The following is a 109,789-nucleotide window of genomic DNA, read 5'->3' as shown; positions in this document are numbered from 1 at the left end:
GTTTAAAACCATAAAACCCCCCCATACTGGTTTTCCCCCGTTGTGCTACCCCCTCAAAAACCTTATTTCGGGGAATACGAAGATTATGGCAAACGGCGATTTTGGTGGAGTCGATAAAAGCCATGCCTTGTGATTTTTCTTTGCGTGAAGAAAGAAAAGCGCACAACGGGATAATCGCTTTTTTCTTCAAGGTTATTATTCGGTTGTCACTGACCAGATGGGGGAAATCAGCCTTAAGATACTGTTGCACATGCTCAATATAAAACGCTTTGAAATGACGATAGTGGCTCATGTGAAATAAAATGAGGAGCGTCATGATTTCACTCAGTGACAGGGAAGCGGCGCGATGGCGTTTAAGCAGGTTATTCTCGATGAGCTGTTGTTCCCAAAGCGGAATAAATTTTTGGCAAAAATCATCGACGCAGCAGTCAAGTTCTTCTAAAGTAATCATAGCCTGAGGATCTCCACGATTTTGTTTTCTATACAAAAACTTTGATCGTGCCTCGGGCTCTTAGTTCCTTTTTTCTTTCCTTTCTTAAGCAGAGTTCAGGTTAAATACAGTCCATTATCATCAGAACGCCCATCAAATCGTTATCCATGCTTTGATTTGTATATCCGTTAATTTCGCCATACATCATTCCAATAATATCTTTGCTGTGGTGATATTATATGAGACTTTATAGTATTAAAAAAGTCCGCAATTACGCGGACTTAGCGATGGTGGTGAGGTGTCGTGGGACTTTGTGAATTCGCCTGAAAACTTACTCGATGTTTTGAATCTGCTCCCGCATCTGCTCAATCAGCACCTTCAATTCAATAGCGGAATTGGTGATATCGGCATTAATAGATTTAGATGCTAGAGTATTAGACTCGCGGTTAAATTCCTGCATCATAAAATCCAGACGACGGCCGACGGCCTCTTTTTTCTTCAGAATATTGTGGGTTTCTTTAACATGGGCGTCGAGGCGATCTAATTCTTCCGCCACATCAAGGCGTTGAGCCAACAAAACTAATTCTTGCTCAAGTCGGTTATTTTCGAGCTGTATCTGAGCTTCTTCCAGTTTGGTTTGTAGACGTTCCCGTTGCCATTGCATGATTTCAGGCATTTGCTGGCGAACTTTACTGACTTCTTCGGTGACAGCGTCCAGACGCTGTTCAATCATGGTCTTAAGTGCAGTCCCTTCGGTTTCACGGCTTTGAATAAAAGCATCCAGTGTTTTCTCCAGCTCTTCCAGCAATTGGGTACTGATAGCATCCAAATCCTGCTCTTCCGCTGCCATGACACCTGGCCAGCGTAGGATGTCAACAGGATTGATTTTACCTTCATTACTCTGTTGTTTAACCCAATTCGCTGCATTTACCAGCTGTTTCGCTAAAGTTTCATTTAGAATGAGTTCGCCTTGAATGCGTGAGTCCAGTTCAAAACGCAGGTTGCACTCAACTTTTCCACGAGTCAGACGGGAACGAATGCGTTCACGGATCACCGGTTCCAAGCTTCTGAATTGTTCTGGCAGGCGGATATAAGTCTCTAAATAACGCTGATTAACGGAGCGCAGTTCCCAAGCCGCATTGCCCCATTCACTTTTGATATCGTGCCGTGCAAAAGCAGTCATACTACGAATCATGATTCGTTCCCAATTTAAATAAAAGATTAAGGGATTATAACGCTCGTTGTAGATGCAGGATAGGCATTAGCCCTGTTAGGCCGTATAATGCGCCCCCAATAATGATTTAACAACGGAGATAACACTATGCGCCCAGCAGGAAGAGCGGCAGAGCAAGTGCGCCCTATCACTATAACCCGTAATTACACTAAGCATGCGGAAGGTTCGGTTCTGGTGGAGTTTGGGGATACGAAAGTGTTATGTAATGCATCCGTTGAAGAAGGGGTTCCCCGTTTCCTGAAAGGTCAGGGACAAGGTTGGGTTACGGCTGAATATGGCATGTTACCGCGCTCTACTCATACCCGAAATGCCCGTGAGGCAGCCAGAGGAAAACAGGGGGGGCGTACTATGGAAATCCAGCGTTTAATCGCCCGTTCGCTGCGCGCCGCTGTTGATCTGAAAAAACTAGGTGAATACACCATTACTCTGGATTGTGATGTGATCCAGGCTGATGGTGGTACCCGCACAGCTTCTATAACGGGCGCTTGTGTGGCGCTGGTTGATGCGCTGGATAAAATAGTTGCAGCGGGTAAGCTAAAAGAAAGTCCACTGAAATCAATGGTTGCTGCGGTCTCTGTCGGTATTGTGGATGGTGAAGGCCGTTGCGATCTGGAATATGTGGAAGACTCAGCCGCTGAAACTGATATGAACGTCGTGATGATGGAAGATGGCCGGATGATTGAAGTGCAAGGCACTGCGGAAGGTGAGCCGTTTAGTCATGATGAGTTGCTGTCCTTGTTGGCCCTTGCCAAAGGGGGGTTAGAGGACATTTTTGAAGCGCAGAGAAATGCGTTGAAATAATAAGTTGATCAGGCGACGTAATAGTCGCCTTTTTTGTGTCTGTCGTGTAGCGGATAACCAAACTAAATAAGAGGAGAAACACCAATGAAAGCCTATCAGCGCGAATTTATTGAGCTTGCGCTAAAGAAACAGGTACTGAAGTTTGGGGAATTTACCTTGAAATCAGGACGTAAAAGCCCGTATTTTTTTAATGCCGGGCTGTTTAATACCGGGCGTGATTTGGCGTTAATCGGGCGTTTTTATGCGGCAGCGTTGTTGGATAGCGGTATTCAGTGTGATTTGTTGTTCGGACCAGCTTATAAGGGTATTCCAATCGCAACAACAACGGCGGTTGCATTGGCAGATCACCATGATATTGATATGCCATATTGTTTTAATCGTAAAGAAGTTAAAGATCATGGTGAAGGTGGCACTTTGGTCGGTAGCCCACTTAAAGGAAATGTTGTTCTGGTTGATGATGTTATTACCGCAGGCACAGCTATCCGTGAATCTATGGAGATTATCAAGCAGCATAATGCGACTCTTGCCGGCGTGATGATTTGTCTTGATCGTCAGGAACGCGGGAAGGGTGAAATCTCGGCAATTCAGGAAGTTGAAAGAGATTACGGTTGTAAAGTGTTTTCCATTATTACCTTGAATGATTTGATTAGTTATTTAGGTAGTCAGCTTGAGATGAAAGAGCATCTGGATGCAGTTGAAGCATATCGTGAGCAGTACGGTATCTGACAAGTAAGCTTTAAAAAAAGCCCTCGCCCAATAACGGGCGGGGTGAGTAGTAGAATAGCTTATTGTAACTGGGCCAATAACAACGGCCAGCGCGCTTCAAATTCCTGTGTTGGGCGATAGCGGAATTCTGAGCGAACAAAGCGTGATAGCATCCCTTCACAAAACGCCAGTAATTGGGAAGCTAATAACGACTCATCATAACTGAAACCTTGCCCATCACGTAATTTTTTCTCTTTTAAAACTTGACGGATCTGTACTTCAATTCGTTCAAATAATTGATTTATGCGCCCTTGCAGCCGATTTTGTTCAAACATCAGAGCATGTCCTGTCATGATGCGGGTCAGACCAGGGTTTTTTTCTGAAAAGCCCAGAATCAGAACCAATATCAGACGGATACGAGTAATGGTGTCTTTTTCGTCTTGTAGAATCAGGTTAATCCGTGAAATTAATGTGTCTTCAATAAACTCGATCAAGCTGTCAAACATCCGGGTTTTACTGGGAAAATGCCGGTACAGCGCAGCTTCGGAAACGCCTACATTGGCGGCCAGTTTAGCGGTGGTTATCCGCTGGCTGCCATCACTGGATTGCAACATATGCGCAAGGGCTTGCAAAATCTCCTCACGCCTGTTTCTTTTCTTCGTATTTTCGTTTTCTGCCATGTCTGACAAAACCTCTGATAAGAACAGTAAAATAAACAAATCAGCAATTCTTTGCCCAAGGGTATTTTGAGCAAAGAATATGATAATTAGTTAATGATATTAGGTTTTATAGAGACTTATTGGCGACCAGAATGACCAAAACCACCGCTGCCTCTTTCGCTGGTTTCAAAATCTTCTACCAGATTGAATTCAGCCTGAATGACGGGTACAAAAACCATCTGAGCAATACGTTCGCCCGGTTCGATAGTGAAAGTTTTATCACTGCGGTTCCAGACAGAAACCATCAGCTGACCTTGATAATCAGAATCAATCAAACCAACCAGGTTACCCAGAACGACGCCATGTTTATGTCCAAGGCCTGAACGGGGCAGAATAACCGCTGCCAGTTGCTCATCGCCAATATGAATGGCAAGCCCGGTCGGAAGAAGTTCAGTTTGTCCGGGAGCCAGTTCTACCGCGTTGTCGAGGCAAGCCCGCAAATCTAAACCTGCGGAGCCGGGAGTCGCGTAAGTTGGCAGAGGAAATTCCTGCCCGATACGTGGATCAAGGATTTTAACGTCGATTTTTTTCATCATAGCGTCTGACTATCTCGTCTAATAAATGGTGGCTGAGTAATAACTTATTACTATGAGGTAAGCGGATATCTCCCTCATGCCAGAACAAATGTAGTGCATTAGTATCACTGTTAAAGCCGTGACCAGTAAGGGATACATCATTCGCACAAATCAGATCCAAATGTTTTTGGTTCAGTTTTTTACGTGCGTATTCTTCCACATTCTGGGTTTCAGCCGCAAATCCAACAACAAAAGGGCGATTTTCTTGCATTGTGGCTACATTGGCAACAATGTCAGGGTTTTTAATCAGAGTGAAAGTAATTTCTTCGCCCTGTTTTTTAATTTTTTCTGGGGCAATTTGTTTAGCGCGGTAATCTGCAACCGCAGCACAACCAATAAAAATATTCTGTAACCCAGCTACCGCCAGTACTTGTTCATTCATTTCTAAGGCGCTGGTTACGTCGATTCGTTTGACACCCGGTGGGGTCGATAAATTAACGGGGCCTGTGATAAGGGTGACTTCTGCGCCCCGCGCCGCTGCGGCTTGGGCGATGGCAAACCCCATTTTGCCGGAGCTGTGATTGCTGATAAAACGGACGGGATCCAGTGCTTCACGGGTTGGTCCGGCGGTAATAGCAAGTTTTAGGTGAGTTAAGTCCTGGCTTGCTTGAAAATGTTGTTCAGCCAGTTCAACAATCGCCATTGGATCCAACATCCTACCAGGGCCAACGTCACCACAAGCCTGATTGCCACTGTCTGGGCCCCACAGGAGAATCCCCCGTTCTTCAAGGATCTTGAGATTATGTTGTGTTGCCTGAGCACGAAACATCTGTTGATTCATCGCGGGTAACACGGCAACGGGTGCCGGGGAAGCCAGACAGACAGTTGTCACCAGATCATTTGCCATACCAACTACCAGACGAGCCAGTAAATCAGCCGTAGCTGGGGCGAGAATAATGAGATCAGCCCATTTGCCAAGTTCTATATGTCCCATCGCAGCTTCTGCTGCCGGATCTAACAGGTCGTCGGAGACGGGGTAACCGGAAACTGCCTGCAACGTCAGTGGGGTAATAAACGCTTCTGCTGCCGGTGTCATCACTACACGTACCTGTGCACCGCGATCACGCAGGCGGCGTACCAGTTCGGGAGTTTTGTAAGCGGCAATCCCTCCGCTAATACCGAGCACAATCTGTTTGCCGGAAAGTCCTGCCATCATGGTTGTCCGAATATTAAGTTGCAAGGGTTCTGGATTTTATCACAAGAGATTACAGAGTTGAGGATAGTCTGAACTTTGATAGTGAAAAAGGGTAAGTTTGCGAGCGGCTACGCAGCTTATGAATATGACGTTCGTCCTTATTTTTAAGGCATGGAATACTGTTTGTATCAGATGAAACAGGGCAGGGAGATGAATATATGGAAGTTGGCATTGCTGAAAATACAGAAGAAATATATTCAAATTTAGCTCCCAGAGAAAAATTGCTGGCATATGGTTCAGTTTCTTTAACAGATACGGAGCTACTGGCTATTTTTCTGCGCACCGGGACCAGAGGGCTTCCGGTTTTGCAGATGGCTGAATTCTTGCTGAAGGAATTTGGGTCTCTGTACCATTTACTCTCTGCTGATTATGACACTTTCTGTTCTCATAAAGGGATGGGATTAGCCAAATATGCACAATTGCAGGCTATTGCAGAATTGGCAAAGCGTTTTTTCTCCAGTCAGTTTGTTCATGAAGATATTATGAGCAGCCCAAGTGTGACCCAAGAATATTTGCAAAACCTGTTATCAGGGCATGACAGGGAAATATTTGTTGTGTTGTTTCTCAATAATCAGAATAAAGTTATCTGTCATGAGGAGATGTTTAAAGGCACAATCAATAAAGTTGAAGTTCATCCTCGTGAAATTGTCAGATCGGCGATAAAGGTGAATGCTTCATCTATTATTTTGGCTCATAATCACCCATCGGGTCATGCAGAGCCTAGCTTGGCGGATAAGATTGTTACAGACAAAGTGATTGATGCCTGTAATCTGGTTGGCGTACAAGTATTGGATCATCTGGTTATTGGTCGGCAATGTTGTGTCTCATTTGCTGAGCGAGGCTGGATTTAGCCAACTTTTTCAAGATCCTTGGGGATCTTTAGTTGTGCGGGACTTGAGCGTCAGCGATTGAGGGCGTATACTACGCCACCTTTGAGGATCTTTGGTTTGGCGAGAAGAGCCTATCTCAGCACATTTTCTGAGTAAATGTGAGTCTTTTCAGTAGAATTTGCTGAGATGGGCTCCTAAGCCTGACGAGGCGGCCATACCCAATACAAAGCTCGAGCTGATTTGATTTTTGGAGAATAGACATGTCCCGAGTCTGCCAAGTTACTGGCAAACGCCCGATGAGTGGTAACAACCGCTCTCACGCATTGAATGCGACTAAGCGTCGTTTTCTGCCTAACCTGCATTCCCACCGTTTCTGGGTTGAGTCCGAGAAGCGCTTTGTAACTCTGCGTGTATCTGCTAAAGGTATGCGTGTGATTGATAAGAAGGGTATCGATGCAGTTTTGGCTGAACTTCGTACCCGTGGTGAGAAGTACTAAGGAGCTGAAAAATGGCTAAAGGTATTCGCGATAAAATCAAGCTCGTTTCTTCAGCTGGTACTGGTCACTTCTATACCACTACGAAGAACAAGCGCACCATGCCTGAGAAACTGGAAATGAAAAAGTTTGATCCAGTTGTTCGTCAGCATGTAATGTACAAAGAAGCTAAGATTAAATAATTTTGGTTGATTTGATAAAAACCCAGCTTCGGCTGGGTTTTTTGTTGCCTATAGATTTTATAGTCAATATTCACTCATTCTTCTCAGCGTTTCATATATATCCGGTTATTCATAGACGTAAAATGCTGTTTCGCTATACTAACACCTTCCGGCAGGCTGGATAGGGAACCGAAATGGCTAAAGAAAAACTAAATATTTTACATACAGAATCTTCTTGTGGTTGGGGAGGTCAGGAAATCCGTATTCTGACGGAATCCCAGGGAATGATAAAACGTGGGCACAAGGTGGTTATTGTTTGCTGTCCAAGTTCTAACATCTACCGTGAAGCAAAATCTTATGATGTGCCGGTTGTAGCCTTGCCTATTGAGAAAAAACGTCGGTCCAGCTTTCTTGCTATGCGTAATTGGTTGAAAAAAGAAGGCCGTCAGTTTGACGTTATTAATACACACAGCTCGACAGATTCATGGTTGGTTGCTTTGGCTTGTGCAACGTTGAGGCATATGCCGCCGATGGTCAGAACCCGGCATGTATCAACCCAGGTTTCTAATTCAATGACAACTCGTTGGTTATATCTGAAAGCGTGCCGGCATATTGCGACTACCGGTGAAAAACTACGTCAGCATTTACATGCCAATAATCGTTATCCATTACAACATATGACATCAGTACCCACTGGTATCAACTTAGATCGTTTCCGGCCGGAAGATAAGAAAGTTTGCCGTCAGCGGATTGGTATCAAGGATAAACCGACATTAGGTGTCGTTGCGACGATGAGAACTTGGAAAGGGCATCGTTATCTGTTAGAAAGTTGGAAGGTTTTACACCAGAAATATCCTGACTGGCAGCTTTTGTTTGTTGGTGATGGCCCACAACGTAAATCACTGGAACCTTTAGTGAAGCGAGAAGGTTTGTCGGATAGTGTCATTTTTTTAGGTAACCGCCGGGATGTTCCTGATTGCCTGAATGCGATGGATTTATTTGCATTACCTTCTTTTGGTAATGAAGGCGTGCCACAAGGGATTATGCAGGCAATGGCGTGTGGGATACCTGTCGTGTCAACCTCGGTTGGTGCAATTACCGAAGCGGTAGTTGATGGTGAAACGGGTTATATCGTGGAACCCAGAAACGCAGCGCTATTGACAGAAAGTTTAGAGTTGTTGATTCATAATAATGAACTGCGTTTGCAATTCAGTCATTCTTCATTAGAGCGGGCAATTGCTTTATTTGGAATGGATAATATGCTAGATAAAATGGAAAAGATCTTTTTTCACAGCTTTAAAGGTGAAAAGCATTAACATTCTTTAAGATTATTCTCGGTGCTATCCTTTGATTTATGGTTCTGGACGAAAAGTAATTTGTTGATATTAAATGGCTATAAAGTTGATTGTAGTTTAATTATCCTGCCCCGAGCGATAGCATACAAAAAAGCTTTGTTGTATATTTTGTTGAATTTTATAGCAGATTAATCAGATAATTGTCTTATGCAAATCAAAAATATTCTGGTCATTATCATAGCGCGTTTCGGTGATACCTTACTGGTGACACCGGTTCTTCGTGCTTTAAAACAGAAGTGGCCTGGGGCGAATATTGATGTTATGGCGCATAAAAGAACCAAACAGATCCTTGAAAATATAGGTGATATCAATAGATTGACTGCTTTTTCAAAAGGCAAGGCAAAATGGTGTGGTTGGTTTACCGGTAAACATTATGATTTGGCTTTAGTATATAGCGATGATAAACCGTTATTACAGTATGCAAAACGTAAATCACACTTAACAGTTTCATTTTCAGATGAATCTTCGTTGCAATCGGGTTGGATAGTAGTGAAAAAGCCAGAAGTATTGGTGCCAGCTCAGCAAGAACGGGCGATGCTTGCTAATGCGATAGATGTTGAGGTGAGTGACTGGCGGTTGAATTATTGTGTTAGTGAAGGGGAACTACGTTTTGCCGATGATTTTATGCGGCAGCATCATTTGGATAATAAGCTCCTGATTGGTTTTCAATTACAAAGTTTCCCGGCAAAAGCTTATCGTGACTGGCCGGTTGAACATTTTTATCAATTAGCGCAATACATTTATCGCGGTTATCCACATTCGCATATTATGTTATTAGGCAGCACTGATGGTGAAATTGTGGCTCAATCATTGGCAGAAAGATTCGGTGCTGAAAAATGTACTTCGCTGGTAGGGAGACTGACAATGCGACAAAATGCGGCAATGATGAGCAAACTTGATTTGTACGTTGGTGTTGATACTGGGCCGACACATTTAGCTGGTGCATTAGGTATCCCGATGGTTGCGATGTATCACAGTTTTCATCCGGGCCGTTTTTTAGCGCCTCAACAGCATACACATTTGGTGGTTATTGAACATCCCGTTCATTATATGCAAGCCACACGTGAAGATCCGATGTCTGCTATATCTGTTGAGCAAGTCTGGCAGGCAACTCAGAAATTATTGGCAACCAAGTCAGCAGGGTAATAAACAGATGAAAATAGGTTTAGTTGATGTCACTGTGACTATGTCTTACGGTGGCATTCAGACGGCAGTCTGGGAACTTGCGAAAGCGCTGACTGATGCCGGTCATGAGATCCATATTTTGGGTGGAGTGGGTGATGTCCGGCCAGAGCTAAATGGAAGAGCAATACGGATCCATACTTTTCCATTCACTCCCAGAGAGAAAGTGATTAATATCGGCCGGCGTTTTCAGCGTATTATTGAACGTTACTCGCTTGCCCGTCATGCCCGAAATACGGTTATTACTGAAGATTTTGACTGGATTATTCTGACTAAGCCATTTGATTTTTTCTGGCCACGAATGATGCCAAAAGGGAGTCGTACTAAGTTTTGTTATATGAGCGGCGGTACCAGTTTCTTCAAGGGTGACAGAACGCTGAGTAAACGAATTTCAGCCTGGGTGGCATGCAGTCATTTTAATGCCTGGCAGATTCAGCACCATTTTAAACAATTCCCAAAGGTTATTTACAATGGCGTTGATATTAATAAATTCAGGCCGGCTGACTCTGCTGTCAGAACTCGTCTTGGAATCAGTGATAAAACATTTTTGCTGACCTTTGCCGGGCGTTTGGTTGGTTGGAAAGGTATGCATGTGGCGATTGATGCAATGGCTCAGCTACAGGATAAAGATGTTAAGTTACTGATTATCGGAGTGGGTGAAGATCTAAAACGTCTGGAAAAACGGGTTGCAGCACTGCGACTGGAAAAACAGGTAATTTTTCACCCACCTGTAGGACATGACCAATTGCCTGAATATTATGCTGCTGGTGATGCGGGGATTTTCCCAAGTATTGGTGATGAAGCGTTTGGAATAACGATCGCAGAAGCTATGGCGTGTGGCAGACCGGTTATTGCCAGTTATATCGGAGGCATACCGGAAGTTGTCGGTAACGAGAATAAGTCAGGTATTTTGGTCACGCCTGGGGATGTTTCAGCCATTGTCGATGCAGTTAATTTTTTATTGTCTCAGCCAGACAGAGGGCAAAGAATGGGAAAAGAAGCTCGCCAGCGGATTGAAACAATGTATACCTGGGAACATTCAGCAAATCGTTTACTGAAAGCAATAAACAATGAAGATTGCCTATATTGATCCCTACCCGGTTCCTGATTATCGGGTTGCATCACTACAAATTCTGCAAAATGTTGATGCGTTTGCTCGTCAGGGGGCGGATGTTTATCTGGTTGTGCCTGAAGGTAAAAATACCGTAGAGGAGATACTTGGGCGCTCATTATCATCATCAGCTAAACTGATATCGTTACGCAATATCCGGCGTAAATGGTATTTTCCGTTGAATACCCAAAAGATGTTCTATTTTCAGGTTTCCAGCTGGTTGAGCAAGAATGAGGTAAACGCCGTTTTTACCCGTAATCTGAAAATTGCGAAGTATCTATTATCCAAACACCCAGAAATTCCGCTGTTTTTCGAAAGTCATGAGATTTTTGCTCAGTCATTTAAGGAGTCACATGATTTAGGTAAAAATAAAAATCAGCGTAAATATCAGAAGTTGAGAGAAACCGAGCACTTTGTTTATAGCCAGTCCCGGGTTGTTTTTGTTCTGACCTCGCTACTGCGTGATGACATTATTAGTGAATATCATGTTGATACATCTATTGTTATTGCGCCAGATGGTGTAGATATGCTGGCAGCAGAGTCGATGTCATCCAATAAACTTGCATCAACTAAGAGTGAATTCCCAACTCAGATTCTTTATCTGGGCAGTTTGCATCATTGGAAGGGGGTTCCGACGGCGATTAAGGCGATGAGTTATCTTGAAAATGCAGCACTGAATATTGCTGGCGGTGAACCAGAACAAATTCAACAGCTACAGCAGATTGCTCAGCAGATTGGTGTTTGTGACCGAGTCAATTTTCTTGGATTTATTCAGCCTAAATTGCGTTTCCAGATAATTGCAGATAATGATATTTGTCTGTTGCCATTAACTAAAACCAGCATTGGCAGCCGCTATACCTCACCACTGAAGTTATTTGAGTATATGGCGATGGGTAAACCTGTGGTTATTTCCGATTTTCCTTCTATTCGTGATGTGGTTGATGAAAACGCGGTCAGTTTTGCTGACAGTGAGAATGCGGAAAGTTTTGCCCAGCAAATCCAGTCATTAAGAGACAATCCAAAGAGAGTTAAAGCGCAAGTCGGTTATGCAAAAATGCTGGTAACAGAGCGTCTTAACTGGGATAAGCGGGCCAGGCTTATTATGCAGACGATATCAAAGGATATTTCTGCATAATAATCGGTGTGGAGATGGTCATATACAGCCACTGATGATATGGCTGGGATATTTTTCTAGTCACTTTTCTTTTTATACAGCGCAATCATCAAACCAAATAAAATGCCTATTTCATTGATATAGGTATTTTCGAAGGCTCCACGGACAATAAATAGTCCGATAAACCCAGTTAGCAGAATAACTCCTGATTGCCTTACTATTCCGCTGTTACGGCCAATAATATGACTACCGGTGTACAGCGCTGAGACGGTCATCAACAAAGTTGTGGTGAGGCCGATTATTCCACCAGCAAACCAGAGTGCCAGAAAGATATTATGAGGTCCGATAGACGTGCGAAATACCCAGCTTGGATAGTCATTAACTCGTTCATTGTAGACCTTATGGTAGACTTTATTACCATAACCATAGCCTTTAATTGGATTCTCCAGAATTAACTCAAAAGCAGCTCCTTGAGTTCCATTGGTATAGCGGTAGCTGCTATCTGTTTGGGTAAGCTTAAATAGTAATTTATTATCTGCATTATGTGTCATAGTGAAGTAGGTAACTCCAACTAAGAGGCTAAGGCTTAAACTTGCTGCTATAACTAGTTTCCATTCCCGATTAATAATGATGATAAAGATCGTCATAACAACAACAGCGACCCAGGCACCACGGGCTAAGGTACCTAACAATAAAAATAAGCTTATCGCAGAGGCAACAGCCAATATCAGCCAGCTAACTAAGGTATGCTTTTTCCACAATGCCCAGGTACAGAGTAAAATTGGGAAATAGAAAATAAAACCGTAAGAAAATTCCCGGTGGCTATAGCCGGTGAAAGGCGTTTCACCCTGATTGTAGTTAATAATGTATCTACCGATATCAGTCAGACATATTGCCAGCATCCCAATGGCGAATGAGAACAGAATCATCTTGGCAATGCTTTCTTTATTCTCGTTGTACAATACAACCGGAAAAGTAAAACTGAACAGCAGCAATCCATTTAGAATAGGTTTATTCATCTCTTGAAAACTCAATGCGGGATCGACTGAAATCGCGACTGAGTAGAACATTGCCAAGATGAATAACAGAATGGATAGGAATAGTGAATTACGCATAGAGTGCATTACCTGACGAAAATCTGTTACCAGATAGGTCAGCGCGGTAATGCCAATCAGGATAATAACCAGGTTTTTATATCTTGTTATATCAGGCAGATAAACAAGGGCTATATAAATCCCAATAAGGGATAAATTCCATAGTGATTTTTTATTACAATTTCTAAGATTAAACATATTCATCAATTTGTTTTCATTTCTGTTGAACTTGGTTGGAAATGATACATGAAAAGATTATCTTAATCTGCTGAGATGCAATAGAGTTGAAACAAACAGACATAATACAGGAGTTATTATCATGCCAGAACTACCAGAGGTAGAAACCAGCCGGAGAGGAATAGAGCCACATCTGGTAGGGAACGTGATCCAACATGCGGTAGTCCGGAATGGGAGGTTACGCTGGCCGGTAGCGGAAGAAATTATGAAGCTGAGTGATCAGCTTGTGCTCAGTGTTCAACGCCGGGCCAAATATTTGCTGATTGAATTGGCAGATGGTTGGATTATTGTCCATTTGGGTATGTCGGGCAGTTTGCGGATCTTATTGGAGGAATGCCCTGCGGAGAAACATGATCATGTGGATTTAGTCATGGCAGACGGTAAAGTTTTGCGTTATACCGACCCAAGACGGTTTGGAGCGTGGCTATGGAGTGATGATCTCAATCAGTGCTCAGTATTAACGCATTTGGGGCCTGAACCACTTTCTAATGATTTTAACGGTTCTTATCTCTACACTCGATCAAGTAGTAAAAAAACATTGATTAAGCCCTGGTTAATGGATAATAAGCTGGTTGTTGGTGTCGGTAATATCTATGCGAGTGAAGCGTTGTTTACTGCTCATATCCGGCCTGATCGCCCGGCACATACATTAACTGAGCGTGAGGCAGATTTATTAGCAGAAACGATTAAAAAGGTCCTGCAACGATCTATTGAGCAGGGGGGAACAACGCTCAGGGATTTCCTGCAATCTGATGGTAAGCCGGGGTATTTTGCTCAGGAACTGTTTGTTTATGGCAGGGCAGGAGAGCCATGCCGGATTTGTGGTGAGAAAATAGAAAGTATCAAACTTGGGCAGCGCAGTACTTTCTTTTGTCGTCGCTGTCAGTTTTAGTTGATACCGGAGAGTTGGGGAGGCGTAGTAAGGGAGAGATCCTACAGTGCGTCGCTCCCAGTGAGCTCAGTAAACTACTTACCGAGTTTTTTTAGCATTGCTTGTGCAACAGGTTTTGGCAGGAATGATGAGATATCGCCATCGTGGCGGGCGACATCTTTAATCAAGGATGAAGATACAAACGAGAGATTTTGTGATGGCAGTAAAAAGACACTTTCTAATTCAGGCATAAAGTGGCGGTTCATATTTGCGAGCTGCCATTCATACTCAAAATCAGATACTGAACGAAGACCACGGATAAGAACATTTACCTGCTGTTTTTTGGCGAAATTAGCCATCAATTCACAAAAACCGACCACTTCTACATTATCCAGATGTGAGGTCACTTCTTTCGCTAAGCTAATGCGCTCATCCAGAGTAAACATTGGGTTCTTTCTGGCACTATTGGCAATAGCAAACAAAACGTGGTTAAACATGCCTGCGGCGCGTGTGATGATATCAATATGCCCGTAGGTAACAGGATCAAATGTTCCGGGATAAATAGCTTTGGTTGTCATCAATTTTTACCCTTTTGCAGTCTCTTTTCCCACAACGCAACATACTTATTAAACGTATATTGAGCGTTAACGATAGCCAGTACTAACCCCTGTTTACCATCAAGAAAGCCAGCACGCAACAGCCAGGTTTTAAAGAAAGCGCCAAAAGTATGGCTGAAAATCGAAAAATAACTGCACTGTTTACCTTGTTCATGGCGCTGTTTTGCCCATGCTTTAGCATAATTCAGTTGTTTTGCCTGAAACTCCATCAGATTACGGCAAGTAAGATGGAGTAAATCCCCTTTTAAAATAACAACCGGAACTCCATGAGTGTCAAGGGATTCATGAACCTGATTATTATTGTATTGGTAACGATTGCGGGCGTAGAGGCGAATAACCCGATCCGGGTACCAGCCGCTGTGTTGCATAAAGCGGCCAAGAAACAGATTCCGGCGGGCGCAACTATAGACCTTATTGTCATTAGTATGTGCCAGAACTTGCTCTATGGATATTCTCAGTTCTGGCGTTACACGCTCATCGGTATCAATCATAAAAATATAATCGCCAGAAGCGTATTGTTGAGCCAGTTGACGCTGACGGCCAAACCCCGGCCAGTGAATATTAGAAAATACTTTTGCCCCCATCGCTTGTGCTATCTGGCAGGTATCGTCTGAACTGTCAGAATCAAGCACAATGATCTCATCAGCCCAACTGACTGAGGCCAGGCAATCTGCGATCAGATCCGCTGAGTCCTTGGCAATCATGACAACGGAAAGGCGCTTTCTCTCATTCATTTAGTGGCTCCGGGGCGGGAGATAGGGTTCCAATAATTTAAGCAGACGTTGAAGTGCTCCCTGATTTTCATGTAATACTTCTGCTGCGTGGCGGCCATAGTACAGGCGATAATCTTCGTCAGTTAGTAAACTATTGATTTCGGTGAACAAAGACTGGCTATCCGTAACGGTAATCAGACCATTAGCCAGATCCAGTTTGGCGCAGATATCTTTAAAGTTAAAGGTATGTGGACCCATCAACACGGGAATGGCATGGGCGGCGGCTTCCAGTGGGTTATGTCCACCACGTTCGACCAGGCTGCCACCAACAAAAGCCAGATCAGCAATACCATAGAGCAGCATCAGCTCACCCATAGTATCACCGATAACAACCTGAATATTGGCGTCAGGAATTTTATCGGAGCTGCGAAGAATATAACTTAGCCCGGCTTTCTTTGTTAATTCTTCAGCTTTAGCAAAACGTTCAGGATGGCGTGGTACCAGGATCAGTAGCAGATTTGGGCATTGTTTTAGCAACTTGCAATGAGCATCCAGAATAATGCTCTCTTCTCCATCATGAGTACTGGTCGCTATCCAGACAGGACGGCGAGCAGCCCATTGGCGTCGTAATGTCACGGCTTTAGCTGCTAATTCAGGCGTTACTGAGATATCGAATTTCAAACTACCGGTGACAGCCAGCTGAGAGCGCCTCAAACCCAGTTCAATAAAACGTTCGCTATCTTCCTGATTCTGAGCCGCAATCAAGGTAATTTTTCGCAAAATTATTTTTACGAAATTACCTACTTTCTGGTATCCCGCGGCTGAACGTGTAGATAAACGGGCATTAGCAATAACCAGAGGAATGTTACGTTGGTGGAGTTGAAAAATCAGATTAGGCCAAAGTTCTGTTTCCATAATGATGACTAACTTTGGATTAACTTGATTGAGAAAGCGTTCCATGGAGCCGGGAAGATCGTATGGCAAATAGACGTGATTGACATCATTTCCCAACGCGGAGAGGACTCTTTCTGAGCCCGTTGGTGTCATCGTCGTCACTGTAATCGGTAAAAAAGGGTAATGATGGCGTAAAGCTCTAACTAAAGGGATTGCAGCCAGCGTCTCACCCACGGACACGGAATGAAGCAGAATGCCTCCAGCGGCAACTTTACCGGCACAGAAACCATAACGTTCACCCCAACGTTTACGGTAAGCAGGAGCCTTGCGGCTGCGAAGTAATAAACGCAACCAAATCAGAGGTTGGATAAGGTAGAGAAGTACCTGATATAAACGCAGTAACATTCTATCAAATTCATTTATATAAATTAGCGCCAATAGTATCACACTGCTTCAAAGAAAGTATGAAAATGCGTATAGCCTCTAGGATCTGAACAGAATAAGAACGGGAAATTAGGCTTTTTGGGTAAAATTGTGCTTCTATTATATATAAAAGTAGCAGGAGTTTCTTGCAGCTACCGGACATATAGAGACAGTTTTTTCCTTATTATCTGTATCTTTATATTGGGAATACTATGAGTAAATTACCAGCTCAATTTAGCCGTATTCTGATAATAAAGTTACGGCATCATGGTGATGTGCTATTAGTTACACCTGTTATTAATACTCTGAAGGATAATTATCCTTCAGTGGAAATTGATGTTTTACTCTACAAAGAAACAGAACCGATATTGGCTAATTTTTCTTCTGTAGCGAATATATTTTCTATGGATAGACAATGGAGGAAGCAAGGAGCCAGAGTACATTTTAGTCATGAATGGCGATTACTTAAACAATTAAGGAATCGTAAATATGACATAGTTATTAATCTTGCTGATCAATGGTATAGTGCGTTTGTGACACGGTTTACTAGAGCAAAAGTACGTATTGGGTTTGATTTAGCAAAACGGCGAAGCTTGTTTTGGACAAAATGTTTCACAAATCTAGTACCGACAGAGCATAGTGAATTTTTGCATATCGTTGAGCAAAATTTGTCAACTCTTTCGCTGTTAAATCTTCCATCGACCAGTACTAAAGTGACGATGAGTTACCGTCAGGAGGATAGAGACACTGTTCGGGTGCTTCTTGAACAGCACGGGGTAAGTCAAAAATATATTGTGGTGCAGCCAACATCCCGCTGGTTTTTCAAATGTTGGGATGAGAAAAAGATGAGTGAAACGATCAGTGCGTTACAGTCTGATGGTTGGACAGTTGTTGTTACCTCCGGGCCAGATCGTAAGGAAGAAGATATGGTCGAGACTATTTTATCAAGCTGCCCAAAAGAAAGTGTTATTTCTTTTGCTGGCCTATTAACCTTGCCTCAACTTGCAGCGCTGATTGATGAAGCTAATTTATTCATAGGGGTAGACTCTATTTCTATGCATATGGCCGCAGCATTGAAAACACCTTGTATTGCTTTATTTGGGCCATCAAAGTTAGTATTCTGGCGCCCATGGGAAGCGAAGGGTGAAGTAATTTGGGCTGGTGATTATGGCGATTTACCTGATCCTGATGATGTTGATACTAAAACGGGCATACGTTATCTGAATGTCATTCCCAGTGATGTAGTTATTGCTGCCGCCCGGAGAAATTTATTATGAAATCAGTACGTCTTGCGATTGTTCGGCAGAAATATCGCCCGGATGGTGGAGCAGAACGTTTTGTCTCCCGCGCCTTAGAAGCTTTAGGTAATGAAAATCTGGAGCTCAATGTTATTACTCGTTCCTGGCAGGGAGACATTAGCCCTGACTGGTATGTTCATTTAGCAAATCCTCATAAATGGGGAAGAATCAGCCGTGAGAGAGGATTTGCTAAAGCGGCCAGAGCAGTATGGGAAAAAGAGCAATTTGATCTTGTTCAAAGTCATGAACGCATTGCTGGTTGCGATATTTACCGTGCGGGTGATGGTGTTCATCAGCGGTGGTTGCAGCAGCGTGCCCGGGTTTTATCCTCCTGGAGAGGCAAATTACTTTTTGCGAGTCGTTATCATCGTTATGTTATGGATGCGGAGCAAAAAATGTATTCGGCACCAGAACTAAAAATGGTTATTTGTAACTCGGAAATGGTAAAACGGGAGGTCATGGCGGATTTTGGGCTTTCGGAGAAAAAAATATCAGTTATTTATAATGCGATAGACCATAAGCAATTTCTTCCGGCAATAGAATCTCAAAGAATGCTGTTAAGGAAAGAATATGATCTTCCCCGACAGGCGAAATGTTTCGTTTATGTTGGTTCCGGGTTTGAGCGAAAGGGGCTAAAAGTAGCGATTCAGGCAGTTAGTGCTACTGATGCATATTTAATTGTTGTGGGTCAGGATAAAGAAGAGAAAAAATATAAGCAATTAGCCAATTCTCTGGGGTGCAATGAGCGGATCAGATTTATGGGCGTTCAGAAAAAGACACTGCCTTTTTATCAGATTGCAGATGGCTTGCTGTTACCTACCTTATATGATCCGTTCCCAAATGTGATATTGGAGGCAATGGCTTGTGGGCTTCCGGTCATAACCAGTACGACATGCGGTGGTGCTGAATTTGTTACCTCTGGAAGTAACGGGTTTATATGTGATGCTTTGGATATCCGGGATATTACAGAAGCGATTCAAAATACGCCTTCTGATCATTTGAATAATAAAATGTCAGCATTAGCGAGAACTAAGGTACTGCCTTATACACCGGAACATTTATCACAACAGCTCATTGGACTATACGAAAGGGTGCTCTCATCATGAAAGGACACATATTATTTATCATTGATGGATTACCTGGTGGCGGTGCAGAAAATGTCACTATCCGGCTTTGTGATGGTCTGCAACAGAAAGGGTATGATATTACGCTGCTTTCTCTGGCGGAAAAATGTGAGTATTTAGTGCCTGCTGGCATTGAACTGATTATTGATGCTGATGAGTACAATGGGCCCTTCAGAAGACAGACTGAGATTTGCCGTAGGGCTAAATCTATGGATAAAGTTTTAGAAAAAATATTTCTTCGGAAGGGAATCCCCTCATTGATTGTCTCAAATTTGCATAAAACCGATCGTATTGTCGTAAAATCAAAGGTACTAGCGGGATTAAATGTGTGGTTTTGTATCCATGGTGTGTTCTCGAGTTCGTACCTTGGTAATAAAAGCGGATTACCCCGTTGGATAAAGAAACAAAAAATTAAATGGACATATAATAATCGGAATCTAATTTGTGTCTCTGATGCCGTCGGGAAAGATTTAGTAATTAATCTGTCACTTAACCCTAAGAAAATGGTGACAATTTATAATCCTTTCAATATTCCTGATATTAAAGAAAAATCTTTGCAAAATAATCCTTATTCGGATGAAACGTATTTATTACATGTTGGCCGATTTCACCAGGTTAAGCGGCATGATCGTTTATTAGAGGCTTTTGCGAAAGCAGCTCTGCCATGTAAATTATTGATTGTTGGTCATGGAGATGAGTCTATTACTCAACAGATAAAACAAAAGATTGTGGATTTAAACTTACAATCTAAAGTCATCTTAACCGGATTCCTCGAAAATCCATTACCTGTTATTCGTGGAGCTAAAGCGGTTGTCTTGAGTTCTGACAGTGAAGGGCTGGGTAATGTACTGATTGAATCATTGATTTGCGATACTCCAATTGTCAGTGTTGCATGCCCAGGTGGTGTGAATGAAATTATGGTTGGTGAGTTGGAAAAATATAAATCAGAACTGACAGTTGACTCACTTGAAGAGAAAATGAAACTTGTTTTCCTGGAGCCTCCTGTCATCACAGAGGATATGTATAAGAAGTTTGATTTAGATATTGTTTTGGCAAAATATTTATCTTTATAAAGCTGAATAAGCTAACTCATTGTTTAATCTGAGTAAATAAAGTTGGACATAGCGACTCTTTTAGCGATAAGTTAATTGCGCTGTATCGCTGACCTGCGTACCATAACGCCATTATTTTGGGTCTGTTTTGGGCACACCTCTAATGACTTTACCCGCATTTATTATCACGATTGATACTGAAGGTGATGACTTATGGCAAAACCACAGTCAGATTTCGACAGAAAATACACGTTACTTACCAAGGTTTCAGAGTCTATGTGAGCGTTTTGGTTTTAAACCGGTTTGGTTGACGAACTATGAGATGGCTATGAATGATTTATACATTGACTTTGCTAAAGATGTTATTGCCAGAGGTCAAGGTGAAATAGGTATGCATTTACATGCCTGGAATAATCCACCTCTTGTTCCTCTTACCAATGATGATATGCGTTATAAACCTTATCTGATTGAATTTCCGAAAGAACAAGTCAGAGCCAAAGTTGGCCTAATGACTCAGTTATTAGAAGATAAACTACAAACTAAAATGTTAAGCCATCGGGCGGGTCGTTGGGCATTTAATGAATATTATGCTGAATTGTTGGTAGAATATGGTTATCAAGTCGATTGTTCGGTAACGCCGCGGGTTAATTGGCGTTTCACAAAAGGTGATCCTAATGGTAACGGTGGAACTGATTATAGCCACTTTCCATCTTATGCCTATTTTATGGATTTGCAGGATATCTCCAAAGAAGGCTGTTCTTCTTTGCTGGAAGTACCAATGAGCATCCAGTATAAGTACTCTCCGTTGATGAACTCCCTGAAACAGAAATACGATAATTTGCGCGGCAAGCAGCGTTCTCCTTCGGTTAACTGGTTACGGCCAAAAGGTGGTAATCTGGAGCAAATGAAGAAAGTTATTCAGCAAACATTGGCAGAAGGCTGTGATTATGTTGAATTTATGTTGCATTCATCTGAATTTATGCCTGGTGGTAGCCCGACATTTAAAAATGAAGAACACATTGAGAGTCTTTATCAGGATTTAGAGGAATTATTTAACTACCTGAAACCACGAGTTCAAGGGATGACATTGGCTGAATATTATCAGTTAAAGAAATCGTCATGATTGAGAAAATAAAACTGACAGGATTAATTGATGTTACTTAATTTTGGTTGGAAATTAGGTTCTTTTGATGACTATCAAGAGGCTTATCATTTATATGGAGGAAGTGTGATCACTTCTCCAAACGTCTTGGATTTTTTCCATAAGCGTTTTCAGCTAAATGAGAAATTTTATATAAAAAGAGATAGTTCAGGGAATATCATTGGTGGTATCTGTAGTTGGAGAGATCGTTACCTCGCGGGTGAGCAGAAAATTGTCATTAAAGAAGGAATTAATAAATATCCATTTAATTTTGATGAGATAATATTGCCGATTAGATCGGATGTTAGATCTATTATTCCATTTAAATCAAAGTTTATGTCGTCAAAAAATAAAGTTAATACTATTAACTGTTCGGATAAATTAAATGCTAAAAGACAGATATGTTTGGTTAAGGATATTTCTAGAAAAACAAGAGAAACAAGAAATAGAGAGTTGAATCGTTTTATAAAAAGTGGGGGTAGTGTTGTTAATGTTGATCATTATGATTCGAAAGAATTAACTGATATTTATGACTATCTCTATTTTAAACGCAGGAATGAACATGCATATAAAAATGAAATGCAGGAAATTCTTGAAGAAATACCCTCTATAAATTTTGGTAATATTTTATGGTTAGAAGGAAATCCTTGTGCAATGCAATTTATTGTTAAAAAACAATGTGAAAAATGGATTTGCTATGACTATGTTAATAGCGGAATGGATTTGAGTTATCCAAATCTATCGCTAGGAACGGTTTCTACGTGGGTTAATGTTAAGGATGCTATTGAATATAGTCATGAAAATAATTTGGAGATGAGATTTAGTTTCGGGCGGCCAACATTTGAATATAAAAATAGGTGGTGTAATAGAGACAACTTACAAAGAGTGATTTTTCCTTAATCGTTATGATAATAATGGAGCATTAGCACAGGATATGAAAACTTTTATTATTAATCTTAAACATTCTACAGAGAGAAGGAAAAGAATAGAAGAACAATGTATTAAATTAAACTTAGATTATGAATTTATTGAGGCTGTTGATGGCCGCCTGTTATCACAGGAGGAATTACAAAGGCAAACAAGAGAATTAAGTGATGCTATAACGCCTGGTGAGATTGGGTGTGCTTTGAGTCATATAAAAACCTACAGGAATATAGTTGAAAATAATATTCCGATGGCATTAATATTAGAGGATGATGTTATCTTAAATGAACGTTTGCCTGAATTCTTAAATGAAATTCAGCAAGAAAAGATAATAGCCCCTTCTGTTATTCTTTTGAGTAAAGCCAGTCAATATTTTGAACATTCCAAATATAAGTTTCCTTGTGGTGTGGATATTAAATCGGTATTGGACGCCACATTAACTTGTGGTTATATATTGAATAATCAGGCAGCTAAAAACCTCATTGCTTTCCTTTATCCTGTATGGCTGGTTGCAGATCGCTGGGCGTTTTTCAGGGAAAATGGAGTGATAAAATTATGTTGTACAGTACCCGTTTTGGTCACAGAAAGTGAGGATGCTGTTAATACAACCATATCGGGGAGAAATAATGAGCATAGTATTAAGGCAGGAAAAATTTGGAAAGAAATAAGGAAAAGAAGGCCCTTTTCTGTAAAGATTAAAAATATATTATGGAAAATATTTGTTAGAAAAATATATAAAATTAAAAAATATTGAATACTGGTTAAAGAATGCCTTTAGCCAGTATTTTGAATTTAATTTCATATTTTTTGCCAGAGATAGGAGAATACTTTCGATGGCGTAATACTTTTGATATTCCCATCTTCTGCTTTCAAGGACATCTGTTCCTTGCCGTATCCTCCAATCAGGCCCGGATCGGTTGGGCCAAACAGTGTAATATTAGGGCGGTCCAGTGCGGCGGTGAGGTGGCTCAGGCCAGTATCAACAGAGACAACGCCTTGTGCTCCCGCCAACTCCTGAGCGACTTGTGCCAAAGTTAGTTTTGGCAGAACCTCCACATGAGGGAAATCTTCCGCCAGCCTCAGTGCACGTTGGTGCTCATGTTCCGCTCCCCAGGGAAGTTTAATTCGCACACCAGTTGGCTGAATTTCCGCAATAAGCTGACGCCAATGGCCTTCCGGCCAGTGTTTTTCATCACGGGTAGTGGCATGGAGAAAAACCAGATAATCACCTTGATTTTCTGATTGCTGCTTTAAAAAGTGAAGGGCAATACCATAATCGCCTTGCTCTGCTGGTTTGGCATAACCAAGGCTGACAGAAAACAGCTCGCGGATACGTTCTACGGCATGTTGCTGCTTGCTGACGGTATGGCGGCAATCATAAAAAAAACTCGCTAATGGTTCACGGATACTTTTACGGTCGTAACCATGTTTAGGGCCATGAGCTAATCGAGTTACCAAAAATGCACTCTTTAATAACCCCTGAGCATCAATAATGGCATCATAATGATGTAATTTTAGTTTTTCTTTAAATAAACGGTGTTCTGCGCGGATCTCTTTACCAAACCAGTTTTTACGCCAGCGGCGAATAGCAACAGGAATAACTTGATCAACTGCACTGTGCCAGCCGGGGATTTGTGCGAATCCTTCTTCTACCACCCAGTCAAAACGGACACCAGGCAGGTTTTTTTCTGCATCAGTCAGTGCCGGGAGAGAGTGAAGCACATCTCCCATGGAAGAAGTCTTAACCAGTAAAACCCGCATTAATTCTGGTTCTCCGCTTGTAATAATGTATCCAGAGAAGCCATAACCTGTTCTGGTTGAATATCAATCAGACTCTGATGATAGCCGTGTGCACTGTCACCTTTTCTGACCTTATGATAGCCAGTAATAAGGCGGATAACTTCTGCTTTATCAGACAATGGTGGCGTAAAGTCTGGGCTGCTTGGGCCGTAGAGTGCAACGAGAGGGCGATTGAGTGCTGCGGCAACATGCATCAAACCAGAATCGTTGGTCACAATAGCATCACAGGCCGCGATAATATTGACCGCCTGCTCAAGAGAGGTTTGTCCGGCAAGATTGATACAGTATTCACGGGTTTCTTCAGTCAGCGACTTGCAGATATCTTCTCCACCTTCATGATCTTTGGCGGAACCAAACAGCAGAATTTGATATCCCTTTTTAATGATAAGCTGTTGAGCCAACGCGGCATAATGATAGTGCGGCCAACGTTTTGCCGGACCGAACTCTGCTCCGGGACAGAAACCGATAATTGGCCGGTGATCAGAAATATTGAATGCCGCGGTAGACTCAGCAACATCTTCATCACTGACATCCAACTGAGGCCACAGTAATGGTTGAGGAAGCTCCGTAGCGCTACTGAGTTTTGCATCGTAAGCCAATGCGACATAGCGTTGAACCATTAATGGGAAAGCTTCTTTATTCAGTGTGCGAATATCATTGAGCAATCCATATCTCATTTCACCGCGCCAGCCGGTGCGCAGAGGAATATTGGCGAAGAAAGGCACCGACGCAGATTTAAACGAGTTTGGCAGCACATAAGCGCGATCATATTTATGTTCACGCAGTGCGACGCCAAGACGACGGCGCTCTCCCAATGCCAGTGCTCCGTGGCCTAATGGCATTGCCAGTGCCTGATTGACTTCCGGCATTTTTGCCAGTAGCGGACGGCACCAGGCTGGAGCCATCACATCAATTTCTGCATTAGGATGCAGGGCCTTTAATGTCCGGTAAAGGCTCTGCGACATCATCATGTCACCCACCCACGAAGGGCCGATCACCAATATTTTCATAACGAGTAGATTATTTATCCTGATTAAGCCAATGCATATATTCTGTGACGCCTTCGGCGACTGTTTTGAATGGTCTATCATAACCAGCCGCGCGGAGTTTAGTCAGATCTGCCTGAGTGAAGCTTTGATAACGGCCTTTTAAATGTTCAGGAAAATTAATATATTCAACGGCCGGTGATTTATCTTTATGGAATTCAACAACCGCATCTGCAACCGCCTGGAAAGATTCAGAGCGACCTGTTCCACAGTTATAAATACCGGAAACGCCGTTTTTCCAGAACCACAGATTAACCGCAGCGGCATCACCAACATAGATAAAATCACGTTGAAAGCCTTCACTGCCAGCAAATAGCTTAGGGTTTTGCCCTTGATTGATTTGATTATTCAGATGGAATGCAACACTGGCCATACTGCCTTTGTGCCCTTCGCGTGGCCCGTACACATTGAAATAACGGAAACCGCAAATCTGTGAATCAGCGTGCGGCAAGAGCTCCCGGACATGCTGGTCGAACAGGAACTTAGAGTAGCCATAAACATTGAGAGGTTTTTCATATTGACGCTCTTCAATAAAATTATCACTGCGGCCACCATAGGTTGCTGCGGAAGAGGCGTACAAGAAAGGAATTCCACGTTCAAGGCAATAGTGCAGCAATTCTTTTGAATATTGATAGTTATTATCCATCATATACTTACCATCCCACTCTGTTGTGGATGAGCAAGCGCCTTCATGGAAAATAGCGTCAATATCACCTAAATCATCACCGGCCAGGATGCTAACAATAAACTCTTCCTTGTCCATGTAATCAGCAATATCCAGGTCGGCCAGATTGGCGAACTTAGTACCATCTTTCAGATTATCTACGACCAGAATATCTTTATATCCTTCGTCATTTAGTGCTTTGACAATATTGCTGCCAATAAATCCAGCACCGCCAGTGACAATGATCATCAGACTCACCTCTATCAATCGGGTTAATGAAGCAAATTGCTTCTATAATAACATCTAACATCTATGACGACAGCAGCTTAAGCAGGGGAATATACTGAAATATTATGGTCATTCAGGTTGCATGACGTGACGGATACAGCAAAGTTAATATTAACTGCCTGATAGAGTCGTCAGTTGCCTGATCAATGAGTAAAATATGTAACGACCCTTCATTTAAATCAGGAGAAAATAAATGCCAGCATCATTTTATCAGCAAATTAATGAACAATTAGAACAAGCCCATTCTGAAGGGTTATTCAAAAATGAACGTATCATCACTTCTGCCCAAAATGCTGACATTGCTGTAGCTGATGGTAGCCACGTTATTAACTTCTGCGCAAATAACTACTTAGGTTTGGCTAATCATCCGGATCTTATTGCTGCCGCTAAAGCGGGAATGGATAGCCACGGTTTTGGTATGGCATCAGTTCGTTTTATTTGTGGGACTCAGGATACTCATAAAGAGCTGGAGAAAAAACTGGCAGAATTTTTGGGTATGGAAGATGCCATTCTTTACTCTTCTTGTTTTGATGCCAACGGTGGTTTATTTGAAACGTTGTTTGGGCCGGAAGATGCCATTATCTCGGATGCTCTGAACCACGCTTCTATTATTGATGGTGTCCGCTTATGTAAAGCGAAGCGTTATCGCTATGCCAATAATGATATGCAGGAACTGAGAGCGCAATTGGAGCAAGCAAAAACAGATAACGCGCGTCATATTGTGATTGCAACAGATGGTGTGTTCTCTATGGATGGTGTTATTGCTGACCTGAAATCTATCTGTGATCTGGCGGATGAATTTGGTGCAATGGTGATGGTGGATGACTCCCATGCTGTAGGTTTTGTTGGCGCACATGGTCGTGGTACTCACGAATATTGTGACGTGATGGATCGTATTGACATCATTACCGGCACATTAGGTAAAGCGCTGGGTGGTGCTTCTGGTGGCTATACTGCGGCACGTAAAGACGTTGTTGAGTGGTTGCGCCAGCGTTCACGCCCATATCTGTTCTCCAACTCACTGGCGCCGGCGATTGTCGCGGCATCCATTAACGTGTTGGATATGCTGAAAGAGGGTGATGCGTTACGCGATCGCCTGTGGAAGAACGCCAACCTGTTCCGTGAAAAAATGACCGCCGCAGGTTTCACTTTGGCAGGTGCTGATCACGCGATCATCCCGGTTATGTTAGGCAATGCGAAATTGGCGCAGGAATTTGCCGCAGAATTACTGAAAGAAGGCATTTACGTCACCGGTTTCTTCTATCCGGTAGTCCCTAAAAATCAGGCCCGTATCCGCACGCAAATGTCAGCGGCCCATACGGAAGAACAAATTGAACGTGCGGTTGAGGCGTTCACGCGAATTGGTAAGCAATTAAAAGTAATTGCATAAGGCATCTCTATGAAAGCATTGTCAAAGTTAAAAGCAGAAGAAGGCATCTGGATGACCGATGTGCCCGAGCCGGAGCTGGGGCACAATGATGTGATGATCAAAATCCGTAAAACTGCGATTTGTGGTACGGATGTGCACATCTATAACTGGGATGACTGGTCGCAAAAAACAATTCCTGTACCGATGGTTGTTGGTCATGAATATGTTGGTGAAGTTGTTGCTATTGGTCAGGAAGTGAAAGGTTTTAAAATTGGTGATCGGGTGTCTGGCGAAGGGCATATCACTTGTGGTCACTGCCGTAACTGTCGTGGTGGCCGTACTCACTTATGCCGTAATACCATTGGTGTCGGAGTAAACCGTCCAGGCTGCTTTGCTCAATATCTGGTTATCCCTGCGTTTAATTCGTTCAAAATCCCAGATAACATCTCTGATGAGCTGGCTTCTATTTTTGACCCATTTGGCAATGCTGTTCATACCGCGCTTTCATTTGATCTGGTTGGTGAGGATGTGCTGGTTTCCGGTGCAGGCCCAATTGGTATTATGGCTGCGGCAGTGTGTAAACATGTTGGTGCGCGTCATGTTGTTATCACCGACGTTAACGAATATCGCCTTGAGCTGGCCCGTAAAATGGGGGTTACCCGTGCGGTCAACGTCAGCAAGGAAAACCTGACAGATGTCATGGCAGAATTGGGCATGACTGAAGGTTTTGATGTTGGTTTGGAAATGTCCGGCGCACCGGCGGCATTTCGTACCTTATTGAATACCATGAATCACGGTGGCCGTGTCGCGCTGTTGGGGATTCCACCATCAGATATGGCAATCGACTGGAGTCAGGTGATTTTCAAGGGCTTGTTTATTAAAGGCATTTATGGCCGTGAAATGTTTGAAACCTGGTACAAAATGGCGACATTGATTCAATCTGGTTTGGACCTGACCCCCATTATCACTCACCGGTTCTCTATTGATGACTTCCAAAAAGGCTTTGACATCATGCGTTCAGGGCAGTCTGGTAAAGTTATTCTGAGCTGGGATTAATCAATAAATTACCACTAAGATTAACAGGCGCTTGCAGTTTTTTGGGCGCCTGTTTTATGAGTCATTTTTTCGGATGATTTTCTATTCTGTTCTACCCTGAGATTTATCTCCAGCCAGTTTCTGGATATGCTGGCTCATGGTATTCACAACAGGATTATCAACCAAAGTGTTGCTAATGACTGCCAGATAGTCTTGACTGGTAACAGTGGTTGGCACCGCTTTTATTTCACACTGCTTGCCCCATTTACGGTGATTGTCACCAACAGGTGTGCCACTTAACAGCCTACTAGGGCTGACCAATTCAATATCAGCGGGAAGCGTTGGCAGCATCTGTTGTAATGCGCGAATGGTTGTCGGATGAGGATGACCGATAGCAATAGCTGAACCATTCTTCCGGGCAATAGAAATCGCACGGTTTAACTGATAGCGGGTTTCCGCTTCTGACTGCACATCATCAAGAAAAATATTGCGGCGGATAACGCGAACATGAGTGCCTTGTGCTGCCTTTGTTGCTTGAGTATTTCCAATCGTCACACTATCGAGAAAGTAAAGTTCATAGCGGGACAGCGAGCGCATAACCTTCTGCATTCCCGGCAAGCTTGAAGTCATCGCGCTGCCCATATGGTTATTTATGCCTACCGCATAAGGGACCTTTTGTATTGCGCGCTGAATAATGCGATCAATCTCTTCACTGCTCATTGTTGGCTGGAGAGTATCCGGTTCTAACCGTTGCTTACTTAAAGGTGCCATTGGCAGGTGGATTAAAATCTCCCGTCCTTGTTGATGGGCTTTTTCAGCCATTTCCCTGCCGTGGGGAGAATCCGGCAGAATTGCGATAGAAACCGCAACAGGCATCTGCAATATTTTGTTTTCATTATGAGGACGGTAGCCAAAATCATCGATAACAATTGCCAGACGGGCAGCACTGGCTTGCAAGCTCAAGAGTAACAAGATGATAGTACCAATGAGTTTTGTAAACTTGAGTTGTCTCACCTGATCATCTCCCAAGCCAAGGTTGTGGGTTTACCGCTCTACCCTGACGGCGGATTTCAAAATACAGGGCGGGTTGTTCCTGACCGCCACTGTTACCGACCAGGGCGATGGGTTGCCCGGCACGAACTTGCTGGCCGACACTGACCAGAGCGCTCTGATTATAGCCATAAAGGCTCATATCACCTTTACCGTGCTCTATAACGACAACCAGCCCATAGCCTTGCAACCAATCAGCCAGCAGTACCCGGCCATCAGATATCGCTTTGACCTCAGTGCCTTCTGTGGCAGCAATCACCATGCCTTTCCAGCGCAGTTCGCCTTGCAGTGCCTCACCAAATTCATGTATCACCTTACCGCGGACAGGCCAGATTGCCTGACCAGCCGGACGGCCAAGGCCACCAGTCCGCGCCATTAATGCGCGTTCATCTTCAGTGGGTTTATAGCTGGAACCTTTTTTCTGCGCTTGTTTCTGTTTCGCCGCAATCTGAGCACGAACACGCGCAGCTTCTTTGGCTTCCCGTTCAGCGCGTGCTTTCGCTTCCCGTTCTGCTTTAGCAATTTTATCCCGTAGACGGGTTTCATTTTGTTTTAGTTCAGCGAGACTTTTCTGATCCTTCTTCAAGGAAGACTCCAGCTCAGTCAGAGTTTTCTGCCGGGCGCTGCGGGCCACTTCCATCTGCTGCTTTTGTTGTTGTTGTTCCGTCAGAACTTGTTTCTGCTCTTTCTGTTTTTGCTGCTCAAGTTTTTTCTGTTCAGTTAAATCAACGGTAGTTTGCTCAAGCTTAACAATAGTATCCTGACGGGCTTGATTAAGGTAACTATAGTAAGCGAGGATGCGCTCGCCCCTCTTGCCTTCTTCACCTCTGAACATGAGCTCAAGCCCTTGATGCTGCCCTTGACGGAAAGCGGCATCCAATTGACGTGCCAGCATACCCCGTTGCGCTGTTTGTTGTTTTTCCAGTTTCTTGATATTGGCATTAAGCGCGGTAATCTCTTTATTCAGCTGACTGAGTTGAGTTTGGGTAGTGTGCAGAGAGAGGCCAACTTTAGAAATTGTATTTTCCTGATCTTGCAGTTGACTCAACAACGTACTGCGTTTTTGCTGCTGTTGTTGCACATTCTTCTCTTTCTCTGCAATGTCTTGCTGAAGATTTTTAAGCTGATTTTTATTGTCGATAATCGGATTGGCAAAGGTATTAAAGCTGAAAACCGCGGACAGGAAAGCACAGAACAATAAGGCACGAATTTTATTCTGCCATGAATTCTGATTGAGCCGATAATGACGGCCAGGTATTTCCTTGTTGTCTGCCATTGCTGTCAATATACCTTGCGACTGTATAACATCAGATTATTTCATGTTGAACAATTGGTTACCAGATACTTTGCTGATTTTTTACACTTCCGGATAATATTGTTTCAACATTGAAATCAGATAATAACTGGGCACATTAGCCACTTTAGCCTATTTATTGCCTGGATTCCTGTATTCGTTCAGTGTGGCAGAGAATCTTCTGATAGCGTACTTAACGCGTTCCATTTTCAGCATATTTTTATTTTTTCTCGAAACTCTCCGCAAAATTTGCATTGAGCTTATGCTATTTGGCTGTAATTGACACAACACAAAGGTATACTCTGGAGTCTTAGATATTTGTTAATAACCAACGGGAGTTTTTGCCCCCCATGCTGCAAGAAATCATGCAATTTATTAATCAGCACATGACCTTAAGCCTCATCTGGATTGCACTGCTGGTTGCCGTTATTGTGACGACGATGAAAAGTCTCTTCTCTAAAACCAAAGAGATAACCCGTGCACAAGCGATTAATCTGATCAATAAAGAAGAAGCCATCGTCGTGGATTTACGTTCCCGTGAAGATTTCCGCAAAGGGCATATCATTGGTTCAATAAACCTGACTCCATCTGAAATCAAAGACAACAACCTGGCTGAGTTGGAAAAACATAAAAAGCAGCCGGTGATTGTTGTTTCAGCGAATGGCACTGAATCGCGCACTCCGGCTGAGAATCTTCTCCGTGCTGGTTTTGAACGCGTATGCTCCCTGAAAGAAGGTCTGGCTGGTTGGACAGGCGAAAACTTACCATTGGCGCGTGGTAAAAAGTAATCATTTTGGGTGTGAGTGGAGACATTCACGTAAAAAATTTAATAAGGACATCTAAAGGTAACAATTATTATGTCAGAACAAAACAATACAGAAATGGCTTTCCAGATCCAACGTATCTACACCAAAGATATCTCTTTTGAAGCACCAAACGCACCGCAGGTGTTCCAACAGGAATGGCAGCCGGAAGTAAAGCTCGATCTGGATACGGCTTCCAGTGAGTTGGCACAGGGGGTTTATGAAGTTGTTCTGCGTGTAACTGTGACGGCAGCGCTGGGCGAAGAGACGGCATTCCTGTGTGAAATACAGCAAGGCGGTATTTTCTCTATTGAAGGTATCGAAGGAACTCAGCTGGCTCATTGCTTGGGTGCATATTGTCCGAATATCCTGTTCCCATATGCCCGTGAATGCATCACCAGCTTGGTGAGCCGTGGTACCTTCCCACAACTCAATCTGGCTCCGGTAAACTTTGATGCTCTGTTCATGAACTACCTGCAACAGCAGGCAGAGCAACCTCAGAATGATGAACAAGCTCAACAGGAAGCTTAATGAATAGTACTGTTTCTATGACAGTTATCGGTGCCGGTTCATACGGCACCGCATTAGCCATTACGTTGGCACGTAATGGTCATGAGGTTGTGCTTTGGGGGCATGACTCAGAGCATATTAGGGCATTGCAACAGGCGCGTTGTAATCAGAAATTTCTGCCGGATGTCTCCTTCCCTGACAGTTTATTGCTTGAAACAGACCTGACAAAAGCACTGACAGCAAGCCGCAACATTCTTATTGTGGTTCCCAGCCATGTGTTTGGTGAGGTGTTAAAGCAGGTAAAATCCCATCTGCTGCCTGATTCGCGAATTGTCTGGGCAACTAAAGGTCTGGAAGCGGATACTGGCCGGTTATTGCAGGACGTGGCCCGTGAGATATTAGGCGACGAAATACCGTTGGCGGTGCTTTCTGGCCCAACCTTTGCGAAAGAATTAGCGGCTGGTTTACCCACAGCGATAGCGATTTCTGCTACTGAATCTGCCTTTAGTGATGAACTTCAGCAACTATTCCACTGTGGCAAAAGCTTCCGTGTTTACAAAAATCCCGATTTTATTGGCGTTCAACTTGGTGGTGCCGTAAAAAACGTGATTGCTATAGGTGCGGGAATATCTGATGGCATGGGGTTTGGTGCTAATGCACGTACTGCATTGATTACCCGTGGATTAACAGAAATGAGTCGCCTTGGTACCGCTCTTGGCACGGATCCTTCAACTTTTATGGGCATGGCGGGATTGGGCGATTTGGTCTTAACTTGTACAGATAACCAATCACGTAACCGTCGCTTTGGTATGATGCTGGGGCAAGGCATTAGCGTTGAAGAAGCCCAGTGCCAGATTGGACAGGTTGTTGAAGGTTACCGCAATACCAAAGAAGTGCGCGCATTGGCCGAACGTGCCGGTGTGGAAATGCCGATTGCAGAACAAATCTATCAAATACTGTATTGCAATAAAAATGTGATAGAAGCTGCTCAAGCATTATTAGGAAGAGCCAGAAAGGACGAGAGCGATAATGTACGCTCTTGAATCAGAAAAAATCTAATAATAAAGATGGGTTCTAACTGTGAGAGTAAAAAATATGTCGCTGGAAGAATTGGACGAAGTTTGGAAAAGCATAAGAACAGAAGCGAGAGCACTGGCTGAATGTGAACCGATGTTAGCCAGTTTTTTTCATGCGACATTACTCAAGCATGAAAATCTTGGTAGTGCTCTAAGTTATATGTTGGCTAATAAACTGGCTACGCCGATTATGCCGGCTATTGCCGTCAGAGAGATCGTAGAAGAGGCTTATAGCTCAGATCAGAAAATGATAGTCTCTGCTGCCCGCGACATCATAGCGGTGCGTTTACGTGATCCTGCGGTAGATAAATACTCAACGCCTCTGCTTTACCTCAAAGGATTCCATGCTTTGCAAGCCTATCGTATTGCCCATTGGATATGGGGGGAAGGGCGTAAGGCACTGGCTATTTACCTGCAAAACCAAATCTCAATGTCTTTTGGTGTTGACATTCATCCGGCAGCTAAGATTGGTTGTGGCATCATGCTTGACCATGCTACCGGCATTGTGATTGGTGAAACGGCGGTAGTGGAGAATGACGTTTCTATCCTGCAATCCGTCACCCTTGGTGGTACAGGTAAAACCGGGGGTGATCGTCATCCGAAAGTCAGGGAAGGGGTGATGATTGGCGCGGGTTCAACAATACTTGGCAATATAGAAATTGGTCGTGGGGCAAAAATTGGTGCAGGATCAGTAGTCCTTCGCTCTGTTCCACCACACACAACAGCCGCTGGTGTGCCAGCCCGTATTGTCGGTAAACCTGAAAGCGAAAAACCCTCATTGGATATGAACCAACATTTTAATGGTATCAACAATGGCTTTGAGTATGGTGATGGGATTTAATTTGTGAACAACTGTGTTTAAGAAATATTGTTCACAAAACTGAATAGTCAAAAATGCCGTGGTCTTTTAATTGATTAGATGCACGGCATTAACTTTAGTCAATGGCAATTACTCTTTCAATAAAGCACCTGAATAACCTAATTGCCGCCAGGCTTCAAAAACCACAACAGCAACTGAATTAGAAAGATTCATACTTCGGCTGTCTGCCAGCATTGGAATACGGATTTTTTGTTGTTGTGGCATATTATCCAGAACATAGGGTGGTAACCCTCTGGTTTCTGGCCCGAACATCAAATAATCCCCATCCTGATAACTTACCGCACTATGTGCCGGTGTTCCTTTCGTGGTGAGTGCAAACAGCCGGGCAGAAGATTCTCCTGTTAACCCTTCACTCTCCAAAAAAGCAAAATAATCATGATGCTGTTTGATATTGGCAAACTCATGATAATCCAGCCTGGCCCGACGCAGCCGTTTGTCATCCCAAGTAAAACCCAGAGGCTGAATCAGATGTAATTGAAAACCAGTATTGGCACAAAGACGAATAATATTACCGGTATTAGGCGGGATTTCAGGTTCAAATAAGACGATGTTTAGCATATGCCCCCCAGAAACGAGGGGCACAGATTAGCAGAAATTGAGTAGGGATGCAGGGGGGATTTATTGAGGGTGACAGTTCTTCAGCTACGAAAACCATTAGGGTTATTCTTCTGCCAATTCCAGCTATCACGCATCATATCGTCAATATTGCGTGTCGCTTGCCAGCCAAGGATATCGTGGGCTCTGGATGGTTCAGACCAACATTCGGCAATATCTCCAGGGCGTCTATCTGTAATTTTATATGCAATCTCTTTACCTGCTGCTTTTTCAAAAGCATGAAGTAGCTCAAGTACAGAATAACCAGTACCAGTCCCTAAGTTGAATACTTCATAAGATTGCTGTTTAGCCAGATAGTCAATCGCAGCAATATGGCCTTCAGCTAAATCCATCACATGAATATAGTCACGAACACCGGTACCGTCTTTGGTTGGATAATCGTTGCCATAGACTGATAAACATTCCAGACGACCAATAGCAACCTGAGTAATATAAGGCAACAGATTATTAGGAATACCATTAGGATCTTCGCCAATCATACCTGACGGGTGTGCACCGACAGGATTGAAATATCTCAGGCTAGTGATTTTGAAGCTTGGCTCGGCTGCGGCAAAATCTTTTAGAATTTGCTCAACCATCAATTTAGAAGTGCCATAAGGGTTGGTTGTACCACCTACTTTGGCATTTTCAGTTAGTGGCACAAATTCAGGATCACCGTAGACTGTCGCTGATGAGCTGAAAATCAGTTGATGTACACCATTGGCACGCATAGCTTGTAACAGCATTAAAGTGCCAGTAACATTGTTTTGATAATACTCGAGTGGCTTTCTGGTTGACTCACCAACTGCTTTTAAACCTGCAAAATGAATCACAGATTCGATGTTATTTTCTTGGAATATTTGATTCAGTAAATTTAAATCAAGTACATCACCTTGATAGAATTTCACTGATTTGCCAGTGATCTTTTCAATCCTGCGAAGAGATTCTGGTGATGAGTTACATAGGTTATCAATAACAACCACATCAGCTCCTTTTTCTAAAAGAGTTAATACGGTATGTGAGCCGATGTAGCCGGCTCCGCCGGTGATTAATATGGTCATATTATTTCTACTTACTTGTTACAGTTGTATTTATCCTGTTAATGCAAGACGTCCTTCTGGGCAGGGTGAGAGCGTGAGTGTTCATTTTTTACCCAGCGAGCTTAATCCTGCTATTAACACCTTGTCCATATAAGCACTACTCATACTGGTCATCTTCCGTTTGCGCCGAATACTGGCTTTTTCGCTGGTGTCTGCCCTCAGCATATTGAGAGACAAATGTCGCATACAGGCTAAAATCTCAGCGGAGTCACCACGACAAATAGCACACGCATCTTCATTCATTGATACATCAAGGACCCAATGGACACGATTTTCAATTCCCCAATGACCACGCACTGCCGCCGCAAAGCGTGCCGGTTCCAGTTCAGCAGAGCTGATAGAGTATCGATACGCCAGTGATTCTTAGCCCGAGTTTTCAAGGCGATACCCTATTGCCACACCGATACTTTTTACCTCTTTCTAGGCTGGAAATTGCTGCCCCAGTTCATCCGCGGGTAACACATGATATTCTCGAGCTTCAATGCGCCCATGGTCTTGTTCTATCGTAACATTTTCTGGGGTACTGCTCGCCATGGTTTTCGCCGCCAGTGCCTGTTTGACAGCTCGGTACAAGTGTTCCTGATTGTCTTTCACGGCCAGCAGGTAGTCGCCTCCCTGATGAAGGATCTTTTCTGCGATTTGGGTTTGACACCCCATCGCATCAATAGATACCAGACAACCTTTGATATCCAGCAAATGAATCAATTTCGGAATCGCTTTAATTTCATTGGATTTATGCTCGGTTTTTAGCTGTCCCATCACCACGCCATTAGTGGTCGCAAAGGCGCTGACCTTATGGATAGCTAATTGTCGCGTGTTGCCGTTGCCGGTTCCCCGTAATGTCTTGCCATCAATTGCAATAATTTCGCCTTCGGTACGTTCGTTCACCGCCTGAGCCCAGTGAATAAAACATCGCTGAAACTGGACGGGATCAAGGCGGGAGATGATACGCGCTATTGCAATCCTGTTTGAAACAGCCCCTTTTGCTGAAGCCAATCGAGGCGCATTTTCCCGAAATCTTCAATATCTTCCCACCCTTCAGCCCCAGCAATAACAGCGCACATTGTCAGGAAAAGAACGTCAAACAAGGCGATAGCTGATTTTGGCCGATTGGCGAGGATCTTGTAATTTGCTGAAGTACTGAGAAAAAGCGTCGATATTCATGAAGGCACTCCCGAAAAAAGGAGTATGAGATCATTACTTAATCTGTAGGTCAAACTGAACGATTTTGGTTAAATAACGCTTGTGATCTCACCTTGATACTCATTTATCTATTTCAGGAAGCAGATTTAATATCAAATTATTTACTTTAATCAACTGATTTCATTCTGTGATTTAACACCAATAAAGGCATAAAAAATAAATTTTAAATTCACTATGTTTTTTCATATAGTTTTAACCATTGAAGAGATATTTTTTCTATAGAAAAATTATTTTTGATATGATTCCTTGCTTCTAATCCTAGTTGGTATTTTTTGTCCTTATCTATTTCTATACTTTTTTCCATAGCGTCTGCTAATCTTTTTGAATCTTGTATTGGCACTAAGGAACCATATTTATTAAGAACAAATTTTACTCCGCCGCAATTGGTTGCAACGATATATCGTTGACAAGCCATAGCTTCTGCTATAACTAACGCAAATCCTTCATATTTAGAAGATAAAACAAATGTATCACAAGCACTCATTAAGGCTGGAATATCATCTCTAGCACCTGAAAAGTGTATATTTTTTATTATATTAAGCTCGGTTGCTAGTCTTATGAGTTTATCAATAAGTGGGCCGTTACCTGCAATAATTAAATATGATAATGGTTTTCTTTCTAAAAGAATTGAAAATGCATATAGTAAGTTTGGATAGTCTTTGGAGTCATGTAATCGACCAACAGATAAAAATAATTGTATATTATCAGGGATATCTAACTCTCCCCGTATATTTCTTCTTGACTCCTCTGAAAAAAAGAACTTATTAGTATTAATGCCATTAGAGACACTAATAATTTGGTTTTCCTTCATTGCCTTTTTTTTTATGAAAGAGTCTACAGCATTTTGGCTAACATTTGTATTTAGATCTGAGAGCCAATTAGTTATACGGTATATAAACATTCTAAGTGAACCCCCTTCATTTGTACTGTGAGCAGTACATATTAATTGGGGGAATTTAGTAAATAAGCGTATGCACCTTGAAAATATGTTTGCATGAAACATGTGTGAGTGTAATACATCTATATCTTCTTTTTTTATTATTTTTTTAACTTTCCATAGGGCGTGTATAAATCCCCAAGGCGTTTTTTTCATTCCTATTTCATAAATAAATATTTTATCAGAAATTGGTTTAGTAATTGTAGGGCCTGTTAGAGAGATAATTATTACTGATTGGTTATGCACTAAAAATGTATCAGCGAGATCGCAGAGTTGTTTTTCTGCTCCCCCCATACCAAGTCCTGTTGTAATTAAAGCAATTTTCATTATTACCTCTAATCTTTATAAGATTGTCATTATTAAGTTATTATAAGGCACCCAACAACATTGAGCCCAAGGAGAATAAAATAACCAAGTATATAATATTATGCTATTTAATATTGCTAATATTAATACGAAAAATAACCTTTGATTAGGTTTTAATAAATCGGAAAAAACGGATAACACAAGCACATCAAAAATAATAAAATATAAACCAAATCTATCAACTAAAGTGGAGAAAAATATACCGATAATTAATGATGATATTATCAATATTGCCATTATATCTAGAATTCTTATTGATATTTTTATTTTGTTTTTAAATGGTTTTCTATATATAAAATAAAGAGCACATGGGAACATGTGTATCAAGGTTCGTATAGTACTCCCTGATGAACTTAATTCTCCAGATAAATATATATTTTGAGGTGATATTAAATAAAATGAAATAATTATAAATATTGAAATAATTATGACATAAAATAGGAAAAAAAAAGTGGAATTTGATTTTTTTAAATAGATAAAAGGTAATACTATCAATAGTATAATTGCTGATTTGTGAAAAAGAATACTTAGTAATATAAAACACAAAAAATGTATTTTTTGATTATTTCTTAATAAGGAGTTAAAGGCAAATAATGAAAATGCAATGGCAACTGATTGCCTAGTGTATCCCATTGATACTGCTAATATTGTATAAGGATACAATATTAGCACAGGTAGCCAGATGCTTTTGAAGTTTTTTGAGAAAAAGTAAACTGATAAACAAAAGATAGATGCACATATGAAGTTTACAAAATAAATACCCCCTAGTCCGAATGCTTCGGACATATAATTCAATATGCTATATAGAGGGTCTGATACAAACAGAGCTTCTCTAAATGGTAATTGAACAATTTTTTTGTACATGTTTAGATAGTTGAACCAATCTACACCTATTTCTTGGCGTAATCCTATAAAAAAAGTAAGAAATAGAGAAAAGATAAATAAGTCTCTTTTGTTTTTAGAGAAAGAAAAATTTTTAATTATTATTAACATCCATATGTATGAATAAATTGCCATGTCTTACCTTGTTTGGATTTTTATTAAATTAACTGGGCTGTTTTGTTTCTTAGAATAGATATAATGTTATTAACTTGGTGTCCTTTTATATGTAATTAAATTCATGAAATATTTATATAATATAATGAATTGCATCATTCAAATCGGTAAAAATTATGCCGATTTGGCCCCTCTTAATAAATATTAATATTTGTTAAGGAGTCTCCTCCGAAGCCAAAAGAATGGTTCCAATATGGTTCCAAACCCGCTTGTTACGGCAAGTATCATGCATTAGTAATCCCCCCATTTTTTATGGAGGCTAAAAGTAGAATTCAAGCAATAAGTAAGATAATCCTATATGTTGTCTCGATTTGAATTTTATTATATTGTGCAGTGATTTTTTTAGTTTTTTTTGAAGAGATATAAGAAAATTATATATTTATTAGTAGATAATATGTAGTTAAAGCTTGTTTTTTATAGTATCCTCAATATTTTCATTAGGTTATAGTTAACTTTGTGACAGTCATATTGTGTTTTAGCAATATGATAACTTTCTTGCCCCATTTCTTCTATGCGATTGGGATTTTCTATAAAAAAAATCATTTTTTCAGCTAAGTCTTCTGCAGACCATGGGGAAACTAGAAAACCATTTTTTCCTTCATGAACGGTTTCCTTGCATCCAGGTACATTAGTAGTAATTATAGGCCGACCAATAGCCATAGCTTCCTGAGTACTTCTTGGTATGCCTTCTCTGTAGTATGATGGTAATACAAAAATATCACTGTTACTCAGCCATTCATTTACATTTGTTACAAATCCAGGATAATTTATTATTCCTGTATTCTTTAAGTCTTCTAATTGCTCCAGTTTTATTCCTCCTGGATTTTCTGAATCGATTGATCCTAATACATTGAACGTAGTTTTAGGATATTTTATTTTAATTATTTTTGCTGCATTAATATACTCGAAAATACCTTTTTCTTTTAATAATCTGGCAATAAAAATAAAAGATATGTTATTGTTTTTATTGATAGGCGTGTAAGGGTAGTCATTTAAATCTAAGCCGATTCCACCCAGAATAAAAGTTTTAACATTGATATTATTTTTTTTGATTAAATCAGTTTCATCATCTTTATTTAATAGAATTAAGCCATTTATTCTAGGGAATGTTATTTTATAGAGTAATATTTGTATTCTTCTTAAGAATATTTTTTTCCAGTTTTTACCTTCTTTCTGTAAGGTGAAGCAAAAGCCCAATCCTTCTAGCATCGCGAATATGTTAGGTGTCTTGGCTAATTTAGCGGCCCATGAACCATATATAGAAGGTTTTGAAAAATAAGATAAAACTATATCTGGTTTAATATCTTTTATTTTACTTGATAATTTTATAGTGCTTTTTATATCTGAGAAAGGGTTTAATCCCGAGCGGCTTAAAATATAATCAACAGGTGTGGCCCCTAGTTTTTTAATCTGATCTTTCTGTTTTTCATTATAATCTATAGCAAAACAAAATACTTCATGATTAGATTCTGACATTTTTTTTATTAATGTTTTCCTGAAATTAATCATAGTATCTGCTGTTGTTCCTATAAGTATTATTCTCATTTGATGCCTTATTTAATTTTGGTTTTGTATGGTATTTTTATACTCGACTGAATGAAAATGTAGTATTTAAAACTTGAAAATTATCATCAATCTGGTAAGAAAATTTATTTGACTTTATCGGAAAATGGACATAAAAATGATGGATAGAATTGTTGAATATGTCAGTTAGCAACATGCAAAATAGGCAACATAACATATATAATATAAGTTTTATCCTTACCTGTTGCCTATTTCAAGGCTTGATATCTTGAGTAAATTACCGCTATTTGTCCACATTATACTTATGAGACCCTCTCAAAACCCCTTGCTCAACGCAATAAGATACCACAAGGCCAATTTTATTCTTATTCCCAATAAAACTGACCTCATTGAACGGTAGATATTGTTTGAATTTCTGACTTATAACTCAGAAAAATCAATTTATTACCCCATTTGGGGATTAAAATGCCTGAATTCCTGCTCGCTTAAAAAAGTAAGTTAGACGCTTCAAGTTGTAACATGTCGTCATCATCATTATTATGCCGAAATCAGCATGTCACTGACCCACTGTACGCAGGAATTTTCTGTTCGTTTGGCAGAAGATGGCAAAACGTGCTCTCCACGTACCCGAATATACCCGCTTAACTTGAAGATGCAGGATTCAGAACCTGGAAGTTGTCATTAATACGGCACGACAGATTTCCGGCAAGTTCCGGTAATATTTCCGTAAAAAAGTGATGTATTGCCTGCCTGAACAAGGTCGTCGAGGCGAAGTAATGGTTATTTCTGACCTTTTCATTCATCACCTTCCACAGCCTTTCTATTGGGTTCAGATTCGGGCTGTAGGGTGGTAAATAATGAAGGTCAATATTCATCACATAAGCCCAGTCTTTCACCAGCTCACTTCGATGGTAACTGGCTCCGTCAAGGATAATATGAACCTTCTGACTGACCGGATAGGTTTCACGGATAGCAATGAAGAACTCTGCGATGTGATAACTGTCGATACGGTCATATTCGCGTACTACCGTTTTACTGATATCGGCCAGATTCAGGGCACCCATCAGGTTCATACGGGTACGGCTGCCCGTGGTTTTCACCGCAGTTTTCTGGCCTTTGCGCATCCAGCCATAAGCGAGTTTCGTTCCCTGCGTGGGATGGACGCCATCAATGAACAGGATGGGCTCGTTGTCTCCGGCTTCCTGCTTCAGTTTCCCGTAGGTTTCCATGAAGGCCCGTTGCTGTTCCTGTTCCGCGTTGGATTTGTGCGGCACGCCGGTCGGTTTTTTATAGCTGAAGCCATTGTGGTGCAGCCATTTATTCATGCCGGGAACGGTGTAACTGATATCCCACCGTTCTTCGACAAGACGGATAACAGCCTGTGTGGTGGGCAGAAGATCCGCGGTCAGATAAGCGATAAGTTCCTGAGTCTGTGTTTCGCTGAGATGGCTCTGAGAGCCGCCATTTTCAGGCTTCAGTTTGCGATGATTAAGGTAATCGCTGATATGACGATTAACCGTCGTTTCATGCAGACGCAGGGCCTGAGCGATCATGACTGAACTCCAGTCTTCAGAGGCTAGCAGAACCGCTTTGATACGATCACTCTCCCTCTTATCACGACAGGTGTGATGGAGGTGTTCGAGTTCGGTTTTTTGTTCATCGGTAATGAATATTTTCATGACGGATACGATGATCCTTATTTTAGGAAAAATCAAGCATTTTCAATGAGCACGGGTATAGATGCAATCAGGTGGTGTTGAAGCCTGATAAAATCGAGTCTTCTTTTAGAGCCATTTATTTTTATTGCTTCAAGGAACCTTAATATCCCTAATGTATCAACATCAACTGCATATTCTGGAAGACTCAAATGAAACAGCAACATGAGACATTGCTCCTAGATTGTAGATTTTATCAGGCTCGGTCTATTTTACCAATCTGATAATATTCTAACTATCAGTTAAATCAGCCATAGTATAATTTTATCTTTTTGTTTTTACAAAAAAATCAATATGTATTGTATTGAAAGATGATATACGCCTGATTAGGCTATTAACAATGTATCCTTTTTCTAAAAGTAACTTTGCAAGATAAGAACCATCTTGATCGGTAATTCCTATAATTAGCGGAATTTTTATGGCCTCGCTTTAATATAATTAGTTTATCCTAATTTTGTTTTAATTTTACATTGTCGAAACTTTGTTTTAATTTTATAAACTAGTTTGATAAAAAATGAAAATAAATTAAACTTTAATCTTTTAGAATCTATCACTATATAGTTTTCTGAAAAATTTATAGTATGAATTCCATCTTTATAACTTCCAATTATAGGTTCAATTTTTCTTATTAATTCCTCCGAAAATTCGCTTTCTCCTATTGAACTGATTTTTTTTATAAAAATGGCACTGCCATAGTTATGATCAGAACCTTCTTGAGTGAAAAAGAATATTCCATCTTGAGAATAAAGTGGTGATCCAGCTCCTCTGGCATATTGATTACATAGTTTTAGATTTGGGGAAATTTGTTTCCAATTATCAAACAAATCTGTACTCATATGAAGAATTAGATTATTATCTAAGTCAGTAGAATATAAATAATATTTCCCATTTGAGCATATTATTGAGTTGTCAGTTAATTTTATTCCAGAAACAAGTGTATATACTTTTTTCCACTTATTAGGGAAACTTACACATTCAAATAAAGAGACTTCACTTAATTCATGGGATTCTGGTATTAAAAATAATTTGCCGTCATTTTCAAAACAAAACGGATAAGATAAATGGCATTGGATATCATTTAATCCCATTAGCAGTATATCGTCTAATTCTTTAAGATCATTATCTAGGACTCTGCATCTGATATCTCCTTTAGAGTTTAGTAACCCTAGTGATTCGTAGAAAATATATACTGAATCATTATGTTCTAAAACAAATGGGTCTGCTTGAACAGTATTATATTTTTTAAACCAAAAAATATCTGAATGTAATATACAATCAGCGACATTATTTTCCTCAGATTGTTTTCTTTTAATTATTCCTATATTCCACTCCTCTATATAGAATAATTTCTTTACTACTCTGTTAAATTTATCAAGCATGTTATCATTTCCTCTAAATTTGTTATAATATTATTTTTTGTAAATAACGTTGGGGTTTTTTATAACCGTCATTCCGCACCTCATTCCTGATTTAAAAATAGTGTGATCTTACTCATATTTTACATATTTATTGCTCCCATGAGATTGACGGCGTTGGCCCATTTTGATCTATTACGAAAGTGAGTATGCCCAAGTCAGAACCTGCCATTAAACGTCTTGATCACCTTGGTCTCATCGCGGCTTTCTGCTATGAAGCCGGATTGCCCCGTATCATTGATGCCATCATGCCAAAATATTCGGGTCACACCGTTTCTCATGGCGAGGCTTTTCTTGCGATGATCCTTAACGGGCTGGGGTTTCACAGCCGGACACTGCACATGTTTTCCGGTTTTTTCCAGCATAAGCCGATTGAACGTTTGATTGGCCCCGGTATTGATGCTGTACATCTGAATGATGACGTGCTGGGTCGTACATTGGATGCTTTATATGAGGCTGGCGTGTCAGAAGTCTATCAGATACTGGCTGAACAGGTCATCGATAAATTGGGCATAACACCCCATTCTGTGCATCTCGACATCTCCAGTTTCCATGTGGATGGCGAGTACAAGTCTCCTCTGAAAGACGACACGCAGCGTATTGAACTGGTTCGGGGGTACAGCCGCGACCATCGGCCTGAGCTGAACCAGGTTATCCTTGCGCTGATTTGTGAAAATCAGGCCGGGATACCCGTTTACATGCAGGCGATGAGCGGAAATACCCACGATACCCGGGCGTTCACAGAATTCACAAAACATCATATTCGTTGTCTGAAAGCCGCGCAGAACAGCCGCTACTTTGTCGCCGATGCCGCCCTTTATAGCGAAGAGGCAATAACTTCACTGCATAAGCAAAAACAACGCTTCATTACCCGCGTGCCGTTAACGCTCAAAGAAGCTAAACAGCAGCTTTTGAACGTGGAGCCCCATCAGCTACAGCCTTTCACCGAAGGTTACGCTGGATGTTGGGTTGAATCCAGCTATGGCGGGATCCCTCAACGTTGGTTGCTGGTGAGTAGTGCGGCTGCCCGTCAACGTGAAGGGCAGACTTTTACGAAAAATACGCTCAAATCAACGGAAAAAGAGCTGAAAGCGTTTGAAAAATTGTGCAAAAAAGGGTTTGCCTGCAAGGAAGATGCGTTATGCGCCCTGCGTGATTTTGGCTCCGAATGCCAGTTTATCGGTATTGACGCCCCACAAGTGGAGGAAATCATGACGTATCAAGGGCGTGGACGTCCGGCTAAAGATAAACCCTCTCAGATTCATTACCGGCTCTCAGGCCGGGCTTACAGTCAACTGGATAAAGTCGTGTATGCCCGACTCAAGGTCTGTCTCTTGGTCACATCTCAAAAGCCAAGAGACTTCGCTATCAAATGGCCCTCAATCAGCACTTGTACTAAAAACCAGCCTTCCCACAGGGCTTCCCATCCAATGCGCCCATTACGCTTCGAATCTTGCCAGCCCGCCAGTTTGCCCAGCGTGATATATGCCCAGTGAACACTAGGCACTTTCCCCGGCAGTTTTTTCTTCTCGACTTTCCGCCATAATAACTTCCACGCCAGGGGGCTCAGGAGAGTTTCGCAGCTCTGTTGTTCCGCCTCTTGCCTGTTCAATCCCAGATAGCGCAATTGATGAACCCTGACGGCGATAAAAGCCTGTATGACTATCATTTTCTCCAGGTTATCCTTGCTTTGCATACGCAGCTCTTCAACCTGCGTTCCGCCGCTTTTCCACGCTTTGTGGAACTCCTCAATCAGCCCGCGTTTTTCATAGTAATCCAGGATACGTTTGGCATCCTCTTGATTATTGACGGGTTCTGATGTCAAAAGATGCCAGCAAAGTGGTGAGTCAGGGTTGATTTCCTGACAGCCGACATAGTACAGCGGGACTGACTCACCTTGTTTTCTCATCGGCATTTTGATGGTTACCGGCGCATAACGTATCTCACAGAGCGCCTCCCGGGCTTTGCGGCCACCCCGTTGCCTGACCTGAACCTGTCTTTCTCCTGCGGACTGCAAAGTATCGCTGAAGGTATAAGAGAGTCTCTTCACTCTCTGCTATCCGCCGGCTTTGCATTGAACGAACAACAAAACGCTGCTGATTTATGACCTTATAGGCCAGGTATTCAATCACATCAGATTCCCGATCACAAACACTGATCACCTTTGTTATCTCAGGCCCCAAACGCGCCGCCATCGCCCGCGAAGCGGCTTCCCACTTCGCGCTTTCTTTTTCTTGATACGGGCGGGTCTCACGCTGTTTTTTCTTGCCATAGTCATTGATGTTTCTCACCCCGCGTTTTTGTTCAATCAACCCGACAACCTGTTGTTGATTGGGGGCAAAAAGCAGTACTGAATGTGCCAGCATTCCCGTGGGTTTTTGACTGGATGAGGTATAGCCTATTTCATCCCTGACGGTTTCATGCGTAAAATTCAGCGTCGTGGTATCTTCCAGCGCGAGCAGGCAGTCACAGGATTTAACCCGCGCAGCGGTGGCCGCAAAACCCGCCTCTGCAATGGCATCGGCTTTAACATCCGCATTACGGATAAAACGGTAAGCCGCTTCGATATCAGCGGGGGTATCCAGAGATTTCACAATCGATTTTCCTATGTTGTTAGCGAGTGATGAGGAGACTTTTACCAACCGTTCGGTGCGCCGCTGGTCACCCAGTTTTGCGCCTGAGAACGTCTCTTTTGCCCAGTGTCCTGCTTCCGTTACAAACAGGGTCAATTTACCTCAATTTATCGTTTTATCCTGAAAACTATCATTTAGGCAGAAGTACACAAATTCCTCAATATTTACTGAGGGATTTGTGTATAAGAGACAGACTCAAGGTGGGGATGTTTATTTTGGCGACCAATGAAACGGACGATAAGGCGCTGGATATGGCCGCGTTGCTCGCGAATTACAAAGCCCAGCAGAAAGTTGAGCGAGGTTTTCGATTCCTAAAAAGTCCCGAGTTCTTAACCTCAATCAATGTACCTGAAAAAACCGGAACGCATCGAAGCCTTATTGATGGTGATGACGTGTAGTTTAATGGTGTATGCGGCGCTGGAACATAAAATTCGCACGGGTCTGAAACAAAGCAAAGCATTCTACCCGGATATGAAGCAGCAGCAGACGCAATCGCCCACCTCTCGTTGGGTATTTTTAACTTTCGAAGGTATTAATACCTTTGAATTTCAAGAAAACCGGATGGTGACGGGAATGCAACTGTACCAACATGCCCAGCTGAAAATATTGGGACCACCATACGAGTCTTTTTATTCCTGAATTGGGTGCGGAATGTCGGTTATAATAGTTATTATCATTGATTTTTTTATTTATCTAATAAATGATTATTTGAAAAAATAGAAAATATATTCCTATTTTATTAGGTTTTGCGCACAATCAACATGATTCGAAACCAAATTATAAGATTTTATTAACAAATAACTATCATGTGTATTGGAAAAAGCAGCTACAAGGGTTAGCGGTAAGCTCTGACCGTCAGCTAGCAAGTTTTTCTTTATGCTTTGTTTTCCCTGATCCGCTGGGTTTTGGCCTATTTTTTTATCCCTCCAGTGGTGCTTTAGTTAAACAGTCATTCGGCACAAATTTGCTCCAGTCGATAGCCCTGATTTTTCATTAAATGAAAAAGACAGGTTTAATAAAATACAAAACAGCACCTAATTAGGATGGTCTCTTACAGAGATCTAATTATCTTATGACTAGACTATTATAACTCGATATGGTGATGATGCCTGACACGTTTGCTGGCAGGTGGTAATTCCATATAATCATCTCCATACATTTTTGATAGATATAAATCAATTTTATTAGGGCATTTATATGGTTTTCCTTCGAACAAAATTTCTCTCAGTGGAAAAATATCATCATATTTAAAATAGGCTGTGGAAAAAGGCGTTTCAATACCGGTTCCAAGCAAATATTTTTTTCTTCTTTTTGACATCATAGAAGATAGCTTACTTACAAGATAAAGAAGGATACTTTTACTAAATAACAATGAAAACGACTTCGAAATTATTTTTTTTCCTAATGTTAAATTCGAATATTTTGATTTAATTTTTACATTTACAAATTGGGCTAACAAACGCTCAAAAAACATTCTAATAAATTTATTTTCTGAGTATCGATCACAAGGAAAAACATCTAAAAATAGCCCATGATGTGATCGTTCATCATAATAAGAGTATGTAATTTCAATTTCCTCTATTATTTTTGTTCCATTTAATCTCACCTTACAAGGTATATTAAAATCAACATAGTATTGATCAGTAAAAGCTGTCTGCAAGAAAAAATGCTTCTTATTTATATCGTTAGAGAAAACTTTCAAAAATTTATTAAAAGCAACTCTCTCCATATAAATATCAATATCATCATCCCAAGGGATAAATCCACCATGCCTTTTTGCGCCTAATAATGTCCCTGCACCTATCCAATAATCAATATTATTTTCTCTGCAAATTCTATCAACTTCCTTTAAAAGCGATAACATACTTAATTGAGCTTCCCTTAATATAGTACTCATACTAATTACCTATTTATATAAAAAATAATAAAGCCGAATTAATAGCATGCTCCAATCACATATAAGATATGTAATACATACAGTTATAGCTGTGATCGGGAAAACGCCAAAATAAAGGAACAACAACATTAAAATTTGTAACAATCCAGAAACAATCACACTAAAATTAGCAACCTTTGCTAGTCCCAAGGGCATAAGAGCAGGGTAACCGAAAAGCATACCAAAAACGCTTGCAATTGTTATTAGCATGAAAATATCTAATACAGGCTTGGCGAGATCATACCCTTTACCGTATATAATCCTTATTATAGAGTCTCCCCAACACCATCCGATAGTCACTCCCAAAGTCGTCAATAAGCCAAAAACAATAACTATTTGATAAAATAATTTATAGTTTTTCGTTCTTACCATATAAGGGGTTAATGCTGTGAGTACGGGACCAAAAACTTGTATACCCGCTTTGTAAAGCTGTTCTGCTACACCATAAATTGCAACTTGAGATAAACTTCCACCAAATGTTCCTAAAAATACACTACATCCAGATGAATAAAGAGAAACACAAGCTCGAGAAAAAAAGAATTCTAAACTATAAAAAAACTGCTTATAAATTAGTTTTTTTGATGTTATTGTTAAAGTTACTTTCCATGATGCTAGTATAAGGAAACTGGTTAATGTTATTACAAACGCTTGGAAAGCCAGAATCCATCCATAATATACATAATCATGTGGGTTGCGAATTATAAAATATACTCCGCCGAAACTAAGCAATCTTACAACAATAACAATTAAACTATATATATATATTTTTTCTAAGCCTTGAAAAATCCAATATGGATTAAAGGCATTAAAAAAAACACACACCAATAACCCTATAACCAATTCTTTAGGAAAAGAATTTTTTGACGCAATTAATATAGTAAAAATAAATAAAATAGCGATTAAAGCAAGGCCAATTTTTATTATAGAAGTTTGATATAGAAATACCCCTAACCATTTTTTACTGTTCCGACCCTCTGCTATTTTTTTTGATATTGATAAATTAAATCCAAAATCAGTTATGATCATTGCCACTTGAGTCAAAGATAGCGAAAATATTATAATACCAAAGAAAACATCCCCTACAGCTCGGCTTAGGTAGGGAAATTGCAATAATGGTACAATATAACTAAATATCTGAGAAATAGCTAATCCACTAATATTTCTTCTTAATGACATATTATTTAGAGAACCTCTCTTTATTCTCGTTTTCAATAAAACTGGTCTTATTAAATGTGAATATCACTTGAATTTTGAATTTCGGTTTATTGAGTTAAAAATAGATTGATTAACCCATTTTGGGGGTGGGGTGGGATGGGATTCCATTTTATCTTTAATTTAACCAAAGATAAGTTGACTACGAAATTCTCCTGACTAGGTTGCTCTTCAGCGTTTGGCCGTCTGACTGTCTTTACATACAGGTATCTTGTTTAATCACATTTATGCAATCCGATTAAAGAGTACCATTTGTCTGTGCCGTACCATCTGGGTCTTTGAGTGGTAACGCATCTTCCCGAAAGGTTAACATCCAACACCCCGCTAAATTCTTGAATCGATTTCCACCCTGAAACCTCACTCAATACCGCCACAAAGACCAAAAAAATGACATCCATCAATTCATGTTTTTTGTTGATGTCAGAACGAGGGGCAGCTATTTCATTGATATAATTAAAAATACTCATTATCAAAATCACTTTTTTATGGAATAACGTGATCTTACCGGTGTTAATGAGAGAAAGTGCCATAAAAAGCCAGAGTGTGATTTTTATGTAATCATAATAATCCTGCTAAAAATGTGAGGTTCAGCCCTATCCTTCAGATGGCGATTCACAGTACTTTCATAAATACGCAAGGCTTGAACAATCATCTGGGCAGTCGTCTTCGGAAACTAAAAGAACGGCTTTAATGCGATCGCATACCAGTCTGTCGCGAGTTGTGTCATGCATTAATTCAAGGGACTGTTTTTGTGATGGGCCAGATGAATTTTTATGGTCGTCAGCATGATGAAATTTGAGTAATAAATCAAGCATCTTCAATGATGATTAGTATAGGAAAGAAATAGGTATGGAAATTTCATTAGGATATGGTGTAATAATATGCTTTGTTGTTTTATGAGGAAAAATTTTTTTTTGTGAAATGCATTCTAATGCTATCTCTTTATTTATTATGAAGTCATTTCTCCATGAGGTAACTTGGACGTTGTCGTTACTATAAGATAGTAGTATAGAGGGAACTCGTTTTAGCCCTAATCGTTTTGCAACTTCATAACGGTGATGTCCATCCATAATAGCAAATGTGTTATATTCAAGAAGAAGAGGAACTCTCCAAAGTCCCTCTTGTTTTATTTTTTCTTCAAGCCAATTAACTCGTTCTGCTATATGCTCTTCTGTTACTTGGATAGTATCAATACTGATAAGTTCTAATCTATACACAGATAGAGTCCTTTCATTGTTTTATTTCTTTAAGACAATCAATTAGGTATTGGTTATCGTAGGAATTTCTTACAGCCAATCTAATATAATTTCCGTTATTAAAACCTTTTTTACCAGAGCAATCTTTAGCTAAAATATTATGCTCATTGCATAAAGTTAAAATAATTTCAGATGATTTATTTTTCAATACTTCACATAAAATATAGTTGGCTTGGGATTTTATAGGGCGTAAGAAAGGTATTTGTGATAACTGTTCAAACAAGATATTTCTTTCTTTAATAATATTATAGCAAGCTTGTTGATAGACTTTTTCATATTTGCCGATTATTTGGAGAAAAAACTCGCCAAGAGAATTAATATTCCATACTGGGATGTATTTTTTAATTTTATTTATTAAGGTGATATTGGATGATGCAATAACACCTAATCGAATTCCTGGTACTCCATAACTTTTACTGATGCTTTTTATTACAATAAGTCCTTCATAGCTATTTAGTAGTTCTTCTGAAAGAAGGCTGGACTGTAGGCCGTTTTCTGCAAAATCAACAAACGATTCATCCACAATAAATGTTTTTTGTTCTTTTTTGAACCACTCAATCAGTTCTAGGATGTCTGAATGTGAAATGTAATTACCGGATGGATTATCTGGATTAATTAATATAACACCCTCTGATTTTTGTGCTAATTTAATGATATCTTGTTTATTGTATTGGAAGTTTTTATTGGAAACTTTCTCTAATACGACATTATTAAATCTAGTTGAGTATTCTTCAAAAGTAGGTATAAATAATCCTAATTTTATATCTAATTCGTCAGCAAGTTTATCAATTAGTTCAGCGGCACCATTGCCAACAGCAATTTGGTCTGGATTACATTTGAATAATTTAGCTGCAAGTAATGATTGTACATTAGCTCCTGAAGGATACTCTCTTATAAGAGTATTGAAAGAATTTTTCATTTCACCAATGAAGGTGTTATTCGGAAAGTAAGGATTCACTAAATAACAAAAATCAATGATGTCATTATAACGCCAGTATCCACCATATCGCTTGTTGAGTAGATTTAACTTTTCACCCTTGGGTGAAAAAATAACTTCAGCATTATCTAGATCTTGGATATCATCTATTTCATACCATTTCTCATTATTTAATGGTAATGCTTTTAGCTCTTGAGTATCTAATAAAGTTATTACTCTTAACACTTGTTCATAGTATTCATTTTGACCTAATGCTTTTGAATAAGCTTCAAGAAATGGTACATATATATTTGCAAGAAATTCTTTAGAAAATTTATATATATTAACTGTTTTATAATACTTATCTGTTTTATTAAGATCAAAATCTTTTTTAGAAATAAAATTTACAATATCAAATTCATCATTTATTTCTACAACAGTACCATCCATCCATGGTTGATATTTATCTACAACAGCCAAATTAGGGAATTTATTTGATAGTAGATTGCCTATTATTTTCTCTTCATAGATTAGATCACTTTCTAATAATATTGTATCATCTTCAATAAGTTTATTTTTAGCTAAAAAAATAGAGTAAATATTATTTGTTTTATCATAAATATTATTATCTATATAGATTATCTCTATTCCTTTATAATTATTACCTAAAAAAGATTTTAGCTTTTCTTTTTCATATCCAATAACTAAAATTATACGAGATATATTATATTGAGAAAGTATATTTAAACTTCTTTCGATAAGAGTAAGATTATGTACTTCTACCATGCATTTGGTTTTATCATTGGTATATTTACCAAGTCTGTTGCCCATTCCGGCTGCTGGAATTAATACTTGCATATATTTTATCCTAAAATAGATTAATTATTTTCTTAATGATGTTTTTTGAGGGTTAAAATTTAAAATCCAAACCTATTTTTTTATTTTCTGATAATTGAAGGACTTTGTTTGCAATGAAAAGATCATGAACAGACAATCCTATATTATAGCATATTATTTTTTCTTTATTATTTTTTCTTCCAAGATTAGGATCAAGTATAACATCCGTGACTTCGGTTGATTTATTTTTGAATTTATCAAAATATTTGAAACAAGCAACGTGAGAAAAGTCATCAACATAAACTTTATCAAAGAATAAGTCACAATTAGAAAAGCCTCTAGTATGTATTGGTATTACTACACAACCTTCATTAAATATTTCATTTTTCACAATATCTTTATCGAAATATGTTACTGATGATATTATTACATCACTATTTCTTATACACTCTTCGTAACTTTCACAGATCTCAAATATTACCTTGTTGTTTATAAAATGTTTTTTTGAAAATTCAATGAAATCTATATGTTGATTTTTATATTTTTTTATTTTTATAATTAATTTTCTATTATCAATGATACTAGATAGTATTTTTAATGTTGCTTTTGCTTGAACACCTAATCCGATAAATGAAATAATTCCGAAGTTTTTTTTAGCAAATAATATGATAGAGTGTACTGCAACTGCTCCAGTTCTCATTGCAGTAATAAAATTACCATCTAATATTGCTTGGATAGAACCATCTTCCATATTATAAAGTGATATTTGACTATTTATAGCCGGTAACCTACTTGGATAACGATTAACAACTTTGATGCCAGCTATATTTATAGATGGAAGTAGCGATGGCATAAAATTATAAAATATATCTTCTTGAGGTTTTAAGCTAATTTTTGCAGGGAGAATGGATAATCTTTTTTGTTTTATTGATTCAGAAACCCATTCATAAACAGCTTTAGGTGATATATTTAAAGAAATAATATCCTCATTTGATAATAATTTCATTTTAAAACTCTCTATATAAAGTATTTATGTATAATCTTAATAAATAAAGTGATTATAGACACCCTGATTTTGCAATCAGATCAAAGTTAATGCTTTCAAGTTCTTTCTATTAATTATTATACTATAGGGTGTAATTATCCTTTGTGCAGTACGTTGGTACTGCAAATTCATACCCCGCGGTATCGTTGGGTTCAGCGGTATGCCCCTGAAATGGAAGAATGCTCACGGTGGTATTGGCGGCATCCCAAATATCAACATGCTTGGCAATTCGATGAAACTTACGTGAAGATTGCCGGTAAATGGATGTATCTCTATCGGGCGATTGATAATCACGGTAATACCATTGATTTTTACCCTCACCTCGACGCAATACTTTTGCTGCATATCGATTTTTAGGGAAGCACTGAAAGGGGTACGAGAACATGAAGTGCCCAACATTTCTCAATACCAATAAGGTTTCCACCTATGGTAAAGCGTTCAATCGACTGAAATATGGAGGGAAATGTCCTGTGCATGTTCAGCAACGACAAATCAAATACCTGAATAACCGGATTGAGTGTGATCACGGTAAACTGAAACGCATTATATTCACCTGATACTGGGTTTCAAATCGCTGAAACGGCCTATGCAACGCTCAAGGGATTGAAGTGATGCGGGCATTACTCAAAGGCCAAGCTTCTCCGTGGTATTTTTAACCATCCTTTAGGCGAAGTCCGTTTGGAGAATCGAGTACTTGGTCTTTAAAAGTGAATTTTCCCAATAACGTGTAATCGATCATCCTGTTTGCAACAGTGCCTAAGATAATGTCTTTTATATTAATTTGGCCAAATGATTTATACTGTTTCTGAACCTGTGTTAATTTTATGATATCCACTAAATGAAATTATTTAATAACTTTTGTGCTTAACAGGTAGAAATTTTCTTGCATTATCATTATAGAAATGAAAAACCTGAGTCAGCATTCTAATAACCATTAAATAAAGCTACCGCACTAGGTTTTTGGCTCCCAGAACGCCTATAGGATTCTATAATCTTATCCACCATATTGATTTTCCAGTATTTTTGTCTGTCGTAACAAAAAGTAACGGGGGATAAGATTTTGTAACTATTTGGGGGGAGAGTAAACTGTAAGCTTCTCCGGGTCAAGCTTAACAAGCTGCTTGTTTAATTAATTGATAAAATAAGGCTGCTAATCGGGGATTTTGATGGTTTTTTGTTGGAATCGTTCCTGTGGTTGGATTCGAGGTTATTTGTTAGGTGGGAGTCAAGTTTGGTAGGCTTAAGGGGTATACAGTTAGTTGTTTAATTAAAGCAAGGTGTGAAAATGTTATTTTTTCTGATCAATGGGGCCACTTTGAAGGGTTTTAGATAATATCTTATTCATGGAGTTCTTTATTTTATATCATAAGACCTGTATTTCTTCTGTGTTTTTGGAATAGGGCCATTTAGTCAGTGCAGTACATAAGGCATTTCCTCCATTCAATGTTGTCCACAATGATAGTCCGCTGTTTATACTTCCTATTTTTAAATATTGGCTGACTTTAATTCTATTACATTGTGAAGAAATTTTTTATAATTTTACTCACTTGAGATCCAATATTAATTTTTTGATGTTATGAGGGTTGATAGCGGTTAAGAATGAGCCTAAGGAAACACCTATACACAGGATTAATAATTTTATAGAGATGGATTCATCCAGAAGGAAGTAGGCAAAGAATATTGCCCAAACGGTGTAGGTGATGTTTAAAGCCATCGCTCGAATAGGCTGGAGTATGCTGATTGCTCGATAGTAGAAGAGGTATGATACGGTCGTTGTCAGTGAAGTTATTAGTAGCAGGCTGGATAGTGTGAAACTTGAGAAGATAGGTATTACATTAGGCAGCGAGAAAATGAATATTATGATAAGGATAGTATAACCTACCGAGGAGGATAGTTGTCTTATAAAATAGGCGATGTCAGCAGGTATATTGTTGTTCATTCCGTAGGAACTGATAACAACTTCAGATCCCCAACCCAGTGCACAGATAAAGGCAAAAAGGAATCCTGTCCAGTTGGATATTGTTTGTGTTGTTGTTGAATAGCCTAGTATTATGGTGCATACAACGGCTAATATCAGGCCTAATGTTCCTATAAGGTGAATTCTGTCTTTAAATAGACAGAATGATATTAGAGAACCAATGGCAGGGTAGGTTGCAGCGATAATTGCTGTATAACCAACACCAATATGTTGAATGGCCAGGATATAACAAGACATGCCTATTGGGCCACCCAGCATAGCTGCCAGTACGATTATCCAATATTTTTTATTCTTAGTGATGGCGATTATTGCCCGATATTTATTCTGATATAGCAGATATATAAACATGTATACACATGAAATCAGGTCATTAAGAAAGGCAATAATGATAGGTATAAGGAAATAAGAAGAAAGAATGTTGTTTTTTAATAAGATAGCTAAAAGAACACCAGTGAGTCCCCAAAAAACACCAGAGAATAGTCCATAGGCATTTGCTGTTACTTTACGGTTGATAAACATAGCTATTTGGGTACTTTTTCATAAATTTATGGGCTCGTATTAAGAGGTTAATTCCATAATTTCCATTTTCCTTTTTTGAGGAAAAAATTGAAGGAAGTATAATGCATATGATATATCTAATGATGAGGTTTTTGTTGGCTTGTTATTTTAATTTTTTGAATTATATGATGTTTAATTACTTATATATTAAAAATTTCATAGGGTTGTTGTTTATCCAGATAACCAATATAGCTTTCAGCCGGATCCGTTGAGTATCTTCACGGATGCAGTGTGTGAGCTGGTATAGTCATCTCCTCCAGTAATTAATATGGTTATATTATGTTTATTTAGCCAGTTAGAAAGCTTAGATATTATTTTAAAAGATCGTAAGTACAATCTTTTTTGGGATGAAACTCAATAGGGGAGTTAATAAGAATCTTTCTAATGTTTTCGAAATCATAATTTTCACAAGATATCTTTAAGTCATTTAATAATGAGTTTAATTTATCCCAAGGTAAGCAAATTTCATTTGCTGTCATTATTCTAGGATGATTGGTGCCAGAAACGTTATCACCAATGAGTAGCTCTTCATAAAGCTTTTCTCCTGGCCTTAATCCGGTAATTTTGATTTCTATATCACCATGAGGATTGGTTTTATCTTTAACTGTCAAGCCGGAGAGGTTAATCATTTTTCGGGCAAGGTCATAAATTTTTACTGACTCGCCCATGTCCAGAACAAAGACGTCGCCATTGTTGCCCATCGCGCCTGCCTGGATAACTAATTGGGCGGCTTCCGGAATAGTCATGAAGTAACGTGTGATGTCTTTATGAGTTAGCGTTATTGGTCCACCATTTTTCATTTGTTGCTCGAAAAGGGGTACCACTGAGCCCGATGAGCCTAGAACGTTACCAAAACGAACCATCGAGAATTTTGTATGGCTGTTTTCTTTAGCAAAAGCTTGCAGTATAAGTTCGGCAAATCTTTTTGTTGCCCCCATTGTGTTGGTCGGGCGGACGGCTTTATCGGTAGAGATTAATACAAATTTTTCAACTTTTTGTTTAAGTGCCGCCTGAGCAAGTGAAAGTGTGCCAAAAATATTATTATTTATACCCTCCAGTGTGTTCATTTCTACCAGTGGGACGTGTTTATATGCAGCAGCATGGTATATTGTGTTAATGTTAAATTTGTTTATTATTTTATTTATCTTGTCTGAGTCTTTTATATCACCTAAAATTGGAATGATATTTATATTGAGTTCTCTTTCTGAATTTATTTTTTGAAGCTCCATTTCTATTGAGTAAAGACAATATTCTGTTAGCTCAAATAGTATCATCTGAGATGGAGATTGATTGATGATTTGTCTGCACAGTTCGGATCCTATTGAACCGCCAGCACCTGTAATCAGTACGCTTTTATTTCGGATGTTTTGACTGAGTAAATCTTGTAATGGGTTAACTTGTTCTCTTCCTAGTAGATCATTAATGGAAACCCGCTTTAGTGAGTTTATTTGGGCTTTTCCTTCAACCAGATCATTGAAGCTTGGGATGGTGAGTATTTCACAATGTTCTTTTTGTAGTCTCTCAATTATTTTTTTTCTATTGGATATTGAAGCACTGGGTATAGCGAGTAATATCTTCTTGATATTATATTTCTCTACTAGAAAATTTATCTTTTCTGGAGAGAAGACGTAAACCCCATGAATAGATAAATTATGTAATTTGGTATTGTCATCAACAAAGGCAATGGGGTTGAATTCTCTATGCATTGTTAATATGGGTAAAAGTTGCCGACCAGATTCTCCTGCACCATAGATAATTACTGGGGCTCCTTTATACTTTAATAGATTACGCAGTGTTCTATATAAGAACCTTGTACCACAGAGTGAGATAACCAGAAAAGAGAAATAAATAATAGGCACAGTTCTGGGTAAGAATGCTTGTTGATATAAGGAGAATGCTGTTAAGAATAGAGTCGATGATAATGAGCCAATAATAGCCCATTTTAATATGCTCATATTAACGTATTTCAATATCGATCTATAAAAGCCAATTCTTAAAAATATAAAGAGCGTGCAAGGTATTGTGAATATAATAGTTATCCAATGTTGTAAACTATAGATTGGTACTTCTCTGTCAAGACGTAGCCACATACTTAGCCAGTATGAAATACTGATTATAAATATATCTACTACCAGAAGAACGAGGGTCTTTATTAGTCTGTTTTGGCCAAAAACTATTCTTTTATTCATAATTTTAAATTACCTAAAAACTAATTTGTAAATTGTTTTAAAAATAATCTTCAGGTCATGGAAAAATGACTTGTCATCAACATATTCTAAGTAGTATTTGGCTTTTATAGGCATCACAATATCAATATAGGCTTGATGAGGATCTGCATATTTATCTAATATTTGATTTTCATCGATCATTTCTATAGAAGCTAAATCTGTTATTCCAGGTTTGACAGATAATATTTTGTTTCTTACGTCATCTGGATATTTATCCATAAATTGTGGGACTTCTGGTCTTGGTCCAACTAGACTCATTTTTCCTTGAACAACATCAATGAGTTGAGCTAGTTCATCAAGTTTGTATTTACGTATAAATTTTCCAGAGTTTGTAATACGGAGATCGTGACCTATAGTGAGTTGGCCTTTCTGTTCTGAATCGGTAGTCATACTTCTAAATTTGTGAATATAAAAATCTTTATTATATTGACCTACGCGTTTTTGCCGGAAAAAAATAGGTCCTTTCGAGTCTATTTTTATCCAAATGGCAATCGCGATTAAGATAGGAGAAAGGATAATTAGCCCAATTGAGGATGCAGTGAAATCAAAAACTATTTTTATTATTGAATAATTTATTTTCATTTATTCAAGAATTCCTTTAATTGTTTCGATAACGTAGATCTGGTCTTCTTGGGTCATTTTTGTGTATAAGGGAATGGATACAATTCTTTTGAAGTTTTCTTCTGCTACAGGGAAGTTATTTTTATCAAGAGAATAGGTGTTTTTCCATATGGGTTGTTTATGTAGTGGGATAAAATGGACAGAGCAACCTATATTTTTTTCTGCCATTTTTATTATAAAGTCGTCTCTTGATATTTTAACCTCATCATTCAATCTAATAGTATATAAATGCCAGGCATGTTGACTATTAGGTTCTTTAGGTTTAGTCGGTAAAATAATGGGTAGGTCTTTTAATTCACTATCGTAAAATTTAGCCATCTCTTCTCTTTTCTTCTGAAAAGAGTCTATTTTCTGTAATTGGTGAATACCGATGGCTGCACAAATATCTGGCATATTATATTTATAGCCTGGTTCAATGACTTCATAGTACCAGGCTGGTATTTTAGATTGATATCGGTCAAAGGCATCTTTACTAATGCCGTGCAGGCGCATGACTTTTGCTCTTTTTATAATATCTGGATTTCTGGTTACTAGCATTCCACCTTCAGCTGTTGTCATAGTTTTATTGGCGTAAAAACTGAATACGGTTACATCGGTGTCCAGAGTGCCAATTTTTTTTCCTTTGTATAAGGTTGGGAATGAGTGAGCGGCATCTTCAACGATTCGTAGATTGAATTCTTTAGCTATAGCAATTATTTCATCCATATCACAGGATAAACCGGCAAAGTGCACCGGTATGATCGCTTTAGTTTTGGATGTTATTGCTTTTCTTATGGCTGTTGGATCAATATTCAGGCTGTTAGGTAAAGAATCAACAAAAATAGGGTGAGCGCCCAGATAACGGACAACTTCTGCTGTTGCTGTAAAGGTGTAAGTAGGGACGATGATTTCATCACCAGGCTGGATATTAATGGCTTCCAACGCTAAATGTAATCCAGCTGTTGCTGAGTTTACCGCGATTGCTTCAACATCAGAATCTAAATACTGAGCAAAATCTTGTTCAAATCTTTTGGCTTTAGGTCCGGTAGTTATCCAACCCGTTTTAAGTGAATCAATAACTTCATCAATTTCTTCTTGGCCGAGTTCTGGAAGTGCGAAAGGGAGAAAAAAAGAGTTCATGATATAATCCTTATCTTTTATTTTTTACGTGGAATTTCTTATTGAATATAATTTTCATTATTCCAATGAGATACCCTGATCCATAAGATAAATGTATGCACAGAAATATTAATGGTAAGAAAATATAGTTTTTTTTGTTTTTAATATGGGCTCTTATTGATACCAGTAAAGCCAGAGATAAATAGATAAAAATACAACTTATATATAGATATAAAAATATTGGGCTAGTGAATGAGAGGACTAGTCCCAGAATTAACCCTAAGACAAAAGTCGGTGGTATTAGTTGTCGGAGTGATGTTGTTGTTTTTAATTTTAAGTTGACTAGTGGTTTAAATAAACCGTATTGATAGAACATAGAGCAGATTTTTTTAATTGAATCTCTAGGGTAGTAATCAATAATAATGTCTGGGACAAGATATATATTACCTCCATGTTTTATAATTCTACTGTTAAATTCATCATCTTGGTTTCTAGTTAAGTCTTCATCAAATAACCCTATTTTATCGAATATATTTCTTTTGAAAAAACCAAAAGGTACTGTATCAACTTTTCTTATATTCTTGACACCAACTCGAAAATAGGAATTACCCATACCAAACTGACTACTTAAGGCATATGCAATAGTATGGGCAATAATTGTAGGATTGCATGGTTTTGTACTAATAACTCCACCTATATTATCAATATCAAATTGTTTTGATAAACTATATAGTTTGGATAAGTAGTTGCTAGGATAGTTGGAATGAGCATCGATTCTGGCTATATATTCTCCTGTTGAATTTTTTATACCAATATTCAGAGCCGTAGGTACATGTTGTTCAGGGTTGTATAGTATTTTTATGAATTCATATTTCTCAGTATAACTTTGAATAACTTTCAAAGTATTGTCTGAGCTACAGCCATCTATAAAGATAATCTCTAATTGCTCGGTAGGGTAATCTTGTTTTAGAAGTGATTCGATACATTCTTTTATATATTTCTCTTCATTTAATATAGGGCAAATTACTGATATATTTATCATGATTGAATAATAACCTCTATTTGGACAGTAATGATAGTTATTTAAATGCAATTTCTATATCTTGTTCAAATCTTCTGGTTTTAGGGCCGGTAATTATCCAACCAGTTTTAAGTCAATCAATAATTTTATCTATTTTATATTGTTCAATTTCAGGTAATGTTAAAGGAAGGAATTTTTCATTTATGATTTATCATTACCTTTAGGAATTTATTTGATAGAATATTATATGTGTGGTTTTTTGATGCGTATTTTTTACCGTTATTTCTTAATTCAATTTTCTTTTCCCTTGAGAGTTTATTTAATTTAAGTAATCCATTTGCAATGGCTTGGGGAGATTCAGGTGGGATAGATAATCCGCAATTTGCATCGGCAACAATGTTATTACCAGCTTCAACAGAATGTAACACTATGCATCCTGCCATCATATAATCTATTAATTTATTAGGTGAAATCCCAAATCTGTATATCGATTTTCTATGCCAACCTATATAAGCAATATCGAATAGCGGGAGCAGAGCAGGGATCTGTGTTTTCGGTATTGGATCACTAAAGGTAATGTTTCTCAAATTAAGTAAGTTAGCTTGTTTTACTAGATTTTCTTTTTCTAGCCCAGAGCCTACCAACAGAAAATGAAAGTTTTGTTTTTCTAATAATTTTGCAGCATCAATAAGGTAGTTCATGGCGTTGGGTTTTCCAAGCGATCCGGCATAACCCACAATGATTTTATTCTCTGTTCTACAGTGATCGACTACTTTTCTGATATGAGATGAAATAGGATCGATATTTTTAATTTGCCAATCATTTTCAACTATGCCATTAGGTATGATATGCAATTTTTTCAGGTCCAAGCCATGTTCTTTCATATGATTATGTACATTAGGAAGTATTGAAATGACCATATCTGAGCGGCGATAAGCATAATTTTCAGCAAATTGACATAATCTCATAAAAGGATGTTTTGGGGACATACCGCCTATTTCGATAGGAGATAAAGGCCATAAGTCGTGAACTTCATAAACTAATTTAGCTTTAGCTTTTTTTGCCAGACGCTTTGCGATCCAAATATCCAAAGGGTAAGTGCTTGATGCAATAACGATATCTGGTTTATTTTCTTTTATTAAATTATGTGTATCGAACCATATCTGCTTTAAGAAAGAGAATATATTTTTTACCCGGCCTAATCCATTATTATGATAATGAGGGGTCGGATACCAGATAAATTTCAATCCACAAAGATTTTCGATGGTTTTTTTATTATCTGTTAGTTTTGGTTGCTTTGTACGAACATGAGAATAAGAAGCTGCAAGTATGGTAATATTATGTCCAGATTTGAGCCACTCTTGGCCTAGATAATATGGCCGAAACTCCATACCAAGATCCGGTGAGCCTGCATAATGGTTTATGTATACTATATTCATAGTGATTTTTCTAATTCGTCAGCAATTTTTATAGCAGCAACGCCGCCACCATATATAGATTGAACGGAGTGTATATTAGTATTAATCATATTGTGAACTGACTGGGTTATTTTTTTATTTTCAGCATCTGATAATTTGTTCACGCCGGTTTCAATTAATTCTACCCATTCAGTTTGGTCCCTAACTGTTACACACGGTTTTCTAAAGAAAAAAGCCTCCTTTTGTAGTCCCCCACTATCTGTAATAACCAGGGCTGTATTTTTAAGTAACCATAGCATTTCTAAATATCCAACCGGTTCGATTAAGTGAACATCTAAATGTAAGCGATATGTTTCCAACATTTTTTTAGTTCTTGGGTGAAGGGGAAGGACAATAGGGTAAATTGTTTTATGTATATAATTTAATGCTTTCACTATTTCAGTTAATCGTTTTTGATTATCGGTATTTTCAGCACGATGTAGTGTCGTTAATATGAAATGTGGTGTGTGAATAAGCTCATCAGGTCTTTTTGCCATTCGGCTAAAATATATAGCAGCATCTTCCATAACATCACCCACTTTTTTGATATTAACCGGTTTTGAATTGAAGCCTTCTCGTTGTAGGTTATTGATTGCTGTTTCTGTGGGGCAGAAAAGAATTGAGCTAACATTATCTGTTAATATTCTATTTATCTCTTCTGGCATATTCATGTTAAAGCTACGTAAACCGGCTTCAATATGTATAATTGGAATATGTAATTTAGATGCAGATAATGCTCCAGCTAAAGTAGAGTTTGTATCACCATATACCATGACTGCATCGGGTTTTTCTGTGATAAGTACCTTTTCAATTTCAATTAACATTTTCCCTGTCATTTCACCGTGCGAGCCGCCGTGAATATTTAGAGTGTAATCAGGTTTAGGAATTTTTAATTGATTAAAAAATATATCAGACATATTAGTATCAAAATGCTGGCCTGTATGAATGATAATTTCTTCAAATTTATTATGATTTTGTAAGGCGCGAGACACAGGACTTGCCTTGATGAATTGTGGTCTTGCTCCTAATACTGTTATTATTTTCTTCATGTTTATTAACTTCCAAATTGTTGATAGAATTTAATAAGTTTATTCTGTTCAATATCCCAATTGTATTTTTTATTTACTGCCAAAAATCCGTTATTACCCATTTTTTCCGCTATATCATGGTTATTCGATAAATAATCTATCGCATCAGCTAATTCTTTCGGGGTTAATGGATCGATACAAATTCCACAATTGTTTGCTACAATAATATCTTTCCATAATGGGAAATTTGAAGCGATGACAGGAATACCTGCACTCATATATTCGAACATTTTATTAGGTTGAGCATCGATATGATTGGGTAATGGGTGGAATAGAACAACTCCAGCAATGGATTTAGATAAAAGTTCTTTTGTTTCTATTCGATTTAAAAAGCCAAGCTCATCTATTTTATGCCAATTCTCCATGTTTTTTATTTTATTTTCTAAATCTTTTTCAGAGAAACTACCCGCTAATTTAATTTTTGTATCAGTCGTCAGATAAGATATTGATTCAACCATTTCTTCTATGCATCTAATGGCAGATATGCCTCCTACATAGCATACTTGTTTTTCTTTTTCATCCCAATTAGTGTTATTATTACTTAGCTCACCTAATATCGGGTAATTATTAATGTCTATGGTGTTATTATTTAGTTTTAAGCATTTATCTCTTATTGAGGGTGTAGCCGTAATAATTCCGTTAAATTTAGGGATAGCATATTTCTCATAGAGAGAGAATGTTTTAGAAATAATCGTTTTTGCGAATTTATTTAAATAAGGTTTACTAAGGATTTGTTTGGGGACATCTTCATGGGCATCAAAGATGACTGTTTTACCTTTCTTTTTAAGTCTTAATCCTATAGGTATTAACTCCGGATCATGGAAATGATATAGATCAGAATCTAGTTCTAATGCTTTTTTGTAGACTCTATCGGTTGTTTTAAAGATTCTATTTAATCGGCCTGGCAATATACCTACGTCGATGATAGATATGTTATTCTTTATTTCATCACCTTTACCATCTGCGACAATAAGGGTTACCTCATGTTTTTTTTGTAATGCAGAACATTCTTTTAGAAAAATACGTGTATCGAAACGCGGATGTGCTGATGTCATATGTGTGATTTTCATAAGGAGTTTTTGTTATTTTTCGTAGGAAATAAGAATAATAGTATGCTTAATATCAGCAGCCCATATGTCAGTAGTAGTGCTGTAATTGCCGTGTTTGATACCGTGTATACGAACGGTAAATATAATGTTGTTGAAAATTCAAATGGAACTTTTTTTGAACTCAGGTTCATTGCGAAGATGAGTATATTAAATATAAAGAAATTTATTATTAAGCCAGCAATACCATATCTGGCTATACCGTCCCCAATAAAGCCTGTATTAGCAGAGCCTATGGTGCCATAATATATCTGAGAGATTATCTTTGGGGCATCGTTAGTGAATTCCCTATTATTATTGAATGTATAATCATAAAAATAGAAGGTATTTAATGTTGGTGTGAAGAATATTCTGCGTAACCAGTGTATAAGTGGGTCATAGAAATCGAAAATAAAATACAGTAATCCGGCAGCAAGGAATGAGTATAGAATTATATTTATCACGGAATTACTTATGTTTCTTTTCCCTTTGATATAGAAGAAGAGAGTTATAACGGTGATATTCATGAATGCTATACTTTTTAATCCTGAAGAGCAATATATTGAGTAGGAAATCATAACGCTTATTGCAATAAGGATATATTTAACAAGACCTTTTACATAGAATGAAGCTAATAATAATAATGGTGAAATTACGTATCCCCCACTTGTTATAATATACATGGTTAATAATGATGTGTTTTCTTTGAAATTCTCTCTCACTAAATAAACTTTAAATATATTAGGTGGTATTAAACTGAATGCAGGGTTAGTGATAACAAAGAATAAAACAATAATACCGCATCCTATTATAAGTGTTTTATATAGATCCCAGGGGATTTGTAGTTTTGGTAACGTAATTCTATTTATTATTCGAAAGAATAATATAGACAATAAAAATAATATATTTATTGCGGATATGAAAATTACTGAATATATAGAAGCTGAATTAATTAGAGGAAATATAATTGACAATGGTATAATGTAAATTATATATATTAACCATAAAAAAACCATAATTGGATTTTTTTGGTTATTAAGTAAGAGTAGTGGTAATAATGATATCCAGCAGAATAGGATACTTAAGTGACCTTGTGGGCTGATATTATAACCTCTTACCTCTTGGAATGTGTCTAATATAAGTACAGAATTTAGATATATAATTACCTGATATATAAATATTTTTAGTATTATTTTGATTTTATTTTGCATTTTTTCTGATAAAAAAATAAATGATTGATAATACTAATATAGATAGTAAGTACATAGTAATAAAATGATAATATGCCCAACTAATAGGCCCATGTTTTATGTAATAATACCCGATATTAGAGACGGATCTATTCCAATTGTTATATAAGTTTATTATTTCTTTATTTTTAAAATGTTGATTTCTATCTATAAGATCTTTTAGAAGAAGGGTGTGTATTCTATGATATTTCATATTCGCTGGATTACCAACTAAATCATAGCTGGACCATTCATTTTTTATGTCGAACTTAAATATATTGCTACTGATTGATTTATATAAATTCTCCGACATTCTTTTACTTTTATCTATATTGAGATAATTTTCGAAGGATTCAATACCATAAGTAGAATAAATCATTCCGTTTAATACAAAAGCTAATTTGTCTGGACTTGCTTTAGGATCAACATATTCTTCAATCCAGGGCATATTATCTAAAATTGTCAGGCTACCCCCTTGATTGGCTGGAGATAACGATGATTTGTATAGTAAATGGGTGGTTGATAGATATTTATCATCACCAAAATAGTCATAAGCTCTTAATAAGAGAGTAATTGCATATGCATCTGTTAATCCAGACCACCAGGGAGCAGAGAGTTTATTATTTTCATAGCCTTTATATGGCCAATCAAAATTATATAAGTAATGATTTTCACCATGGAATAACTTGATGTTGTTCAATAGCCAATCGGCTGAGAATTTAAAATTAGAAATTAATTCCTCTTTATTGAATTTAGGTGGCGGTACATTCCATCCTGATAAGGATGAATCCGGTCTCCATAATATATTGGTATTGTCTTTCTCTGAGCTTAAGGAAGAGTATATTATTCCATAGTGAACGACATAAAACGGGGATAGAAATGGCTCAGGGATACGTGGTGAATGTGATAATGGAAAACCATTGCTATTAAAGTCACGTTGGGTAAATTTCCCTTTCATGACTAAGTTTCTAACATTACTGTTGAATTCATCTAGCTCATAAGCATATTGATTGAATGTATAACTGACGATTGTGATGATGATTATATATGGAATTATTTTGATTATATTTTTTGTTTTTTTCATTCTAACCCTCTTTGCTGCATAAAAGATAATCTTAAAATATAAGCTGTACTCATTAGATAAAGACTAAAGCTTATGAGTGAAAATAATAAGATGGAGAGATAAATGTCTCCTAATAAATACCCGATGAGAAGGGCTATAAATCTTAATGTAATAGATGTTGATTGAATGAATAAATTGCTCTTCTGGTGCTCATACATGGATAAATATATTGATAAGGATGAATATATTATTTGCCCGGATAAATGAGGTATTAAGCATAATAGATATTTGCCTGATTCATACCATTCTTCACCGAAAATAAATGTTATGATTGGTATACCAACCCAGTATGTAACGGTGGCAAATAAAATAGAAATTAGCGTTAGGTAATAGAACGTTTTTTTTATTTTTAGGAAAGATAATGCAGGAGTATCTTTTAAATAACCTTGTAATATTGACGAAACTGTTTGGTTGAGCAGTGTAATGGGTGCGCCTGATATTTTAGATGCGATTAAATAAAATCCTGCGGATTTTAATCCATAGGCAGACATTATAAACAATTGAGGTAGTTCATTACTAACCGTGTTAATTAAGCTGGCAGGGAAATCATAAACTGGAAATTTGTAATATTTCTTAGCGAGAAGTCTTATTTTTCTAAACTCGGTTTTCCTTATTATCAGGCGATATTGAGATTTTTTACGCAAAAATAGGACGCCTAATGATTGGCCTAATATCTGCCCTAAGATAAGGCTGCTTGCTCCCAAACTAGCTATGCCCCCAACTATTTGAATACTAATCATAGTGACCGTTTGAGCTATTTTAGTGATAGAGAATTCACGGTATTGTCTTTTTCTTATGCTGTTGAAGCTCATTGCTCTATAAAACCCGTAAGTAATAATACCTAGAGGTATATAGTATATGTGGTTTCCTATAATTATTTTTTCTGGGATATTAAATATTGCAAAAATAGTGATTGCTATAAAACTAATGATGATTGAAATTATACAAGATAATGTGACTAATGAATTAATTTCACGTTCTTTTTCTGATGAGCTGATTGAAAATTCATAACGGAGGCAAGCACCTACTGCCAAAATACTTAAAATAGATGAAAGTGAAGCATAAATGCCTAATTCCTCGGGTGAGAATAATCGAGTAAGTACAGGTGTTGATAGCAATAATAATATCTGGCTTAATAATGACGAAAGTAATAAGCCAGATAAATTCTTTATAAACTTATTCTTCATAGAGTTTAAATCGAGCTGGAGATTTTGTTAATTAAATCTATGGATAAATAAGGATGCATCGGCAAACTAATCACTTCTTGGGCTATTTCGTCACCGACAGGCAGAATAATATTGCTGGCAACCGCAGGTTGTTTATTCAAGGGAATGGGGTAATGCACCGCGGTTGGAATACCCTGTTCTTTTAATCTATGTTGCAATTCATCCCGGTTTTTGACCCGGATAGTATATTGCGCATAGGCTGAGAGATTGTGTGGTTCAATATAGGGTGTGGTCATGATGCCGATTTTATTCAACGCTTGATGATAGTTTTCTGCCACAATCTGGCGTAATGCCATTTCTTCCTCAAAGATGTCCAGTTTGGGCAGAAGGATGGCCGCTTGTAGTGTGTCTAAACGGCTATTGATGCCGATTCGGATGTGATGGTATCGTCTGTCTTGGCCATGACGGGCAATTTGACGGATAATTTTCGCCAGCTCTTCATCGTTGGTGAAAATAGCTCCGCCATCACCGTAGCAACCTAAGGGTTTGCTGGGAAAGAAACTGGTGCACGAGATTGTGGTTAAGTTACAGGAGCGCTTATCTTTATAAGTCGCACCAAAACTTTGGGCCGCATCTTCTATGACGGTCAGGTTATGTTTTTCGGCGATGGCATTAATTTCGTCAAAATCGGCACATTGGCCGAATAAAGAAACCGGAATAATCGCTTTAGTTTTGGAGGTAATCGCGGCTTCCAGCAGGGCCGGATCTAAGTTATAGGTTGTGGGCTTGACGTCAACATAGACCGGAATGCCGCCCAACAGCGCAATGGTTTCAGCGGTGGCAATGTAGGTAAATCCGGGGGTGATAACTTCGTCGCCGGGTTTGAGGCCAATTGCCATTAAGGCAATTTGCAGGGCATCGGTGCCATTCGCACAGGTAATACAATATTTGGCTCCCGTGTAGGCCATCAGCTTTTCTTCTAATTCCGCTACTTCGGGCCCTAAAATATATTTTCCGTGGGTGAGGACTGTCTGGATATTCGCGTCAATTTTATCTTTAATTCTGCGTTGCTGTGCCGCGAGATCGGTGAATTGCATTCTTCTTTACCTTTTATACTTTAATTCGGGTCACGGTATGGTGGTTGAGTTGATAAATATGCTGCGTGTGCGGGCAGGTTGTGGTGGCTTGTCCGTGCAGCGGTAAATCTAATTGTTCACCAAATTCACTCATCCAGCCAATGTGTCTGGCCGGCACGCCGACCATCAGGGCATAATCCGGCACATCTTTATTCACGACCGCACCGGCACCAATAAAGGCATAGGCACCAATGGTGGTACCACAAATAATGGTACAGTTGGCACCTAATGTGGCACCTGTTTTCACCCGGGTCGTTTTATATTCACTTTTTCTTTCAATCAATGAGCGCGGATTATAGACATTGGTAAACACCATGCTCGGGCCACAAAATACACCTTCTTCTAAATGAACATTGTCATAAACAGAGACGTTATTTTGTATTTTGCAGTGATTGCCGATGGTGACCTGGTTACCAATAAAGACATTTTGGCCTAAAGAGCAGCCTTCACCAATTTGGGCGCCGGCACACACATGCGTAAAATGCCAAATGCGGCTGTTTTTCCCGATTTGTGCCCCTTCATCAATGATGGCACTGGGATGTATCATTAGGTGTTCTGCTGACATGATACTTGTTCCCTTGATTTAATACGTTAAAGGTAAAGAAATGGTTTTATTATCTCGGGCTGAGAGATAGGCAGCGATAAGCAATTCTAATGATTTTAAGCCTTCCCGGCCATCCGTGATGGGTTGGGCTTCTCCTCTCATCACATCAATGATATTTTTATAATAAAGCGGGTGACCAAACCCATAAACGGAGGTGGTTTCATAGCTGGCTTCTTTGACTTGCCGGTCATACTCTTTTTCGTCGGAAAAACGCCATTCCTGGATTTCATTAACCGCCAAACCCCCTACCCGGACTGTACCTTTTTCACCCAGAATGGTGATAGAGCCTTCAAGGTTTTGCGGGTAAGTACACATAGTGACGGCCATCGAGCCTAAGGTCCCGTCTCGCCAGCGGATATTCAGTACGCCGGTATCTTCCGTTTCGATATCCAGGTGGGTCGATGTCATGGCCTGCACATCTTTGACCGGGCCAATCAGCCATTCAATTAAGTCAACGTAATGGCTCGCCTGATTCATGAAGGCACCGCCGTCAAATTCCCATGTGCCCCGCCAGGCGGCTTGATCGTAATATTCTTGCGGACGGGTCCAGAAAACATTGAGGTGAACCAGATGGATTTTGCCAAAACGTTTTTCACTGACTGCACGTTTCAGTAATTGTAATGTGGCGTTTAAGCGATTTTGTTTGACGACAAACAGGCGTTTTCCGGCTTTATCGGCAGCTTTGACCATGTTTTCGCCATCGGCGAGTCGTGTCGCCATCGGCTTTTCTGTGACGACATGAAAGCCTTTATTAAAGCAGGCAATGGCTTGTTCGGGATGCAGCCCGGAGGGGGTGGTCAGGATAATGATATCGGCGGTGATATTATCCAGCATGGTATTTAAGTTGTTAAAACCCGGGACGCCCATTTTTTCTATCGTCGCTGTTAATACTGCTTGATCGTTATCACAGATTGCGACTAATTCAGCATTTTCCTGATGTGCTGCCAGAGCATTAAAATGGTTTTTAGCAATTCTTCCACATCCCACTAAAGCGAATTTTATTTTTCTGTCTTTAATTATGTTAAGCATGGTTTGTCCTGGATTAAGCTTTTATGACGTTTTGGTGATTTGGAGAATATTTACCGCGGGTATCAACGACTAACTTTGCGTGATTGACGATGAATTCATAATTAAATTTGTCGTGATCGGTGGCTAAAATAACGCAGTCAAATGCTTTTAGATTCTTTTCCGTGATAGGCTGGCTGATTAAATTAAAATGGTGTTCACGCATTTTAGGAAATACCGGGACGTGAGGGTCGGAATATTCAATATTGGCACCTAAATCCCTGAGTCTTTCCATGATATGTACCGAGGGACTTTCTCGCATGTCGTCAACATTCTTTTTATAGGCGATCCCCAAGACTAAGATGCGGCTATTATTAATGGATTGACTTGCTTTATTCAGGGCTAAGACGGTTTTGGTGACCACATAATCGGGCATGGATGAGTTGACTTCACCGGAGAGTTCAATAAAGCGGGTATTGATACCGTATTCCCGGGCTTTCCAGGTTAAATAGAAGGGATCTATCGGGATGCAGTGACCGCCTAATCCCGGGCCGGGGTAATAGGGGACAAAGCCAAAGGGTTTAGTGGCGGCGGCCCGGATGACTTCGTGGATATCAATGCCCATTTTGTCGGCGACCAGTTTCATTTCGTTGACTAAACCGATGTTGACCGCCCGGTGTATGTTCTCCAGCAGTTTAGTCATCTCGGCCGCTTTGGTTGAACTGACGGGGACGACCTGGTCAATCGCAGGTTGGTAAACGGCAAGCCCGGCTTTTAAACAGTTTTCAGTATGGCCGCCAATGACTTTAGGGATGGTTCGGGTTTCGAAATCAGGGTTGCCGGGATCTTCGCGTTCGGGTGAATAGACCAGGAAGAAGTCTTCCCCCACTTTTAACCCGTTTTCTTCCACCCGGGGTAATAACTCTTCTTCGGTGGTGCCGGGGTAAGTGGTGCTTTCTAAGGAGAGGAGTTGGCCGGCTCTTAAATGGGGTTTTATCATCTCCGTGGTGTTAATCACGAAACTAATATCAGGTTCACGGTATTTATTTAACGGTGTGGGAACACAAAGAATAATCGCATCACATTCGGCTATTTTGGCGAAATCTGTTGTGGCTTCGAAACCGGAATGGATGGCCTGATTAATTTTGGTTGCGGGAATATGTTCGATATAACTTTGGCCTTGATTTAATTTATCTGTTTTTTCTTTATCAATATCAAACCCAATCACTTTAAAGCCAATATCGTTATATCTCAGCATTAGCGGTAAGCCAACATAGCCAAGACCAACAATGGCAATAATGGCTGTTTTATTATCAAATTTATCGGTGAGAATGTTTAGTGATGACATATTTTGCCTTTAATATTATGACCTGAAAATGTACTTGTGAAAATAAATAACATTTCGCAGTTTTTAATTAGGGTGCTATTTATTTTCATAAGTGCTATTTGGCAGATGAAACTTTAACAGGCTATTTTTAAATAGTTTGTGTAAGGTCTATTGTTGAAATAATAAATAGTGAAATAATAATAAAGCTACCGCACTAGGTTATTGGTTCCCAGAAATCCATATAGTTCTATAAATTCATTTAATATTTTGATTTTAAAATGCTTTTTTTAGTTACTTGTCGCAACAAAAAGAAACAAAATATAAGGTTTTTTAATGATTAATGAAAAGAGTAAACTGTCAGCCCTTCTGGGTCAAGCCTGACAGAATACTTGTTTGATGAATTGATAGAATAAGGTTAGTTGATCTTGGTATTTGTATTATCGTCCATGAAGTGGCAGCCAGATGACCAGACGTAAGCCGCCTAATGGGCTGTCTTCAGCACGTACCCAGCCGCGGTGCTGGCTAACGGCGGTTTCAACAATCGCCAGACCAAGGCCTGTGCCGCCGGATTCCCGGTCGCGGGCTTCGTCTGTACGGTAGAAAGGACGGAATATGTGTTCGCGGTCTTCCGGGTTGATTCCTGGGCCGTCATCATCAACGGTAATGGTGATCCCTTGATGATCAGCATGGAATGCGACCGCAATATGGTGGTGGGAGTAGCGTAAGGCATTACGCACGATATTTTCAAAAGCACTGCCAAGTGCTAATGGGTTGCAGTAAATGGTCCAGGAACCCAGTGGTAAGGTTGCTTCAAGGGTTTTATCCATTTGTTCAGCTTCGAATATGGCGTTATCAAGAATATCGTTCCATAAATCGGTTATTTTGATATTTTCCCGCAGGAGTTCGTTTTTATGCTGGCTACGGGAGAGCACTAACAGATCGTTAATCATGCTGTCCAGCCGTTGGGCTTCTGTCTCGATTCTTTCCAGTTCTTTGCTTTCACCATGACGGCGGCGAAGTAATGCCGTTGCCAGTTGCAGACGGGTAAGAGGCGTGCGCAGTTCATGGGAGATGTCGGAGATGAGCCGTTGTTGTGCCGTGACCATTCTCTCCAATACGCTGATCATTTGGTTGCAGCTGTTACCCGCAGCCAAAAACTCTTGTGGCCCAGCTTCCAGTTCGGGATGCTGACGTAAATTACCTTTCGCAACGTCGTCGGCGGCATTTTTTAATTTACGGGCAGGTTTGGCTAAACTCCATGCTAGCCATAATAGTAATGGCGCACTGATTAACATGGTGGCCGTTAATAATAATAGTGGCCGGTCAAACATCAGGTTAATAAAGTCTGATTGCGGGCTGTTCGCCGGGCGAACTAAATAGAGTTGGTAATGATCTTCCCCATCCCGGATAGAAAATGGTCCTAACATCTCAGAACGGCCATATTTTTTCTTTTTCGGATGATCTGCGTTATCTGATTGGCCGATAAAGTTGCGGACAACTTGCATTTCACTTCTTTGGGCACCAATGACTCGTCCTTCACTGGTCACTAGGATCAGGCGTTGTCCTGGTGGTGCCCATTTTTCAATGGCGCGAAATAAACGGCGCCACCAAAGTAAATCATTAGCCGGGTCTTGAGCTAATTCTGCTTCAATATGTTGTTCCAACATGACGCCCTGCCGGTATTCATTTTCCAACAGGGAGGTCAGTTGCCTGGAATCCAGTTTCGGCACCATTAAGACTAACATCAGGACTAATGCCAGGGTGAACCAGAAAATGGCGAAGATGCGTGCCGTTAGACTGTTTATCATGTTGGGGAAACCATTAAATATCCACGGCCACGTAATGTTTTAAACCATTGCAGGCCATCTTCCCGTTCAGGTAATTTCCGGCGCAGGTTGGAAATATGCATATCAATTGCCCGGTCAAATGGGGTCAGTCGTTTACCTAATACTTCCTGGCTCAGGTGTTCGCGGGAAACAACCTGGCCTAAGTGTTGAGTCAATAAATAGAGCAAGGTGAATTCAGTTCCGGTTAAATCTAATATTTGATTAGCAAAGCTGGCTTCCTGTCGGCCAGGGTTTAATTGCAGTTTATCAACCTGAAGGGGGGGAGGGCCATTTTCTGCCTGTTGTTGTTCACTCCAGTTTGAACGGCGAAGGATAGCGCGTATACGTGCTACCAACTCACGATCGTTAAATGGTTTGGCGAGATAGTCATCTGCACCTAATTCCAATCCCAGCACGCGATCTAAATCGCTTCCACGTGCTGTCAGCATAATCACCGGGGTTTGATGGTCTAGCCGAAGTTCTTTCAGTGTTGCAATGCCATTTTTACGCGGCATCATAATGTCGAGTAATAGCAGATCAATTGAATCGTCAAGGAATTTTAATGCCTGCTCTCCATCATGAGCGATAACAACGTTAAATCCTTCCATTTCAAGTAATTCTTTTAATAGTGATGTCAATTCTCGGTCATCATCAACTAATAGGATTTTATGCATCGATTACTTCCTCCAAGAGCAAAAATACGATAACAAACTTTGCTATTCCACGACTTTACGTTCTTTTACAAGCTCTGACGCTAGTTTGCAGCCGCGTAGGTATAGTTGTCTACAATTTGAATCGAATAGCATCGTTCGGGGAAACGAGGAGTTGTTTAATGCGTAACATAGCAGCGTTAGTTTTAGCGTCAATATTTGTTCTTGGCTTGGCAGCATCTTTAGCTGAAACAGAAAGTATAGTGCACGCTGCTACGGTACCCGGTAATTGTGCACCCTGTGGTTATAAAAGCGAGGGAAACCATCATTACCGTAATAATGACATCGGTGATAACGATCATATGTTTAATGGTATCACTTTAACTGAGCAACAGCGTCAGCAAATGCGTGATTTGGTGGGGCAGAAACATCAACAGCGTTCGTCAATGTCCATGAGTCGCACAGAGCGTGAAGAGATGCGTAAGCTGGTCACTGCGAAAGATTTTGATGAAGCGGCAGTAAAGGCTCAAGTTGAAAAGATGGTCAAATTTAATGTTGAACGTCAGATAGAAATGGCCCGTATTCATCATCAGATGTACCAATTGCTGACTCCTGAACAGCAAGTGCAATTGGAGCAACATCATCAGCAGCGTATTTCTCAGTTACCGAACTGATTTGTAATACCCATAGCAGTAAGCAGTAAATAGTAGCAACCGAGAATTTTTCCTTGCCATAGACACCATCCCTGTCTTTTCCCCCGCCTTTCTCAGGCGGGTTTTTTTTATCTGGTTAAGATTAATTCATTTTAAAATCAACTAGATAAGGTTTTTATAAGCAACACAAAATGACTTGCGAATGTGTGGCGTAGAACGTGCGTTGCTTGCCCTTCTGGTAAATCAGGTTTTATTGACTTTAACTTTGTACGAAAGTTTTCGTAATCAACGTCAAATAATTCCCCTGACTTCTGTTTAATTTCCTTTTCTAACTCTTTTGATATCGGAATAGTTCTTTGCTTGCCATTTTTAGTTTTTAAAAATGTCACTCGACAACTCTTTATGGGTAAACGTCTACATCGCTGGCAGAAGTCGGCTCCACTCATCCTGTGTCATTAGCCATTTCTTATCCTGATGAGATTACTGATTTACCACAATAATATATTTATTTGTTGATACTTTTAGAGGTGGACCTGCTACGGCAGTAACGCGCCTCCTAGGGTAATCAGCGAAGGAATGCCGATTAATAACGTAAATTGCCTTTAAAAGAAAATCGCCACCGCTGGTCGAGGAAGCGGAGTATCCCCCGCCGATTCGGCGGGTTTTTTTATTGTTGTTATTCTAACCAATCCTGTTTATCTTATTTCATTTAACTTAAGTGGATTTGATTGTTCATTTGTTTTTTGGAAGGGAAATGATATGTCTGGTAATGAGGTAAAAGATAGGCGTCCGATCAAAACACGTAATGCAATATGGGTCGGGAAAACGGCTAAGTGGCTGCAATATAGAGGGGTGACACCAAATGGCATATCGGTTGCCAGTGTTGTTTTTGCGGTATTAGCTGGGTTGTGTTTTGCGGTTTGTTTTTTGGTCAAACCTTTCTGGCTGACTTCAGTTTTGTTGATTGTTGGAGCGCTGTCCATTCAAGCCAGGTTAATGTGTAATTTATTAGATGGGATGGTTGCTGTTGAAGGAGGATTGAAGACGGCTGCCGGCGCTGTTTTTAATGATCTTCCCGATCGTATCGCGGATTCTTTTATTTTGATTGGATTGGGATATGGTTTAACACTTTTTCCATTTGCGATTTCTCTTGGCTGTATTGCTGCATTATTGGCTGTTCTGACGGCTTATATTCGTTTATTAGGTGGTACTTGTGGTTTACCTCAGCGTTTCCTTGGCCCAATGGCTAAGCAGCATCGGATGGCGTTAATGACTGTTGGTGCAATTGTCGCGGCCTTTTTATCTCCGTTATGGGGCCAGTATCTTTTGCTGGCGGTATTAGTCGTTATCACGTTGGGTTGTCTCTGGACATGTATTCGGCGAACCCGAGTCATATTGGCTGAATTACAGGAGAAGGATGCTTGTAATGAATAGATCACAAGAAGTGACATTGGTAAGTAAAGGGATGGGCTCTTTTCTATCCGGGCTTTGCCGTTTATTAACCGGAGTGAGGATTCGTTGGATTGGGTGTAAGCCATCGGTTGTTTCCCGGATTTATTATGCCAATCACACTAGCCATTTGGATGGGTTGGTTATTTGGGCCGGATTTCCCCGAGTATTACGCTATCGGGTGCATCCGGTCGCTGCCCGTGATTATTGGAATAAGACAAGTTTACGCAGGTATTTTATCAATAAAGTTTTTCGATCTGTCCTGATTGATCGCAAAGGGGAGGACGGTTTAAAAGAAAATACGCTTATACCAATGGAGGATGTATTAAGGCGCGGGGAGTCTTTGATCTTATTCCCTGAAGGGACACGGGGAAGTGGCGAACAAGTCAATAAATTTAAAGGTGGTCTGTATTATTTAGCCAAGAAATACCCTGAGGTTGAGCTTATTCCTGTTTATCTGGAAAATTTAAACCGAGTTTTGCCAAAAGGTTCAGCACTTGTTGTTCCTGTTATTTGTTCGGCGACATTTGGCCGACCTTTGGAAAAATTAGGCGAAAAAGAGGAAAAAGCGGATTTTCTACAGCGGGCTCGCTTGGCATTGGAGACGTTAATACTATGACCATTAATAATAAATTGCTTTTGTTGTTGGGCGGTATGTTTGTACCGTTAATTATTGCCAGTATTGTTGGGGCAATGCTGGCCTCTAAGTGTTCAGCGGAAAGCCATCCGACCATTGAGAATCTGAATGCTCGCATCCGCGGTTGGTGGGGAATGTGCATTGTTTGTGTGTTGTCCGTCATTGTTGGGCCAATCGGTTCAGTTTTATTATTTGCAAGTATGTCATTTTTTGCTTTGCGGGAATTTTTCACTTTGACACCAACACGACGCAGTGACCATGAAGCTATGTTCTGGTGTTTCTTTATTTTCATGCCATTGCAATACATTGCCGTTGGTATTGAGTGGTATGGCGTGTTTTCTATTTTCATTCCTGTTTATGTGTTCCTATTTTTACCTGCCCGTATTGCATTGGCTGGAGATACGACGAACTTTCTGGAGCGGACAGCTAAAATACAGTGGGGAATGTTAGTTGCTGTATTCTGTATTAGTCATGCTCCCGCTTTATTGATGTTGGATATTCCAGGTTATGAAGGGGAGAACGTCGAATTACTACTGTTTTTAATGATTGTGGTGCAGATGTCGGATGTTTTGCAGTATGTGTTTGGTAAATTGTTTGGCAAACATCCTATTGTGCCTAAACTGAGCCCGAATAAAACCGTTGAAGGTTTTGCCGGCGGCATTTTGGCTTCCGTTTTATTGGGAATGTCACTTTACTGGGTAACGCCATTTTCTCCGTGGGAGGCGGGTTTGATGTCGTTGGCGATTACGTTGATGGGCTTTATTGGCGGCTTGTGTATGTCAGCGATAAAACGCGATAGTGGCATCAAAGATTTTGGTGAAATGATTGAAGGTCATGGCGGAATGTTAGACAGAATCGATTCTTTATGTTTTGCCGCCCCAGTATTTTTCCATCTGACACGCTATTTCTATACGTAATGGAAAGATACCAGCGCAATGAATGAGAGTTAAAGGTGATTGATCAGCACTGTGGTATGGATTGCCGCAGTGCTGGCCTCTTTTTTATTGCGGATAAGGCGTATTCCCGATCAGAGTAAGGAGTCGCAGGAGCTATAATTAAATTATTTTCAGTTAAATTGATCTCAAAAAGGGATTTATTGTTAATGCAGACTTGGTTTTTTACCGTATTATATGCAGGGTTGAATCAATTCAGCATGATTGCCTCAGTGCGTTGGGCGATAACAGGTTAAGAAGGCAGATTTCTGTTTCAGGCAAAGTGATAGCATACGAAGCCCGCCGTTAGCGGGTTTGCAATTATTACATCTACAAGTTCAGAGGTCATCATGATCAACGAGATCAAAAGAATCGGTGTCTTAACGAGTGGCGGTGATGCGCCGGGTATGAATGCGGCTATTCGTGGTGTGGTTCGTGCAGGATTAACCGAAGGGTTAGAGGTTTTCGGTATTCATGATGGTTATCTTGGCTTGTATGAAAACCGCATGAAGAAACTTGATCGTTTCAGTGTATCCGACATGATTAACCGCGGTGGTACTTTTCTGGGTTCAGCCCGTTTCCCTGAGTTCAGGGATGAGAAGATTCGTGCTATCGCTATTGAAAACATGAGAAAAATCGGTCTTGATGCACTGGTGGTTATTGGCGGTGATGGTTCTTATCTTGGGGCGAAGATGCTGACCGAAGCCGGTTTCCCATGTATCGGTCTGCCGGGTACCATTGATAATGATGTGGCGGGTACGGATTATACCATCGGCTATTTCACCGCACTGGAAACGGTTGTTGAAGCCATTGACCGCTTGCGTGATACTTCAACTTCCCACAAACGTATTTCCATTGTTGAAGTGATGGGGCGTTATTGTGGTGATCTTACTCTGTCAGCCGCTATCGCGGGAGGTTGTGAGTTCATCGTTTTGCCAGAAGTCTCATTCAGTCGTGATGAACTGGTGGCTGAGATTAAAGTGGGTATCGATAAAGGTAAACGCCATGCGATCGTTGCGATTACTGAGCATGTTTGTGATGTCTATGAACTTGCGAGGCATATTGAAAAAGAGACTCATCATGAAACTCGTGCAACCGTCTTAGGCCATATTCAGCGTGGTGGTTCTCCGGTCGCTTATGACCGTATTTTGGCTTCCCGTATGGGGGCATATTCCATTCAATTGCTATTGGAAGGTTATGGTGGTCGTTGTGTTGGTATCCAGAACGAGAAACTTGTTCATCATGACATCATTGACGCAGTGCAGAATATGAAACGTGTGTTTAAACAGGATTGGCTGGAAACTGCGAAAAAGCTGTATTAATCACGTCAATACAAGCAAATCTGTATCTGTTGCAGCCTCTTTGGAGGCTGTAATTGCTCCTCAGTATATTCCTCTTGAATATAAGTAAATGTTTTTAATTATTTCTGAGTGATAACGCTTTCTGTCAGCCTTGAATTTCATAACAGTTAAAACAGTTTGTGGAGAGATTCAAATGAGAGTCAGATGGCGTGTGGCATTGGCGTTATTGTTGATGACCAGTAGCAGTGTATGGGCAAAAAATATTCAGCTTCTTAATGTTTCCTATGATCCAACCAGAGAGTTATATCAGCAATATAATCAGGCTTTCAGTGATTATTGGCAGCAGAAGACAGGGGATAAAGTGACAATCCGGCAATCTCATGGTGGTTCCGGTAAGCAGGCAACGTCTGTCATCAATGGCCTTGAGGCAGATGTGGTGACACTGGCTCTGGCCTATGATGTGGATGCCATTGCCGAGCGTGGTCGGATAGATAAAGGGTGGATTAAGCGTTTACCCGATAATTCTGCCCCCTATACTTCAACAATTGTTTTTCTGGTGCGGAAAGGCAATCCAAAACAAATTAAAGACTGGCCGGATTTAATTCGTCCAGGTGTTGCTGTTGTGACACCAAATCCAAAAACATCAGGTGGTGCCCGCTGGAATTATCTGGCTGCGTGGGGTTATGGGTTGGCGCATAATAATCAGGATCAGAGTAAAGCCAAAGCGTTTGTTAAAGCGCTTTATCAGAATGTTGAAGTGCTGGATTCCGGCGCCAGAGGAGCGACCAATACTTTTGTCGAACGTGGAATTGGTGATGTCTTAATTGCCTGGGAGAATGAAGCGTTATTGGCTATCCATGAGCTGGATAAAGATAAATTCGAAATTGTCACACCCAGCGTTTCAATCCTTGCTGAACCGACGGTTTCTGTCGTTGATAAGGTGGCAGATAAACGTGGTAGCCGTCAGTTGGCAACGGAATACCTGCAATACCTTTACTCTCCAGTTGGGCAGGAGATAGCGGCTAAAAATTATTATCGCCCACGTGATAAAGCGATTGCCGATAAATACCGGTCTATTTTCCCGGAATTAACATTATTTACGGTCGATAAAGTATTCGATGGTTGGGGAACAGCGCAAAAAGTGCATTTTGTGACTGGCGGTGTATTTGATGAGATTATTCAACGCCAGAAGTGAATAACCGCCGTAGGTGTACGGCGGACAATTATCCCTAAAATTTGAATCAGGCTCTTTTAGCTGCTGCTGCGGCTTTTACAATAACAGCAAAAGCGTCAGCTTTCAGGGAAGCACCGCCAACCAGTGCACCGTCAATATCCGGCTGGGTGAATAATTCAGCCGCGTTACCTGCGTTCACAGAACCACCGTACTGGATAATCACTTGTTCTGCGATTACCGCGTCTCTCTTCGCAATGTGATCACGAATAAATTTGTGCACAGCCTGAGCTTGCGCTGGTGTTGCTGATTTACCGGTACCAATCGCCCAAACGGGTTCGTAAGCGATGACCGCATCGTGGAAGGCTTCTACACCTAATGTGTTCAGGACAGCATCAATTTGTCTTGCGCATACTGTTTCAGTTTGGCCGGCTTCATTTTCCTGTTCAGTTTCACCGATACACAGAACTGGGATCAGACCTTGTGCTTTAAGAACGGCAAATTTCTTCGCAATGAATTCGTCACTTTCTTTGTGGTAAGTACGGCGCTCAGAGTGGCCGATGATGATGTATTCTGCGCCAATGTCTTTCAGCATTTCAGCGGAAGTTTCACCGGTAAATGCGCCAGACAGGTTGATGTCAACATCTTGTGCGCCCAGAGCCATGTGGCTGCCAACCAGCGCTTGTTTAGCCTGAGAGAGATAAAGTGCTGGTGGCGCGATAGCGATTTCACAGCCAGTAACATGGTTCAATTCTTTACTCAGGTCAGTGATAAGTTCGTTGACCATATGGGTACTGCCATTCAATTTCCAGTTACCCATAACAAATGGATGTCGCATGTTTTTTCCTCCAACCAGAAAATTTTTAAGTAGTGGATTGAATGAAATTCATTCTTAGGATCAATTCGTTAGATCAGTGGTCCACAGTATAGTGGTCATTACAAGCAATAGCTTTGCTTTTTATCACTAATTTTGATTAGTTTTCTGGTCCAGATAACGACAGCTTAATCGGTTCAATGGCAAAAGTAAGTGTTTTTTCGCTACCGTTTACCACAATATAGCGAATGGCGCCGATGTTGTGGCTATAAAATGGCAATTTTTTGCTGTTTTTCAGCAAATTATCAATATTTTCTTTGCTTTGCTCCTGTGAAAGGGTCGGATTAAAGTGGCGTATCAACGCGATCATGTACTGCTCTGTCAGCATTTGATTTTTCTGAGTTTCTGTTTCATTTTCTGATAGCAGTAATGTCAGTTGCAGACTTTTGATTTTTTCACTTCCCCGTTCCAGTACCGCCGAGGAGTAAAGTTTCTCATTGATTTTGCTGGCTGCCCGTGTCAGTGGCAGATAAATGTCTTTGCCGGTAATGACCCGATATTCGTGTAATGGTAATGCCGGGTTGCGGCGATTATATTTTTCACGAAACCGCGGGATAGTTTCATCAAAAGAGGGGGCATTTGGCATAAGGTAGGCCGCTTGCGCTATGGGCCCAGTTGTTTTGGATGTATCGGCATGGGTTACCAATGGTAAGCCCGCGCTGCTTGCCACTAACGTTATTGCCAGAAATTTATTAACGTCCATTTTCATGTTGCCGCTCGCTTGGGTTAAACTGCACCGAAAAACAGAATACACGATTGGAAGAGAATAGATGACATTACAACAATGGGGTTTTTCATTTAAAGGGCGAATTGGGCGACGGGAATTCTGGATTGGTATCGGTGTTTGTCTGGCTTTGATGTTTGTTATCTTTACTATTCAGGGAATGAGTTCTTTAACCATGCGTTATGCTGTTTTTGCGCTGGTTTTGGTGATGTATCCTGCGGCGGCAATAATGGCGAAGCGTTTACATGATCGCAATAAGCGGGGAGGCTGGTCGCTGCTTTTATTGCTGGCAGGGTTGCTGATTGCCGCTGATTGGGGGGGAATGGAACCATTCTGGCAATGGGGGATTGGCCGTTTTATCCCCACATTAATCATCGTTATGATGGTGCTTGATTGCGGTGTATTCCGTGGCACGGATGGGCCAAACCGGTTTGGTGAAGGGGCAGAAAAAGTGGATTTTATTTCTGCCAAAGATGATTGACATTACCAGTACTGTTCGCTGGTGATATGCCCTGGTTTGCGGCGCAGGTGTTTTGCCATTCCTCGCTGTTCTTTTAGCAGTTGTTGGGTATCTTTCACCATTTGGGGATTACCGCATAGCATAATATGGCTGTTGTCGCTGTTCATCGGCAGACCGACAGCCGCCTCAAGTTCGCCATTTTCGATCAATGCTGGGATACGGCCAGTCAATGAGCCAGGGTTTTGTTCGCGGCTGACGATCGTCTGAATTCGTAATTTGCCGTTGAAGCGCTGAACTAATTGTTCCATTAAGGGCAGATAGCTTAAATCTTGTGTTAGCCTGACTGCATGCACCAATACGATGTGCTCGAATCTGTCCAGATAATCCCCTTGCTGAAGGATTGACAGATAAGGGCCAATGGCTGTCCCCGTTGAAAGCATCCATAATGTTTGGCAATCCGGTATTTCATCAAGAATAAAAAATCCGGCGGCTTGTTCTGTAACCAATAGGTCATCACCGGGTTGCAGGGCGGCTAACCGTGGGCTGAGTTTGCCTTCTGGAACCGTCACTAAATAGAATTCAAGATTATTATCTGCCGGTGCATTAACGTAAGAGTAGGCCCGTTGAACGCGTTCATTCTCTATTTCCAGCGCCAGCTTAGCGAATTGACCGGCGGTAAACTCTTCAACCGGTGCATGCATCCTGATGCTGAATAAGGTATCCGTCCAGTGAATAACTTGTGTAACTTTTCCTGTAATCCAGTTTGCCATTGGAACTTATCTCCTAATCCTGAAACCCCGGAACAGTTTGTTTTTATGCCGTTATTTTAGTCTATCGATATAAATACTATTATCGATTCTGTGTCATAGGGGAATGAATTTGTTTTTCTTAATATCTGGTTCGAATAGTCGAAGTTATCTTAATAACCAATAAGAATTTCAGTAGAAAATTCAGAAAACTAACAGCTTGCCATGCTATAGATCTTATCTATAAATATGGAGATAAATTATCAAAGGAATATTCTGATTCTATCTACGAGATAATAAAAGGTCTGTCGATATTAGGTCTTATGCTAGATCTTAATGTTCGATTCAGTTTTAAAAGAAAATTTCTGAAGGTAGGAAATAAATAGAATTTCAAAGGGTGGAATTTTCCACCCTTTCTTTATTTTTACTGTCAGTAAATCTTAGCTTTTATCTTCCCAGTCTTGCGCGCGGGCAACCGCTTTTTTCCAGCCATTGTATTTGTAATTTCGTTCGGTGGTTTCAATACCCGGACGGAATTCTTTTTCAATGGTGGCTTTGCTTTTCACTTCATCCAGATCTTGCCAGTAGCCTACAGCCAATCCTGCGAGGAATGCGGCGCCCAATGCAGTACTTTCACGCACTATAGGGCGTTCTACGCGGGTACCCAGGATATCTGACTGGAATTGCATCAGGAAGTTATTGGCAACGGCACCTCCGTCTACACGCAGGGCTTGCAATCGGGTACCTGCATCCGCTTGCATAGCATCCAGTACATCACGGGTCTGATAGGCAATGGATTCCAGCGTTGCACGGATGATGTGATTACTGTTTGTCCCGCGGGTCAGGCCGAAAATGGCACCGCGGGCGTAAGGGTCCCAGTAGGGTGCGCCAAGACCGGTAAAAGCGGGAACCACATACACGCCGTTACTGTTTTTAACTTTAGTGGCAAAGTATTCGGAGTCAGCAGCATCGGCAATGAGTTTCAGTTCATCACGCAGCCACTGAATAGAAGCACCACCAACGAAAACCGCACCTTCAAGTGCATAGTTCACTTCTCCGCGGGGACCACAGGCGATGGTTGTCAGCAAACCGTGGTTGGAGCGCACGGCATCTGTACCGGTGTTCATCAGCAGGAAACAGCCTGTTCCGTAGGTGTTTTTCGCCATACCGGGCTGGACACAAAGCTGACCATACAGAGCAGCCTGTTGGTCACCCGCAATGCCAGCGATAGGGATCCGGGTGCCGCCTTTACCGCCGATATTGGTCTGACCATAAATCTCAGAAGATGCATGGACGGTGGGTAACAGGGCGCGTGGGATTTGTAACTCATCAAGAATATGTTGATCCCACTCCAGATTGTGAATATTGAACAGCATCGTACGGGATGCGTTGGTGTAGTCCGTAACGTGGACACGGCCCTGGGTCATTTTCCATACCAGCCAGGTGTCTACAGTACCAAACAGTAGCTCGCCTTTTTCAGCCCGCTCACGGGCACCTTCAACATGATCCAGAATCCATTTTACTTTGGTACCAGAGAAGTAAGGGTCCACGACCAATCCTGTGTTCTGGCGAATATATTCTTCCAGACCTTCTTTTTGTTTCAGTTTGGTACAGACATCTGCGGTACGGCGACATTGCCAAACAATGGCATTGTAGATGGGTTTACCGGTTTTCTTTTCCCAAATAATCGTTGTTTCACGTTGGTTGGTAATCCCAATGCCGGCAATCTGATCAGAACTAATATCCGCTTTCGCTAATACTTCTACCAACGTTGAGCTTTGGGTTGCCCAGATTTCCATGGGATCATGTTCGACCCAGCCCGGTTTAGGATAAATTTGAGTAAATTCTCTTTGGGAAATAGAGATAATATTGGCGTCGTGATCAAGAATGACTGCCCGGGAGCTGGTTGTTCCCTGATCAAGGGCGACAATATATTTTTTCTCAATCATATTTTCTGTTGTCATGATAATAACCTGTTCTGGTGATGCTCTACTTTAGGCTTTCTTTTTGCTCTGGTCTTTGGTTTTGTGGGCATCAGATGGCAAATGACGACCAATAAGTTTGCGGTAGCCGAATGCACCTATAATACCGCCGATAATCGGAGCGGTCAGAGTAACCAGGCAGTAAGGAATTTCACGTCCACCCGTCAGGGCGATATCTCCCCAACCTGCCAGATAAGCAATGAGTTTAGGGCCAAAGTCACGGGCCGGGTTCAGGGCGAAACCGGTTAATGGGCCAAATGCGCCACCAATAACGGCAATCAGAATACCAATCAGTAACGGAGCCAGAGGCCCGCGCGGAACACCGTTACCATCGTCAGTCAGTGACAGAATCAGACACACCAGCGCTGCGGCAATGATGACTTCTACCATAAATGCTTGAGAAATAGACAGTGATGCCATCGGGTAAGTGGAGAATACTCCTGCGGTAAACAGGCTTTCAGGGGTGCCGCGAACGATATTATGTACTTGCTCGTAATCAAGGAATACGCTGTAGTACATCATGTAGATGATAGCGGCAGCGACAAAACCACCGATCATTTGGGCAATAATAAAAGGAATGACTTTTTTGCCCTCAAAACGGGCAAACAGCCATAAGGCAATTGTCACCGCCGGGTTAAGGTGACCACCGGAAACACCGGCGGTGAGATAAACTGCCAATGCGACACCCATCCCCCAAATAATACTGATTTCCCACAAGCCCAGTTGTGCGCCGGCAATACGGGCAGCGGCAACACAACCTACGCCAAAGAAAACCAATAGTGCGGTACCAAGAAACTCAGCGATACATTGTCCGGTTAATGTCGTGCTAGTAGTTTGGCTCATATGTTCTATCCTACGAAGAAGATTTTAGAGTGGTAATTATTATTTTCGCCTTTCAGCATTGAAAGGAAGGTTCTGTAAATTTATCGTTAATGCGCGGAAACGAGAAATAGCGAAATTGAAATGTGTGTGTTGTGTCAACAAAATGAGCAGTTCCGCATTTTTCTGGCGTTTTGCTAAAAATTAAAGTGTGAGACACTTTGTCGTTTTTATTTGATAGTTATTTCGCATGTGTTGGGGATGTTGCTAGACAGGGGCGCTTCGGCTACATACAATCAGGCGATTGCTTATAAGGGGGAACCGAGAATGTCATTTGAAGTTTTTGAAAAGCTGGAAGCCAAGGTTCAGCAGGCGATTGATACTATTACCCTGCTACAAATGGAAATTGAAGAATTAAAAGAAAAAAATAAGTCTTTGTCTCAGGAAATTGAAACCGCAGCCAGTAGCCGTGAGTCTCTGGTTCATGAGAATGAGCAATTAAAACAAGAGCAGCTAGTATGGCAGGAGCGTTTGCGTGCCTTATTAGGCAAAATGGAAGATGTTCAGTAATTACAAATTGCCGGCAGACAAAAAAGGGCGATCCAAAAAATCGCCCTTGATTTTATACGCTGTTGTTAGATGATCTCTTCATCTTCGCTGTCATCAAGTGCCAGTGGCTCTTCGGATAGAATGATACCGGTATTGTCAGCATACAGATAATCGCCAGAGAAGAAGGTTACACCACCGAAATTTACCCGGATATCGCTTGCTCCGGTTCCTTCATCACGACAGCCAGCAGGGATGGCCGCGATAGCCTGAATACCAAGGTCGAGCTCTGCCAGCTGGTCAACCTGACGTACCGCACCGTAAACGACAATGCCTTCCCATCCATTTTGCACAGCGAGTTGTGCCAGTTCTGCGTCAATCAATGCCTGACGTACAGAACCACCACCATCTATCAGTAAAATACGGCCGTGACCGTTGTCTTCAAGCAGGTCGTAAATTAACCCGTTGTCTTCAAAACATTTAACTGTGATGATTTGACCACCAAATGAAGTACGCCCACCAAAATTAGAGAACATAGGCTCTACCACATTTACTTCTTCTTGATAGATGTCACAAAGCTCGGAAGTATCATATTTCATAGGATTTACGTCTGGTTAAGGTATGGAACAGTAAGTATATCCCTTTCAGGCTGATGTTAGCAAAATCATCAATAACTAAGAATAAGTCCAGCCGAAAACAGAATGTTAGTCAGCAATGCTGCTTTAACCATGTGTTCCAGCATTGGGCGCATACTTTCTGGTGTGGGTTCGTTAAGCACATACCACATGTGTTTGATCAACAAAGGCAACGCGAGCAGGAACAGCCAACCGGACCAGCCTGGCAGATTTTGTATGGTAAATAAGCTTAAGCAGAGGATTGCTCCGATGATGAGACTGGCATGATAGTAGCGGGCTTTTTGGGGGCCGAGACGGACAGCAAGGGTGTTTTTGCCATTCCGTTTGTCATCTTCAATATCACGCAAGTTATTAATATTTAAAACAGCAGCGGAAAGAAGACCACAGGCGGTTGCCGGCAGCATGACAATCGAGTCAAAAAAACCTGCTTGAAGATAATAAGCCCCGGCAACACTTAACCAGCCAAAGAATATCAGTACGGAAATATCGCCAAGCCCTATATAGCCATAGGGTTTTGCGCCGACTGTATAGGTAATTGCAGCAACAATTGCCAGCAGACCAAGGACCAGAAAACCTAATATGTCCCTGGGTTCTTCACAGGCAACGGTAATGAGAGCAATTCCAGACAGACAAGCCAGCAGCACCGTAATCTTTAGCGCTTTTTTCATCTGCGAGGCGGTGATAACGCCTTTTTGCATACCGCGCAGCGGCCCGATACGTTTTTCGGTATCACTTCCTTTGACAACATCGCCGTAATCATTGGCGAGATTGGACAGAATTTGCAATATAGCCGCTGTTAACAGAGCCAGTAAGGCAACAGGCAGCTTGAAATGTCCTGTCCAGATGGCAAGGGAGGAGCCGGTAATAATGGCTGCAAGGGCGAGTGGCAGCGTTTTAGGGCGTAAACTTTCCAGCCATGCTTGAGTTTGATTGATGGGAGTTGGTGAGTTCATTTCTACGTTAACTTACTCCTTTAAATATTATAAAAAATAAATGGGAGGCTTGCCTCCCATCAATAATTATAGCGGATAAGGAATCGTATATTCCGATTATAGGATAAATCGGCTCAGATCTTCATCTGCAACCAGCTCATCTAAATGTTCTTTGACGTAATCAGCATTGATATCAACTGATTGGCCAGGACGTTCGCTGGCGTCAAAAGAGATATCTTCCATCAGTCGCTCAAGGACAGTATGCAAGCGACGCGCACCGATATTTTCAGTTGATTCGTTTACCTGCCATGCTGATTCAGCGATTTTGCGAATGCCATCAGCGGTGAAGCTGATATTCATTCCTTCTGTTGCCATCAGTGCTTTGTACTGTTCCGTCAGGGATGCATTGGGTTCAGTCAGAATACGCTCAAAATCTTCTGTGGTTAATGCCTGTAATTCTACACGGATCGGTAGACGCCCTTGTAATTCAGGGATCAGATCAGAAGGGCTGGAAACCTGGAATGCGCCGGAGGCGATAAACAGGATATGGTCTGTTTTTACCATGCCGTGTTTGGTGGATACCGTACAGCCTTCCACCAGTGGCAATAGGTCACGCTGAACACCTTCACGGGAAACATCAGGGCCGGAAGTCTGGCCGCGTTTACAGATTTTGTCGATTTCATCAATGAAGACGATACCGTGCTGTTCAACCGAATCAATGGCCTGTTGTTTCAATTCTTCTGGGTTAACCAGTTTAGCGGCTTCTTCTTCCACCAGCAGTTTGAAAGCATCTTTGATTTTCAGCTTACGGGATTTATGTTTCTGACCGGCAAGGTTCTGGAACATGGATTGCAACTGATTAGTCATCTCTTCCATGCCAGGAGGTGCCATGATCTCTACGCCCACTGGTGTGGTAGCAATATCGATCTCGATTTCTTTATCATCAAGTTGACCTTCACGTAACTTCTTACGGAATGCCTGACGAGCGGCTGAGGGTTCAGATTGCGTCTCTGCTTGTCCCCAGTTATTTTTTGCCGGTGGGATCAAGACATCCAGAATGCGTTCTTCTGCCAGTTCTTCAGCCCGGTAACGGTTTTTTTCAATGGATTGCAGACGAACCATTTTAACCGCCGCATCGGTCAAATCACGGATGATAGAATCGACTTCTTTACCAACATAGCCAACTTCGGTGAATTTTGTCGCTTCAACTTTGATGAATGGCGCGTTTGCCAGTTTTGCCAGCCGACGGGCGATTTCGGTTTTACCGACACCTGTTGGGCCAATCATCAGAATATTTTTAGGCGTCACTTCATAACGCAGCATTTCATTCAGCTGCATACGACGCCAGCGGTTACGGAGTGCGATAGCTACAGCGCGTTTCGCTTTGTCCTGACCAATGATATGGTTGTCAAGTTCGCTGACAATTTCGCGTGGAGTCATTTCAGACATACTATCTACCCTTACGCTTTTGAAGGAAGTTCTTCGAAGTTGTGATTATGGTTGGTGTAAATACAGATATCACCGGCAATTGTCAGTGCTTTTTCTGCAATTTCTCTGGCACTGAGATCGGTATTTTCCAGCATTGCCCGTGCAGCGGACTGCGCGTATGGACCACCGGAGCCAATGGCAATCAGGTCATTTTCCGGCTGAATGACATCGCCGTTACCTGTAACGATCAGGGAGGTATTTTCATCTGCGACTGCCAGCAACGCTTCCAGTTTGCGCAGCATGCGGTCGGTCCGCCAGTCTTTGGCAAGTTCAACGGCTGCCTTGGTCAGATGCCCTTGATGCATTTCAAGTTTACGTTCAAACAGTTCAAACAGAGTAAAAGCGTCTGCTGTACCGCCAGCAAAACCCGCGATTACTTTGTCATTATAGAGGCGGCGAACTTTGCGGACATTGCCTTTCATGACGGTATTACCCATCGTTGCCTGTCCATCACCACCGATTACGACTTGGCCGTTACGGCGAACACTTACGATTGTAGTCACGAGTAAGCCCTTGGTTACAAAATAGATAAATGTGACGCACGGTACTTTCGACAGTGTATATGGCTATCGAAAATACCGTGTGCACAGTGCTAGCAGTATAAATGGGGGAGAATTATCATTTTTCAACCCCCAGTAACACGGAGAATACAACCGGGTACGCCAGCGCCTTTCAGGCGTTCCTGCATTTTTCCTGCGGTGCTTTTACTGTAAGGGCCAAGAACGACACGATGCCAGCCGTCTCCTGTTATGATTTGGCTTTCAATACCCGAAAATGCCAGGCTGGCGCGTACGGATTCAGCCTGGTCCATATTGCGGAATGAACCACATTGCAAAATCATACGTTGTGCATTTTCTGCTGGTTTAGGCTTGTTAGTTTCAGCCGGTGGTGGTGTCTGCGGCTGAACTGGCTGAGTTTGTATTTTTTGTTGTGGCAATGTTGGCTGAGGTTGTGGCTGTGGTCTTGTTTCCAGCGGTTGTTGCGTCTCTGCTGATGGTTTGATGATCACTTGTGAACGTGGTACTTGAACGCCATTGTATGGAATTTCTGGCAGTGAGGTCGCGGGTTGACGCATATCTGCCTGCATTTGTTCAAGTAACTGCCGTTGTTCTGCGGTCAGCGGAATGCGTGAATTTGTCTGCTTGCCGGATGATGGCTCACGTGGCGTCGCGATACCAACAGGGCGATTTTCCAATTCTTTGATATAGCGCCAGCGCTCTTCTGGTTTTGGTGGTAAGCCATTATTTTGCTGAGGATGTTTTGGTAGTACGTCTGGCGCGTTTTCTTGTCCATTGTGGGTAATAAAGTAAAGGCCGCCAATAAAGATAACGACCAATGCTACCGCGACTGCCAGAGTGGTTTTTGGCAGACCCTGGGACTGGTATTTTTTCTTATCGGTGTTTTTACGGCGGGTGTTTGAACGCCCGCGACTCACATAATCTCGTTGTGCCACTGTCTAATTCGCTGAGTTATTTAAATAAAAGGAAATAAACGACATGTTACTTAACCTAGAGTTATTTGCCTAGCTTTTAGGCGAACAGGTGCTTTGCCGAATGATTAATTCAGATTCCAGTAACTGGGAACCGCCAGATATTGTATGGCCTTGGATTTGATCTAGTAACAGTAGCATCGCTTTTTGACCAATCTCATAACGGGGCTGTCCAACGGTAGTCAATGGCGGATCGCTATACATGGACAGACTTAAGTTGTCGAACCCAATGATTGATAAATCTTGCGGTATTCTTAAGCCCATTCTTTTAGCCTGCCATATAACACCAATCGCCATTACATCGCTGTGGCAGAAAATGGCTGTTGGGGGTTCCGGCAGAGACATCAGCTGTTTGGTCAGCTTTGCGCCACTTTCATGGGTAAAGTTACCCTGGACGATATAATCTTCACGGATTGTCCCGCCAGAGCGACGCAATGCCTGAATATATCCTTGAAGGCGGTAGCGGCAAAGCAGGATATCTTCAGGCCCGGAGATACAGCCAATGTGTTTATGCCCCAGTGTTTGCAGGTAATGAGTGGCATTGAATGCTGCGGTCAGGTTATCAATGTGAATAGTCGGCAGTTCCAGCTCGGGTGCAAATTCGTTTGCCATGACCATGGGTGGCAGGTTTTTTTGTTCTTCTTTGCTGGCGTCAAATGGGATATTGGAGCCAAGCAGCAATAGGCCATCAATTTGTTTGGTGACAATCAGGTTGAGAAATGCGTGTTGCTGTTTTTGCTGATGTTGACAATCACCGATTAAAACCAGATAACCCTGTTGCGTTGCTGTCTCTTCAATACCGCAAATCACATCAGTGAAAAAGGGATCACTGATATTCGGCACGATGATTAAAACCGTTTTCGACTCACCGCGTTTAAGATTACGGGATAAATTATTTGGGTAATAACCCACAGCCAGTACAGCTTGTTCCACTTTTTGTCGTGTCTGGGAAGAAACTTTCTCTGGATTCATGAGTGTTCTTGATACTGTTGCGGTAGAAACGCCAGCCACTTCAGCGACATCTTTCATCGTTGCGGAGGTGCCATTCTTTTTCTGCTCCAAAACTCACTCCTCATTTCCTGACTGATTAGTTAAACGATTGTCATTTTCTGGTTGCCGGGAGACCGTCAGTGACGTTAAGCAAGTCACGACATTTGGTTTAAGGTGATGACAATGTTATTAAGGGACCATTCTAAACAGTTTGGCAAATTCGTTTATTCCTTAGTTTGCAAAAAAGTGTGATATAAATCATTTATTCGATATAGCTCGCAAATTAGTGAATAAATTTTTATTGATTAAGAATGACTCAGGGTGATTTTACTCAGTCGCAAATAGAAGTATGTTTAATCTGATAAAGTTATATGTTTTAAAATAAAGGTGATTAATCACTAACCATCCGTTGGATCAACATCAATATTCCATTTTACTTTCCGGGTTTGTGGCAGAGCCATTATTTGTGGATAAACCATCGTCATGATTTTTTGTAAAAAAATTCTGGATGGATGTTGAATCAATAGTTGCCAGCGATAACGACCACTTCTTTTGGCCTGTAATGCGGGAACCGGCCCCATGATCCATAGGTTATTATCACGCAGAGGATGATTTTCAAAAAGCAGACGCAATTGCTGTAAAAAAGCGGGTGCTTGCTGATTATCGTGATCTTCTGATCGCAAGATAATATGGCTGGTAAATGGCGGCAGAAATACACTTTGGCGTTCATCCATCGCCTGAGTCGCGAAGGCGTCATAACCTTTATTCAGTAAAATTTGCAGTAACGGATGGTCAGGATGATGAGTTTGGAGAACCACTTCTCCCCGTTTACCTGCCCGGCCGGCCCGACCAGAAACTTGCGTATAAAGTTGTGCGAAGCGTTCTGCTGCCCGGAAATCTGCTGAGAACAGGGCACCGTCAACATCCAGCAAAGCGACCAGTGTGACATCAGAGAAATGGTGGCCTTTTGCCAGCATTTGGGTACCAATCAGTATACGGGCACCACCGGCATGAATGTCGGCCAGTTGTTGTTCCAGTGTTCCTTTGCGGCTGGTGGTATCCCGGTCAATGCGGGTAACCGGTACATCAGGGAACAATGCTGTAATACCGTCTTCAAGTTGCTCTGTGCCAAGGCCAACAGGTTGAAGATGAGTAGAACCGCATTGTGGACACTGACGCGGAACCGGGCGTTGGCTGTCACAATGATGGCAACGCAACTGACGATGGTGTTGATGCAAGGTGTAATAATGGTCACAGCGTTGGCATTCTGCAATCCAGCCACATTCATGGCAGAGCAGAGCAGGTGAGTAACCACGGCGGTTGAGAAACAGTATTACCTGATTATCGGCTTGCAGGTGCTCTTCAATGCACTTTATCAGTGGTTGAGATAACCCGGATTTGAGTGGCAAGCCTTTTAAATCCAACAGATGTTGAGTTGCTGGCTGGGCATGACCTGCTCGTTTGGATAATGTTAGTTGGCAGTATTTGCCCTGTTGCACATTATAAAGTGTCTCCAGTGCCGGCGTCGCAGAGCCCATAATCACCGGGATATTCTCTTTTTTTGCTCTGAATACCGCTAAATCACGAGCATGGTAACGCCAGCCCTCCTGTTGTTTGTAAGAACTGTCGTGTTCTTCATCGATAATGATGATGCCAAGGCAGGTAAAAGGGGTAAATAAAGCTGAACGTGTGCCGATGACAATTGCGTTCTCACCACGTTGTGCCCGTAACCATACAGCAAGGCGTTCACTATCATTCAGGGCTGAATGAAGAACATCAACCGGAGCATTAAAGCGTTCTCTGAAACGACGGATTGTTTGTGGTGTCAGGCCAATTTCCGGTACAAGTATCAGCGCTTGTTTACCTTGCGCCAGAATATTTTCCAGTACACTGAGATAAACTTCTGTTTTACCTGATCCGGTAATACCGGCTAGTAACCAGGGAGAAAATTGCTGGTCCTCCGCACGGATAGCACCAACTGCTGTGGCTTGTTCCGTATTTAATTTCAGGCGTTCGCCGGTGATTTGGAAGTGATTTCGCCAGTTCTGAGATTCAGGTTGCACCGGGTATAAATCAATAAGTGACTTCTTTTTGAGTGACTGGAAGGCGCTTTCGCTTAATTCCAGTTCTGTAATCTGATGGCGATATATCGCTTTTCTGCGTAGTGTTGCCAGCACCTGTTGCTGCTTAGGTGAACGTTTCAATTGCGCCAAGGGTATTTCAGCTCCCGCCGAAGTCAGTTGCCATTGCCAGAGCGGGGCAGATTCAGCGGGCTTTCCTTGACGAAGCAGTATCGGCAATGCATGGAACAGCACTTCTCCAATGGGATAATGGTAATAGCTGGATGCCCAGAGTAATAATTGCCAGAGATCTTCTGAAAACAGGGAGTGAGTATCGAGAATAGATTCTATTGATTTCAGTTGTTCTGCTGGAATATCACTACTATCAGTGGTTCCGGTGACGATGCCAATTGCCTTGCGGTTGCCAAATGGGACGATTACCCGCATCCCTGCAACAGGTAATTGAGTTTCTGTGGGCAACAGATAATCAAAAGAGCGGGCAAGGGGGATAGGCAGGGCAACCTGAACAACAGCCATAAAATTATTCCATAAGATCAATGAGTAAGTCAGAGTATAATAAAAAATTGATTATAGAGTATCACAGACCATGAGCGGATTTCATTGCGGGATAGGTAGATATTCTGTATGATCCGCCGCCTTTGGTACAAAAGATACCAAACTTATTTTATCAACACGACGTGTGGTGTCTGGCGGCAACAGGGCTGGATAGCGACACGGCCTTAACAGAGGTTATCCCATGAAAAAAGATATTCATCCTAAATATGAAGCAGTTACTGCAACTTGTTCTTGCGGTAATGTAATGCAGATCAAATCTACCGTTAATCACGCTCTGAACCTGGACGTATGTGGCCAATGCCACCCATTCTATACTGGTAAACAACGTGATGTTGCTACCGGTGGTCGTGTTGATCGTTTCAACAAACGTTTCAACGTTCCAGGTGTTGGCAAGTAATTGCCAAATTGGGTCTGCTTATAAAGCAGATCAGCTGGTACGAACAAACGCCCGATGTTTTGCATCGGGCGTTTTGTATTTAAATCGGTCATTCTGTATTTTAATATAGTAAAAACCCCCTGAGCTTTGCAGGAGGTTCCTTATACCACTATCAATATTCCCAGGTATCGGGATCAATGCCTAATTCCCGCATGATCCCTTTGGCAGCCTCTGGGATTTCGTCATTACGCTCTTTGCGTAAATCAGCGTCATCGGGCAGTGGTTGCCCGGTAAATGCATGCAGGAATGCTTCACACAGCAATTCACTGTTAGTCGCGTGACGCAGGTTATTTACCTGGCGGCGGGTGCGCTCATCAGTGAGGATCCTCAACACTTTCAAAGGAATTGAAACTGTGATTTTCTTCACTTGTTCGCTTTTTTTGCCATGTTCAGCATAAGGGCTGACATATTCACCGTTCCACTCGGCCATGGGGTACCTTAAATAGTCGTGAAATCATAAAAGTAAGCCGGATAACAGAACCCGCTTTCGTTGCAAAATATTGCCATTTTATCGTGATTTCCTTATCAATTATACAGTTATAGTATATGCGATAAACTAATGACTACTAATAATAAAAGCAGCATAGTTGTAATGGATAATTATCCCATTACTTAATCTAACCGTAAAGAGGTTTGGATGTCTAGATGTATTGACGTCTATTGTGGTGGCGGGTATTCTTCCCTGACTCGAATTTATGACAGGCAGTGGTGACTGATATGACACGCAAACAGGCAACAATAGCAGTTCGCAGTGGGCTGAATAATGATGAGCAGTATGGCTGTGTTGTTCCGCCTATTTATCTTTCCAGTACATATAATTTTACAGATTTTAATCAGCCGAGAACACATGATTATTCCCGGAGGGGTAATCCAGGCCGCGATATGGTGCAGAGGGTATTGGCTGAACTGGAGGGGGGAGTCGGTGCTGTTATGACCAGCAGCGGTATGTCAGCGATTCACCTGTTATGCACGGTTTTTCTTAAGCCGGGCGATCTGTTGGTTGCTCCTCATGACTGTTATGGTGGCAGCTACCGCTTGTTTGACAGCCAGAGTAAACGCGGTGCTTATGAAGTGGCTTTTATCGATCAGAGTGATGAACAGGCGTTAAAACAGGTATTGTCAAGAAAGCCAAAGTTGGTATTAATTGAAACGCCAAGTAATCCTTTATTGCGTATCGTGGATATTGCCCATATATGCCAGCTTTCCCATGAGGTCGGTGCGACAGTGATTGTTGATAACACTTTCCTGAGTCCTGTATTACAAAAACCGCTGGCATTGGGGGCAGATCTGGTTGTTCATTCCTGTACTAAATATCTTAACGGACATTCTGATGTTATTGCCGGAGCCATTATTGCAAAGGATGAAGATATCGCGACGGAGCTTGCCTGGTGGGCGAATAATATTGGTGTGACCGGTGCGGCGTTTGATAGTTATCTTCTGTTGCGTGGGATGCGTACTTTATCGCCACGGATCCTTTTACAGCAAAATAATGCGCGGGAGATTGTGAATTATCTTCAACAACAACCGCTAGTGAAGAAACTTTTTTATCCTGCTTTGAAAGATCATCCAGGGCATGAAATTGCCTGTAAGCAACAGTCCGGTTTTGGCGCAATGATAAGTTTTGAGTTAGATGGCAATGAATCGGCAATACGTTGTTTTCTGTCTGAGTTGAAATTATTTACTTTGGCGGAATCATTGGGAGGCGTGGAAACGTTGATTTCCCATACTGCTACCATGACTCATGCGGGAATGTCAGCACAGGCAAGGGCAGAAGCGGGTATTACGGATTCATTGTTGCGTGTTTCTGTGGGTATTGAAGATAGTCAGGATTTAATCGCTGATTTGGAAAATGCATTTCAGGCAGTAGTAAAGGAGTGACCATGAGTGCACTGGCAGTAGCAGGGGCGGAAAATGGCCGCCAATTACATAAGTTTGGTGGAAGCAGTCTCGCGGATGTGAAATGTTATCAACGGGTAGCCAAGATTATGGCTAATTACAGTCAACCTGGTGATTTAATGGTGGTATCCGCAGCAGGCAGTACAACCAACCAGTTAATTAACTGGCTTAAGCTCAGCCAGAACGATCGTATTTCTGCCCATCAGGTACAGCAGGTTTTGCGCCGTTATCAGCAGGATCTTATCAGAGGTTTGCTGCCTGAAACTGTTGCTGAAGAATTGGTGAAGTATTTTATTGCCGATCTTGAAAGGTTGAGTGCATTACTGGATAAGCCGGTGAGTGATGTGACTTATGCGGAAGTTGTGGGGCACGGAGAGATCTGGTCTGCACGTTTGATGTCAGCGGTGCTTGAAGCTCAGGGTATCCCCAGTGACTGGGTGGATGCCCGTCAGTTTTTACGCGCGGAGCGGGCGGCTCAACCTCAAGTTGATGTTGACCTTTCTCAGCCATTATTGAATCAGCTGTTAACGCAACATCTTAATAAGCGACTGGTTGTAACGGGATTTATCTCCAGTAATCATGATGGAGAAACGGTTTTACTGGGGAGAAATGGCAGTGACTATTCTGCAACGCAGGTTGGTGCTCTGGCAGGGGCTAAACGGGTAACCATCTGGAGTGATGTCGCCGGTGTTTACAGCGCCGATCCGAGAAAAGTAAAAGACGCTTGTTTGTTACCTTTATTACGTCTGGATGAAGCGAGTGAGCTTGCTCGTCTTGCAGCACCTGTGCTGCATACCCGTACCTTACAGCCCGTTTCCGTCAGTGATATTGATTTACTGCTGCGTTGCAGCTACCAGCCGGAGCAGGGTTCTACCCGTGTTGAAAGGGTGTTGGCTTCCGGGACTGGGGCGAAAATTGTCACCAGCCATGATGAAGTTTGTCTGATTGAGTTGCATGTGGCTGCTCATAATGATTTTAAACAGATATACAAAGATATTGATCTGTTGTTAAAACGGGGACAAATCCGCCCACTGGCAACCGGTATCCATCCAGACTGTAACCTGATTCAGCTCTGTTACACTGCCGAAGTGGTGAATAGTGCACTGGAGGTTTTGGAAGATGCTGTGCTGCCGGGGAAACTTTCCCTGAGAGAAGGATTGGCATTGGTGGCGCTGGTTGGGGCGGGTGTATGTAAGAATCCATTGCATTGCCATCGTTTTTATCAGCAGCTTAAAGATCAACCGGTAGAATTTATCTGGCATGCGGAGGATGGTATCAGTCTTGTCGCTGTGTTGCGGACTAATCAGACTGAACATGTGATTCAGGGGCTGCATCAGAGTTTGTTCCGTGCTGAAAAGCGCATTGGCCTGATTTTGTTTGGTAAAGGGAATATCGGCTCCCGTTGGCTGGAGTTATTCGCCCGTGAGCAGAAAAATATTTCTGCCCGCAGTGATTTTGAATTTATTCTGGCTGGTGTGGCGGATAGTCGCCGGAGTTTACTCGACTATCAGGGGATTAATGCCAGCCGGGCACTAGCTTTCTTTGATGCTGAAGCGACAGACCATGATGTCGATGAGCTGTTCCTGTGGATGCGGGCGCACCCTTATGACGATCTGGTGATCCTGGATGTGACTGCCAGTGAAGAACTGGCACGATGTTACAGTGATTTTGCCAGTTATGGTTTCCATGTTATCAGTGCCAATAAAATTGCCGGTGCTTCCAGTAGTAACGATTATCGTCTTATTCGTGACGCATTTGCCAAAACCGGTCGTCATTGGTTTTACAATGCAACTGTTGGCGCAGGCTTACCGATCAACCATACCGTGAGAGATTTACGCGAGAGTGGCGATACCATTTTGTCCATCAGTGGTATTTTCTCCGGTACGTTATCTTGGCTGTTTCTGCAATTTGATGGTTCAGTGCCATTCAGTGATTTGGTTGAACAGGCGTGGCAGCAGGGATTGACCGAGCCGGATCCACGAATTGATCTGTCTGGTCAGGATGTCATGCGTAAACTGATTATCCTCGCCCGTGAAGCCGGCTATGAGATTGAACCAGAGCAGGTGCGTGTTGAGTCATTAGTGCCGAAAGAAGCGAAATCAGGTTCTATTGAGCAGTTCTTTGATAACAGCGGTGCTATCAATGAGCAAATGATACAGCGATTGGCTGCGGCACAGGAAATGGGCATGGTATTGCGCTATGTTGCCCGTTTTGATGCGAATGGTAAGGCTAAAGTCGGTGTTGAAGCGGTACGTCCCGATCACCCATTGGCTTCCTTGTTACCGTGCGACAATGTATTCGCGATTGAGAGCCGTTGGTATCGTGATAATCCGCTGGTGATCCGTGGTCCGGGTGCCGGTCGTGATGTCACAGCAGGTGCGATTCAGTCTGATCTTAACCGTTTGTCACAACTGCTTTAGGTTGCAAAATCCCCACTTGTTAGCTGATGTAATTTCCTTCGCTTGATATTTGAGATAACGAGAGGAAGGGTGTTCTGGTAAAGACACCCTTCTTCATCGTTATCGCAGCCTTGGGTATCTTGATCTGCCAAATTGGTATAAACAGCGCCAAAGATTTCTTGATGAATTTTTTTCCGATTCAGAATGAATATTACTCATTCTCTTAGCTCAAATTTATTGTTGACTAAAAAATCCCAATCCTTCATCTTATTTAGACGTCTAAACGTATAGGTGGTTAGGTGGTTAGGTGTTTAGACGTTTAAATAAAAGTAACTGGCAAATTATAAGACAGGAAATTATTCCGCTTGTTAACGAGGTACAGGGTATGAGTTTTTTTCACGCTAATCAGCGAGAAGCGCTGAATCAGAATCTGGCTGAACTGGAAGGGCAGATCCGTGTTTCATTTGAATTCTTTCCACCGCGCACAGCTGAAATGGAAAAAACCCTGTGGAAATCCATTGGTCGCTTGAGCACCCTCAAGCCTAAATTTGTTTCCGTTACTTATGGGGCTAACTCTGGTGAACGTGATCGCACCCATAGCATTATCAAAGGAATAAAAGAGAAAACCGGTCTTGAGGCTGCTCCGCACCTCACCTGTATTGATGCCAGCCGCGATGAATTGTGTGAAATCGCCCGTGATTATTGGAATAATGGAATTCGTCATATTGTGGCTTTGCGGGGGGATTTACCTGATAACAGTGAAAAACCCAAAATGTATGGGGCTGATCTGGTTGAATTACTTAAGAAAGAAGCTGATTTTGATATTTCAGTGGCTGCTTACCCTGAAGTTCATCCTGAAGCGAAAAATTCTCAGGCTGATCTGATTTGCCTGAAACGAAAGATTGATGCGGGTGCGAACCGTGCGATTACTCAATTCTTCTTTGATGTGGAAAGTTATCTGCGTTTTCGTGACCGCTGTGTTGCTGCCGGAATTGAGGTGGAAATCGTACCGGGTATTCTGCCGGTATCCAACTTCCGTCAGCTGAAACGTTTTGCGACAATGACCAATGTTCGTATTCCAAGCTGGATGACCAGGATGTTTGAGGGGCTGGATGATGACCCTGAAAGCTCTAATCTGGTTGGTGCTTCTATTGCAATGGATATGGTGAAAATTTTAAGTCGTGAAGGTGTGAAAGATTTTCACTTTTATACCTTAAACCGTGCGGAACTGAGTTATGCAATTTGTCATACTCTGGGTGTTCGTCCTTAATCATTGGCTCTTATTAAGACATGTCGCTTAGTAAGAGCATATTTTTTCCGCTGTATTGCTATGAATGGTAAATTCTTATTATATTTATGAGTATTAAGGTTAATATATTTTTGATATTTAATTTTATAGAGTTGAAAGAATAAAAGGATTTTAATGTTAGTAAATAATTCATTGTTATCAATTAAATTATTAAATATAAATTATAGTAAATGATTACTATGGTTATCATGATTTTCATAATATCTTTTCACACAATTATCACTCTTAATTTCTGGTCATTAGATTCATTATTTCGTATTAACCTCCCGCATTCTGTTAAACATTAACAGTTACCATATCATTTTTTAACATTCTAACGTAAAAAAATATGTTTGTAGCTTCTCTTCCTGGCTGATAAATATATTTCTAATGCCTGATGTAATTATGTGGCATTTCGTCGTATTCACTATTTCATACCAGAAAAATTAGAGGATAAACCAGCTCTCTGGGTGTTTCCAGACGATATTATTCCAATAATACTCGTCTACATTTTTCTGAGCCCTAATCTGCTAATACCACACATTTGTAGTTGGTTTCTGTTTGCCAGCTGCAATAACACTATCAATGAGAGACAATTATGAACAATTCGTTCTCAAGCACTATCAATACTATTTGTCAGAAACTGCAATTAACTTGTCCGGCGGAAATTGCCCTGTACTCCTTCGATACTTTCCGGGAAAAAACCCGGGAAATGGTTAACTGGGGAGAGGCAAAACGAATTTATGAAACTGCACAAGCAGAACAGAATAAGAACCTGCTTCATGAAAAACGTATTTTCGCCTACGTTAACCCGCTGCTGAAAAGTGCTGTTCGATTAGGTACCCGGCAAATACTGGCTTTTACACAAGGTTATAGTGATCTGTTTGGTCATCGTGCTGATAGTTATGCTGCGCCAGGCTCGGTGGCATCCATGTTCTCGCCGGCAGCTTATTTAACCGAATTGTATCGTGAAGCCAGAAATCTGCATGACAGTACCTCAATTTATTACCTGGATAAACGTCGCCCAGATTTAGCAAGCTTAATGCTCAGCCAGAAAAATATGGACGAGGAGATTTCAACGCTGACTCTCTCTAATGAATTGTGCCTTGCCGGGATAGAAACAAAAACAGGAAAATCACAAGATGAAGTCATGGATATGCTCTCTACTTATCGTTTAAGTGGAGAAACGCCTTATCACCATGCTTACGAAACCGTTCGTGAAATAGTTCATGAACGTGATCCAGGGTTTCGTCATTTATCACAAGCCCCCATTGTTGCCAAGAAAATTGATCCAGTGACTTTATTGGGTATCAGTTCTCATATTTCTCCAGAACTCTATAAGTTGCTGATTGAAGAGATCCCGGAAAAAGATGAAGCCAAACTAGATGCGCTTTATACAACAAACTTTGGGGATATCACAACCGCTCAACTTATGTCTCCGAGCTACCTGGCACGGTATTATGGCGTTTCGCCGGAAGAGATTGCTTATGTTACTACTTCGTTATCACATGTTGGGTATAGCAGTGATATTCTGATCGTACCGTTGGTCAATAATACCGGCAAAATGGAAGTGGTTCGTGTGACCCGAACACCATCGGATAATTACGCTGGCCAAACTAATTATATTGAGTTGTATCCGCAAGGTAATGACAATTATCTGATTAAATACAACCTAAGTGATAGTTTTGGTCTGGATGATTTTTATCTGCGATATAAAGATGGCGCCTCTGATTGGATTGAGATTGCCCATAATCCTCACCCTGGTATGGCTGTAAATCAGGAGTATGAATCACAGGCGATAATTAAACGTAACGACCCTGGGGATATACTCAGTATAGGATTAGAAAGATGGCATGGAGGCAGTTATCATTTTGCCGCCGCCAATTTTAAAATTGACCAGTATTCCCCGAAAGCCTTCCTGCTTAAAATGAATAAGGTTATTCGCTTGCTCAAAGCTACCGGCCTCTCTTTTGCTACATTGGAGCGCATTGTTGATAGCGTTAATAACACTAAATCAATCACGGTTGAGGTATTGAACAAGGTCTATCGGGTAAAATTCTACATTGATCGTTATGGCATCAGTGAAGAGACAGCCGCTATTCTGGCTAATATTAATATCTCTCAGCAAGCGGTTGGCAATCAGCTTAGCCAGTTTGAGCAACTGTTCAATAACCCACCGCTCAATGGAATTCGCTATGAAATCAGTGAGGACGATACTGAACACCTCGCTAATCCTGACTTAAATCTTAAACCAGACAGCATCGGTGATGACCAGCGTAAGGCTGTTTTAAAGCGCGCATTTCAGGTTAATGCCAGTGAGTTGTATCAGATGTTATTGATCACTGATCGTAAAAAAGAAAACGGAGTTATCAAAAATAACTTAGAGAATCTGTCCGATCTGTATCTGGTTAGCCTGTTGGCACAGGTACATAACCTGACCATTTCTGAGCTGAATACTCTGTTGGTGATTTGTGGCTATGGTGACACCAATATTTATCAGATTGCCGACGATAAGTTGGCAGAAATATTGGAAAAATTGTTGTGGATCACGCAATGGTTGCAGGCCCAAAAATGGACGGTTACTGACCTATTTCTGATGACCACGACCACTTACAGTACCACTTTAACACCAGAAATTAGCAATCTGACAGCTACATTGTCCTCAACCCTACATGGCAAAGAGAGCCTGATTGGGGAGGATCTGAAAAGAGCAATGGCACCCTGCTTCACTTCGGCTTTGCATTTAACTTCACAGGAAGTTGCGTATGACTTGTTGTTATGGGTTGACCAGATTCAGCCGGCTCAAATAACCGTCGATGGGTTTTGGAAAGAAGTTCAGACTGCGCCAACCAGTCCGAAGGTAATTGCCTTTGCTCAGGTGCTGGCACAGTTGAGCCTGATCTATCGTCGTATTGGATTAAGTGAAACGGAACTGTCACTGATCGTGACTCAACCCCTTCTGTTAGTTAAAGATAAAAGCGTACTAGATCACGATCTGTTAACCATGATGGCCCTGGAAGGTTTTCATACCTGGGTGAATGGCTTGGGGCAACACGCTTCCCCAACATTGACGGCGTTGAAAAATAACGCTTTAACGGTTGCTGATGTCGCACAAGCCATGAATAAGGAGGAGCCTCTCCTGCAAATGGCCGCTAATCAGGTGGAACAGGGGTTAACAACACTGACCAATTGGACACAGATTGACGCTATTTTGCAATGGTTACAGATGTCTTCCGTCTTAGCTGTTTCGCCACTGGATCTGGCTGAGATGATGGCACTGAAATATGGAATAGATCATAACTATGCTGTCTGGCAAGCTGCGGCGGCTGCACTGATGGCTGATCACGCTAAACAAGCACAGAAAAAACTGGATGAGACGTTCAGTAGGGCGCTATGCAATTATTATATTAATGCCGTTGTGGATAGTGCCGCTGGAGTACGTGACCGTGACGGGTTATATACCTATTTGTTGATTGATAACCAAGTTTCCGCTGATGTGACGACCTCACGTATCGCTGAAGCGATTGCCGGTATTCAGCTGTACGTTAATCGGGCTTTAAATCGGGATGAAGGCCAGCTTGCTTCAGATGTTAGTACCCGTCAATTCTTCACGGATTGGGAGCGCTACAATAAACGTTACAGCACTTGGGCTGGTGTCTCTGAACTAGTCTATTATCCAGAAAATTATGTTGATCCAACTCAGCGCGTTGGGCAAACCAAAATGATGGATACGTTGTTGCAATCCATCAACCAGAGCCAGCTAAATGCGGATACGGTGGAAGATGCTTTCAAAACTTATTTGACCAGTTTTGAGCAGGTGGCAAATCTGAAAGTGATCAGTGCTTACCACGATAATGTGAATGTGGATCAAGGGTTAACTTATTTTATCGGGATTGATCAAGCTGCTCCAGGAACGTATTACTGGCGCAGTGTCGATCACAGTAAATGTGAGAATGGTAAATTTGCTGCGAATGCTTGGGGCGAGTGGAATAAAATTACCTGTGCGGTTAATCCTTGGAAAAATATTATCCGCCCAGTCGTTTATATGTCGCGCCTATATTTGCTATGGCTGGAGCAGCAAGCAAAGAAAAGTGATGATGGTAAAACCACCACTTATCAATATAACTTAAAACTAGCTCATATTCGTTACGACGGTAGTTGGAATACACCATTTACCTTCGATGTGACAGAAAGGGTAAAAAATTACACATCAAATGCTGATGCTGCTGAATCTTTAGGGTTGTACTGTACTGGTTATCAGGGGGAAGACACTCTATTGGTTATGTTCTATTCGATGCAGAGTAGTTATAACCCTTATACCGATAATAATGCGCCGGTAACTGGGCTATATATTTTTGCCGATATGTCATCAGACAATATGACTAATGCACAAGCAACTAACTATTGGAATAACAGTTATCTGCAATTTGATACTACGGCGGTAGATCCGGATCATGGCAATAAGAAAATCATAACCAGAAGAGTTAATAACCGTTACGCGGAAGATTATGAAATTCCTTCCTCTGTGACAAGCAACAGTAGTTATTCTTGGGGAGATCACAGTTTAACTATGCTCTATGGTGGTAGTGTTCCTAATATTACCTTTAAATCTGCCGCAGAAGATTTAAAGCTATCCACCAATATGGCTCTGAGTATTATTCATAATGGCGCTGCTGGAGGCCCAGGTTCCCGCCGAGAGCAGTGCAACTTGATGAAGCATTTTGGTGGTGTACCTGGGTGTAAATATATTCTCTGTGATATTGCACAGGATAAAGCTGGTAATGGAGAGGATATAACCGCTCTGTTTCAGAGATCGACTCCAGGGCATGATTCAGGGATTTTGGTAACGAGTACAACTAGTACAGATCACTATTATTTTTTCCAAACGCCATCAAATCAAAAATATCTTTCTTTTAAAGTTGGAGGTGGTGTACAACGGTATGCACAATCCGACGATTGGTATGATGATTTTGAATCTTATAATTATGTTGCTATTGGTACTGAAGATTATGGTTGGTGGTTTGGTGGTGCATATCTCAGCAATGCAATCTCAATTGATACGGGCATTGATAGTGCTAAAGTAAAAATCACCGTAAAAGCGGGTGGTGACGATCAAATCTTTACTGCTGATAACAGTACTTATGTTCCTCAGCAGCCGGCACCCAGTTTTGAGGAGATGATTTATCAGTTCAATAACCTCACAATAGATTGTAAGAATCTGAACTTCACCGACAATCAGGCCCATATTGAAATTGATTTCACCGCGACAGCACAAGATGGTCGATTCTTGGGTTCAGAAACTTTTATTATCCCGGTAACTAAAAAAGTTCTCGGTACTGAGAATGTGATTACGTTATATAGCGAAAATAACGGTGTTCAATATATGCAAATGGGGGCATATCGTACCCGTTTGAATACCTTATTCGCTCAACAGTTGGTTAGTCGTGCTAATCGTGGCATTGATGCAGTGCTTAGCATGGAAACTCAGAATATTCAGGAACCACAATTAGGTGCCGGCACATATGTGCAGCTTGTTCTGGATAAATATGATGAGGCCATTCATGGTACTAATAAAAGCTTTTCTATTGAATACTTTGATATATTTAAAGGCGGCGACAGTTTTGTTATTTATCAGGGGGAATTGAGTGAAACCAGCCAAACTGTTGTGAAAGTTTTTCTCTCCTATTTTATAGAAGCGTATGGAAATAAGAATCATTTATGGGTACGTGCAAAATACCAAAAGGGAACGACTGATAAGATCTTGTTCGACCGTACTGATGAGAAAGATCCGCACGGTTGGTTTCTCAGCAATGATCATAAAACTTTCAGTGGCTTATCTTCTGCACAAGCATTAAGAGACGGCAGTGAGCCGATGGATTTCTCTGGTGCCAATGCCCTCTACTTCTGGGAGCTTTTTTACTATACGCCGATGATGATGGCTCATCGCTTGTTGCAGGAACAGAATTTTGATGCAGCGAACCGCTGGTTCCGTTATGTCTGGAGTCCGTCCGGTTATATCGTTGATGGGAAAATCGCTATTTACCACTGGAACGTGCGACCGTTGGAAGAAGACACCAGTTGGAATGCACAACAGCTAGACTCCACCGATCCGGATGCTGTCGCTCAGGATGATCCGATGCACTACAAAGTGTCTACTTTTATGGCGACTCTGGAGCTGTTGATGGCGCGCGGTGATGCGGCTTACCGTCAGTTAGAGCGTGATACGTTGGCTGAGGCCAAAATGTGGTATATACAGGCTCTTAATCTGTTGGGCGACGAGTCACCAGTGATGTTGAGTACGACTTGGGCGAATCCAACTCTAGGTAATGCTGCTTCAAAAACCATCCAGCAGGCTCGTTACCAGATGCTGACCCAGTTGCGTCTGAATAGCACGGTAAAAGCCCCGTTGTTGGGAACAGACAACGCTCTGACGGGCTTGTTCCTGCCACAGGAAAATAGCAAACTTAGAGGTTATTGGCGAACACTGGCTCAACGTATGTTTAATCTGCGCCATAATCTGTCAATTGACGGTCAACCGCTCTCCTTGCCACTGTATGCCAAACCGGCTGATCCAAAAGCCTTGCTAAGTGCAGCAGTGTCCGCTTCTCAAGGGGGAGCTGATTTACCGAAGGCACCTCTTACTATTCACCGTTTTCCACAGATGCTGGAAGGCGCACGGGGTCTGGTTAACCAGCTTATGCAGTTTGGCAGTTCGCTCTTGGGATACAGTGAGCGTCAGGACGCGGAAGCTATGAGCCAACTGCTACAAACCCAGGCCAGTGAGCTGATACTGACCAGTATTCGTATGCAGGATAACCAATTGACAGAGCTGGATTCGGAAAAAACAGCTCTTCAAGTGTCTCTGGCAGGAGCGCAACAGCGGTTTGACAGCTACAGCCAACTCTATGAAGAGAATATTAACGCTGGTGAACAACGGGCTATGGCGCTACGTTCAGAATCCGCTGTTGAATCCCAGGGGGCGCAGATTTCCCGTATGGCTGGGGCGGGTGTTGATATGGCACCTAATATCTTCGGCTTAGCTGACGGTGGCATGCATTATGGCGCAATTGCCTATGCTATTGCTGATGGTATTGAGTTGAGTGCTTCCGCTAAGATGGTTGATGCGGAAAAAGTTGCGCAGTCGGAAGTGTATCGCCGTCGTCGTCAGGAATGGAAAATTCAGCGTGATAGTGCACAGGCGGAGATCAAGCAGTTAAATGCACAACTGGAATCGCTGTCTATTCGCCGTGAAGCGGCTGAAATGCAAAAAGAGTACCTGAAAACCCAGCAAGCTCAGGCTCAAGCACAATTAACCTTCTTACAAAGTAAGTTCAGTAATCAGGCGTTGTATAGCTGGCTGCGAGGACGTTTATCAAGCATTTACTTCCAGTTCTATGATTTGGCTGTGTCACGTTGCTTGATGGCGGAGCAATCCTATCAATGGGAAATTAACGATGATGCCATTCGATTTATCAAACCGGGTGCATGGCAAGGAACTTATGCGGGTCTGCTGTGTGGGGAAGCCTTGATGCAAAATTTGGCACAAATGGAAGAGGCGTATTTGAAATGGGAATCCCGCGCTCTGGAAGTGGAACGTACTGTTTCGTTGGCAAAGGTCTATGGTTCGCTGGGGGATAAGGATCGCTTCAATCTGGCAGAACAAATACCCGCATTACTGGATAAGAATGAAGGTACGGCAGGAACTAAAGAAAATGGTTTGGTATTGGCTAATGCTATTTTGTCAGCTTCGGTCAAATTGTCTGATTTGAAATTAAAGACTGATTATCCGGACAGTATTGTTGGTGATAACAAGATTCGTCGCATTAAGCAAATCAGTGTTTCATTGCCCGCGTTGGTTGGGCCTTATCAGGATATTCAGGCTATGCTCAGTTATGGCGGCAGTACTCAGTTGCCGAAAGGTTGCTCCGCATTGGCTGTATCTCATGGCACCAATGATAGTGGTCAGTTCCAACTGGATTTCAATGACGGCAAATATCTGCCATTTGAAGGTATTGTTCTTGATGACGATGGCACATTGAACCTCCGATTCCCGAATGCCACCGATAAGCAGAAAACAATATTGCAAACTATGAGCGATATTATTTTGCACATTCGTTACACCATTCGTTAATTAATTCTATTATTATAGAATATGGGCTCTCCTTCGGGAGAGCCTGACAGAATAAATTTATGAGATATTTCCAGAGAATAAATTAATTAAAATAAGTTGAAATTAATATATTATTAAATAC

92 protein-coding genes and 9 pseudogenes are annotated in these 109,789 nt (G+C 41.0%); 38 read left to right on the top strand and 63 right to left on the bottom strand.

Annotated features, from left to right (window positions below):
* Positions 1-451, bottom strand: a 451-nt coding sequence (locus tag ACGF63_RS11740; RefSeq protein ID WP_387630912.1) for a transposase, incomplete at its 3' end; no start/stop codon positions are given.
* Between the two features lie 310 nt (positions 452-761).
* Entirely contained in the window at positions 762-1,625 is an 864-nt protein-coding gene (locus ACGF63_RS11735; protein WP_036845429.1) for a YicC/YloC family endoribonuclease, read from the bottom strand.
* 126 nt (positions 1,626-1,751) lie between these two features.
* On the opposite strand from ACGF63_RS11735, the gene rph reads away from it, so the two are divergent.
* Positions 1,752-2,465 (top strand): ribonuclease PH, encoded by a 714-nt coding sequence (gene rph / locus ACGF63_RS11730; protein ID WP_387630909.1) that lies wholly within the window; start codon positions 1,752-1,754, stop codon positions 2,463-2,465.
* Between the two features lie 84 nt (positions 2,466-2,549).
* Positions 2,550-3,191 (top strand): orotate phosphoribosyltransferase, encoded by a 642-nt coding sequence (gene pyrE / locus ACGF63_RS11725; protein WP_387630907.1) that lies wholly within the window; start codon positions 2,550-2,552, stop codon positions 3,189-3,191.
* A 59-nt stretch (positions 3,192-3,250) separates the two neighbouring features.
* On the opposite strand, the gene slmA is transcribed toward pyrE, so the two are convergent.
* The 3 genes from slmA to coaBC all read right to left on the bottom strand — a co-directional run bounded on the left by slmA (position 3,251) and on the right by coaBC (position 5,620).
* A complete protein-coding gene (slmA, locus tag ACGF63_RS11720) occupies positions 3,251-3,850 on the bottom strand; it encodes a nucleoid occlusion factor SlmA (protein WP_387630904.1) in 600 nt (199 codons plus the stop codon).
* A 116-nt stretch (positions 3,851-3,966) separates the two neighbouring features.
* Positions 3,967-4,425 (bottom strand): dUTP diphosphatase, encoded by a 459-nt coding sequence (dut, locus tag ACGF63_RS11715; protein ID WP_036845438.1) that lies wholly within the window; start codon positions 4,423-4,425, stop codon positions 3,967-3,969.
* Positions 4,403-5,620: a bifunctional phosphopantothenoylcysteine decarboxylase/phosphopantothenate--cysteine ligase CoaBC gene (gene coaBC / locus ACGF63_RS11710; RefSeq protein ID WP_036845441.1), complete on the bottom strand. Its 1,218-nt coding sequence runs from the start codon at positions 5,618-5,620 to the stop codon at positions 4,403-4,405. Before coaBC ends, dut begins: the two co-directional genes overlap by 23 nt.
* Positions 5,621-5,817: 197 nt before the next feature.
* Between coaBC and radC the strand changes: the two genes are divergently transcribed.
* The 7 genes from radC (at position 5,818) to ACGF63_RS11675 (ending at position 11,927) form a co-directional block, all read left to right on the top strand.
* Complete coding sequence (radC, locus tag ACGF63_RS11705) at positions 5,818-6,510, top strand: DNA repair protein RadC (protein WP_152963676.1); 693 nt, start codon at positions 5,818-5,820, stop codon at positions 6,508-6,510.
* 239 nt (positions 6,511-6,749) lie between these two features.
* Positions 6,750-6,986, top strand: a complete 237-nt coding sequence (gene rpmB / locus ACGF63_RS11700) for a 50S ribosomal protein L28 (protein ID WP_004265123.1) — start codon at positions 6,750-6,752, stop codon at positions 6,984-6,986.
* Between the two features lie 11 nt (positions 6,987-6,997).
* Positions 6,998-7,165, top strand: coding sequence for a 50S ribosomal protein L33 (rpmG, locus tag ACGF63_RS11695; RefSeq protein ID WP_010847629.1), 168 nt, complete (start codon positions 6,998-7,000; stop codon positions 7,163-7,165).
* 173 nt (positions 7,166-7,338) lie between these two features.
* Entirely contained in the window at positions 7,339-8,460 is a 1,122-nt protein-coding gene (locus ACGF63_RS11690) for a glycosyltransferase family 4 protein (protein ID WP_387630900.1), read from the top strand.
* Between the two features lie 186 nt (positions 8,461-8,646).
* Positions 8,647-9,645 (top strand): glycosyltransferase family 9 protein, encoded by a 999-nt coding sequence (locus ACGF63_RS11685; RefSeq protein ID WP_387630897.1) that lies wholly within the window; start codon positions 8,647-8,649, stop codon positions 9,643-9,645.
* A 7-nt stretch (positions 9,646-9,652) separates the two neighbouring features.
* Complete coding sequence (locus tag ACGF63_RS11680) at positions 9,653-10,771, top strand: glycosyltransferase family 4 protein (RefSeq protein WP_152963673.1); 1,119 nt, start codon at positions 9,653-9,655, stop codon at positions 10,769-10,771.
* Positions 10,752-11,927, top strand: coding sequence for a glycosyltransferase (locus tag ACGF63_RS11675; RefSeq protein ID WP_387630893.1), 1,176 nt, complete (start codon positions 10,752-10,754; stop codon positions 11,925-11,927). Before ACGF63_RS11680 ends, ACGF63_RS11675 begins: the two co-directional genes overlap by 20 nt.
* Positions 11,928-11,983: 56 nt before the next feature.
* On the opposite strand, the gene rfaL is transcribed toward ACGF63_RS11675, so the two are convergent.
* Entirely contained in the window at positions 11,984-13,204 is a 1,221-nt protein-coding gene (gene rfaL, locus ACGF63_RS11670; protein ID WP_387630890.1) for an O-antigen ligase RfaL, read from the bottom strand.
* Positions 13,205-13,319: 115 nt separating this feature from the next.
* Between rfaL and mutM the strand changes: the two genes are divergently transcribed.
* Positions 13,320-14,129: a bifunctional DNA-formamidopyrimidine glycosylase/DNA-(apurinic or apyrimidinic site) lyase gene (mutM, locus tag ACGF63_RS11665; protein ID WP_152963670.1), complete on the top strand. Its 810-nt coding sequence runs from the start codon at positions 13,320-13,322 to the stop codon at positions 14,127-14,129.
* Positions 14,130-14,203: 74 nt separating this feature from the next.
* Here mutM and coaD read toward each other — a convergent pair whose 3' ends face one another.
* From coaD to waaA, 3 genes are read right to left on the bottom strand one after another with little or no spacing between them, the layout of a single operon-like run.
* A complete protein-coding gene (gene coaD, locus ACGF63_RS11660; RefSeq protein ID WP_152963669.1) occupies positions 14,204-14,686 on the bottom strand; it encodes a pantetheine-phosphate adenylyltransferase in 483 nt (160 codons plus the stop codon).
* On the bottom strand, positions 14,686-15,459 hold the full coding sequence (locus ACGF63_RS11655) for a glycosyltransferase family 2 protein (protein ID WP_387630886.1): 774 nt from the start codon (positions 15,457-15,459) through the stop codon (positions 14,686-14,688). Before ACGF63_RS11655 ends, coaD begins: the two co-directional genes overlap by 1 nt.
* Positions 15,460-16,737, bottom strand: a complete 1,278-nt coding sequence (waaA, locus tag ACGF63_RS11650) for a lipid IV(A) 3-deoxy-D-manno-octulosonic acid transferase (protein WP_387630884.1) — start codon at positions 16,735-16,737, stop codon at positions 15,460-15,462.
* A gap of 230 nt (positions 16,738-16,967) precedes the next feature.
* Between waaA and rfaQ the strand changes: the two genes are divergently transcribed.
* The 6 genes from rfaQ to ACGF63_RS11620 all read left to right on the top strand — a co-directional run bounded on the left by rfaQ (position 16,968) and on the right by ACGF63_RS11620 (position 23,048).
* On the top strand, positions 16,968-18,032 hold the full coding sequence (gene rfaQ, locus ACGF63_RS11645; protein WP_387630881.1) for a putative lipopolysaccharide heptosyltransferase III: 1,065 nt from the start codon (positions 16,968-16,970) through the stop codon (positions 18,030-18,032).
* Positions 18,029-19,159 carry a glycosyltransferase family 4 protein gene (locus ACGF63_RS11640; protein WP_387630879.1) on the top strand — a complete coding sequence of 377 codons (1,131 nt, stop codon included), beginning with the start codon at positions 18,029-18,031 and terminating at the stop codon, positions 19,157-19,159. The genes rfaQ and ACGF63_RS11640 overlap by 4 nt, the downstream gene beginning before the upstream one ends.
* Positions 19,156-20,250: a glycosyltransferase gene (locus tag ACGF63_RS11635; protein ID WP_387630876.1), complete on the top strand. Its 1,095-nt coding sequence runs from the start codon at positions 19,156-19,158 to the stop codon at positions 20,248-20,250. The genes ACGF63_RS11640 and ACGF63_RS11635 overlap by 4 nt, the downstream gene beginning before the upstream one ends.
* 142 nt (positions 20,251-20,392) lie before the next feature.
* Positions 20,393-21,352 carry a polysaccharide deacetylase family protein gene (locus tag ACGF63_RS11630; RefSeq protein ID WP_387630874.1) on the top strand — a complete coding sequence of 320 codons (960 nt, stop codon included), beginning with the start codon at positions 20,393-20,395 and terminating at the stop codon, positions 21,350-21,352.
* 30 nt (positions 21,353-21,382) lie between these two features.
* Entirely contained in the window at positions 21,383-22,270 is an 888-nt protein-coding gene (locus ACGF63_RS11625; protein WP_387630871.1) for a hypothetical protein, read from the top strand.
* Between the two features lie 34 nt (positions 22,271-22,304).
* Complete coding sequence (locus ACGF63_RS11620; RefSeq protein WP_387630868.1) at positions 22,305-23,048, top strand: glycosyltransferase family 25 protein; 744 nt, start codon at positions 22,305-22,307, stop codon at positions 23,046-23,048.
* Positions 23,049-23,092: 44 nt separating this feature from the next.
* On the opposite strand, the gene rfaC is transcribed toward ACGF63_RS11620, so the two are convergent.
* From rfaC to rfaD, 3 genes are read right to left on the bottom strand one after another with little or no spacing between them, the layout of a single operon-like run.
* Positions 23,093-24,055, bottom strand: coding sequence for a lipopolysaccharide heptosyltransferase RfaC (gene rfaC / locus ACGF63_RS11615; RefSeq protein ID WP_387630865.1), 963 nt, complete (start codon positions 24,053-24,055; stop codon positions 23,093-23,095).
* The gene (gene rfaF, locus ACGF63_RS11610) at positions 24,055-25,104 is read right to left on the bottom strand and encodes an ADP-heptose--LPS heptosyltransferase RfaF (protein ID WP_387630862.1); all 1,050 of its coding nucleotides are present in this window, start codon (positions 25,102-25,104) and stop codon (positions 24,055-24,057) included. Before rfaF ends, rfaC begins: the two co-directional genes overlap by 1 nt.
* Positions 25,105-25,114: 10 nt before the next feature.
* Complete coding sequence (gene rfaD / locus ACGF63_RS11605; RefSeq protein ID WP_387630860.1) at positions 25,115-26,053, bottom strand: ADP-glyceromanno-heptose 6-epimerase; 939 nt, start codon at positions 26,051-26,053, stop codon at positions 25,115-25,117.
* 232 nt (positions 26,054-26,285) lie between these two features.
* Between rfaD and kbl the strand changes: the two genes are divergently transcribed.
* A complete protein-coding gene (gene kbl / locus ACGF63_RS11600; RefSeq protein ID WP_387630857.1) occupies positions 26,286-27,482 on the top strand; it encodes a glycine C-acetyltransferase in 1,197 nt (398 codons plus the stop codon).
* A gap of 9 nt (positions 27,483-27,491) precedes the next feature.
* Positions 27,492-28,517 carry an L-threonine 3-dehydrogenase gene (gene tdh, locus ACGF63_RS11595; RefSeq protein WP_387630854.1) on the top strand — a complete coding sequence of 342 codons (1,026 nt, stop codon included), beginning with the start codon at positions 27,492-27,494 and terminating at the stop codon, positions 28,515-28,517.
* 81 nt (positions 28,518-28,598) lie between these two features.
* Here tdh and ACGF63_RS11590 read toward each other — a convergent pair whose 3' ends face one another.
* Together ACGF63_RS11590 and envC are read right to left on the bottom strand one after the other, a co-directional pair.
* Positions 28,599-29,510 carry a divergent polysaccharide deacetylase family protein gene (locus tag ACGF63_RS11590; RefSeq protein ID WP_036845666.1) on the bottom strand — a complete coding sequence of 304 codons (912 nt, stop codon included), beginning with the start codon at positions 29,508-29,510 and terminating at the stop codon, positions 28,599-28,601.
* A gap of 4 nt (positions 29,511-29,514) precedes the next feature.
* Entirely contained in the window at positions 29,515-30,822 is a 1,308-nt protein-coding gene (gene envC / locus ACGF63_RS11585; RefSeq protein ID WP_387630851.1) for a murein hydrolase activator EnvC, read from the bottom strand.
* A 368-nt stretch (positions 30,823-31,190) separates the two neighbouring features.
* Between envC and ACGF63_RS11580 the strand changes: the two genes are divergently transcribed.
* The 4 genes from ACGF63_RS11580 to cysE all read left to right on the top strand — a co-directional run bounded on the left by ACGF63_RS11580 (position 31,191) and on the right by cysE (position 34,070).
* On the top strand, positions 31,191-31,628 hold the full coding sequence (locus ACGF63_RS11580) for a rhodanese-like domain-containing protein (RefSeq protein ID WP_036845497.1): 438 nt from the start codon (positions 31,191-31,193) through the stop codon (positions 31,626-31,628).
* A 69-nt stretch (positions 31,629-31,697) separates the two neighbouring features.
* A complete protein-coding gene (gene secB / locus ACGF63_RS11575; RefSeq protein WP_021324088.1) occupies positions 31,698-32,174 on the top strand; it encodes a protein-export chaperone SecB in 477 nt (158 codons plus the stop codon).
* Positions 32,174-33,196, top strand: coding sequence for an NAD(P)H-dependent glycerol-3-phosphate dehydrogenase (gene gpsA, locus ACGF63_RS11570; RefSeq protein WP_387630848.1), 1,023 nt, complete (start codon positions 32,174-32,176; stop codon positions 33,194-33,196). The genes secB and gpsA overlap by 1 nt, the downstream gene beginning before the upstream one ends.
* A 52-nt stretch (positions 33,197-33,248) precedes the next feature.
* Positions 33,249-34,070, top strand: coding sequence for a serine O-acetyltransferase (gene cysE / locus ACGF63_RS11565; RefSeq protein ID WP_036845501.1), 822 nt, complete (start codon positions 33,249-33,251; stop codon positions 34,068-34,070).
* A 108-nt stretch (positions 34,071-34,178) separates the two neighbouring features.
* Here the strand turns inward: cysE and trmL are convergent, their stop codons facing one another.
* The 10 genes and pseudogenes from trmL to ACGF63_RS11515 all read right to left on the bottom strand — a co-directional run bounded on the left by trmL (position 34,179) and on the right by ACGF63_RS11515 (position 43,983).
* Complete coding sequence (gene trmL, locus ACGF63_RS11560) at positions 34,179-34,667, bottom strand: tRNA (uridine(34)/cytosine(34)/5-carboxymethylaminomethyluridine(34)-2'-O)-methyltransferase TrmL (protein ID WP_387630845.1); 489 nt, start codon at positions 34,665-34,667, stop codon at positions 34,179-34,181.
* 80 nt (positions 34,668-34,747) lie between these two features.
* Complete coding sequence (gene galE, locus ACGF63_RS11555) at positions 34,748-35,764, bottom strand: UDP-glucose 4-epimerase GalE (protein WP_387630842.1); 1,017 nt, start codon at positions 35,762-35,764, stop codon at positions 34,748-34,750.
* 81 nt (positions 35,765-35,845) lie between these two features.
* Positions 35,846-36,799 (bottom strand): annotated as a pseudogene (locus tag ACGF63_RS11550) (ISAs1 family transposase).
* Positions 36,757-36,867 carry a transposase family protein gene (locus tag ACGF63_RS11545; protein ID WP_387630918.1) on the bottom strand — a complete coding sequence of 37 codons (111 nt, stop codon included), beginning with the start codon at positions 36,865-36,867 and terminating at the stop codon, positions 36,757-36,759. Before ACGF63_RS11545 ends, ACGF63_RS11550 begins: the two are co-directional and overlap by 43 nt.
* Positions 36,868-37,178: 311 nt before the next feature.
* Positions 37,179-38,270, bottom strand: a complete 1,092-nt coding sequence (locus tag ACGF63_RS11540) for a glycosyltransferase (protein ID WP_387630840.1) — start codon at positions 38,268-38,270, stop codon at positions 37,179-37,181.
* Between the two features lie 15 nt (positions 38,271-38,285).
* Positions 38,286-39,302, bottom strand: coding sequence for an EpsG family protein (locus ACGF63_RS11535; protein ID WP_387630915.1), 1,017 nt, complete (start codon positions 39,300-39,302; stop codon positions 38,286-38,288).
* Positions 39,303-39,779: 477 nt separating this feature from the next.
* Positions 39,780-40,910 carry a glycosyltransferase family 4 protein gene (locus tag ACGF63_RS11530; RefSeq protein WP_387630838.1) on the bottom strand — a complete coding sequence of 377 codons (1,131 nt, stop codon included), beginning with the start codon at positions 40,908-40,910 and terminating at the stop codon, positions 39,780-39,782.
* A gap of 620 nt (positions 40,911-41,530) precedes the next feature.
* Complete coding sequence (locus tag ACGF63_RS11525; protein WP_387630835.1) at positions 41,531-42,568, bottom strand: IS630 family transposase; 1,038 nt, start codon at positions 42,566-42,568, stop codon at positions 41,531-41,533.
* A 75-nt stretch (positions 42,569-42,643) separates the two neighbouring features.
* Positions 42,644-43,024, bottom strand: a pseudogene (locus tag ACGF63_RS11520) (GDP-mannose 4,6-dehydratase); the annotation flags it as partial.
* A gap of 23 nt (positions 43,025-43,047) precedes the next feature.
* On the bottom strand, positions 43,048-43,983 hold the full coding sequence (locus ACGF63_RS11515) for a hypothetical protein (RefSeq protein ID WP_387630833.1): 936 nt from the start codon (positions 43,981-43,983) through the stop codon (positions 43,048-43,050).
* A gap of 185 nt (positions 43,984-44,168) precedes the next feature.
* On the opposite strand from ACGF63_RS11515, the pseudogene ACGF63_RS11510 reads away from it, so the two are divergent.
* Positions 44,169-45,380: pseudogene (locus ACGF63_RS11510) on the top strand (IS1634 family transposase); the annotation flags it as partial.
* Here the strand turns inward: ACGF63_RS11510 and ACGF63_RS11505 are convergent.
* Positions 45,365-46,742: pseudogene (locus ACGF63_RS11505) on the bottom strand (IS4 family transposase). The pseudogenes ACGF63_RS11510 and ACGF63_RS11505 sit on opposite strands and share 16 nt — an antisense overlap.
* Before the next feature lie 101 nt (positions 46,743-46,843).
* Between ACGF63_RS11505 and ACGF63_RS11500 the strand changes: the two are divergent.
* A pseudogene (locus ACGF63_RS11500) lies at positions 46,844-47,291 on the top strand (IS1634 family transposase); the annotation flags it as partial.
* A gap of 445 nt (positions 47,292-47,736) precedes the next feature.
* Here the strand turns inward: ACGF63_RS11500 and ACGF63_RS11495 are convergent.
* The 7 genes and pseudogenes from ACGF63_RS11495 to ACGF63_RS11465 form a co-directional block, all read right to left on the bottom strand.
* Positions 47,737-48,549 carry a phosphorylcholine transferase LicD gene (locus tag ACGF63_RS11495; RefSeq protein WP_387630830.1) on the bottom strand — a complete coding sequence of 271 codons (813 nt, stop codon included), beginning with the start codon at positions 48,547-48,549 and terminating at the stop codon, positions 47,737-47,739.
* Positions 48,550-48,558: 9 nt separating this feature from the next.
* The gene (locus tag ACGF63_RS11490) at positions 48,559-49,764 is read right to left on the bottom strand and encodes an oligosaccharide flippase family protein (protein ID WP_387630828.1); all 1,206 of its coding nucleotides are present in this window, start codon (positions 49,762-49,764) and stop codon (positions 48,559-48,561) included.
* Positions 49,765-50,126: 362 nt separating this feature from the next.
* Positions 50,127-50,267, bottom strand: a pseudogene (locus ACGF63_RS11485) (transposase family protein); the annotation flags it as partial.
* A gap of 128 nt (positions 50,268-50,395) precedes the next feature.
* A pseudogene (locus ACGF63_RS11480) lies at positions 50,396-50,587 on the bottom strand (IS630 family transposase); the annotation flags it as partial.
* Positions 50,588-50,627: 40 nt separating this feature from the next.
* Positions 50,628-51,017, bottom strand: a complete 390-nt coding sequence (locus ACGF63_RS11475; RefSeq protein WP_387630825.1) for a ParB N-terminal domain-containing protein — start codon at positions 51,015-51,017, stop codon at positions 50,628-50,630.
* A 13-nt stretch (positions 51,018-51,030) separates the two neighbouring features.
* Complete coding sequence (locus ACGF63_RS11470) at positions 51,031-52,830, bottom strand: aminotransferase class I/II-fold pyridoxal phosphate-dependent enzyme (protein WP_387630822.1); 1,800 nt, start codon at positions 52,828-52,830, stop codon at positions 51,031-51,033.
* Positions 52,831-52,882: 52 nt separating this feature from the next.
* Positions 52,883-53,815, bottom strand: coding sequence for a hypothetical protein (locus tag ACGF63_RS11465; protein WP_387630819.1), 933 nt, complete (start codon positions 53,813-53,815; stop codon positions 52,883-52,885).
* Positions 53,816-53,948: 133 nt separating this feature from the next.
* On the opposite strand from ACGF63_RS11465, the pseudogene ACGF63_RS11460 reads away from it, so the two are divergent.
* A pseudogene (locus ACGF63_RS11460) lies at positions 53,949-54,559 on the top strand (IS6 family transposase).
* An 838-nt stretch (positions 54,560-55,397) separates the two neighbouring features.
* On the opposite strand, the gene ACGF63_RS11455 reads toward ACGF63_RS11460, so the two are convergent.
* The 17 genes from ACGF63_RS11455 to cpxR form a co-directional block, all read right to left on the bottom strand.
* On the bottom strand, positions 55,398-56,351 hold the full coding sequence (locus ACGF63_RS11455; protein ID WP_387630817.1) for a DMT family transporter: 954 nt from the start codon (positions 56,349-56,351) through the stop codon (positions 55,398-55,400).
* Positions 56,352-56,701: 350 nt separating this feature from the next.
* Positions 56,702-58,579 carry a polysaccharide biosynthesis protein gene (locus tag ACGF63_RS11450; protein WP_387630815.1) on the bottom strand — a complete coding sequence of 626 codons (1,878 nt, stop codon included), beginning with the start codon at positions 58,577-58,579 and terminating at the stop codon, positions 56,702-56,704.
* 9 nt (positions 58,580-58,588) lie between these two features.
* Entirely contained in the window at positions 58,589-59,200 is a 612-nt protein-coding gene (locus tag ACGF63_RS11445) for a sugar transferase (protein WP_387630813.1), read from the bottom strand.
* On the bottom strand, positions 59,201-60,358 hold the full coding sequence (locus tag ACGF63_RS11440; protein WP_166287669.1) for a DegT/DnrJ/EryC1/StrS aminotransferase family protein: 1,158 nt from the start codon (positions 60,356-60,358) through the stop codon (positions 59,201-59,203).
* Between the two features lie 10 nt (positions 60,359-60,368).
* Positions 60,369-61,379 (bottom strand): glycosyltransferase family 2 protein, encoded by a 1,011-nt coding sequence (locus ACGF63_RS11435; protein ID WP_387630810.1) that lies wholly within the window; start codon positions 61,377-61,379, stop codon positions 60,369-60,371.
* Positions 61,380-61,555: 176 nt separating this feature from the next.
* Entirely contained in the window at positions 61,556-62,797 is a 1,242-nt protein-coding gene (locus tag ACGF63_RS11430; protein ID WP_036845554.1) for a glycosyltransferase family 4 protein, read from the bottom strand.
* Complete coding sequence (wecB, locus tag ACGF63_RS11425; RefSeq protein ID WP_387630807.1) at positions 62,794-63,864, bottom strand: non-hydrolyzing UDP-N-acetylglucosamine 2-epimerase; 1,071 nt, start codon at positions 63,862-63,864, stop codon at positions 62,794-62,796. The genes ACGF63_RS11430 and wecB overlap by 4 nt, the downstream gene beginning before the upstream one ends.
* Positions 63,865-63,869: 5 nt before the next feature.
* Positions 63,870-64,958 (bottom strand): glycosyltransferase family 4 protein, encoded by a 1,089-nt coding sequence (locus tag ACGF63_RS11420; protein WP_245219038.1) that lies wholly within the window; start codon positions 64,956-64,958, stop codon positions 63,870-63,872.
* A gap of 11 nt (positions 64,959-64,969) precedes the next feature.
* On the bottom strand, positions 64,970-65,710 hold the full coding sequence (locus ACGF63_RS11415) for a hypothetical protein (protein WP_239002543.1): 741 nt from the start codon (positions 65,708-65,710) through the stop codon (positions 64,970-64,972).
* 478 nt (positions 65,711-66,188) lie between these two features.
* Positions 66,189-67,301 carry a D-glucuronyl C5-epimerase family protein gene (locus tag ACGF63_RS11410; protein ID WP_387630803.1) on the bottom strand — a complete coding sequence of 371 codons (1,113 nt, stop codon included), beginning with the start codon at positions 67,299-67,301 and terminating at the stop codon, positions 66,189-66,191.
* Complete coding sequence (locus ACGF63_RS11405) at positions 67,298-68,527, bottom strand: oligosaccharide flippase family protein (RefSeq protein WP_387630800.1); 1,230 nt, start codon at positions 68,525-68,527, stop codon at positions 67,298-67,300. Before ACGF63_RS11405 ends, ACGF63_RS11410 begins: the two co-directional genes overlap by 4 nt.
* A gap of 5 nt (positions 68,528-68,532) precedes the next feature.
* Positions 68,533-69,603, bottom strand: coding sequence for a DegT/DnrJ/EryC1/StrS aminotransferase family protein (locus tag ACGF63_RS11400; protein ID WP_036845564.1), 1,071 nt, complete (start codon positions 69,601-69,603; stop codon positions 68,533-68,535).
* Positions 69,604-69,616: 13 nt separating this feature from the next.
* Positions 69,617-70,207 (bottom strand): acyltransferase, encoded by a 591-nt coding sequence (locus tag ACGF63_RS11395; protein ID WP_036845566.1) that lies wholly within the window; start codon positions 70,205-70,207, stop codon positions 69,617-69,619.
* 18 nt (positions 70,208-70,225) lie between these two features.
* Complete coding sequence (locus tag ACGF63_RS11390; protein ID WP_387630796.1) at positions 70,226-71,275, bottom strand: Gfo/Idh/MocA family protein; 1,050 nt, start codon at positions 71,273-71,275, stop codon at positions 70,226-70,228.
* A gap of 13 nt (positions 71,276-71,288) precedes the next feature.
* Positions 71,289-72,599: a nucleotide sugar dehydrogenase gene (locus tag ACGF63_RS11385; protein ID WP_036845570.1), complete on the bottom strand. Its 1,311-nt coding sequence runs from the start codon at positions 72,597-72,599 to the stop codon at positions 71,289-71,291.
* A gap of 416 nt (positions 72,600-73,015) precedes the next feature.
* Positions 73,016-74,386: an envelope stress sensor histidine kinase CpxA gene (cpxA, locus tag ACGF63_RS11380; protein WP_387630792.1), complete on the bottom strand. Its 1,371-nt coding sequence runs from the start codon at positions 74,384-74,386 to the stop codon at positions 73,016-73,018.
* The gene (gene cpxR / locus ACGF63_RS11375) at positions 74,383-75,078 is read right to left on the bottom strand and encodes an envelope stress response regulator transcription factor CpxR (RefSeq protein WP_036845575.1); all 696 of its coding nucleotides are present in this window, start codon (positions 75,076-75,078) and stop codon (positions 74,383-74,385) included. The genes cpxA and cpxR overlap by 4 nt, the downstream gene beginning before the upstream one ends.
* 158 nt (positions 75,079-75,236) lie before the next feature.
* On the opposite strand from cpxR, the gene cpxP reads away from it, so the two are divergent.
* A complete protein-coding gene (gene cpxP / locus ACGF63_RS11370; RefSeq protein WP_036845578.1) occupies positions 75,237-75,728 on the top strand; it encodes a cell-envelope stress modulator CpxP in 492 nt (163 codons plus the stop codon).
* A 161-nt stretch (positions 75,729-75,889) separates the two neighbouring features.
* Here cpxP and ACGF63_RS11365 read toward each other — a convergent pair.
* Positions 75,890-76,111, bottom strand: a pseudogene (locus ACGF63_RS11365) (integrase); the annotation flags it as partial.
* 355 nt (positions 76,112-76,466) lie between these two features.
* On the opposite strand from ACGF63_RS11365, the gene ACGF63_RS11360 reads away from it, so the two are divergent.
* From ACGF63_RS11360 to ACGF63_RS11340, 5 genes are all read left to right on the top strand, one after another.
* Positions 76,467-77,141 (top strand): CDP-alcohol phosphatidyltransferase family protein, encoded by a 675-nt coding sequence (locus ACGF63_RS11360; RefSeq protein ID WP_036844860.1) that lies wholly within the window; start codon positions 76,467-76,469, stop codon positions 77,139-77,141.
* A complete protein-coding gene (locus ACGF63_RS11355) occupies positions 77,134-77,775 on the top strand; it encodes a 1-acyl-sn-glycerol-3-phosphate acyltransferase (protein ID WP_132355411.1) in 642 nt (213 codons plus the stop codon). The genes ACGF63_RS11360 and ACGF63_RS11355 overlap by 8 nt, the downstream gene beginning before the upstream one ends.
* Positions 77,772-78,710, top strand: coding sequence for a phosphatidate cytidylyltransferase (locus ACGF63_RS11350; RefSeq protein ID WP_132355410.1), 939 nt, complete (start codon positions 77,772-77,774; stop codon positions 78,708-78,710). Before ACGF63_RS11355 ends, ACGF63_RS11350 begins: the two co-directional genes overlap by 4 nt.
* Before the next feature lie 365 nt (positions 78,711-79,075).
* Positions 79,076-80,047: a 6-phosphofructokinase gene (gene pfkA / locus ACGF63_RS11345; RefSeq protein ID WP_036844867.1), complete on the top strand. Its 972-nt coding sequence runs from the start codon at positions 79,076-79,078 to the stop codon at positions 80,045-80,047.
* A gap of 172 nt (positions 80,048-80,219) precedes the next feature.
* A complete protein-coding gene (locus ACGF63_RS11340; RefSeq protein ID WP_387630786.1) occupies positions 80,220-81,221 on the top strand; it encodes a sulfate ABC transporter substrate-binding protein in 1,002 nt (333 codons plus the stop codon).
* Positions 81,222-81,267: 46 nt separating this feature from the next.
* Here ACGF63_RS11340 and tpiA read toward each other — a convergent pair whose 3' ends face one another.
* Positions 81,268-82,035, bottom strand: coding sequence for a triose-phosphate isomerase (tpiA, locus tag ACGF63_RS11335; RefSeq protein WP_387630783.1), 768 nt, complete (start codon positions 82,033-82,035; stop codon positions 81,268-81,270).
* Between the two features lie 136 nt (positions 82,036-82,171).
* The gene (locus ACGF63_RS11330) at positions 82,172-82,774 is read right to left on the bottom strand and encodes a DUF1454 family protein (RefSeq protein ID WP_387630781.1); all 603 of its coding nucleotides are present in this window, start codon (positions 82,772-82,774) and stop codon (positions 82,172-82,174) included.
* Positions 82,775-82,841: 67 nt separating this feature from the next.
* Here ACGF63_RS11330 and ACGF63_RS11325 point away from each other — a divergent pair, with 67 nt between their 5' ends.
* Positions 82,842-83,276, top strand: a complete 435-nt coding sequence (locus ACGF63_RS11325; protein WP_152963629.1) for a DUF805 domain-containing protein — start codon at positions 82,842-82,844, stop codon at positions 83,274-83,276.
* A 2-nt stretch (positions 83,277-83,278) separates the two neighbouring features.
* Here the strand turns inward: ACGF63_RS11325 and fpr are convergent, their stop codons facing one another.
* The 3 genes from fpr to ACGF63_RS11310 all read right to left on the bottom strand — a co-directional run bounded on the left by fpr (position 83,279) and on the right by ACGF63_RS11310 (position 86,826).
* On the bottom strand, positions 83,279-84,025 hold the full coding sequence (gene fpr, locus ACGF63_RS11320; protein ID WP_387630779.1) for a ferredoxin--NADP(+) reductase: 747 nt from the start codon (positions 84,023-84,025) through the stop codon (positions 83,279-83,281).
* 416 nt (positions 84,026-84,441) lie between these two features.
* A complete protein-coding gene (gene glpK, locus ACGF63_RS11315; protein WP_036844882.1) occupies positions 84,442-85,965 on the bottom strand; it encodes a glycerol kinase GlpK in 1,524 nt (507 codons plus the stop codon).
* Between the two features lie 30 nt (positions 85,966-85,995).
* Complete coding sequence (locus ACGF63_RS11310; RefSeq protein WP_036844885.1) at positions 85,996-86,826, bottom strand: MIP/aquaporin family protein; 831 nt, start codon at positions 86,824-86,826, stop codon at positions 85,996-85,998.
* A gap of 303 nt (positions 86,827-87,129) precedes the next feature.
* Between ACGF63_RS11310 and zapB the strand changes: the two genes are divergently transcribed.
* Entirely contained in the window at positions 87,130-87,372 is a 243-nt protein-coding gene (gene zapB / locus ACGF63_RS11305; RefSeq protein ID WP_036844887.1) for a cell division protein ZapB, read from the top strand.
* A 65-nt stretch (positions 87,373-87,437) separates the two neighbouring features.
* Here zapB and rraA read toward each other — a convergent pair whose 3' ends face one another.
* The 7 genes from rraA to priA all read right to left on the bottom strand — a co-directional run bounded on the left by rraA (position 87,438) and on the right by priA (position 95,479).
* Positions 87,438-87,947, bottom strand: a complete 510-nt coding sequence (gene rraA, locus ACGF63_RS11300; RefSeq protein WP_036844890.1) for a ribonuclease E activity regulator RraA — start codon at positions 87,945-87,947, stop codon at positions 87,438-87,440.
* Positions 87,948-88,015: 68 nt separating this feature from the next.
* Entirely contained in the window at positions 88,016-88,936 is a 921-nt protein-coding gene (locus ACGF63_RS11295) for a 1,4-dihydroxy-2-naphthoate polyprenyltransferase (RefSeq protein ID WP_036844892.1), read from the bottom strand.
* A gap of 96 nt (positions 88,937-89,032) precedes the next feature.
* A complete protein-coding gene (hslU, locus tag ACGF63_RS11290) occupies positions 89,033-90,364 on the bottom strand; it encodes an HslU--HslV peptidase ATPase subunit (RefSeq protein ID WP_036844895.1) in 1,332 nt (443 codons plus the stop codon).
* 11 nt (positions 90,365-90,375) lie between these two features.
* Entirely contained in the window at positions 90,376-90,906 is a 531-nt protein-coding gene (hslV, locus tag ACGF63_RS11285; RefSeq protein ID WP_036844897.1) for an ATP-dependent protease subunit HslV, read from the bottom strand.
* 122 nt (positions 90,907-91,028) lie between these two features.
* Positions 91,029-91,856, bottom strand: a complete 828-nt coding sequence (gene ftsN / locus ACGF63_RS11280) for a cell division protein FtsN (RefSeq protein ID WP_162524220.1) — start codon at positions 91,854-91,856, stop codon at positions 91,029-91,031.
* 69 nt (positions 91,857-91,925) lie between these two features.
* On the bottom strand, positions 91,926-92,954 hold the full coding sequence (cytR, locus tag ACGF63_RS11275) for a DNA-binding transcriptional regulator CytR (RefSeq protein ID WP_152963625.1): 1,029 nt from the start codon (positions 92,952-92,954) through the stop codon (positions 91,926-91,928).
* A gap of 326 nt (positions 92,955-93,280) precedes the next feature.
* A complete protein-coding gene (gene priA / locus ACGF63_RS11270) occupies positions 93,281-95,479 on the bottom strand; it encodes a primosomal protein N' (RefSeq protein WP_152963624.1) in 2,199 nt (732 codons plus the stop codon).
* Positions 95,480-95,699: 220 nt separating this feature from the next.
* On the opposite strand from priA, the gene rpmE reads away from it, so the two are divergent.
* The gene (gene rpmE / locus ACGF63_RS11265) at positions 95,700-95,915 is read left to right on the top strand and encodes a 50S ribosomal protein L31 (protein ID WP_036844905.1); all 216 of its coding nucleotides are present in this window, start codon (positions 95,700-95,702) and stop codon (positions 95,913-95,915) included.
* Positions 95,916-96,066: 151 nt separating this feature from the next.
* Here the strand turns inward: rpmE and metJ are convergent, their stop codons facing one another.
* On the bottom strand, positions 96,067-96,384 hold the full coding sequence (metJ, locus tag ACGF63_RS11260) for a met regulon transcriptional regulator MetJ (protein WP_021325403.1): 318 nt from the start codon (positions 96,382-96,384) through the stop codon (positions 96,067-96,069).
* A 287-nt stretch (positions 96,385-96,671) separates the two neighbouring features.
* Between metJ and metB the strand changes: the two genes are divergently transcribed.
* From metB to tcbA, 4 genes are all read left to right on the top strand, one after another.
* Positions 96,672-97,832: a cystathionine gamma-synthase gene (gene metB, locus ACGF63_RS11255; protein WP_036844907.1), complete on the top strand. Its 1,161-nt coding sequence runs from the start codon at positions 96,672-96,674 to the stop codon at positions 97,830-97,832.
* Positions 97,833-97,834: 2 nt separating this feature from the next.
* Positions 97,835-100,270 (top strand): bifunctional aspartate kinase/homoserine dehydrogenase II, encoded by a 2,436-nt coding sequence (locus tag ACGF63_RS11250; RefSeq protein ID WP_152963623.1) that lies wholly within the window; start codon positions 97,835-97,837, stop codon positions 100,268-100,270.
* A 364-nt stretch (positions 100,271-100,634) separates the two neighbouring features.
* Entirely contained in the window at positions 100,635-101,519 is an 885-nt protein-coding gene (metF, locus tag ACGF63_RS11245; protein WP_036844964.1) for a methylenetetrahydrofolate reductase, read from the top strand.
* A gap of 616 nt (positions 101,520-102,135) precedes the next feature.
* Positions 102,136-109,668: an insecticidal toxin complex protein TcbA gene (tcbA, locus tag ACGF63_RS11240; protein ID WP_152963621.1), complete on the top strand. Its 7,533-nt coding sequence runs from the start codon at positions 102,136-102,138 to the stop codon at positions 109,666-109,668.
* Positions 109,669-109,789: the final 121 nt, after the last annotated feature.

The sequence above is a fragment of the Photorhabdus sp. RM322S genome, assembly GCF_042879395.1.
Taxonomy (GTDB): domain Bacteria; phylum Pseudomonadota; class Gammaproteobacteria; order Enterobacterales; family Enterobacteriaceae; genus Photorhabdus; species Photorhabdus khanii.
The sequence above is the reverse complement of the archived record's forward strand: the minus strand, read 5'-3'. Positions and strand labels throughout refer to the sequence as shown.

Coding starts and splice junctions, on each gene's coding strand:
- ACGF63_RS11735 (WP_036845429.1), bottom strand. CDS start 1,625: ATGATTCGTAGTATGACTGCTTTTGCACGGCACGATATCAAAAGTGAA.
- rph (WP_387630909.1), top strand. CDS start 1,752: ATGCGCCCAGCAGGAAGAGCGGCAGAGCAAGTGCGCCCTATCACTATA.
- pyrE (WP_387630907.1), top strand. CDS start 2,550: ATGAAAGCCTATCAGCGCGAATTTATTGAGCTTGCGCTAAAGAAACAG.
- slmA (WP_387630904.1), bottom strand. CDS start 3,850: ATGGCAGAAAACGAAAATACGAAGAAAAGAAACAGGCGTGAGGAGATT.
- dut (WP_036845438.1), bottom strand. CDS start 4,425: ATGATGAAAAAAATCGACGTTAAAATCCTTGATCCACGTATCGGGCAG.
- coaBC (WP_036845441.1), bottom strand. CDS start 5,620: ATGATGGCAGGACTTTCCGGCAAACAGATTGTGCTCGGTATTAGCGGA.
- radC (WP_152963676.1), top strand. CDS start 5,818: ATGGAAGTTGGCATTGCTGAAAATACAGAAGAAATATATTCAAATTTA.
- rpmB (WP_004265123.1), top strand. CDS start 6,750: ATGTCCCGAGTCTGCCAAGTTACTGGCAAACGCCCGATGAGTGGTAAC.
- rpmG (WP_010847629.1), top strand. CDS start 6,998: ATGGCTAAAGGTATTCGCGATAAAATCAAGCTCGTTTCTTCAGCTGGT.
- ACGF63_RS11690 (WP_387630900.1), top strand. CDS start 7,339: ATGGCTAAAGAAAAACTAAATATTTTACATACAGAATCTTCTTGTGGT.
- ACGF63_RS11685 (WP_387630897.1), top strand. CDS start 8,647: ATGCAAATCAAAAATATTCTGGTCATTATCATAGCGCGTTTCGGTGAT.
- ACGF63_RS11680 (WP_152963673.1), top strand. CDS start 9,653: ATGAAAATAGGTTTAGTTGATGTCACTGTGACTATGTCTTACGGTGGC.
- ACGF63_RS11675 (WP_387630893.1), top strand. CDS start 10,752: ATGAAGATTGCCTATATTGATCCCTACCCGGTTCCTGATTATCGGGTT.
- rfaL (WP_387630890.1), bottom strand. CDS start 13,204: ATGAATATGTTTAATCTTAGAAATTGTAATAAAAAATCACTATGGAAT.
- mutM (WP_152963670.1), top strand. CDS start 13,320: ATGCCAGAACTACCAGAGGTAGAAACCAGCCGGAGAGGAATAGAGCCA.
- coaD (WP_152963669.1), bottom strand. CDS start 14,686: ATGACAACCAAAGCTATTTATCCCGGAACATTTGATCCTGTTACCTAC.
- ACGF63_RS11655 (WP_387630886.1), bottom strand. CDS start 15,459: ATGAATGAGAGAAAGCGCCTTTCCGTTGTCATGATTGCCAAGGACTCA.
- waaA (WP_387630884.1), bottom strand. CDS start 16,737: ATGTTACTGCGTTTATATCAGGTACTTCTCTACCTTATCCAACCTCTG.
- rfaQ (WP_387630881.1), top strand. CDS start 16,968: ATGAGTAAATTACCAGCTCAATTTAGCCGTATTCTGATAATAAAGTTA.
- ACGF63_RS11640 (WP_387630879.1), top strand. CDS start 18,029: ATGAAATCAGTACGTCTTGCGATTGTTCGGCAGAAATATCGCCCGGAT.
- ACGF63_RS11635 (WP_387630876.1), top strand. CDS start 19,156: ATGAAAGGACACATATTATTTATCATTGATGGATTACCTGGTGGCGGT.
- ACGF63_RS11630 (WP_387630874.1), top strand. CDS start 20,393: ATGACTTTACCCGCATTTATTATCACGATTGATACTGAAGGTGATGAC.
- ACGF63_RS11625 (WP_387630871.1), top strand. CDS start 21,383: ATGTTACTTAATTTTGGTTGGAAATTAGGTTCTTTTGATGACTATCAA.
- ACGF63_RS11620 (WP_387630868.1), top strand. CDS start 22,305: ATGAAAACTTTTATTATTAATCTTAAACATTCTACAGAGAGAAGGAAA.
- rfaC (WP_387630865.1), bottom strand. CDS start 24,055: ATGCGGGTTTTACTGGTTAAGACTTCTTCCATGGGAGATGTGCTTCAC.
- rfaF (WP_387630862.1), bottom strand. CDS start 25,104: ATGAAAATATTGGTGATCGGCCCTTCGTGGGTGGGTGACATGATGATG.
- rfaD (WP_387630860.1), bottom strand. CDS start 26,053: ATGATCATTGTCACTGGCGGTGCTGGATTTATTGGCAGCAATATTGTC.
- kbl (WP_387630857.1), top strand. CDS start 26,286: ATGCCAGCATCATTTTATCAGCAAATTAATGAACAATTAGAACAAGCC.
- tdh (WP_387630854.1), top strand. CDS start 27,492: ATGAAAGCATTGTCAAAGTTAAAAGCAGAAGAAGGCATCTGGATGACC.
- envC (WP_387630851.1), bottom strand. CDS start 30,822: ATGGCAGACAACAAGGAAATACCTGGCCGTCATTATCGGCTCAATCAG.
- ACGF63_RS11580 (WP_036845497.1), top strand. CDS start 31,191: ATGCTGCAAGAAATCATGCAATTTATTAATCAGCACATGACCTTAAGC.
- secB (WP_021324088.1), top strand. CDS start 31,698: ATGTCAGAACAAAACAATACAGAAATGGCTTTCCAGATCCAACGTATC.
- gpsA (WP_387630848.1), top strand. CDS start 32,174: ATGAATAGTACTGTTTCTATGACAGTTATCGGTGCCGGTTCATACGGC.
- cysE (WP_036845501.1), top strand. CDS start 33,249: ATGTCGCTGGAAGAATTGGACGAAGTTTGGAAAAGCATAAGAACAGAA.
- trmL (WP_387630845.1), bottom strand. CDS start 34,667: ATGCTAAACATCGTCTTATTTGAACCTGAAATCCCGCCTAATACCGGT.
- galE (WP_387630842.1), bottom strand. CDS start 35,764: ATGACCATATTAATCACCGGCGGAGCCGGCTACATCGGCTCACATACC.
- ACGF63_RS11545 (WP_387630918.1), bottom strand. CDS start 36,867: ATGTGCGCTGTTATTGCTGGGGCTGAAGGGTGGGAAGATATTGAAGAT.
- ACGF63_RS11540 (WP_387630840.1), bottom strand. CDS start 38,270: ATGAAAATTGCTTTAATTACAACAGGACTTGGTATGGGGGGAGCAGAA.
- ACGF63_RS11535 (WP_387630915.1), bottom strand. CDS start 39,302: ATGTTAATAATAATTAAAAATTTTTCTTTCTCTAAAAACAAAAGAGAC.
- ACGF63_RS11530 (WP_387630838.1), bottom strand. CDS start 40,910: ATGAGAATAATACTTATAGGAACAACAGCAGATACTATGATTAATTTC.
- ACGF63_RS11525 (WP_387630835.1), bottom strand. CDS start 42,568: ATGAAAATATTCATTACCGATGAACAAAAAACCGAACTCGAACACCTC.
- ACGF63_RS11515 (WP_387630833.1), bottom strand. CDS start 43,983: ATGCTTGATAAATTTAACAGAGTAGTAAAGAAATTATTCTATATAGAG.
- ACGF63_RS11495 (WP_387630830.1), bottom strand. CDS start 48,549: ATGAGTACTATATTAAGGGAAGCTCAATTAAGTATGTTATCGCTTTTA.
- ACGF63_RS11490 (WP_387630828.1), bottom strand. CDS start 49,764: ATGTCATTAAGAAGAAATATTAGTGGATTAGCTATTTCTCAGATATTT.
- ACGF63_RS11470 (WP_387630822.1), bottom strand. CDS start 52,830: ATGCAAGTATTAATTCCAGCAGCCGGAATGGGCAACAGACTTGGTAAA.
- ACGF63_RS11465 (WP_387630819.1), bottom strand. CDS start 53,815: ATGAAATTATTATCAAATGAGGATATTATTTCTTTAAATATATCACCT.
- ACGF63_RS11455 (WP_387630817.1), bottom strand. CDS start 56,351: ATGTTTATCAACCGTAAAGTAACAGCAAATGCCTATGGACTATTCTCT.
- ACGF63_RS11450 (WP_387630815.1), bottom strand. CDS start 58,579: ATGAATAAAAGAATAGTTTTTGGCCAAAACAGACTAATAAAGACCCTC.
- ACGF63_RS11445 (WP_387630813.1), bottom strand. CDS start 59,200: ATGAAAATAAATTATTCAATAATAAAAATAGTTTTTGATTTCACTGCA.
- ACGF63_RS11440 (WP_166287669.1), bottom strand. CDS start 60,358: ATGAACTCTTTTTTTCTCCCTTTCGCACTTCCAGAACTCGGCCAAGAA.
- ACGF63_RS11435 (WP_387630810.1), bottom strand. CDS start 61,379: ATGATAAATATATCAGTAATTTGCCCTATATTAAATGAAGAGAAATAT.
- ACGF63_RS11430 (WP_036845554.1), bottom strand. CDS start 62,797: ATGAATATAGTATACATAAACCATTATGCAGGCTCACCGGATCTTGGT.
- wecB (WP_387630807.1), bottom strand. CDS start 63,864: ATGAAGAAAATAATAACAGTATTAGGAGCAAGACCACAATTCATCAAG.
- ACGF63_RS11420 (WP_245219038.1), bottom strand. CDS start 64,958: ATGACATCAGCACATCCGCGTTTCGATACACGTATTTTTCTAAAAGAA.
- ACGF63_RS11410 (WP_387630803.1), bottom strand. CDS start 67,301: ATGAAAAAAACAAAAAATATAATCAAAATAATTCCATATATAATCATC.
- ACGF63_RS11405 (WP_387630800.1), bottom strand. CDS start 68,527: ATGAAGAATAAGTTTATAAAGAATTTATCTGGCTTATTACTTTCGTCA.
- ACGF63_RS11400 (WP_036845564.1), bottom strand. CDS start 69,603: ATGCAATTCACCGATCTCGCGGCACAGCAACGCAGAATTAAAGATAAA.
- ACGF63_RS11395 (WP_036845566.1), bottom strand. CDS start 70,207: ATGTCAGCAGAACACCTAATGATACATCCCAGTGCCATCATTGATGAA.
- ACGF63_RS11390 (WP_387630796.1), bottom strand. CDS start 71,275: ATGCTTAACATAATTAAAGACAGAAAAATAAAATTCGCTTTAGTGGGA.
- ACGF63_RS11385 (WP_036845570.1), bottom strand. CDS start 72,599: ATGTCATCACTAAACATTCTCACCGATAAATTTGATAATAAAACAGCC.
- cpxA (WP_387630792.1), bottom strand. CDS start 74,386: ATGATAAACAGTCTAACGGCACGCATCTTCGCCATTTTCTGGTTCACC.
- cpxR (WP_036845575.1), bottom strand. CDS start 75,078: ATGCATAAAATCCTATTAGTTGATGATGACCGAGAATTGACATCACTA.
- cpxP (WP_036845578.1), top strand. CDS start 75,237: ATGCGTAACATAGCAGCGTTAGTTTTAGCGTCAATATTTGTTCTTGGC.
- ACGF63_RS11360 (WP_036844860.1), top strand. CDS start 76,467: ATGTCTGGTAATGAGGTAAAAGATAGGCGTCCGATCAAAACACGTAAT.
- ACGF63_RS11355 (WP_132355411.1), top strand. CDS start 77,134: ATGAATAGATCACAAGAAGTGACATTGGTAAGTAAAGGGATGGGCTCT.
- ACGF63_RS11350 (WP_132355410.1), top strand. CDS start 77,772: ATGACCATTAATAATAAATTGCTTTTGTTGTTGGGCGGTATGTTTGTA.
- pfkA (WP_036844867.1), top strand. CDS start 79,076: ATGATCAACGAGATCAAAAGAATCGGTGTCTTAACGAGTGGCGGTGAT.
- ACGF63_RS11340 (WP_387630786.1), top strand. CDS start 80,220: ATGAGAGTCAGATGGCGTGTGGCATTGGCGTTATTGTTGATGACCAGT.
- tpiA (WP_387630783.1), bottom strand. CDS start 82,035: ATGCGACATCCATTTGTTATGGGTAACTGGAAATTGAATGGCAGTACC.
- ACGF63_RS11330 (WP_387630781.1), bottom strand. CDS start 82,774: ATGGACGTTAATAAATTTCTGGCAATAACGTTAGTGGCAAGCAGCGCG.
- ACGF63_RS11325 (WP_152963629.1), top strand. CDS start 82,842: ATGACATTACAACAATGGGGTTTTTCATTTAAAGGGCGAATTGGGCGA.
- fpr (WP_387630779.1), bottom strand. CDS start 84,025: ATGGCAAACTGGATTACAGGAAAAGTTACACAAGTTATTCACTGGACG.
- glpK (WP_036844882.1), bottom strand. CDS start 85,965: ATGACAACAGAAAATATGATTGAGAAAAAATATATTGTCGCCCTTGAT.
- ACGF63_RS11310 (WP_036844885.1), bottom strand. CDS start 86,826: ATGAGCCAAACTACTAGCACGACATTAACCGGACAATGTATCGCTGAG.
- zapB (WP_036844887.1), top strand. CDS start 87,130: ATGTCATTTGAAGTTTTTGAAAAGCTGGAAGCCAAGGTTCAGCAGGCG.
- rraA (WP_036844890.1), bottom strand. CDS start 87,947: ATGAAATATGATACTTCCGAGCTTTGTGACATCTATCAAGAAGAAGTA.
- ACGF63_RS11295 (WP_036844892.1), bottom strand. CDS start 88,936: ATGAACTCACCAACTCCCATCAATCAAACTCAAGCATGGCTGGAAAGT.
- hslU (WP_036844895.1), bottom strand. CDS start 90,364: ATGTCTGAAATGACTCCACGCGAAATTGTCAGCGAACTTGACAACCAT.
- priA (WP_152963624.1), bottom strand. CDS start 95,479: ATGGCTGTTGTTCAGGTTGCCCTGCCTATCCCCCTTGCCCGCTCTTTT.
- rpmE (WP_036844905.1), top strand. CDS start 95,700: ATGAAAAAAGATATTCATCCTAAATATGAAGCAGTTACTGCAACTTGT.
- metJ (WP_021325403.1), bottom strand. CDS start 96,384: ATGGCCGAGTGGAACGGTGAATATGTCAGCCCTTATGCTGAACATGGC.
- metB (WP_036844907.1), top strand. CDS start 96,672: ATGACACGCAAACAGGCAACAATAGCAGTTCGCAGTGGGCTGAATAAT.
- ACGF63_RS11250 (WP_152963623.1), top strand. CDS start 97,835: ATGAGTGCACTGGCAGTAGCAGGGGCGGAAAATGGCCGCCAATTACAT.
- metF (WP_036844964.1), top strand. CDS start 100,635: ATGAGTTTTTTTCACGCTAATCAGCGAGAAGCGCTGAATCAGAATCTG.
- tcbA (WP_152963621.1), top strand. CDS start 102,136: ATGAACAATTCGTTCTCAAGCACTATCAATACTATTTGTCAGAAACTG.